The sequence below is a fragment of the Actinosynnema sp. NPDC050436 genome (assembly GCF_040655415.1).
Classification (GTDB): domain Bacteria; phylum Actinomycetota; class Actinomycetes; order Mycobacteriales; family Pseudonocardiaceae; genus Actinosynnema.
The window spans coordinates 57672-173014 of record NZ_JBFAJV010000005.1 but is presented as its reverse complement, the minus strand read 5'-3'; the positions used below and the strand labels follow the sequence as shown (position 1 = coordinate 173014).

Genomic DNA, 115343 nt, shown 5'->3' with positions numbered 1-115343 from the left:
TCCGGCGAGTCCTCCCACTCCTCCTGCCGCCCGTACGGGGTGTGGTCGAGCAGGGAGAAGTCGAGGCGCAGCCGGTCCACGCCCCGCCCGGACGTGTAGTACGTGTAGAACACCTCGTCCCCGTCACGCAGGAACACGCTCAGCCGGAACCCGCCGGACAGCCCGATCTCCTCGTAGAACGAGGGGTCGGCGGAGTACCACGGCACCGTGTAGCCGAACCGCTCGCGCACGGTGTCGATCTCCGCGCGCGAGGCCCGTGACATCAGCACCAGCCGCGTGTCGCGGTGGTTCAGGTGGGTCTGGTCGCCGATGTTGTCGGTGAACGACGTGCAGCCGCCGCACAGGTGGTCCTGACCCGGCTCCAGCATGTGGTGGTAGACGACGAGCTGGCGGTGCTCGCCGAAGACGTCCAGCAGCCCGACCGACGAGCCGTCCGGTGCGACGAACCGGTGGTCGGTCGACAACTGCACCATCGGCAGCCGGCGGCGGGTGGCGGCCAGCGCGTCCAAGGCGTGGGTCAGCTCCTTCTCCTGCACCAGCAGGTCGTCCAGAGCGGCCTGCCACTCGTCCACCGGGACCACGTTCGGGCGATTCACGTCCACGCACCTCCGCTGTGAGTTCCTTGAGGGAACCGTAGCATTGTCAGTTCCTTGAGGGAACCCAGTCGCGTAGACTCGTCCCCGTGCAACGGACGGACTTCGGCGGGATGGCGTGCTCGATCGCCCGCACCATGGACGTGATCGGCGAACCGTGGTCGCCGCTGGTCCTGCGGAACGTCTACGTGGGCATCACCCGGTTCGACCAGATCCAGCAGCAGCTCGGCATCTCCCGCAAGGTGCTGGCCGAACGCCTGCGGTGGCTGGTCGGGAACGAGGTCCTGGAACGCCGCGAGTACGCCGCCAACCGCCACGAGTACGCACTGACCGAACGCGGCCGCGAACTGGTCGACCTGCTGATGGTCATGGTCCGGTGGGGCGACAAGTGGCTGGCGGGCGACGCGGGCCCACCCGTCCTCTACCGCCACCACACCTGCGGCGGGATCACCCACGTCACCCTGACCTGCTCAGGCTGCGGCAACCCCATGAGCGGCGACGACGTGGACGTCCTCCCGGGCCCCGGCACCACCGCACCACACCCCTGACAGCCGGACCCCCACCGGGGTCAGTTGACGAGGATGCCCAACTCCTCGCACTCCTCCGCCACGTCACCCGCGCACAGGTCGGCCGACTTCACCACGCCCTGCGCGACCAGCCCGCGCACCTTGTCCCGGGTGATCACGTCCGCCCCGAGCAGCACCGACTTCACGTCCCGCCGCGACACCAGGTCCCGCGTGTTGTTCGTGGCCAGGTCGTCCGCGCCGCTGATGTCGCCCCGCGCCACCGCGATCGCCAACCGCGCCGCCGCGTCCGCCTCGTCCCGGATCGGCTTGTAGACGGTCATGCACTGCTCGCCGCGCAACACCGCGCGCAGGCCCTCCACCGTGGCGTCCTGCCCGGTCACCGGCACCCGCCCGGCCAGGCCCCGCTCCCGGAGCACCTCGATCACCGCGCCGGCCAGGGCGTCGTTGGCGGCGACCACGCCGTCCACCCGACCGCCGTTGCCGTTGAGGATCTGCTCGAACGCGCCCTTGCCGGCCACCGGGTCCCACTTGTCGATGGGCTGGCTCTTCACCAGCTTCAACGCGCCGGTGTCGTACTTGGGCCCGAGCTTGCGGCGCTGGCCGTCCGCGAACAGGGTCGCGTTGTTGTCCGTCGGCGAGCCCTGGATCTCGATGATCTGCGCGCCCGGCTTGGTGCCCAGGCACCGGAGCAGGCCGTCCGCCTGGAGCTCGCCGACGTTGAGGTTGTCGAAGGACACGTAGTAGTCGGCCGTGCCGCCCAGGCTGATCCGGTCGTAGTTGATCACCGGGATGCCCGCCTGCTTGGCCTTGCGCTCGACGGTCGCGCCGCCCTCGGTGCTCAGCGGCGTGGTCATCAGCACCTTCACCCCGCGCTGGATCATCGCGTCGGCGATGCTGGCGAACTTCGCCTCGTCGCCGTCGGCGTTCTCGATCACGGGTTCGATGCCCGCGAAGTTGAGCGAGGCCGCCAGCAGCGGCCGGTCCTGCTCCTCCCAGCGCGTGGACGACTCGCGGTCCGGCAGGATCACGCCCACGACGGGGCGGGCGCCGGACGACGACGGTGGCGGTGCGAGCGAGTCGGCGTCGCTCCCGCACGAAGCCACGAACATGACGAGCACGGCGCAGCACGCCGCTCCGCGTAGTCTTCGCATTCGCCAACCCCTAGCACGGGCCGCCCGCCCGCTGACCGCCGAAATTCGGATTGTGCGGATTTCATCCCCCGGCACGGGGCTTCGTCAAGACGTAGCAACGCCGGAGCGCCGAATGGACCGCACCGAAGGGCTTGTTGACCTTTAGAGGACATCGAACCTGCTGGCAGCCCCGTTACCGAAGGCCGCAGAAGTCACGCTCCGCGCTCATTCGGCTACGTTCCCGACTGGCTACGAAAGGCGTCTAACAACGTGCGGTTTTCTGTGCCAGGGTGTCGCCCGACCCAACCCCTGATCGGGTGTGAGGAGACAGCGTGAGAACACGCAGAATCGTTCCGTCGGCGCTGGTGGTGGCAACCACCGCGGCTCTCCTGGCGAGCGGCACCCAGCCCGCCGCCGGGCAAGGGGAGACCGCCGACTTCACCGTCGTGGTAGAGGAAGGCGCCAACGCCGGCGCGGCGCGGGCCGCCGTCACGGCCGCCGGTGGTCAGGTCACCGGCGAGAACACCGCTGTGGGAACCCTCACGGTGAAGGCCCCGGCCACCGGCTTCGTGCAGCGCGTCTCCGCCTCCGACGCGGTGCTCGGCGCGGCCCCGGCCAAGCCCATCGGGGAGGCGCCCAAGAGCGGCACCGGCCCCGGCAACCGCGAGTGGAAGCGCGTCGAGCGCGAACACCTCGGTGCCACCACACCCGACACGACCCGCAAGGCCCCCGCCGCGCCCACCGCCGGCCTGGACCCGCTCGACGGCGACCTGTGGGGCCTCAAGCTCGTCCGCTCCGACATCGCCCGCGCCCGCCAGGCCGGTGACAAGCGGGTGTACGTCGGCATCCTGGACACCGGCGTCGACGGCACCCACCCGGACATCGCGCCGAACTTCAACCGCGAGCTGTCCCGCAACTTCACCATCGACATCCCCGCCGACGAGACCGGCGCCGAGGTCGACGGCCCGTGCGAGTTCCGGGGTTGCGTTGACCCGGCCGACCACGACGACAACGGCCACGGCACGCACGTCGCCGGCACCATCGGCGCGGCGGCGAACGGCTTCGGCGTCTCCGGCGTCGCCCCGAACGTGTCGCTGGTGAACATCCGCGGCGCGCAGGACTCGGGCTTCTTCTTCCTCCAGCCGGTCCTCGACGCGATCACCTACGGCGCGGACGTCGGCCTCGACGTCATCAACATGTCGTTCTACATCGACCCGTGGTACATGAACTGCATCGACAACCCGGCCGACAGCCCGGAGGCGAAGCTGGAGCAGCGCGCCACCATCACCGCCGTCCAACGGGCCCTGAACTACGCCCACCGCAAGGGCGTCACGCTCATCGCGGCCGGCGGCAACAACCACGAGGACCTGGGCAACCCGCGCAACGACGCCGCCAGCCCCAACTACCCGGCCGGCTCGGCGTACGACCGCAAGATCGACAACAAGACGTGCATCCACCTCCCGACCGAGGGCAACCACGTCATCTCGATCTCGGCGCTCGGCCCGTCGGGCCTGAAGGCGGACTACTCGAACTACGGCACCGAGCAGACCGACCTCTCGGCCCCCGGCGGCTACTTCCGCGACGGCTTCGGCACCCCGTGGTACCGGACCAACGAGAACCTGATCCGCTCGACCTACCCGCGCAACGTGGCCGTGGTCGAGGGCAACGTCGACGAGGCGGGCAACGTCACGCCGAAGGGCGAGGCGGCCGGCGTGACGAAGTACTGCCAGGGCACCACGTGCGGCTACTACCAGTACCTCCAGGGAACGTCGATGGCGTCCCCGCACGCGGCGGGCGTGGCGGCGCTGGTCGTCAGCCAGTACGGCAAGAAGGACAAGGCCCACCCCGGCACCCTGACCCTGGACCCGGACAAGGTGGAGAAGGTGCTGGTCAAGACGGCCACCCAACGCGCCTGCCCGGTCCCGCGCACAGTCTCGTACGAGAACGTCGGCCGCACGGCCGAGTTCACCGCGACGTGCGCCGGCGACACGAAGTTCAACGGCTTCTACGGCCACGGAATCGTGGACGCCTACGGAGCAGTAACCCGAGGCGGCAACTTCATTTAAAGCACAAAAGCCCCGCCCACCAGGGCGGGGCTTTTTGCTGCCCGCCCGAAGAGTCGTGTCATCCTTGGCGGCTCGCCCGTCCGGCGAGGACTCTTTATGCATGTCCGTACGTCCACAAGTCGCACGGCGAGACGCTCACAACGCAGCACTGCGCCGGACCCCACAACGCGGCTGGCACCCCTGCGCGCACAGGGACCGGGACACACCAGCACAAACCCGCAGGTCAGCACCCTGAGGCCCACACGAGCAGCGCGCCGCGCCCTGCGCGGGCGCGGCCTCCGGCCCCCGACACCATTATCCCAGCACCCACCGACAATCGGTCAGCACCGCCCCGACCGCCACTGATGGACGGGGCCATGCAGCACTGGACTGGGCCATTCAGCACCGCGTACGACATAACCGAGAGGGGCGGCTTTCACCGCCCCTCCACCACGGTCAGCTCAACGCAGTACCCAAAGCTTCCCAATCCAGCACAGGCGCGGCCAGATCACGAATAGTCGCCAACAGGCCCAACCGGGCGGCCTTCACCTCAGGGTCTTCCGCCATCACCAACACGTCATCGAAGAACGTGTTGATCGCCTCGCTCAACCCCCCGACGACCGCCACGAACGCCGCCACTCCGGTGACCCCGCGTGGCACGTCGCCCAACGCCTTGTGCAGCGCCAGCTCCGCCGGCTCGACCAACGCCGACGGGTCGTACCCGGCCTCCACCGATGCCGGCACGATCCGCCGGACGCGCTGCAACGCCGCCACCAGCTCGGCGAACCCCGCCGATCCGACCAGCCCGCTCAACTCGGCCAACGCGGAGTCCGCCACCGCCGGCGCATCCGCCAGCGGCAGGACGGCCTGCACGAACCGGTGGTCGTGCCCGGCGTCCAGCAGCTGCTGCTCATACCGCCGCACCACGAACTCACGCGCAGTGTCCAGCGCACCAGCCGCGCTGCCGGCACCCGCCGCGTCCCCGGAACCAGCCGCGTTCCCCGAACCCACCGAAGCCGCAACGCCCTCACCGGCGAGCGCGAGCGCCCGCGACAGGGTGATCTGCGACAGCTCCGGGAACGCCCGCAGCACGCTCACCGCTCCCAGCGCCGCCCGCCGCAGGCCGAACGGGTCCGAGCTGCCGGTCGGGTTCGCGCCGATGCCGAACAGGCCGGCCAGCAGGTCGAAGCGGTCGGCCAGGGACAGCAGCGCGCCCGCCTTCGACGCCGGCAGGGCGTCGCCGGCCGAGCGCGGGAGTTCCATCTCGTACAACGCCTGCGCGACCTCGGGGGTCTCGCCGGCCCGTGCCGCGTACTCCCGCGCCATCACGCCGGCCAGGCTGGACAGCTCGATCACCATCTGCGAGCCGAGGTCGAACTTGGCCAGCTCGCCCGCCCGCTCCAGCGTCGGGTCGCCGCCGCCGACCTCCGCCGCCAGGCGCTGCGCCAGGGCGGAGATCCGCCGCGCGCGGTCCGCCATGGAGCCGAGCTTGTCGGCGAACGTCAGCTTCTCCAGCTCCGCCTTCATGTCCGCCGGCGGCGTCCGCAGGTCGGCCCGCCAGAAGAACGCCGCGTCCTCGTACCGGGCGCGCAGCACCGCTTCGTTGCCCGCGCGCACCACGTCGACGTCCACGTCACCGTTGGCGACCGCGACGAAGTGCGGCAGCAACGCGCCGTCCGCGTCGCGCACCGGCAGGTACCGCTGGTGCTTGCGCATCACGGTGGTGAGGATCTGCGGCGGCAGCTCCAGGTACTTGGCGTCGAACGACCCGAGGATCGGCGTGGGCCGCTCGACGAGGTTCGTCACCTCGTCCAGCACGCCGTCGAAGTCCACCACGCCAACGCCCGCGACCAGCTCTTCCGCGCCGGCGACGATGTCCTCGCGGCGGGTGTCCGCCGAGGCCACGATCCCGTGCGCGGCCAGGAACTCCGGGTAGCCGTCGGCAGTGGTCACCGGGACCTCCGGCGAGGCGGCCGTGCGGTGCACGCGCGTGGTCGTGCCGGACGCCAGCGAGGACACCACGACCGGCACCGGCACGGTCCCGAGCAGGGCGAGCAGCCACCGGATCGGCCGGGTGAACGACAGCTTCGGGTCGTTCCACCGCATGTTCTTCTCGGCCCGCAGCTCGGCGACCACGGACGCGAGCAGCGGACCGAGCACCTCGACCGCGCCGCCGCCGACCACGGTCTTCACGACGGCGACGTGCTCGACGCCGTTCTCCACGACCCGGCCCAGCTCGGCGACGTCGACGCCCTGGCCCCGGGCGAACCCGGAGGCGGCCTTGGTCGGCTCGCCGGCGGCGTCGAACGCGGCGGACAGCCGGGGCCCGCGCACGGTCTTCTCGGCGTCGGGCTCGCGCGGCGCGACGTCGGCCACCAGCACGACGATCCGCCGGGGCGTCCCGAGCACCTCGACCGCGCCGTGCTCCAGCCGGGTGGCGGCCAGCTTCTCGGTCACCGCGCCGCGCACCGCCGCGACGGTCCGGGTGACCTCGGCCGGCGGCAGCTCCTCCGTACCGATCTCGAACAGCAGCGTCCCCGCCCCGGTCACCTCACCGGCCGGACCGCCCCCCGGACCGCCCCCCGGAGCACCGACCGGACCGGCGACGGCCGGCGCAGGCGGCGGGACGGTGCCCAGCGGGTGCCCCAGCTCCTCGCGGCGCGCGGCCCACAGGGTGGCGACCTCGCGCGCCAGCCCCCGCATCCGGGCGAACGCGCGGGCCCGCTCGGTGGTGCTGATCGCGCCTCGGGCGTCGAGCACGTTGAACGTGTGCGAGCACTTCAGGACCAGGTTATGCGCGGGCACGGGCAGGCGCTGGTCGAGCATCCGCCGGGCTTCGCCCGCGTACTCCTCGAACAGCCGCTTGTTGGCCTCGACGTCGGCGTCGTCCAGGTAGTAGCGGGACATCTCGTACTCGGCCTGGCCGAACGCCTCGCCGTAGGAGATGCCCGGCGCGTAGGCGATGTCCTTGAAGTGGTCCACGCCCTGCAGCGCCATCATGATGCGCTCGATGCCGTAGGTGATCTCGACCGACACGGGGTCCAGCGACATGCCGCCGGCCTGCTGGAAGTAGGTGAACTGGGTGATCTCCAGCCCGTCCAGCCACACCTCCCAGCCCAGGCCCCACGCGCCCAGCGCCGGCGAGGCCCAGTTGTCCTCGACGAACCGCACGTCGTGCGCGCGCACGTCGATGCCGAGCGCTTCGAGGCTGCCCAGGTAGAGCTCCTGAGGGTCGCCCGGGTCGGGCTTGAGGATCACCTGGAACTGCGTGTGCGTCTGCAACCGGTTGGGGTTCTCGCCGTACCGGGCGTCGTCGGGGCGCACGCTCGGCTCGACGTAGGCGACCCGCCACGGCTCGGGGCCGAGCACGCGCAGCACGGTGGCCGGGTTCAGCGTGCCGGCACCGACCTCGGTGTTGTACGGCTGCACGACGATGCAGCCCCGTTCGGTCCAGTACCTGGTCAGCGCGAGCAGCGCGTCCTGCATCGTGAGCACGGGAGGAGAGTCTACGAACGGGGCGCTACCGGGTTCACCATCGGGCTACTTCGCTGGTCACCCCTCGTCAAGACCCGGTATCAGCACGCCACGAACGGTAGCTGTGTCACGCTTTGGGCAACCCCAGAGCCAGCCGGGACGTCCACAAGGGCAGACCCGGGACACAGGGAGGAGCGCGAGTGGACCACCGGCCGCCGAGGCCCGGCGAACCCGACGGGTTCCGCAGGCGTCCAGTTCCCCCTCGTCGTGACGGTGGGCAGGCCCCCCGTCGGCCGGACGAGCCCCGTGGCCGCGCCCTGCCGCCCCGCCCCCGCCCGGACTCCCCGCGCCCGGTCCCGCCGCACGCGGACGGGTCGCGCTCCGACGTGCCCCGCTCGACCACGCCCCGCTCGGACGGCTCCCGGTCGGACGGCTCCCGGGGAGGCGGACCCCGGGACGTGCCCCGCCGCAGTGCGCAGGAGCCGCGCCGCGACCCGCAGGACGGCCGGCGCACCCCTCCCGCCACCCGACGCGCCCCGCAGGACCCCCCGCGCCGCTCCCCGCAGGAGCCGCGCCGCGAAACGCAGGCCGCGCGGCAGGACTCGCCGGGCTCGCGACGCGAGTCGCCGGGCTCGCAGCGCGACCCGCAGGACGCGCGGCGCACCCCTCCCCCGGGCCGGCGCGCTGGGCAGGAAGCTCCCGCGCGCCGCGCCGCGCAGAGCGCCCAGAGCAGCCCGGGTCGGCGCGCGCCGGAAGGCGCTCGGGGGCCCGGCGGTCCGGGCGGTCCGCCCCGACGCCCGGTGGCCGGTCGGACCGGGCCGGCGCGCGGACGCCCGCCGAAGTCCGGGTCGCTGGTCGGCCGGACGGTGGCTGCGTTCTGCTCGGCGGTGGTGCTGCTCGGCACCGGGTACGCCTGGTCGAACTTCCAGTCGCTGACCGAGAACCTGGCCACCACGGACGTGATCGGCGAGGATGCGGGCGAGCGCCCCGCCGACGGCTCGATCGACATCCTGATGGTCGGCATGGACAGCCGCACCGACGCCAAGGGCAACCCGCTGCCGCAGCACGTCCTGGACGAGCTCCAGGCGGGTGACGAGTCGGCGGGCGGCCTGAACACCGACACGCTGATCCTGCTGCACATCCCGAACGACACCGGCAAGGCGGTCGCGGTCTCGTTCCCGCGCGACGCGTACGTGAAGATCGCGGGCGGCTACGGCCGGCACAAGATCAACTCGGCCTACGGCTACGCCAAGAACGACGCGCTGGAGGACCTCCGGAAGAAGGGCGTCACCGACCCCGCGCAGGTCGAGCAGGAGTCGAAGAAGGCCGGTGCCAAGAACCTCATCGACACGATCGAGGGCCTGACCGGCGTCAAGATCGACCACTACGCGGAGATCAACCTCGTCGGCTTCTACGACATCACCAAGGCCGTGGGCGGCGTGGACGTCTGCCTGAACGAGGCCACCCAGGACGACTTCTCCGGCGCCGACTTCGCGGCCGGCCCGCAGACCATCGAGGGCCGCGCGGCGCTCGCGTTCGTCCGCCAGCGGCACGGGCTGCTGCGCGGCGACCTGGACCGGATCGTGCGGCAGCAGGTGTTCATGGCGGGCCTGGCGAAGAAGATGCTGTCCGCCGGCACGCTGTCCGACCCGGGCAAGCTGCGCGCCCTGATCGACGCGCTGACCAAGTCGATCGTGCTGGACAAGAACTGGGACGTGTTCCAGTTCGCCAACCAGATGAAGAACCTGTCCGGCGGCAACATCGCGTTCGAGACCATCCCGACCGGCAACCCCGAGCTGGACACGCCCGAGGACGGCCAGGCCATCGAGATCATCGAGTCCGACGTCAAGAAGTTCTTCAAGCAGCTCAACGGCACGGCGGACGCGACCACGCCCACCACGGCGGCGGTGGACCCGGCGACGGTGACCGTCGAGGTGCGCAACGCCTCGGGCACGCCCGGCCTCGCGGGTCGCGTGCTGGAGTCGCTGGTGGCGAAGAAGTACCTGGACGGCGGCGCGGCCAACGCCGACCCGGCCTCGACGTCGGTGGTGCGGTTCGGCAGCGGCGGCGAGGCCGGCGCGGACGCGGTGGCCGAGGTGCTGGGCGGGCTGAAGACGCAGGAGGACGGCACCATCCCGGCGGGCCGGGTGCGGGTGATCGTGGGCAGCGACTACTCCGGTCCCGGGGCGCAGAACCTCCGGGGCACGCCGCTGGTGAACCTCGACGGCGCGCGGCGGCAGCCGGCGACCACCACCGAGGCCCCGATCACGGCGGACGGGGTGCGCTGCATCAACTGATCTCACGGCTGCGACCCGGCCCCGGCATTCGGGGGCGTCGAGTCGCCGGACCGCCGTGCTGGTGGTGGAGGGGGAAACGTGGGGTTCGCGGAGCGGGTGCGCCGCATCCGGTGGCGGCGGGTGGTGCTGGTGGCGGTGCTGCTGGCGGCGGTCGGGTCGACGCCGTGGGTGTGGGTGGTGACGTCCAGCGCGCCGTACCGGTACGCGGCGGCGGACGTGCCCGAGGCACCGGTGGCGCTGGTGCTGGGCGCGGGGCTGAAGAACGGGCGGCCGACGCCGTTCCTGGCCGGCCGGCTGGACGTGGCGGCCGACCTGTACCGGCGGGGCAAGGTGAAGGTGCTGCTGGTCAGCGGGGACAACAGCCGCAAGGAGTACGACGAGCCGAGCGCGATGCGCGCGTACCTGGTCGAGCACGGCGTGCCCGACCGGGTCGTCGTGGCCGACTACGCGGGCCTGGACACCTGGGACTCGTGCTCGCGGGCGCGGCGGATCTTCGGCGTGGAGAAGGCGACCGTGGTGACGCAGGAGTTCCACCTGCCGCGCGCGGTCGCGCTGTGCCGGCAGGCCGGGCTGGAGGCGTTCGGCGTGGGCCACGACACGTGGGGCGGTCACGCGAGCACGACCGCCTACGGCTACTTCCGCGAGGTGTTCGCCGGGTACAAGGCGATGTGGGACGGCTTGGTCGTGCGGAGGGACCCGACCTTCCTGGGCCCCCTGGAAAGCGGCGTGACCAGGGCACTTCAACCCTGAACAACTACTGTGAGTACTTCTCTATTAGCCCGATCGGGTTATATGTGGGTCGACTCGCGTAAGCGGACCGCCGGTCGCGCTTTCCATCTCCGTGGGGTCTGTCGGGCCCCCGCGGACATGGAGGATCGACGGTGCAGATCGACACAGCGGCGTACCAACGCGTGCTCGGTGATGAGCTCCGTAGCCTTCGCAAGCAGCGTGGATGGACCCGCAAGGAGCTCAACCGCCGACTGCAGAGCGAAATCTCGCTACAGACGCTGGCCACCTACGAACTGGGCACCCGGCAGTGCTCCGTGGTCAGACTCGTGGAGATCTGCGTCGCACTCGGCGTGCCCGCGCACCACGTGCTGGCCCGGGTGCACGACCGCGTGTTCGGCGAAGCCCCCGCCGGGCACCTGTCGGTGGACCTGGCCTCGGTCGTGGCCGACACCCGACCGGAACTGCTCCCCCTGCGCCGCTGGGCGCAGGGCAGGCTGAACCAGATCGCGCCGGGCCGACCCGCCGAGGTGCACCTCGACCTGCCGGCCCTGGAGTACATGGCGCAGCTCTGCCGGCTCAGCACCGTGGACCTGATCCGCACCTTGCGCGACCTCGACCGCAACCGGTCCTGACCGGACGCGGCACCGGTTCTCGTCGTGGGCCGGTTCGTGGGGTGGGGCGGTTCGTGCGGTGGGGCGGTTCGTGCGGTCGGGCGGTTCGTGGGCTTGGTCGGTTCGTGAGGGACGGTTGGTGGTGGGGCGGGGCGGGGGGAGAGAGACGGTGGGTGGGGTGGGTGGGGTGGGCGAGGTGGGCGGTGAGCACCGGTAGAGTCGGCGGCATCCCTTCTACCGACGCGGGAAGTCGCTTGCCGAACACTCCTGGTGCAGACCCTGCCCGTTTGCCGCTGCGCACCGCGGCGGCCGTGCGGCTGGGCAACATGAGCTCGAAGCTGTCGCAGAAGATGGGCCTGGGCGCGGGCGGCATGATCGGTGGCCGCGTGGCGCTCAAGCTCGACCCGCAGGCGCTGGCGCACCTGACGTCCGGCCGGTCGGTCGCCCTGGTCACGGGCACCAACGGCAAGACGACGAGCACGATGATGCTCAGCCGCGCCGTGTCCTACCTCGGGCCCATCGCCACCAACCACGGTGGCGCGAACATGCCGGACGGGCACGTGACGGCGCTGTCCAAGCAGCCGGACGCCCCGTACGCGGTGCTGGAGGTGGACGAGGGGTACTTCCCCGAGGTCTGCCGGGCGTCCGCGCCGGCCGTTGCCGTGCTGCTGAACCTGTCGCGCGACCAGCTCGACCGGGTCGGCGAGGTGCGAACCATCGAGAAGTCGCTGCGCACGGCGCTGACCGGCGTCCCGGGCGTGGTCGTGGCGAACTGCGACGACATCATGGTCACCTCCGCCGCGCGCGACGCGGGCCGGGTGGTGTGGGTGGCGACCGGCACCGGGTGGCACAACGACGCGGCGTCCTGCCCGCGCTGCGGCGACCCGATCCGCTGGCAGGGCGAGCACTGGCACTGCACCGGCTGCGACCTGGCCCGGCCCCGGCCGGACTGGGTGACCGGCGACGGTTTCCTGGTGACGCCCGAGGGTGCGAAGGTGCCGCTGGCGCTGCGCCTGCCGGGCAAGTTCAACCAAGCCAACGCGGTCATGGCCGTCGCAGCGGCGTTCGCGCTCGGCGTGCCCGTGGCGGAGGCGGTGGAGCGGCTGCGCAGCGTGTCGAACGTGGCCGGGCGGTACCGGACGATCCAGCGCAGCGGGCACCGCGCGCGGCTGCTGCTGTCGAAGAACCCGGCCGGGTGGAGCGAGACGCTCACCGTGGTGCGCGAGGCGGACCACCCCGCCGTGCTGGTGATCAACGCCCAGGAGGCCGACGGGCGCGACCTGTCGTGGCTGTGGGACGTGCCGTTCGAGCGGTTGCGCGGACGCCGGGTGATCGCGTCCGGCGAACGGGCGACGGACCTGGCCGTGCGCCTCACCTACGCCGAGGTCGAGCACACCATCGTGCCGGACCCGTTGCAGGCCATCGACACCATGCCCGCCGGCGCGGTGGAGGTCATCGCCAACTACACCGCTTTCCGGGACCTGAACGCGAGGGCTGCCCAGTGACCGTCTCGATCGCGTTGGTGCTGCCCGACCTGCTGGGCACGTACGGCGACTTCGGCAACGCGGTGGTGCTGGAGAAGCGGATGACCTGGCGCGGCATCCCCGCCGAGATCGTCACGGTCCGGTTCGGCGAGTCGGTGCCGTCGTCGTGCGACATCTACGTGGTGGGCGGCGGCGAGGACACGGCCCAGACGCTGGCCGTGCGACACCTGCGCGAGCACCCCGGGATGCAGCGGGCCGCCGAACGCGGAGCCGTGGTGCTCGGGGTGTGCGCGGGCATCCAGATCTTCGGCGAGTCGTTCACGCGCGCCGACCAGGTCACCCACCCCGGCCTGGGCCTGATCGACTCCACCTCGCACGCGGGCGGCACCCGCGCCATCGGCGAGGTGGTGGCGACACCGGCAGACGGGCTGTTCGAGGGGATGCTGACCGGCTTCGAGAACCACCAGGGGCGGACGGTGCTCGGCCCCTCGGCCCGACCGCTCGCCCACGTGAAGGTGGGGACCGGGAACGACGGCTCGGTGGAGGGGGCGGTGCAGGGGCGCATCCTGTGCACGTACCTGCACGGACCCGTGCTGCCGCGCAACCCGCAGTTGGCGGACCTGCTGATCAAGTGGGCCACGGGGGATGAACTGGCCCCGTTGGACCTGCCTGCGGTGGACCGGCTCCGGGGGGAGCGGGCGAGGGCTGCGGGAGTTTCTGCCTGACGCTGGTCCCGGCCGGGCTTGGCTTGAGCTGGCCAAGCGGGGTTCGAGTTGGCTCGGGTTCGCTCGACTCGGCTCGGTTCTGCTTGGTTCTGCTTGGCGCGGTTCTGCTGGGCGCGGTTCTGCTTGGCAGCTTGATTGTCGGTGGGGCGTGCGATGATCGAGACGGGGGCCGGAGGCCAGGGCCGTGCGGCTGGAGGCCGGGTGAAGGCCCGGGAGAGCGAAAGAGTCCTCGCCGGACGGGCGAGCCGCCAAGGATGACGGAAGTGCGGGTCGTCGTGTCATCCCCGCATGGCCCGGTCGGAGACAACCACCCTTTGTCGGGGAGTGCAAGCGAAAAGCGTGCTTGCACTCCCCGACAAAGCGCGGTTCGCTGCGCGCGGGCCATACGGGGATGACACGACTGCGGAGCGCCTTCTGTTTGTTCTCTAGGCGTCCACCCGTGCTTTTCTGGCTCGGGTCAGGGTGAAGTCTTCTGCTTTAACGTTCTTCGTGCGCATCCAGTAGCGCCAGGTGGCTCCCGGCCAGACCGAGCGGTTGATCCCTTGTGCGTCCAGGTACCAGCTCGTGCAGCCGCCCTGGGTCCAGACGCCCTTCGTCAGCTTCTTGTGCAGTTGCCTGTTGAACCTCGCCTGCACGTCCGGGCGGACGTCGAGTTCGTCTGCCCGGTGGCGGTCCAGGAGGTTCAGGCATTGGCGGACGTAGCGGATTTGTGATTCGATCATGAAGATGACCGAGTTGTGACCCAGGCCGGTGTTCGGGCCGAGCAGGAAGAACAGGTTCGGGAAGCCCGAGACGGTGATCCCGTAGTAGGTCTCGATGCCCTTCTGCTTCCAGGACTTGGCCAGGTCCTTGCCGCCCTTGCCCTGGATGTCCAGGTAGTCGAAGCTGTCCACGACGTGGAAGCCGGTGCCGTAGATGATGGCGTCGACCTCGTGCTCCACACCGGCCTTGTCGACGATGCTGTGCGCCTTCACCTCGGCGATGCCGTCGGTGTTGAGGGTGACCGCGCGCTTCTGCAGGGCCGGGTAGTAGTCGTTCGAGATGAGCACGCGCTTGCAGCCCATCGTGTAGTCGGGCGTGAGCTTGGCGCGCAACCTCGGGTCCCGGACCTGGGAGTGCATGTGGCGCTTGGCGATCTTCTGCGCGAATTCCATGATCTTCGGGTTCACCGCGAAGCCGAGGACGTTGGATTCCCTCATCCAGTACACGAAGTTGCGGTACAGGCGCTGGGTGGCGGGGACGGCCCGGAAGAGCTTCTGCTCCCACGTGTTGATCGAACGGTCCGTTTTGGGCAGGATCCACGGCGGCGTGCGCTGGAACAGCGTCAGCTTCTCCACGTCGTCGGCGATCTGCGGGACGAACTGGATGGCTGACGCCCCGGTGCCGACGACGGCGACCTTCTTGCCCTTCAGGTCGTAGTCGTGGTCCCACTGCGCCGAGTGGAACGCCTTGCCCTCGAACTCGTCGATTCCGGGCAGGTTCGGGATGTTCGGGATGTGCAGGGCACCGACGCCGGCCACCACGGCCTTCGCGGTGTACGTGTCGCCGCCCTCCGTCTTCACGTGCCAGACCTTGGCGCCCTCGTCCCACTTCGCACCGGAGACCTTGGTGTTGAAGCGGATGTGGTCGCGCAGGCGGTACTTGTCGGCGATCCTCTTGAGGTAGTCCCAGATCTCCGGCTGCTTGGCGAACATCCTCGACCACTTCGGGTTGAGTTCGAACGAGTACGAGTACATGTGCGACGGCACGTCGCAGGCGCAGCCGGGGTACGAGTTGTCGCGCCAGGTGCCGCCCAGGTCGCCCGCCTTCTCCAGCACGACGAAGTCGCGCTCCCCCGTGCGCTTCAACTCGATCGCCATGCCCAGGCCGGCGAAACCCGTGCCGACGACCAGGACCTTGACCTCTCGGTGCATCCCGTCCTCCATGTCCGGCTGCATACTGTCCAGTAGGTTACTCGAAGTAAGTTACTTGCGGTAGTCTTCTCCCGTGACCACCACGGAGCCGCGTCGCAAGCGGATGCCCAAGGCGCAGCGCAAGGCTCAGATGCTCGACGTCGCCGAGCGGGTCTTCGCCGAGCGCGGCTACCTCGCGGCATCGATGGACGAGATCGCCGAGCGCGTGGGGGTCTCCAAGCCCATGCTGTACGAGTACTACGGGTCGAAGGAAGGTCTGCTCATCGGGTGCATCCACCGCGCCCGGACCGACCTGCTCGAACGCACGCAGCGGGCGATCGCGGGGGCGACAGGTGCGGAGGACGTCCTGCGCCTGGGGTTGCTGGCGTTCTTCCGGTTCATCGCCGAGCACAACCAGTCGTGGTCGCTGCTGCGCCAGGAGGCGGCCGTGACGGTCCCGTCGGCGGTCGAGGAGATCGAGGGCATCCGGCGGCAGCAGACGGACCTGATCGCGGCCGTCATCACGGGGTTCGACCGGGACGTGGACGCGATCGAGGCCGAGGCGTTCGCGGAGATCGTGGTCGGGTCCACGGAGCGGTTGGCGCTGTGGTGCGAGCGGCGTCCCGAGGTGGGGCCCGAGCTGGCCACCGACTACGTCATGGAGGTCGTGTGGCGGGGGGTGGCGGGGCGGCTCGGCGGTTGATGGACTGTTGGTTGGCGGCTGGTGGGGATTGGGTCGACGGCCGAGAGGGCTGATCACGGGGTTACCGTGAGGTCATGACGTTGGGGGTTCGTCGGGCCGGGGACGTGGAGCGGCTGCCGGCGGTGGGGGGCTGGTACGAGATCCGGCTTGCCGGGACCGACACGGGCGGGCGGCTGGCCGTGGTGGAGTTGACGTTGGAAGCGGGCGCCCTGGGTGCGGCGCCGCACGTCCACCACGGGCACGAAGAGGATTTCGTGGTGCTGGACGGGGAGATCACGTTCGACACCACCGGGGACGACGTGGTGGTGGGCGCGGGCGGGTCGTTGGCGGTTCCGCGTGGGACGCCGCACGGGTTCCGCAACGACACGGGTTCGGTCGCGCGGTGCCTGATGGTGTTCACGCCTGCGGGGTATGAGGATTACTTCCGCGAGGTGTCGCGCATGGTGGCGGCGGGGCACGAGCCGACGGCTGCGGAGTTGGACGAGTTGCGGGCCGGGTTCCGGACCAGTAGGTGGGAGTAGCCGGGTCGGGTGCGGAGGCCGGCGGCCGGCGGGAGGTTCGGGGACCCGATGGCGGCAGGGGGATGATCCGGGTGGGGGCTTCACCTCTTCGAGCTACTGGCGGGGCGGGTCCCGCTTGTTGCGGGTCGGATGGGTGGAGAACGGAGGTCTCCTCGTGACCGCGCACCGCACACCGCACGTTTGCGCACCACCGACGCGAGCACCCCTCATGACCAGGTAATCGAGCCCCTGAGACCGGGCGTTGCGCGCCTAGGATGTCCGGCCAAAGGCGAACGGGAGCGCAGACATGGCCACACCGGTGTACAGCGGGGCGGCACGGACCCCGCAGCGGGGCAGACCCAGGGACGCCAGCCGCGACGACGCGCTGCGCCAGGCCGCGTTGGAGGTGATGGCGGAGGTCGGTTATCGCGCGTTGACCATGGACGCCGTCGCCGCCCGCGCGCGGGCGGGCAAGGCGACCATCTACCGACGGTGGGAGTCCAAGCTCGACTTGGTCATCGACACCTGCACGCACCTCGCGGCGGAGAACCTCGCCGAGCCGGACACCGGGTCGCTCGCGGGCGACCTGAGGGAGTTCCTGGCCTCGTTCGCGGCGTTCCTGTCGGGACCGATCGGCAAGGCGGCCCAGGCGCTGGTGGGCGAGCTGCCGCACGAGCCGGAACTCGCCTCGGCGTTCCGCGAGTCGTTCCTGATCGCGCAGCGCGACGTGCTGCGGCGCATCCTGGAGCGCGCCGACGACCGGGGCGAGCTGCGCGAGGACGCCTCGCGCGGCATGGCCGTGGAGCTGGCCGGCGCGGCCCTGATCTACCGGCTGATGCTCACCGGCGACCCGCTGGACCTCGCGTTCGTCGACCGGGTGGTCGAGCAGGTGCTACTACCCCTCGTCGCCAAGGGGCAGTAGCCGCCGGTCAGCGGAACAGCTTGCGCAGCAAGGCGAACCCGATGAGAACGGCCGCCGCGATCAGCGAGTACCGGATCTTGGGTTCGTCGAGCTTCGCGCGCACGCTGTCCTTGCCCGCCTCGACGAAGCGCGTGGGGTTGGCCCTCGTGCCGAGCTCGTCCAAGGTCGCGGCCAGCGCGTCACGAGCCTGCTCGATCTCGCGCTGGATGGTGTCGGGGTCGCGGGCCACAGTTCCTCCTAGCAGCGGTCTGCCGGTAACCGTAGTTGAGGCGGCGGGCGGTCGTTGACCGGAGTCGCCGGGAACGTTTCCGAAACGACGTTACGCGCTGCTGGTGGCACCGTGGCCGCGACCCCGACCGGGCGTGGCGTCCCTGGTTCCGACCCGGCCGGGCCTGCCGATAGGCTTGCCGGCGCGGGGTCGTAGCCCAATTGGCAGAGGCACACGGTTTAGGTCCGTGCCAGTGAGAGTTCGAGTCTCTCCGGCCCCACTGGAGATGAGCGGGGACTGGGGTGTCTGCGGCGTCGCCGAGTGGTGATCAGCCGTTCGCCGGTAGGAGTACGGCGGGTGGTGAGGCGTCTGCTGGTGGGGGTAAGGCGTCGCTGGGTCGTGGTGAGGCGTCGTTGGGGGTGTTCACCTGGTGGGTGGGCCGGTCCTGGGCGGCCAGGGCGGCGGCTCGGTGAGGGGTGCGGTAGCGGCACATCAGGGGGTGGCCGCCACTTCGGCGGTCTCCCAGGCGAAGCCGTCCGGGTCGGTGAACGGCCGGGTGGCGCCGCTGACGGCGATGCGGTGCGAACCGGTGCCCTCGGGCGGGACCCCGGCGTCCTTGGCGAGGGCGCGGCGGCGGTAGAGGGCCAGCTTGACCGGGCTCGCACCGTTGGCGAACTCGACGTACGAGCGGGCGAAGCTCTTGGCCACGGTGAAGCCCCGGTCCACGTAGAACCGCTTGCTGGCCACCACGTCGGAGACGCCGAGCAGGAGCACGATGGCGTTGATCTCCCGGGTCGCGGGGCCGGTGTCCTTCTTCGCGGACGTGGCGATCTTCCAGATGGTGCCGTCCGGGGCCTGCACGACGCCGCCGTAGCCCCACATCGACTTCGTCACGGGCTTGATCGCCGTCGCCCCGGCCGCGAGCGCCGAGTCGACCAGGGCACGCACGTCGGCGGGCTGGGGGACGGTGAGCGAGAGGGTGAACCCCCGGAAGCCGGTGGAGGGTTCCGCCGAGGTCCGGAAGGTGAGCTGCTCGTCGAGCCCGAAGGCGGTGGCGTAGAAGTCGCGGGCGGCCTCGGGGTTGGCCACTTCGAGGGTCACGGTGTCGATGGAGGTCATGCCGGCAACGCTAGGCGCGGCCCGGTGACCTGCGCTTCTCGATTCCTGACCGGTGCCGGCGGCTCACCGGAGGTAGCGCAGGACCTCCAGCACGGACTGCGGGTCGACCGACGACGGGTCGGGCTCGACGCAGTCCTGCACCGCCTTGAGCACCGCGTCGGTGTCGAGGCCCGAGCCGATGAGGACCAGTTCGGTCCGGCGCGGGCGGTCGCCCCACGACGAGCGCTCGAACCGGAGGAACGCTCCGACGGTGTGCAGCGAGAACCGCTGGCGGTGGCCGGGGACGTCGAACAGGACGAACCCCTTGATCCGGTACAGCCCGGCCGGCCTGCTGTCGAGGAACGCCATCAGCCGCACCGGGTTCAGCGCGCCGCCGGTGAACTCCACCGAGTCGTGGTGGACGTGCGCGTGCTCCTCGTCGAGCAGGTCCTCGAACGAGAGCTGGCCGTGAGCAGGGCGTTCCCGGGGGTCGAACAGCAGGGCGGGGTCGATCCGCCCGTGGTCGGTCGCCACCACCGGCACGCCGGGCCTGAGGTGGTCGACCACCGCCAGCACCAGCTCCGGGTCGTCCACCCGGTCGATCTTGTTGAGCACCACCAGGTCCGCGACGCGCAGGTGCCTGTCCAGGTCGTGCGGGAACTCGGCGGCGTCGACCAGCAGGACGAGCCCGCCGTAGGCGACGCCCGGGTGCTCGCTGCCCAGCACGAGCCGGACCATGGCCTGCGGTTCGGCCAGGCCGCTGGCCTCGACCACGATCACGTCGACCTGCTCCACGAGCTTGCCCAGCAGCTCGTCCAGGCCGCTGACGTCGATGGCGCAGCACAGGCAGCCGTTGCTCAGCGACACGGCGGAGCCGACCTGGCCGGCGACGGTCATCGCGTCGATGCCGATCGCGCCGAAGTCGTTGACCACCACGCCGATGCGGGTGCCGCGCGCGGTGGCGAGCAGGTGGTTGAGCAGCGTCGTCTTGCCGGAGCCGAGGAAACCGGCCACGACGATCACCGGGGTTCGCGGCACCCGGCCGATCCTAGTCGGCGACCAGGTCCAGGAAGACCTCCATGGCGGCGGTGACGCCCTCCTCGTCGTCGGTGGCGACGAGGTCGAGCAGCAGCCCCCGGGCGACGGCGAGGCCCAGCCGGGCGCGGGCGCGGGCCCGTTCGGGGGTGTGGCCCCGGACGCGTTCGAGCGCGGCGACCGGTTCGACCCACGACTCCACGATGCCGTCCAGCAGGGCGGTGGTGCCGGGGCGGCCCTGCACGGCCTGGCCGTAGAGCTCGAAGAACAGCCGCTCGTGGGCGCGCAGCGCCGGGTCGGTGAGGGCGGCCCAGAACGCGCGGCCCAGCTCGGCGGGGTCGTCGGCCGGGAGGTCGGCGAGCAGGGCGCGCTGGGTGGCCTCGACGGTCCGCACGACCTCGACCAGCAGACCTTCCTTGGACCCGAAGTGGTGAATCAGCATCCGGTGGCTGGTGCCGACCGCCGCAGCCAGCTGCCGCAGGCTCAGCTCGCCGACGCCGTGCCGCGCGAGGTGCTCGACGACGCGTTCGAGCAGGCGGGCCCGTGCCCCTTGTCCGACCATGTACCAGATGGTACATGTACCACATGGTACAGAAGGTGGACGTCACCGTGCTCAGCACGGCCGACCCGGCGCGGGTCTACCGGCTCGCCTCGGACAGCTCGACCTGGCCGGACTGGTCGCCGGTGCTGCGCTACGAGCGGGAGCGGGCGGGCGACGCGCGCGGCGTCGGCGAGGTGCGGGTGTTTCACAACCGCGCCAGGAGGAACCCCACCCGGGAGGAGGTGGTGGAGCTCACGCCCAACCGCAGGGTGGGTTACGTGCTGTTGTCGGGCCTCGCCATCCGGGGGTACCGGGCGTCCATCGACCTCGCGCCGGACGGCGGTGGCACGCGCATCCGCTGGCACTCCACGTTCGAACCGTCGGTGCCCGGCACCGGCTGGTTCTACCGACTGGTGCTCCGGCAGGTGATCACGCAGTACGCCAAGGGGTTGGCCGCGCACGCCGCGCACTGAGGTTTTCCACACCCCGGTTGTACGGCCCGCATCATGGTCCGACACCCCTGTGCGTTCGTAGCGTGGTGATCATGGATGTCGACTGGGTCGTGGATCTGATGGAGTCGTTCGGCGCACCGGGCGCCGGGTTGGCCATCGCGCTGGAGAACCTGTTCCCGCCGCTGCCGAGCGAGGTGTTCCTGCCGCTGGCGGGTTTCACCGCGAGCCGGGGCGGGATGAGCCTGGTCGCCGCGATCGCGTGGACGACTGCGGGCTCCGTGGCGGGAGCGCTGCTGCTGTACTGGGTGGGCGCGCTGCTCGGCCGGGACCGGGTGCGCGCGATCGCCGCGAAGATGCCGCTGGTCAAGGTGTCCGACGTGGACAAGACAGAGGCGTGGTTCGAGAAGCACGGCCGGACGACGGTGTTCTTCGGGCGGATGGTCCCGATCTTCCGCAGCCTGATCTCCATCCCGGCGGGCGTGCAGCGGATGCCGCTGCCGGGGTTCGTCGCGCTCACCGCCGCCGGCTCCGCCATCTGGAACACCGCGCTGATCCTGGCGGGCTACTACCTCGGCGAGAGCTGGCACGTGGTGGAGCAGTACCTCGGCCTCGCCTCGAAGGCCGTGCTGGGCGCGGTCGTGCTGGCGGTGGTGTGGTTCGTCGTCTCCCGGCTGGCCAAGCGCAAGGATCACGCGCGCAGGTAGCGCAGGATGGCGAGCACCCGCCGGCTGTAGCCGTCCACGTCGGACAGCCGCAGCTTGTCGAAGATCGAGTTCACGTGCTTCTCCACGGCGCTGCGCGAGACGTGCAGCTTCGCCGCGATCGCGTTGTTCGTGTGCCCCTCGGCCATGTGCGCCAACACCTCGCGCTCGCGCGGGGTCAGGGCGTCGAGCGGGTGGGCGGACCGGGCCAGCAGCCGGCGCACCACCTCGGGGTCGAACGCCGCACCGCCCGCGCCCACCCGGCGCAGCGCGTCGAGAAACTCCTCCACCTGCACCACGCGGTCCTTGAGCAGGTAGCCGACGCCCTCGGCGTGCCCGGTCAGCAGGTCGACCGCGTAGCGCTGCTCGACGTACTGGGACAGCACGAGCACCCCCACCCCCGGATGCCTCCGGCGGATCTCCAACGCGGCCTTCAGGCCCTCGTCGGTGTTCGTCGGGGGCATCCGCACGTCGGTCACCACGACGTCCGGCACGTGGGCGGCCACCGCGACGAGCAGCGCCTGCGCGTCGCCCACGGACGCCACCACGTCGTGCCCCTCCTCGGCCAGCAGCCGCGCCAGGCCCTCGCGCAGCAGCGTCGAGTCCTCGGCCAGGATCACCCGCACGGGAACTCCGCGCTGACCACCGTCGGGCCGCCCGCCGGGCTGCGCACCGCGAACCGCCCGTCCAGCGCGGCGACCCGCCTGGCCAGGCCCGCCAGGCCGCCGCCGGCCGGGTCCGCGCCCCCCGCGCCGTCGTCCTCGACCCGCACCCGCACCTCGGCGCCGTCTCCCCGGATGTCCACGACGACCATCGTCGCACCCGAGTGCTTGACGGCGTTCGTCACCGCCTCGGAGACCACGAAGTAGACCGCCGTGCGCACGTTCGCGGAGAAGTCGTCCTGTCCACAGTGGACCTCCACGGGGATGGGCGACCGGTCCGCCACGGCTTCCAGCGCGTCGGCCAGGCCGAGGGAGTCCAGCGCCGCCGGGTACACCCGCCAGGCCACGTCCCGCAGGTCCTCCAGCACGTGCCGGGACTCCTCGTGGGCCTGCCGGAGCAGCTCGTCGGCGTGCTCGGGGTGGCGTCGCGCCCGGCCCAGCAGCATCCCCAGGGCCACCAGGCGCTGCTGCACGCCGTCGTGCAGGTCGCGCTCGATGCGGCGGCGCTCCGCGTCCACGGCGTCCACGATCCCGGCGCGGCTCTCGGCCAGCTCGTCGATCCGCAGGCGCAGCAACTCCGCTTCGCTCGGGCCCAGGCAGCGGCGGGCCACCCGCGCCTCCAGCGCCACCACGCCCCGGATGCCCTGGATCTCCACGTACAGCAGGACACCGCCGATCAGGGCCGTCCACAGGGCTGCGGCGACGTCGTCGTAGAGGTCGATGCCGTCCAGACCGTTGACGACGAGCCGCTGCACCGCGATCGCGCCCAGCACCAGGCCGTAGAACAGCCACGCCAGCACGAAGCCGCCCAACAGGCCCACGGGGGCGCGCACGAGGACGTAGCGGACCGCTCGCGCGCGCGTCGGATCGGCCGTCTCGACGCCCAGGAACCGGTGGACGCGGCGGCGCTCCAGCTCGGCGAACCACGGCCCGGCGGAGCGGAAGACCGGCACCACCAGCAGGGCCGCGAGCCCCGTGCCCAGGCCCAGCAGCAGGCCGACCACCACGCGCACTCCCCCGGCCACGACGTCGAGGCTAATCGACCCGAACGCCGGATTGGCACCGAAGTGCCCACGGCAGAAGGATCAGGTGGGTGCGTTCGGTCGCGGTGGTGGGTGCGGGGCAGGCGGGGATCGTGCTGTCCGCCGCGCTGCTGCGCGCCGGGTGGCGGGTCACGCTGTGCTCGGACCTCACCGCCGAGCAGTACCTGGAGTCCGGCGAGCGACCCACGGCGTGCCTGTTCGGCGACCAGGTCGAGTACGAGGCGGCGTTGGGGCTGGACGACTTCCCCGACGCGCCGCGCGCCGACCGGATCCGCCTCGACCTCTACACCGACGACCGGCTGGTGGCGTTGAGCGTCGACGCGCCGCTGCGCAAGCCCGCGCTCGCGGTGGACCAGCGGCTCAAGTTCGCCCGGGGGCTGCGGGAACTGGCCGCGCGGGGTGCGACCGTGGTCACCGGGTCGGTGACGGAAGGCGACCTGGACTCGTTGGCGGCGACGCACGAACTCGTCGTGGTCACCGTCGGGCGCAAGACTTTCGGCAGCCTGTTCGCGCGCGACCCGGCGCGTTCGGTGCACACGTCCGCGCAGCGCACCCTGTTCACGGTGAACGTGCGCGGCTACGACCTCGACGCGCACCCCCGGCACCGGGACATCGTGTTCACGTTCGTGCCCGGGGTGGTCGAGGTGTTCTGGGTCCCGTTCTGGGACAAGGACGCCGGCGCGTCGCGCAGCATCGCCGTGGAGGCGGTGCCGGGCGGTCCGGCGGACCGGTTCGGCGCGGTCACCACCGCGTCCGAGGGGCTGGCGGTGCTGCGCGGCCTGGTGGACGAGATGCTGCCGGGCCAGGCGTCGTTCCTGGCGCCGGTGCGGCCGACCCGGGAGACCACGTGGCTCAAGGGGGCGGTGGTGCCGGCGGTGCGCGAGCCGGTGGCCGTGCTGCCGTCCGGGCGGCACGTGCTCGGGCTCGGCGACGCCGTGGTGCTCAACGACCCGATCGCCGCTCAGGGGGCCAACAACGCGACCCGGATGGCGCGGTTCTTCGCGTCCCGGCTGGGCGACTACGACGGCACGGCGGCGTGGCTGCGCGCGCGGTTCGAGGAGTTCTGGGAGGTCGGCCGGCACGCCAACGACTTCTCCGAGGGGATGCTGGTCCCGATGGCCCGCCACCAGCGGGACGTGCTGGTCGCGGCGTCCCGGCACCCCGAGGTCGGCGAGCGGCTGTGGGAGGGGTTCAACGACCCGTCGACGCTGGTCCCGTGGTTCTTCGACGCCGCCGCCGCGCGGGAGTTCCTGGCGCGGCGGGGCGTCGGGCGGTGGGACGTGCTGCGCTACCGGCTCGGGGTGGCCGGCACGGTGCTGGGGCGGCGGGTGTTCAGGCGGCCGGCACCCGCGTGAGCAGGTCCCGGACCTCCCGGGCGGCGGCCCGGCCCGCGCGCGTCGCGCCGACCGTGCTGGCGGACGGGCCGTAGCCGACGAGGTGGACCCTCGGGTCGGCGACGACCCGCGTGCCGTCGAGCCGGATGCCGCCGCCGGGGCCGCGCAGGCCCAGCGGGGCCAGGTGGTCGACGGCGGGGCGGAAGCCGGTGGCCCACAGGATCGCGTCGGCCCGCCGGGTGCGGCCGTCCGGCCAGACCACGCCGTCCGCGGTGATCCGCTCGAACGCCGGCTCGCGGTGCAGCGTGCCGTCCGCGAGCGCCGCCCGGACCGCCGGGGTGAGGCTCAGGCCGGTCACGCTCACGACGCTGTGCGGCGACAGGCCCGCCCGGACCCGGTCCTCGACCAGCTTGACGGCCGCGCGGCCCACCTCGGGAGTGAACGGCTCGTCGCGGAACTCGGGCTCCCGGCGGGTGACCCAGGTCGTGGTGCCGAAGCGGGCGATCTCCAGGAGCTGCTGGACGGCGGACGTCCCGCCGCCGACGACGACCACGTGCCGGCCCGCGAACTCCTCCGGGCCCCGGTACTGCGAGGAGTGCAGTTGGCGGCCCCGGAACAGCTCCTGGCCGGGGTAGTGGGGCCAGAACGGGCGGGTCCACGTGCCGGTGGCGTTGATCAGCGCCCTGGTGCGCCAGGTCCCGTGGCCGGTCTGCACCTCCAGCGCGCCGTCGTCGTCGCGGACGGCGTGGACGCGCACCGGGCGGCGGACGTGGATGCCGTTGCGGCGCTCGAAATCGGCGAAGTAGGCGGGCAGCACCTCGTTCGCGGGCGCGTCCGGGTCGGGCGGGTCGAACGGCATCCCGGGCAGGTCGTGGATGCCGTGCACGGTCGCCATCCGCAGGCTCGGCCAGCGGTGCCGCCACGCCCCGCCGGGTCCGTCGTCGGCGTCCAGGACCACGTGCTCCAGGTTCACCCGATCGAGGAAATAGGCGGCCGAAAGCCCAGCTTGACCTGCACCGATGACCACCACGTCCATGTCCGGGACAACGCCCGCCGGCGTCTGCGCCTTCCCGGTGTGACCGAAGTGTCAGACCCCCTCGCTACCGTCGACGGCATGATCAAAACGCGCATCCTGCCGCTGGTGGTGGCCGCCCTCCTGGCCGCCACCGCGATCCCCGCGTCGGCCTCGCCCGAGGTGCCGTCGCCGCAGTCGGCCGTGCCCTCGGACGTGACGGTGGCCTTCGCCGTCCACGACCGCGCGCTGGGCCGCACGACGCTGTCGCACAACTCGCACCAGCGGATCAGATCCGCGTCGGTGGTGAAGCTGCTGATAGCCCTGGACTACCTGGAGACCCGGGGGCCGGACTTCGCCATCCCTCCCGAAGACCTGAACCGGCTGGTGCCGATGCTGCGCTCCAGCGACGACTACGCGGCCAGCGAGCTGTGGGTGCTCAACGGCTGGGAGAAGATCGTCGAGCGGATGGCGGCCAAGCTCGGCCTGACCGACACGCTGCCGCCGGTCGACGTCGGCTTCTGGGGCTACACGGCGGTGAGCGCGGCCGACGTGGTGAAGGTGTACCGGTACGTGCTGGAGGAGGCGCACCCGAAGTACCGGGCGTTCATCATGGACAACCTGCACCGGGCGACGACGTGCGCGACGGACGGCTTCGACCAGTCGTTCGGCGTCCCGGCGGCGGTCCCCGGTGACGTGGCCTACAAGCAGGGCTGGTCCCGGTTCGGCGACACCCCGCCCCGCCCGTGCGTCGAGCCGCCGGCGCACCGCGCGCCGCTGCCGGCGGCCAAGGACGGCCCGCCCACCCGAACACCCCCGGCCGAGGTGGACCTGGTCCGCCCGGCCATGCACACCACCGGCACCTACGGCCCGGCCGACCGCAAGATCGTGGTCGTGCTGACCCTGGAGCCGGTGGGCACGGACTGGGACACCTCGGCTGCCCGCCTCACCGCCGTGACGAAGGCGGTGTACCTGGCGGACCGCATCCTGACCGGCTGACCACGGCTGAGCCCGGCCGGGTCCGGTTGGCCGCCGGAGGCGACGGCGCAGACGGTGCGGCGCGGGCGGGGGGTGCGGGCGGCGGTGCGGGCGAGCGGCGGTGCGGGCGGGCGGCGCGGGCGGCGCGGGCGGGCAGGCGGGCGGTATCGGTGCGGGCGTGCGGCGCGGGTGGTGTCGTGCGGTGCGGTGTGGGTCACAGGTGGAAGGCATCCGCGCGGGTGGGCGTTGAAAGGAGGTATGAGCCGACTTCGTGACATCCCGCTGTCCGTCCTAGACCTGGCACCGGTGACGACGGCGACGGATGCGCGGACCGCCCTGGCGGACACCCGGGAGTTGGCGCAGCACGTGGAACGCCTCGGCTACCGCCGCTTCTGGCTGGCCGAGCACCACAACATGCCCGGGATCGCCAGCTCGTCCCCGGCGATCCTGATCGGGCACGTCGCCGCCGCCACGACGACGCTCCGGGTCGGCTCGGGCGGCGTGATGCTGCCCAACCACCCGCCGCTGGTGGTCGCGGAGCAGTTCGGCACGCTCACCGCGCTGCACCCCGACCGCATCGACCTCGGCATCGGCCGCGCGCCGGGCACCGACCAGCGAACCGCGCGCGCCCTGCGCCGGACCGAGGGCCCGCTGTCCGTGGACGACTTCCCGCAGCAGCTCTCCGAGCTGATGGGCTACTTCGACGGCACCGAGCCCCTCGCCGCCGTGCCCGCGCAGGGCAACAAGCCGCCGGTCTGGCTGCTCGGGTCCAGCGGGTACAGCGCGCAGGTCGCCGGGCTGCTCGGCCTGCCCTTCGCGTTCGCCCACCACTTCAGCGCGGAGAACACCATCCCGGCGCTGCGGCTGTACCGCGAGCGCTTCCAACCGTCGGCCGTCCTCACCGAGCCGTACGCGATGGTGTGCGCGTCGGCGATCGTCGCCGACACCGACGAGCACGCCCGGTGGATCGCCGCGCCGCAGGCGCTCGCCTTCCTCAAGCTCCGGCAGAACCGGCCGGGGCCGTTGGCCACGCCGCAGGAGGCCGACGAGTACCCGTACACCGAGTTCGACCGGCTGATCATCCGGGAACGGCTGGCCTCGCAGGTCGTCGGCAGCCCGGACACCGCCCGCGACCAGCTCGAACAGCTCCTCGCCGACACCCTGGCCGACGAGCTGATGGTCACCACGATGGTCGCCGACCAGGCGGACCGGTTGCACTCCTACGCACTGCTCGCTCAGCTCGCCGACCTCTCCCACTCATCCGAACGAGTGAAGACTGAAGTCGAGGTGTAGCAACCGGGCCCCGGAGCGCGATGATCCTATCGAGCGCGCAGGCCCCCCGACGCGCTCCCTAACTTCCGGGCGGCGGGTTCCGCGCCCGAGCGGACGCCGCCGCGGTCCGCGTGGGCAGCGCCACCGAAAGTGTGGCGCCGCCCACGTGGGCGGCCCCCGGGCATCACGGCTTGGCCACAGGCCGGCACCAGGTGCGAATCAAGCCCCCTCATCCGCCCCCGGGCACACCTCTGCGCCGTCATGGTGGTGGGAGTCGCCGCTAGCCCACCGCCGGGGCGGGAAGGGGAGTTCGTGAAGTTCGCCAGACTGGCCGTCGGCCTGTGCCTGGCGGGGGCAGTGGCAGGGTGCGCGGACCACTCCGGGCTGTCCGACACCTCCGTCCCCGAGACGACCTCCAGCACCCGCGCCAACCTGAACAACGCGCCACCGGCGTCGGAGTTCGCCGCGTTCGGCTCGCGCCGGGTGTGGCCCGACGGGCTGTCCATCTCGGTCTCGCCCGCCAAGTCGATCGAACCCAGCGACACGTCGTTCCCGAAGTCGCCGCGCACCACGGTGTTCGTGCTGACGCTGGTCAACGGGACCGGCACCACCTACCGCACGAGCGAGCTGACGGTCCGCGCCCTGGTCGGCGGCGAACCGGTCGCCGAGGTGCTCGACTCCGTGCAGGGCCTCAACGGCCGCAGCGCAGCGGTGACCGAGGTCGCGCCCGGTGCCGACACCAAGCTGACCTTGGCCTTCGCCGTGCCGGAGAACCAGGTCCGGATGCAGCTGGTGGTCGAGCCGAACGGTGCCGGCCAGGACCCCAGCGCCACGTTCGAGGGCCTCGCCTGACGCACGGCGGCAGTCGCCGCCGGTCCGGGACCGTCGGGAGCGGGCTGTAGCGTTTGCGCCATGACCGAGCAGAAGCGCCTGTCCCCCGGCGACCAGGCCCCGGCGTTCACGCTGCCCGACAGCGACGGCAAGCCCGTCTCGCTCTCCGACTACCTGGGCCGTTCGGTGGTCGTCTACTTCTACCCGGCCGCCGGGACGCCGGGCTGCACCAAGCAGGCGTGCGACTTCCGCGACAACACCGGCGACCTGGCGGCGTCCGGCTACGACGTGGTCGGCATCTCGCCGGACAAGCCGGAGAAGCTGGCGAAGTTCGTCGAGGCGGAGGGCCTGACCTTCCCGCTGCTGTCCGACGTGGACCGCGAGGTGCTGACCGAGTGGGGCGCGTACGGCGAGAAGCAGAACTACGGCCGCACGGTGATGGGCGTGATCCGCTCGACGTTCCTGGTCGACCCGCAGGGCCTCGTCGTCAAGGCGATGTACAACGTGCGCGCGACCGGCCACGTGGCCAAGCTGCTGCGCGAACTCCCCGCCTGACCGCGCCCACCGCCAGGCCCGGCACCGGGTCCGTGATCGCCCGCCGCCGGGCCCGAGAACCTCGGGCCCGGCCTGGCGTGGCCGGCCCGGCGTGGTCCGGCCCGGCGGGCGTCCAGGACCCGTCCGGGGTTACCGCTGCGCCAGCTCCACCAGGTGGGGCAGCAGCAGCCGCAGCGCGCGTCCGCGGTGGGACAGCTCGTCCTTGTCCTCGGGGGACAGTTCGGCCGACGTCACGTCCCGGCCCTCGGGCTGGAAGATCGGGTCGTAGCCGAAACCGTTGGCACCGGCCGGTTCCCGGCGGATCGTGCCGCGCCACTCGCCGCGCACCACGACCTCCACGCCGCCGGCCGCCACCAGGGCCGCCGCGCACACGAACGCGCCGCCGCGCCGCTCGTCCGGGACGTCCCGGAGCTGGCCCAGCACGAGCTGGAGGTTCGCCGCGTCGTTGCCGTGCGCGCCGGACCAGCGGGCCGACAGCACGCCCGGCATCCCGTTGAGCGCGTCGACCTCGATGCCCGAGTCGTCCGCCACGGCGGGCAGGCCGGTGGCGGCGAAGGCGTCCCGGGCCTTGGCCAGGGCGTTGCCCTCGAAGGTCGGGTCGGTCTCGGGGGCCTCCGGGAACTCCGGCACGTCCGCCAGGCCGACCACCTCGACGCCGGGCAGCCCCTCGGCGACCAGGATGCGGCGCAGCTCGCCGAGCTTCTTGGCGTTGCGGGAGGCGAGCAGGACCTTCACTTCTTGCGGCCCTTCGGTTCGGGGAGCACGCCGGGGTAGGGCTGGGCCAGCGCCTCGGACTGGACGCGGTTGAGCTCCGCGCAGCCCTGGAGCGCCAGGTCGAGCATCTTGTCCAGGGTGGACCGGGCGAACGTCGCGCCCTCGCCGGTGCCCTGGACCTCGATCAGGGTGCCCGCGTCGGTGGCGACCACGTTCATGTCGACCTCGGCGCGCGAGTCCTCCTCGTACGGGAGGTCCAGGCGCACCCGGCCGTCCACGACGCCCACGGACACCGCCGACACCGCGCACGACAGCGGCTGGGGGTCGGCCAGCCGGCCGGCCGCGCCGAGCCAGGTGACGGCGTCGGCCAGCGCCACGTACGCGCCGGTGATCGCGGCGGTGCGGGTGCCGCCGTCGGCCTGGATCACGTCGCAGTCGATCACGATCGTGTTCTCGCCCAGCGCGGCCAGGTCGATGCACGTGCGCAGCGACCGGCCGATCAGCCGGGAGATCTCGTGAGTGCGACCGCCGATCCGGCCCTTCACGGACTCGCGGTCGCTGCGGCTGTGGGTGGCGCTCGGCAGCATCGCGTACTCGGCGGTCACCCATCCGAGACCCGAGCCCGACCTCCACCGGGGGACGCCTTCGGTCACGCTGGCTGCGCAGAGCACGCGCGTGTTGCCGAACTCGATCAGCACCGAGCCCGCCGGCCACTGCTGGTAGCCACGGGTGATCCGGATGTCGCGCAGTACGTCGTCGTTCCTGCCATCGGTTCTCAGCACGGCACTACCCTAAGGCGCTGAACCGGGGGACGTTCCACTGGCGTAGGGAGAGGCATGGCACTCGCAGACGGCCTTCCGACGGTCTTCGGACTTCCCGCGCACCCGCTGCTGGTGCACGCGGTCGTGGTGCTCCTCCCCCTGTCCGCGCTGGCCGCCGCCGCGCTCGCGATCGTGCCCCGGTGGCGGCAGCGCCACGCGTGGCCGCTGCTCGGCGTCACGCTGCTGGCCGTCGGCTCGGTGCTGCCCGCGCAGAAGGCGGGCGAGCAGCTCCACGAGCGCTTGGCGGCGCTGGGCAACCCGCTGATCGAGAGGCACGCGGAGCTGGGCAACGACCTGCTGCCGTTCGCTCTGGGCTTCGGCGTGCTCGTGGTGGCGCTGCTGGTCGCGGGCCGGCTCGCGGACCGGGAGCGGACCGCCGCGGCCGACGACGCCGACGTGCCCAGGACGTGGCGGCGGATCTCGATCGTGGTGGCGGTGCTGGTGATCGCGGCCGGCGCGGCGGTGACCGTGCAGACGGTGCGCATCGGGCACAGCGGCTCCACGGCCGTCTGGGACGGCGTCGGCCAGAACTGACCGGGCACCGGACTGGACCGGGCACCGGACCGACCGGGCACCGGACCGACCGGGCACCGAACCGACCGGGCACCGGCCGCCGCACGTGCCGTCCGGGCGCTACGGCAGGTGCAGCGGCGTCGGCGGCGACTCGTGCAGGGTGCGGGAGACGGTGCAGAGCTGGTCGACGGCCCGGCGCACGGTCACGTCGAGGGCTTCGCGCTGCTCGTCGGTCAGCGCGGACACGTCGTACTCCAGGGTCACCGGGACCTCGTGCAGCTCGTGCGCGCCCGCCGGCCGCACGTCGGCCGCCCGCGCCGACAGGACGGGACCGACCCTCCGCTCGATCAAGGTCTCGGCGGTCACCGCCGCGCAGCCCGCCATCGCGGCCAGCAGCAGTTCCACCGGGCTGAACGAGCCCTCCGCGCCCGCGCGGCCGATCGGCACCGAGGCACCCCGGCCGTTCGTGGCCACGAACTCGTGCTGACCGACCTTGCGCACCTCGACGTCCGACACCCGTCCGACGCTAGTCGATCCGGTCGGCGGTGGCCTTGGCGATCCGGCGCACGTACTCCAGGTCGCCGCAGTCCTCGTCCAGCGCCGCCTGCCGGGCTTCCAGGAACGCCCGGCCCAGCTCGGCGCGGCGGTCGTCGGCGACCTGCTCGCGGGCGTCGTTGAGGATCGTCCGCTCCTCCTCGTCCACGTGGTGGTTGAGGTTCTCGACGAGCTCCTCCAGCTTCGACTCCCACTCCTCGGTCTCGGGGTCCTTGACCTCCATCAGCGCCAGCAGCGCCTGGTGCCCCTCGGCGTGCTCCTCGGCCCCGTGGTCGACCTCGTCGTCGTCGACCTTGCGGTAGCGCTTGAGCGCCGGGTACACCTCCGCCTCCTCCGCCTCGGCGTGCGCGACCAGCAGCGCGGCCAGCTCGCCGAGGCGGGCGGCGCGGTCGGTGGAGCGGTCGCGCAGCTCGCGGAACAGCTCCTCGAACTTGCGGTGGTCGGCCAGGATCAGCTCGACGACATCAGTTGCCATGCCCGCCGATTACCCGGACCGCCGGCGCGTCAACCGCGCACTTGTGGCCCTGACGTGCGAGTTCGACCGGACCGTCGAACCGGGTGCGCGCCTCGGCGAGCACCTCCTCCGGGTCGGTCCACGGCGCGACGTGGGTCAGCAGCAGCCGGCCGGCGCCCGCCTCGGCGGCCAGCTCGCCCGCCTGCACGCCGGACAGGTGGGTGCCCGGCGGGCGGTCGTCGGCGTGCGTCCAGGTCGCCTCGGCCAGCAGCACGTCCGCGCCGCGCGCCAGGTCGACCAGCGCGCCGCACGGGCCGCTGTCGCCGGTGAACGCGAGGACCGCGCGCTCCGTGGCGATCCGGAACCCGTACGCCTCGCCGGGGTGGTCGACGCGGGCGGCGGTGATCTCGAACGGGCCCACCCGGAATGGCGCGGCGGTCAGGGCGTGGAAGTCGAACACGTCCGACAGGTCGGCGGTGCGCAACTCCTCGGCGCTCTCGGCGTAGGCGCGGGCGAAGCGCCGGGGCGCCTCGACCGGTGCGTGCACGGGCAGCTTGTGCCGGGTCGTGTCGTGCGGGGGGTGGGTGTGGTAGCGCCGCATCACCGCGAGCGTGGTGAAGTCCGCGCAGTGGTCGGGGTGCAGGTGCGAGAACAGCAGCGCGTCCAGCGAGAACGGGTCGCAGTGGGCTTGCAGCGAGGCCAGCACACCGTTGCCGAGCTCCAGCCCGAGGCGGTAGCCGTCCGCCTCGACGAGGTAGCCGGATGCGGGGCCGTCCGGCCCCGGCAGGCTGCCCGAGCAGCCGAGGATGGTCAACAGCACTGTTGGAGGGTGCCAAATCATTCGTGGGGGTGGAAAGACGCGTTTTCCAGCCGGGGCAGAAACCTGCGCGCCAGCCGGGCGAACAGGTCGGCCGGGCCGGTGCTGGAGAACCGCAGGTCCGGGTCGCCGGAGCGGAACCGGTCGAGGTCGGTCAGCACCCGGACGACGTCCTTCACGGTCTCCTCCGCGCTGGAGACCAACGTCACCCCGTCGCCCATGGCCAGTTGGATCACCCCGGTCAGCAGCGGGTAGTGGGTGCAGCCCAGCACGACCGTGTCGACCTCGGCGCGCTGCAACGGCTCCAGGTACGCCTGGGCGAGGCCGAGCACCTGGCGGCCGGTGGTGGTGCCGCGCTCCACGAAGTCGACGAACCTCGGGCAGGCGACCGCCGTGACCTCGATGGCGGGCGCGGCGGCGAACGAGTCCTGGTACGCGCCGGACGCGATGGTGCCGACCGTGCCGATCACGCCGACCCGGCCGGTGCGGGTGGTCGCCACGGCCCGGCGGACGGCGGGCAGCACGACCTCCACCACCGGCACGTCGTAGCGCTCGCGGGCGTCGCGCAGGCAGGCCGAGGACGCCGTGTTGCAGGCGATCACCAGCAGCTTCGCGCCGTCCTCGACCAGCCGGTCGAGGTGGCCCAGGGCCAGTTCGCGCACCTCGGCGATGGGGCGCGGGCCGTACGGGGCGTTGGCCGTGTCGCCGAGGTAGCGGATGCTCTCCTCGGGCAGCTGGTCCATGATCGCGCGGGCGACGGTGAGCCCGCCGACCCCGGAGTCGAAGACGCCGATCGGCGCGTCGGCGGCCGTCACGCGGCGGCAGCCCGGTCGAGGTGCCGGTGGTTGTCCCGCGCGACGCCCCAGGCCGCGAGCACGCCGCCCAGCGCGCCGAACAGGTGGCTCTCCCAGGAGATGCCGGACTGGCCGGGCAGCACGCCCCACAGCATCGCGCCGTAGACCGCGAACACCGCCACCGCCACCACGACCTGCGCCGTGGCCCGCGCGAAGACGCCCCGCACGAGCAGGAACACCAGGTAGCCGAAGACCAGGCCGGACGCGCCGATGTGGCTGCCGGGCGAGCCGATCAGCCACACGCCGAGGCCGTCGGTCAGCCAGATGACGGCGGTGACCTGGAGGAACTGCGCGATGCCGCCGGAGGTGGCGAGGAAGCCGAGGATCAGCAGCGGCACCGCGTTGCCGGTCAGGTGCTCCCAGCCGCCGTGCAGGACCGGGGCCCAGATGAGGTTGTCCCACTCGGTGAAGTCGCGCGGGATCACGCCCTCGCCGTCGAGGCTGCCGCCCAGCGCCGTGTCGACGCCCTCCACCACGAACATCAGCGCCACGAACCCGGCCACGACCACCGCCGACAGCAGCGGCCGGGGCGGGATGACGCGCTTGGCCGGCGACCGGGTGGGCGGGGCCGGTGACACAACCGTCGGGTCCACACCTCCAGGTTACGGGTGAACGGGCCGGCGCAGGAGCCCGGTTCGCGCGGCGGGACGGCGGTCTGCGAGACCGCGGTGTTCCGAGGTCAGGGGGCACGCGCGTGCCGCTTCCGGGTGATCGACGCCTACGCTGGGCCCGTGTCGATCGAAGTGGCCGTGCGCACCGGGGCCGAACTGGGCGGAGCACCCACCTGGGACCACGGCAGTGGGACCCTCGTCTGGGTGGACGTCCTCGGCAGCCGGGTGCACCGGTACTCGCCGCACCGGGACGAGGACGCGGTGCTCGACGTGCCGCAGCACGTCGGCGCGGCGAAGCCCCGCACCCGGGGCGGGCTCGTGCTCAACCTGCGGGACGGGGTCGCGCTGGTCGACCGGGACGGCGCGAAGACGTGGCTGGTCTACTGGGCGCGCGACGGCGTGCGCGGCAACGGCGCGGCGGTCGACCCGGCGGGCCGGCTGTGGGCCGGGACCACGCGCTACGACGAGGACCCGGGCGGCTGGCTGGCCCGCGTCGACCCGACCGGCGACGCGAAGGTGGTGCTGGGCGACGTCACGGGCGGCAACGGCGTCGACTGGAGCCCCGACGGCACGCTGATGTACTACGCCGACTCGGCGACCCGCCGGATCGACGTGCTCGACTACGACCGCGACACCGGCGAGGCCACCAACCGCCGCACGGTGGCCGAGGTGGACCGGGGCCTGCCGGACGGGCTGTGCGTGGACGCGTCGGGCGCGGTCTGGGTGGCGCTGTGGGGTGGCGCGGCGGTGCGGCGGTACGCGCCGGACGGCCGGGTCGACACCGAGGTCGAACTCCCGGTGGGTCAGCCGAGCGCGTGCGCGTTCGGCGGCCAGGACTTCACCGACCTGTACGTGACGACCGCGCGGGTCGGCCTGTCCGGCGACGCGCTGAGCGAGCTGGCCGGGTCGGTGCTGGTCCTGCCGGGCGTGGGCGAGGGCCGCCCGTCCACCGCCTTCGCCGGGTAGCCGGGAGCGGACCGCCGGCAGCGGCCGGCCGCGCGGGTCAGGCCGTGTCGGCCTGGGTGGTGGCGTGGATCTCGTACACGTCACCCGGTTCGGCCAGGGTGACCGGGCCGTCGAACGCCTCGGTCGCGTCCGCCAGCACGCCGGCGCGGTCCGACCACGGCAGGACGTGCGTGAGCACGAGCCTGCCCACACCCGCCTCCGTCGCCACGACGCTGGTCTCCCGGCCGCTCATGTGCAGGTAGTTGGCCCGCCCGGCCTGCTCCCGCCACGCCGCGTCGGCCAGCAGCAGGTCCGCGCCCCGGGCCAGCTCCACCAGGTCCGGGCACGGGACGGTGTCGCCGGTGAACACCAGGGACGTGTCGCCGTGCGAGATCCGGAACGCGTACGCCTCGCAGATGTGCCGCATGGCCGCGACCTCGACCGTCACCGGCCCCACCTGGAAGCGGCCCGCGGCCAGCGGCACGAAGTCGAAGGTGTCCTCCAGGCGCAGGGTGGCCAACTCCTCCTCCGACGCGGCGTGCGCGGCGGCGAGCCGGGTCGGGGCGTGCGCCGGGGCGTGGACCGGGAGCCTGCCCCGCGACGGGGGCGGGGACGGGTGGGCGCGCAGGTAGGTGGTGAGCGCGCTGAAGTCCGCGCAGTGGTCGAGGTGCAGGTGCGACAGGAGCACGGCGTCGAGCGCGAACGGGTCGCACCGCCGCTGGAGCGCGCCGAACACGCCGCCGCCGAGTTCGACCGCGATCCGGACCCCGGCCACTTCGACGAGGTACCCCGAAGTGGGCAGGTCAGGACCGGGTGCGCTTCCCGAGCACCCGAGCACCGTCAATTGCATGGCGGCACGATAGCAGCCGCCAATGTGCAGTATTGCGGAAAACGCCACGGGCCGCCTGGCAATATCATTGGGCCAGGTTCACTCGAATGCATCAACGGGCCGGTGCCGAACGCGAGCACTCCCCGGATGCGCCCCCTGATCGGCCGCATTGACCGGTGACCGGATCGAGTTCGGGACAGCTCCGACTGCGGGTCACCGAAGGCAGGCGGTGGGGCATCCCGAACGGCCTGACCAGCCACGAATCCCCCGATCCGGCGGCCCGCGCGCGACGGCCGGGCGGATTGTGAGAGGTGGGCCACATTCATCATCCGGCCGGCGATCTGCGGGAAGTCCAGGTGAGCGCGAAGGCGACGCCGTGGTTCTGCCGGAATTACTGCCGGTGCCGCGCGCGGTGACCGGCGAACCGTTGTTCCACCGGCCCGTGCACGCTCCCCTGTCTGCGGTCGCGGTATTCCGCAGGACCCGTCCAGGGTGTTCTGCATTCCCGCGCCGGGGACGGGTCAGCGGCGGCGGCGCTCCAACGACGACAGGTGTTCCGACCAGCGGTAGGGGCTCGGCAGCAGCGCGCCGAGCGGGACCTCCTCGGTCTCCGAGACCAGCACGCGCACCCCCGGCACCAGGTCGGAGAGCACCTGGCGGCAGCGCCCGCACGGCACGACCACGCCGGACGCGTCGGCGGCCACCACGGTCTCCAGGTCGTAGGCGCCCTCGGCGGCTGCCGCGCCGATCACCACCAGCTCCGCGCACGGCCCGCCGGCGAAGTGGAAGACGTTCAGCCCGGTGAACGTGCGCCCGTCCACCGACCGGGCGGCGGCGGCCACCGTGTGGTGCCGCCACCGGCTGTGCGCGCGGGCCACGCCCACCGCGCGGTCGAGCAGTTCGCGGTCCGCTGCGGACAGGCTCACTCGGCACCACCGGCTAGACGGACCGGGACGCCCGAATAGTAGGAACAGCGCCGGCGGCCGGGTAGCGCCGAACGGGCGACCGGGCCGTGAACCGGCACCGGGGACGGGAACGGCCTGCCGACGCGCCCGCGAGTGGCGTCGGCAGGCCGGGTCCGCACGGCCGGGTGCTCAGGCCCAGAGGTGCCCGTCCAGGCGTTCCGCCGCCTCGTCCAGGGTCCCCGAGTACGCGCCGGTCGACAGGTACTTCCAGCCCGCGTCCGCCACCACGAACGCCACGTCCGCCGACTCGCCCCGGCTCGCGGCCTTCTCGGCCGCCCCCAGCGCGGCGTGCAGGATCGCGCCCGTCGAGATGCCCGCGAAGATGCCCTCGACCTCCAGCAGCTGGCGGGTGCGGCGCAGCGCGTCGTACGAGCCGACCGAGTACCGGCCCGTGAGGACCTCCGCGTCGTACAGCTCGGGCACGAAGCCCTCGTCCAGGTTGCGCAGGCCGTAGACCAGCTCGCCGTACCGGGGTTCGGCGGCGATGACCTGCACGTCGGGCTTCTGCTCGCGCAGGTAGCGGCCGACGCCGACGAGCGTGCCGGTGGTGCCCAGGCCCGCCACGAAGTGCGTGATGGTCGGCAGGTCCTTGAGGATCTCCGGACCCGTGCCGTGGTAGTGCGCGCCCGCGTTCGCGGGGTTGCCGTACTGGTAGAGCATCACCCAGTCGGGGTTCTGCGCGGCCAGCTCCTTGGCCCGCGCCACCGCCTGGTTGGACCCGCCGGCGGCGGGCGAGAACACGATCCGCGCGCCGTACGCCTGCAGGAGCTGCTTGCGCTCGGTGGAGGTGTTCTCCGGCATCACGCACACCAGGCCGTAGCCCTTGAGCTTGGCCGCCATCGCCAGCGCGATGCCGGTGTTGCCCGAGGTCGGCTCCAGGATCGTGCAGCCGGGGGTCAGCCGCCCGGACCGCTCGGCCTCCTCGATCATCATCAGGACCGGGCGGTCCTTGATCGAGCCGGTCGGGTTGCGGTCCTCCAGCTTGGCCCACAGCCGGACGTCCTTCGAGGGCGACAGCCGGGGCAGCCCCACCAGGGGCGTGCCGCCGACCGCGTCCAGCAGCGACTCGTACCGAGCCATCGCTCAGCCGCCCGCGACGGCCGGGAGGATCGTGACCGTGTCGCCGTCCTTGACCGCCGCTTCGAGGCCGCCCGCGAAGCGGACGTCCTCGTCGTTGACGTAGACGTTGACGAACCGGTGCAGCGCGCCCTCCTTCACCAGGCGGTCCTTCAGGCCGCCGTGGTTGGCCTCCAGGTCGTCGATGACCTGGGCGAGCGTGGAGCCCGCGGCCTCCACGGACTTCTGCCCGGCGGTGTGGGTGCGCAGGATCGTGGGGATCGAGACGGTGACGGACATGCTGGGACCTCCGAGAAGAGCCGGATATCGGGAGATGTGTCGGACGACGGAGCTTCAGCGGCAGTCGGGCGCGTCGTCCGCGCCGTTGTGCGCGAACATGTACGACTCGACCACCTCGACCGGTTCTTCGGTCACGACGCCGTCCACGATCCGGTAGGAGCGCAGCTCGTGCTCCTCCGGGTCCCTGGTGGAGACCAGGACGTAGTGGGCGTCGGGCTCGCTGGCGTAGGAGATGTCCGTGCGCGAGGGGTAGGCCTCGGTCGCGGTGTGCGAGTGGTAGACGACCACCGGCACCTCGTCGGCCCGGTCCATCTCGCGCCACACCCGCAGCTGCTCGGCCGAGTCGAACCGGTAGAACGTCGGCGAGCGCTCGGCGTTGTCCATGGGGACGAACCGCTCGGGGCGGTCGGAGCCCTCGGGGCCCGCGATGATCCCGCACGCCTCGTCGGGGTGGTCACGACGGGCGTGCGCCACCATGGCGTCGACGAGGTCACGGCGAATCACCAGCACGACCCCATCCTACGTGGTGGCGGAAGTTGTCCCGGTGTGTGAGAACCCGCACCAGCGGGCCTTGTCGGCGGGTCGGCGGCCGGTCCGTGAGCGGTCGGCGACCTCGCGCCACCTCGGACGGCGCACGTTCCACCGGGATGCCGGAGGTCCGCCGGCCGGCCCGGGGCCGGCCGGCGGTCGCGTGCTCAGTCCAGGACCGCTTCGACCAGGGTCTCCTGCACCCACGTCAGCCAGTGGTAGACGCCCAGGTGCGGCGAGCGCGGGTCGTCGGCCGGCAGCTCGTCGGGCATGTCGTCCTGCACGTCCAGCGCCGTGCCCAGGGCCAGCCGCACGTCGTTGAGCGCCGACAGCCACGCCTCGGCGTCCTCCAGGCGCAGCCGCACGTCGCCGCCGTCCGGCGGGCAGGTCTGGAGCACCACGGCGGCGACACCGCTCTTGAGGTCCAGCAGCTCGGGCTCGTGCAGCGAGCGCAGGGCGTTGGCCGAGTCGACCTCGGCCGGGTCCGGCGCGTCCGGGTCCAACCGGTGGAAGTCGGGCAGCAGCCGGCCCAGGATCGGGTCGTCCGGCGGCGTCGAGGGGCCCGTCCTGATCCCGGTCAGCTCGGCCAGCTCGTCCTGCGGGGCCTCCTCGGCGCGGGCCAGCAGCATGTCCTGGACCTGGCTCACCAGGCCGCGCACGACCGCCGCCTCCTGCCGGTCGAACCGGCCCAGCACGGTGTCGCCGGAGCGGGTCCACTTCTTCACGACGACCGCTGCATGGTCGCCCACAGCCCGGCCGCGTGCAGTCTGGCCACGTCGGCCTCCACCTTGTCCTTCGATCCCGACGACACGATCGCCCGGCCTTTGTGGTGCACGTCCAGCATCAGCTTCGTCGCGTGGTCGCGGCTGTAGCCGAACAGCTTCTGGAACACGTACGTCACGTAGGACATCAGGTTCACCGGGTCGTTCCAGACCAGCGTCTGCCAAGGGCGGTCCTCGGTGCGGACCTCCTCGGGCGCCGGGTCAACCTGCGTCCGCTCATGCTCGACGGGCGTGGTCATACCGCCAATGGTGTCATGTTCCGCTCCGTGGCGGAGGCCATAGGTCCACCTCCTGCGACAACGCCCCGGTCGAGCCTAGGCTCTTGCCCCATGTCGACGTCGCTGTTCACGGACCACTACGAGTTGACGATGCTGGCCGCGGCATTGCGCGACGGCACCGCCGACCGTCCGTGCGTGTTCGAGGTGTTCGCCCGCAGGCTGCCCGAGGGCAGGCGCTACGGCGTGGTCGCGGGGACCGGCCGGCTGCTGGACGCGATCGAGGCGTTCCGGTTCGGCGGGCCGGAGCTGGAGCTGCTGGAGCGCACGGGCGTGGTGGACGACGCCACCCTGTCGTGGCTCGCGGACTACCGGTTCACCGGCGACGTCGACGGGTACCCGGAGGGCGAGCTGTACTTCCCGGGTTCGCCGGTCCTGTCCGTGCGCGCCTCCTTCGGCGTGGGCGTGGTGCTGGAGACGCTGGCCCTGTCGATCCTCAACCACGACAGCGCGATCGCGTCCGCAGCCGCCCGCATGGTCGGCGCGGCCAACGGCCGGCGGATGATCGAGATGGGGTCGCGCCGGACGCACGAGGACGCCGCCGTCGCATCGGCGCGCGCCGCGTACCTGGCGGGCTTCACCGCGACGTCGAACCTGGAGGCCGCCCGGCGGCACGGCATCCCGACCGCCGGCACGTGCGCGCACGCTTTCACGCTGCTGCACGACAGCGAGGAGGAGGCGTTCCGGGCCCAGGTGGACGCGCTGGGCGCGGGCACCACGCTGCTGGTGGACACCTACGACATCACGGCGGGCATCAAGACCGCCGTCGAGGTGGCCGGCCCGGAGCTGGGCGCGGTGCGGATCGACTCCGGCGACCTGGGCGTGCTGGCGCGGCAGGCGCGTGACCAGCTCGACTCGCTGGGTGCCAAGAACACCCGGATCGTCGTGTCCGGCGACCTGGACGAGTACTCGATCGCCGCGCTGCGCGCCGAACCCGTGGACGCGTACGGCGTGGGCACGTCGCTGGTGACCGGGTCCGGTGCGCCGACCGCCGGCATGGTCTACAAGCTGGTCGAGGTCGACGGGCGGCCGGTGGCGAAGCGCAGCTCCCACAAGGAGTCCCGTGGCGGGCGCAAGAACGCGCTGCGCCGCCACAAGGACACCGGGACGGCGTTGGAGGAGGTCGTCTTCCCGCACGCGCAGACGCCGGAAACGGGTGCCGACGACCGGCTGCTCCAGGTGCCGCTGGTGCGCGGCGGGCAGCGCGCCGAGGGGCTCGACTCCCTGGCGGAGAGCCGGGAACGGCTGCGCGCCGCCCTGGTCAGCGTGCCGTGGGAGGGCTTGAAGCTCTCCCGTGGCGAGCCCGCGATCCCGACGACGTTCCTCTAGGTTGCAGGAGGTGTGCGCATGACCAGGGCGCTGATCGTGGTGGACGTCCAGAACGACTTCTGCGAGGGCGGTTCGCTCGCGGTGGCCGGCGGCGCGGCGGTGGCGGCGGCGATCTCGTCGCACGTGGCGTCGAGCGGCTACGACCACGTGGTGGCCACCCGGGACTACCACGTGGACCCGGGCGACCACTTCAGCGCGACGCCGGACTACGTGGACTCGTGGCCGGTGCACTGCGTGGCCGGCACCGCCGGGGCTTCGTTCCACCCGGAGCTGGACGTGACGGCGGTGGAGGCGGTGTTCTCCAAGGGCGCCTACGCGGCGGCGTACTCGGGGTTCGAGGGCGCGTCGGGCGGCGGCGAGTCGCTGGTGGACTGGTTGCGCGGGCGCGGGGTGGACCGGGTGGACGTGGTGGGGATCGCCACCGACCACTGCGTCCGGGCGACCGCGCTCGACGCCGCGTCGGCCGGGTTCGCCACCACCGTGCTGCTGGGGCTCACGGCGGGGGTCGCACGGGCCACCGTGGACACCGCGCTGGACCGGATGCGGGCGGCGGGCGTCGCGCTGGACGGCTCGCCGCACGTGGGCTGAGCGCGGCGCCCGGCCCCGCCCGGTGCGGCGGGGCCGGGTGCGCGTCACGGGGTCGGCGAGCAGGACGCGGAGCCGACGACGACGTCGCCGCTGATGCCGGACGCCTCGGTGAAGCGGAGGTGCATGAGGTTCATGGCCAGGCTGCCGTCGTTCGGGTCGGGCAGCAGGACCTCGCTGAAGACGACCTCCGCCAGCACCGCGCCGGCCGTGCTCTTCACCTGGTGGCGGTGGTTCGTCGGGATCTCCCGGGGCAGCCCCGGGAACCCGCTGAGCGCTTCCAGCTCCCAGCCGGCCGACGTGCCGCTCTCCCGGCCGGTGCAGGCGACCTTCCACCGGCCGACCTTGAGCCGGGGACCGCCCGAGGCGGTCAGCGCCGACAGCTCGAACTCGGTGCCCTGCGCGGAGGACCTGGTCTCGGTCAGGTTGTGCTGCGCGTCGACCACGGTGGTCTCGCAGGTCGAGGTGCCGGCGCCGAACCGGATGCCCGCCTCCGCGACGGGGGCGGAGGACGCGGTGGTGGGTCCGCCGACCGAGCACGGCGCGAGCGCGGGCACGACGACGTGCTGCCCCGCCCGGGTGAAGTCCGCCGACCCGGCGGACGCGACGCCCGGCGGGGTGGCCGCGCGGGCGGGTGCGCCCGCCAGGCACAGCGCCAGCGCCGTGGCCACCGCCCCGGCCCGGCGCGCGAGGATGTGGTTCATTCCGATGCCCTTCTCGAAGTGCTCTGCCCCCGGCCCATGATCGATCGGCACGGGTCGCGCGCCGACCCGCGCTGCGACTTGTCACCCTCAAGGGGAATGTGAGTACCTGATCGAGTGGTCGGTGACCGAGTGCGGTCAACTGGGGATGCGCACCGGCAGCGCCGAGCCGAACAGCGCGGGCAGCCCGACGAGCCGTTCCAGCGCGCCGCGCACCCGGGTCGCGGCCCGGCCGTCGCCGTGCGGGTTGCGCCCCGGCGGCAGCCGCAGCCGCGACCCGAGCACCCAGCCCGCCTCGGCCAGGATGCGGGTGGTCTCGGTGCCGACCAGCCACGCGCACCCGGCGTCCACGGCGGACATCCGCTCCGTGGCGCGGCGCAGCACCAGCACCGGCACGCCGAACGTCGGCGCCTCCTCCTGCAGGCCGCCGGAGTCGGTGAGCACCAGCGCGGCCCGCCGCAGCGCCCGCACCAGGTCTGGGTAGCCGAGCGGCTCGCCCACCACGATCCGGGGGTGCCCGCTCAGCACCGCCCGGACCGCCCCGCGCACCTCCGGGTGGGCGGGCAGCAGCACCCGGACGTCGGGGTGGCGGTCGACCAGCGCCCGCACGGCGTGCAGCACCCGTTCCAGCGGTGCGCCCCGGGACTCCCGGCGGTGCGCGGTCACCAGCACCAGCCGGTCGCCGGTCGCGTCGAGGTCGGCCTCCAGCGCGGCCAGCGCGGGGTCGCGCACCGGGTGGTCGGCGGCGGCCACCCGCTGCACCGCGTCGACCACCGTGTTGCCGGTGACCACGATGTCGGCGGTCGGCAGCGCCTCCCCCACCAGCGCCGTCGCCGCGTCGTCGGTGGGCGCGAGGTGCAGCGCGGCGATCCGGGCGATCATCTGCCGGGTGCCCTCCTCGGGGAAGGGCCCGGCCAGGTCGCCGGTGCGCAGCCCGGCTTCCAGGTGCGCCACCGGGGTGCCGCGCCAGAACGCCGCGAGCGCGCCGGCCAGCGCGGTGGTGGTGTCGCCCTGCACCAGCACGACGGCCGGGTCGCGCACCCGCAGCACCCGGTCGAGCGCGGGCACCAGCGCGGCGAGCAGGCCGGCGTGGCCGTCGACGCCCGCCGGGGTCTGCAACACGACGTCGGGTTCGAGGTCGAACGCACCCAGCACCTCTTCGACCTCGCCGTCGCGCTGTCCGCTGTGGACGATCACGGGGCGCAGCACCGGGTGGTCGGCCAGCGCCAGCGCCACCGGCGCGATCTTCACCGCTTCGGCACGGGTGCCGGCGAGCAGCAGTACTTCCTTCACATCGCTCCTTCGTCGCAGGGGGCCGCGGGCAGCGCCGCAGGGGAAGCCGCCGTGCGGGCGCGCGGCTGTCGAGGGGCCGGGTCGGGTCCCGGCCCCCGGATCAGGAGGCCGGGACCTCGCGCCGCCGGCGCAGGCCGACCACGACGACGGGCACGGCGAACAGCGCGATCATGGCGATCCCCAGCCACAGGCCCGCCCCGGACGCCGTGGGCAGCGGGGGGCCGGCCGGTCCGCACGTCGCCGAGGCAAGCACCACGTCACCGGTGCCGATCGAGCCGAGCACGCCGCCGAGCAGCACCAGGTGCACGGCGTTGACGGTCAGGCCGCCGTCCGGGCCGGCCACCTGCTCGTTGAGCACGACGCGGGCGATGGCCGCGCCCGGCGGCCCGACGTCCACCACGGTGTTGGGCGCGGGTCTCGCGGTCGGGCCGCCGAGCCGGCCGAGGTCGAGCCCGACCAGCTCCGCCGCGCCGCCGACGCCCTCCCGGCCGGCCGAGCAGGTCGCCTCGGCGGTCGTGGCGGAGATCCCGCCGGTCACCGACGACAGCAGGTCCAGCCGCACGTCGGCGACGACCGCCCGGGACCGGGTGCCGGCGTCGTCGTCCCGGGCGGCCGAGGTGGTGATCACGCCGGTCGCCACCAGGTCCGGCACCGCGATCCCGGCGACCGTGCTGTCCGTAAGGCCGCCCGCGTCGACGGCGGCGACCGCGCTGCTCGTGCCACCCACTGCAGGGATGTCGGCCGGTCCGCTCACGTCGGCGGCGAACGGGCCGGCCAGCGCCGCGACACCGTCCAGCAGCGACAGGGCCACCCGCGCGCCGTGGGCGGAGGCGTCGCCGGGTGCCGCTGCGGAGACGGGGCCCGCACCGGCCAGGAGGGCCGCAGTGGCGGCCAGCCCGGCTAAGCCCGTCATTCGCACACGCATGAAACTCCTTCCGCACAGGTCTGAACGTTCTGATCGAGCAATTGCCCCTATCGGCGTTCCACCCGTCGTATTAAGGGTTGCTGCCCGTAAAGGAGGACGACGTCCACTCGAACCGCCCAACTGCGTCCACTGTCAGTGGACCCCTACCGCGAACGAGCCTCACGTTGTCACCCGTTCCGGCAGTGCGGATCACCGATTCCCCGGCCGATGACCTCCAGACAGCCCCGAACGGGCGGCCCACGGTCGTATGAAAGGAACCGTTCAAGTGGGTGTGCGGCCCGCCGGCCCGAACGGGTCAGCCGCCCACGGGAGCGACCGCCCCACCCGCGCGGGGTCCACGGTGCGGGAAGACGGCGTGACGTCCGCGACTTTGTAGACCTGCGACAAAGACCGGACCAGTGATCGTTGGTTAACCTCGGGGCCGACTCGATCCCTGGAGGTCCCTGTGTCCGTCATCGCCGTCCACGGCCGTCGCGTGCTGGCCGACCTGGTCCCCGGCGCGCTGGCCCGTGACATCGCGCTGGTCGTCGCGGGCGCCGGCTTCACCGGCCTGGCCGCCCAGGTCGCGCTGCCCCTGCCGGGCAGCCCGGTGCCGATCACCGGCCAGACCTTCGCCGCCCTGCTGGTCGGCGCGGCCCTCGGCTGGCGGCGCGGCGGTGCCGCCATGGTGCTGTACCTGGTCGCGGGCGTGGCCGGGGTGCCGTGGTTCCAGGGCGCGTCGTCCGGGATGCCCGCGTCGCTGGGCTACGTGGTGGGCTTCGTCTTCGCCGGTGTCCTGGTGGGCCACCTGGCCGGGCGCGGCGGCGACCGCACCCCGCTGCGCACGGTCGGCACGATGGCCCTCGGCAACCTGGTGATCTACGCCTTCGGCGTGCCCTACCTGATGGCAGCGGCCAACGTGGGCTTCGCCAAGGCGCTGTCGCTGGGCGTCACCCCGTTCCTGCTCGGCGACGCGCTGAAGATCGCGCTCGCGGCGGGCCTGCTGCCGGCCGCGTGGGCGCTGGTCAAGCGTCGGTGACCCCCTACTTACCGCAGGTCGACCGGTCGGCGCCCGGCCTGGTCGTCGCGGCGCACGTGGTGGGCTCCACCACGCTCGACGACCGCGCGCCGGGCTCCGACCTGGACCTGGTGGTGGAACTGGCCCGCACCCCCACCCGGCCGACCTGGCGGCGCTCGCCGCCGCGCTGACACCGGACCTCGACGTGGTGTACCTGGTCGACGGCGCACCCGGCCCGTGGGCGCGCGACGGCGAACTGCACACCGACCGGCCGGCCGAGCTGACGCCCGTGCTGCGCGACCAGCTCACCAGGTACTCCCGGACGTTGCGCGGCCCGCGCCCGCACTTCCCGGTCACCGCCGGGGAAGTCGCCGACCACTGCCGCGCCAACCTGCGCGCGTACTGGGCACCGCTGGTCGAGCACGCGGCGGCGGCGACCGGCCCGGTGCACCGGGAAGGCGTGCTGTGGCTGGGACTGGGCCCGGCACGGCTGTGGCACACGATCCGCACCGGCGAGATCGTGGGCAAGACCCGGGCCGGTGAGCTGGCCGCCGCGCACTGGCCCGACCTGGCCGGGCCCGTGCGGGAGATCGTGGCGGCGCGGCACGACCCGGACCTGCCGCTCGACGAGGTCCACCGCCGCGCGGCGGTCGACCTCGGACGGCGGGTGCTGTCCGAGGGCTGAGGCCGCCGGCGGGTACCGTCTCCGGCGTGCCGTCCACCACCGCCATCCCCGACACCAGGACCCTGCTCGCCGTGGCCGTGGAGGCGGTGGGCGGAGCCGAGCGCGTGGGCCAGGTGGACATGGCCGAGGCCGTCGAGCGGGCCATCCGGACCGGGGAGCACCTGGCCGTCCAGGCCGGCACCGGCACCGGCAAGTCGTTGGCCTACCTGGTGCCCGCGATCCGGCACGCGGTGGCCGCCGAGTCCACCGTGGTCATCTCCACGGCCACCATCGCGCTGCAACGCCAGTTGGTGGACCGCGACCTGCCCCGCCTGGCCAAGGCGTTGCGCCGGGAGCTGGGGCGCGAGCCGCGCTTCGCCATCCTGAAGGGCCGCCGCAACTACCTCTGCATGCACCGCGTGCACACCGGGGCGCCGGACGAGCCGGAGGAAGCCGGGCTGTTCGACCCGTTCACGGTGTCCCGGCTGGGCCGCGAGGTGAAGCGGCTGCACGAGTGGTCCTCCGACACCGAGACCGGCGACCGCGACGAGCTGGTCCCCGGCGTGAGCGAGCAGTCCTGGCGGCAGGTCTCGGTGACCGCCCGCGAGTGCCTGGGCGTGGCCAAGTGCCCGATCGGCACCGACTGCTTCGCCGAGCGGGCCCGCGCCGAGGCGGGGCGCGCGGACGTCGTGGTGACCAACCACGCGATGCTGGCCGTCGACGCCCTGGAGGGCTACCAGGTGCTGCCCGACCACGACGTGGTGGTGATCGACGAGGCGCACGACCTGGTCGACCGCATCACGTCCGTGGCGACCGAGGAGCTGAGCGCGTCGCTGGTGGCCACCGCCGCCCGCCGCTGCGGCCGGCTCATCGACCAGGGCGTGGCCGACCGGATGGCCGAGGCGAGCGACGGCCTGGCGATGATCCTGGAGGACGCCCCGGCCGGCCGGCTGGACGCGCTGCCGCCCGCGCTGGCGGGTGCGCTGCGGGCCACCAAGGACGCCGCGCACGCCTGCATCACCTCGCTCGGGCCGGAGCGCAAGGAGGACGTCGACGGCGCGACGTCCCGCAAGCTGGCGCGGTCGCTGCTGGACGACGTGCACGACTGCGCCGCCCGCATCCTGACCGCGTTCGACGACGACCACGACGTGGTGTGGGTGTCCGGCGACTTCGCCGACCGCACCAAGCCCGCGTCGCTGCGGGTGGCGCCGCTGGGCGTCGGCGGGCTGCTGCGCGAGCGCCTGTTCGGCAAGCGCACCACCATCCTCACGTCCGCGACGCTGACCCTCGGCGGCACGTTCGACACCCTGGCCCGCCAGTGGGGCCTGCCGGCCGCGTCGAGCGGGAAGAAGGCCGAGGGGACCGCGAGCGACAAGGAGGCGCCGTCCGACCTCACCGGCCCGCGCTGGTCTGGCCTCGACGTCGGCTCGCCGTTCGAGCACGGCAGCAGCGGCATCCTCTACGTGGCCCGCCACCTGCCCCCGCCGGGCCGCGACGGCCTGCCGCCGTCCTACGTGGACGAGCTGGAGGGCCTGGTGAACGCGGCGGGCGGCCGGACCCTGGGCCTGTTCTCGTCGATGCGGGCGGCCAAAGCGGCGGCCGAGGCGCTGCGCGGCAAGCTCGACCACCCGGTGCTGTGCCAGGGCGACGACGCCACCGGCCAGCTGGTGAAGCGCTTCGCCGAGGACCCGAGGACGTGCCTGTTCGGCACGCTCTCGCTGTGGCAGGGCGTGGACGTGCCGGGCCCGGCGCTGCAACTGGTGGTGATGGACCGCATCCCGTTCCCGCGCCCGGACGACCCGTTGGCGTCGGCGCGGCAGAAGGCGGTGGAGTCGCGCGGCGGCAACGGGTTCCTGACCGTGGCGGCGACCCACGCGGCGCTGCTGCTGGCGCAGGGCGCGGGCCGGCTGCTGCGCTCGATGAGCGACAAGGGCGTGGTCGCCATCCTGGACCCGCGCCTGGCGACGGCCCGCTACGGCGGCTTCCTGCGCGCGTCCCTGCCCCCGTTCTGGACGACCTACGACCCGGAGGTCGTCCGCGCCGCCCTCAAACGCCTGGACGCCGCGAACTAGCGCGTCGGCCGCCGCCGGGCTGCGGAAGGGCCTGCACGGCACGGCACCGGCAGGAGACGAGCGGACCGGGAGCACGCCCCCTCGTCGCCTGCCGGGGTGTCAGCGGAAGTCGGCCACGTGGTCGCGCGCCCACCGGGCGTAGGACCGCGCGGGGCGGCCGAGCGCCTGCTCCACGTCCGGCCAGGGCGTGAGCAGCGCCGAGTAGTCGTCGTCGGGCACGTCCCCGCCCGACGACTCGCCGCCGTCGTAGTTCACGAACCCCAGCAGCAGGTCGGCGTGCTCGGCCGCGAAACCGCCCAGCGCCCGCATCTCCTCGCGCGCGGTCTCCCGCGACACCACCTCGAAGCGGACCTCCTCGCCCAGCGCGGCGGAGATCGCGGCCACCTGCTGCCGGTTGGTGATCAGCTCCGGGCCGGTCAGCGTGTACGCCCGGCCGGCGTGCCCGTCCTCCAGCAGCGCCGCCACGGCGACCGCCGCGATGTCGTCCTCGTGCACCGGCACGGACGCCTCGTCCGGGAACGGGTGGCGCACCACCCGGGCCGCCCGGATCGCCGGCGCCCACACCGGCAGCACGTTCGCCATGAACCCGGCCGGCCGGACGTGCGTCCACTCCGCACCGGACGCCTCGACCGCCGCCTCCACCGGGTTGACGTGCAGCCCGACCGTCACCGCCGCCGCCGACAGGTCCACGACGCGCCGGACGCCGCAGCGCGCCGCACGGGCCGCGACCGCGCCGTCGCCGGCCGGGAAGAGGTACAGCCGGTCGACGCCGGCGAACCACTCGTCGCGGGGGTCCAGCAGGTCGCCCGCCACCACCTCGACCGACGGCGGCAGCCCGGTCGCGGGCCGCCGGGACAGCGCCCGCACCTCCTCGCCGGCCGCCACCAGCCGCTCGACCACCCGCCGCCCCACCACACCGGTCGCCCCGGTCACCAAGATCGCCATGACCGGGACGCTACGGGCAATTCAGGTCAGGTCACGTCCTGAATGCCGCCACGGTCGCCGTGCCCGGGTCGACCTCCGTGTAACCGGCGTCGCGCACCACCACGGCGTCCGGGCGGGCCAGCAGGGCGTCCCACTCGGCCGGTGACGGGGTGCGCACCGCGCACCGGTAGTCCACGGACGCCCACTCCTTCAGCTCCTCCTCGGACAGCGCGGGGGCCAGCAGCATCGACGCGTGCCCCACCTGCGCCGCCGCCTTGCCCGCCGTCATCGCCACCCCCGGGTTCAGCCACAGCAGGCGCGCGCCGGCGGGCACCGGGCCCGGCTCGTCCACCGGCAGCTCGCTGCCCGAGATCTGCAACCGGGACAGCTCCTTGGGCAGGTCCGCCACCTTCGCCGGCACGAACGCCCGCACCTCGGCCCGGCCCACGGCCAGCGTCACGCCGGGCAGCGCCTGGACCGCCTCCCAGTGCGCGCCGCGCGCCCGCCGCGACACCTTGCGGATGCGCCCGCGCACCCACGCCACCACGTCGTCGTGCCACTCGCCGCCGGGCTCGGCCCTCGGGTCCAGGCACACCGCGACGGCCGCCGCCGCAGCCGCCTCCAGCACGTCGGTGCGGCGCGGCGGGTCGGTCCGCTCGATCCGCAGGACCACGGGCATCGCCCGCACCGCCGCCGGGTCCTCCTCGTCGGTCGCGTAGTGCCGGTCGACCAGCATCCGCAGCACGTCGTTCACGGCCGCACCAGCTCCAGCCCGTCCGCCGCGTCCGCCGCCTCCACCTCGGCCCGGGTCACGCCCAGCACGAACAGCACGGCGTCCAGGAACGGGTGCGACAGCGCGGTGTCCGCGACCTCGCGCAGCGCGGGCTTGGCGTTGAACGCGATGCCCAGCCCGGCCGCGCCCAGCATGTCGATGTCGTTGGCCCCGTCGCCGACGGCGACCGTCTGCCCCAGCGGCACGCCCTCCTGCTCGGCGAACCGGCGCAGCGCCACCGCCTTGCCCGGCCGGTCCACGATGTCGCCGACCACCCGGCCGGTGAGCGCGCCGTCCACGACCTCCAGCTCGTTGGCCGCGCAGAAGTCCAGCCCCAGGTCGTCCACGAGGGACCGGATCACCCGGGTGAACCCGCCGGACACCACGCCGCAGCGGAACCCGAGCCGCTTGAGCGTCCGCACGGTGGTCCGCGCGCCCGCCGTCAGCTCCAGCGAGCCCGCCACCTCGTCCAGCACCGACTCGTCCAGCCCGGCCAGCAGCGCCACCCGGCGGCGCAGCGACTCGGCGAAGTCCAGCTCCCCGCGCATCGCCGCCTCGGTGATCTCGCGCACCTGCGGCTCGACGCCCACGTGCGCGGCCAGCATCTCGATCACCTCGCCCTGGATCAGGGTCGAGTCGACGTCGAACACCACCAGCCGCTTCGCCCGCCGGGTCAGGCCGGCCCGCTCGACCGCGACGTCCAGGTCGACCCGCACGGACACCTCGGCCAACGCCTCGCGCAGCGCCGCGTCGGCCTCCGCCGTGTCCGCCGCGACCGAGACCCGCAGCTCCAGGCCGGTGACCGGGTAGTCCGCGACGCCCCGGATGGCGTCGATGTTCACGCCCAGCGACGCCAGCTTGCGCGCCACCTCGGTGAACCCGCGCGCGGTGACCGGCCGGCCCAGCAGGATCACCACGTGGCTGGACTCCAGCCGCGCGGTGCGCTTGCCGTCCGCGCCGATCTCCACCTCGACCTGCATGGACACCGTGGCCATGGCCTGCTCCACGGACTCCTGGAGCCCCTCCGGGTCGTGGCCGGCGGCGACCAGCACCCCGAGCACCAGGCGGCCCCGGATCACCACCTGCTCCACGTCCAGGACGTCCACCCCGTGCCGGGTCAGGACCGCGAACAACACGGAGGACACCCCCGGTTTGTCCGGGCCGGTGACGGTGATCAGGACGGGTGTCGCGCTCGGCTTGCTCACTGGTGGCTCCTCTGCCAGACAGCAACGAGCCCCGGCGACCAGGCGGTCGTCGGGGCTCGTCGTTGAACCTGCGCCCAGGTTACTTGTGGTCGTGCTCGGTGCCCTCGGACGCCGTGCCCGACTGCACGGCCTTGCCGGCCGCCTCGAACACCGTGGGCTTGGCCTTGTCGTGCGGGATGGCCTTGCCGGTGAACGTGACGTGCGCTTCCTCGTGCAGCCGCTCGATCATGTGCGGGTAGTGCAGCTCGAACGCCGGGCGCGCGGACCGGATGCGCGGCAGCTCGGTGAAGTTGTGCCGGGGCGGCGGGCAGGAGGTCGCCCACTCCAGCGAGTTGCCGAAGCCCCACGGGTCGTCCACGTGCACGGTCTCGCCGTAGCGGTAGGACTTGAACACGTTCCAGATGAACGGCAGCGTGGACGCGCCGAGGATGTACGCGCCGATGGTGGAGATCGTGTTCAGCGTGGTGAAGCCGTCGGAGGGCAGGTAGTCCGCGTACCGGCGCGGCATCCCCTCGTTGCCCAGCCAGTGCTGCACCAGGAACGTCGCGTGGAAGCCCAGGAACGTGGTCCAGAAGTGCAGCTTGCCCAGCGGCTCGTCCAGCATCCGCCCGGTGATCTTCGGGAACCAGAAGTAGATGCCGGCGAAGGTGGCGAACACGATCGTGCCGTAGAGCACGTAGTGGAAGTGCGCGACCACGAAGTAGGTGTCCGACACGTGGAAGTCGATGGCCGGGGCGGCGAGCAGCACGCCGGACAGGCCGCCGAAGAGGAAGGTGACGATGAAGCCGATGCTGAACAGCATCGGTGTCTCGAACGTCAACTGCCCCTTCCACATCGTGCCGATCCAGTTGAAGAACTTGATGCCGGTCGGCACGGCGATCAGGAAGGTCATGAACGCGAAGAACGGCAGCAGCACCGCGCCCGTGGCGTACATGTGGTGCGCCCACACGGCCACCGACAGCGCCGCGATGCCCAGCGTCGCGTAGACCAGGCCGTTGTAGCCGAAGATCGGCTTGCGGCTGAACACCGGGAAGATCTCGCTCACGATGCCGAAGAACGGCAACGCGACGATGTAGACCTCGGGGTGCCCGAAGAACCAGAAGAGGTGCTGCCACAGGATCACGCCGCCGTTGGCGGGGTCGAACACGTGGGCACCGAGGTGCCGGTCCGCGAGCAGGCCGAGCAGCGCGGCGGTCAGGATCGGGAACGCCAGCAGCACCAGCACCGACGTGACCAGGATGTTCCAGGTGAAGATCGGCATCCGGAACATGGTCATGCCGGGCGCGCGCAGGCAGACCACGGTGGTGATCATGTTGACCGCGCCGAGGATCGTGCCCAGACCACCGACGACCAGGCCGGAGATCCACAGGTCGGCACCCGCGCCGGGCGAGTGGATGGCGTTGGACAGCGGCGTGTAGGCGAACCAGCCGAAGTCGGCCGCGCCGCCGGGCGTGATGAAGCCCGCCATGACGATCAGGCCGCCGAACAGGTACAGCCAGTAGGAGAACGCGTTCAGGCGCGGGAACGCCACGTCCGGCGAGCCGATCTGGAGCGGCAGCACGAAGTTGGCGAAGCCGAACACGATCGGGGTCGCGTAGAGCAGCAGCATCACCGTGCCGTGCATGGTGAACAGCTGGTTGAACTGCTCCTGGCTGAGGAACTGCATTCCCGGACGGGCCAGCTCGGTCCTCATCAGCATGGCCATCGCGCCGCCCACCATGAAGAAGGCGAACGAGGTGACCAGGTACATGATCCCGATCTGCTTGTGGTCCGTGGTGCGGAACATCCGCAGCAGGAACGAACCCTTGACCGCCTCGCGAGTCCCGAAGGGCCGCGTAGCGATCGGCTGCGGGGCTACGGCCGTCACGGTGCCTCCTGCACTGTCCTGGTTCTGGCGTGGCCGGATGGCTGGCCACCCGGCTCCCCGGATCGTAGACGGCACTGTCGCGGGCGGCGCGTCTGGGCCTTGGCCGACCAGGGCGGGGTTGCGCAGCTCACAGTGCCCGACCGCGCCGCCCCCGGCCGGCCGGGCGGGCGGAAATTCGCTGGGCAGGGCCGTCCTGCGCGGTGAACATGCTGGTCATGGGTACGGCGTTGGAAGCGGTGCGCGTGGTGGGTGGGCGGTCGGGGCTGCCCACGGACGACTTGGCGGTGCTCAAGGAGGGCAGCAACCTGCTGGTCCACCTGCGGCCGGCGCCGGTGGTGGCCCGGGTGGGCGCGGTGACGGCGTCGGTGCGCGGTGACGTGTCCGGGCACTTCGCGCGGGCGGACGCGGTGAGCCGGTTCCTGGCCGGGCGCGGGGTGCCGGTGGTGGAGCCGGTGGCCGCGCCGGTCCGCGAGGACGGCTGGGTGGTGGCGCTGGCCGCGCACGTCCCGCACTCGCCCGACTGGACGCCCGACAGCGCGTCGTTCGCCACCATGCTGCGCGAGTTGCACCAGGAACTGGCGCACTTCACCGGCGACCTGCCGGCGCGCGGGCCGCTGGACGACGTCGACGCCGTGCTGGAGCTGCTCGGCCGGCCCGCCGGCCTGGTGGCGGCCCGCGACGCGGTGGTGGCCGGGTGGCCGGACCTGCCGGTGCAGGCGCTGCACGGCGACGCCCACCCGCACAACGTGCTGTTCACCCGGGCCGGGCCGGTGTGGAACGACTTCGAGGACACCTGGCGCGGGCCGGTCGGCTGGGACGTGGCGTGCGCGGCCACCAGCCGGCTGCTCGACCGGGCGGCCGTGGAGCGCGCCTACCCGGTGCCGGTGCTCGACCACTGGTCGGACGCGCGCCGCCTGCTGGTCCGGTGCTGGCGCGCGGCGACGGACCTCCACCGGGCCTCGACGCCGTAGGGTCGGCCCGTGCTCGAGGAGCTGTGGGACGAGGCGGTGCGGGTGCTGGGCGGTCGGCCGGGCACGGCGGGCGACCTGGCCGCGCGGTACGCCGACGCCCGTCGCGGCTACCACGGCACCGACCACGTGCTGGCCGTCGTGCGGGACGTCGGGCTGCTGGCCGGCCACCGCTCCCCGGCCGACCGGGCGACGCTGGTCCTGGCCGCGCTGGCGCACGACGTGGTCTACGACGGCAGGCCCGGTGACGACGAGCGGGCCAGCGCGGCGTGGGCGGTCGAGCGGCTCACCGCCGCCGGGGTGGACCCCGGGGCCGTGGCCGACCTGGTGCTGGCCACGGCCGACCACACCGCCGGCGACGAGCTGACGGCGTTGCTGGTGGACGCCGACCTGGCGATCCTGGGCGCGGACGCCGAGGTGTACGAGCGCTACCGGGCCGCCGTGCGGCGGGAGTACGCGCACGTGCCCGACGAGGACTGGCGGCGGGGCCGTGCACGGGTGCTGCGGGACCTGGCCGGCCGCGACCCGCTCTACGCGACGCCGCAGGCGCGCGCCCGCTGGGAGGCGCGCGCCAAGGCCAACCTCGCGGCCGAGCTGGCGTCGCTCGACGGCAGCCCCTGACCGGGTCCGCCCGCCGACCGCACCCGACGACCGCACCCGACGGCGGTCGGCGGTCGGGTCAGCGGCCGGCGGTGATGGCGTCGAAGGTCGGGAACGACTCGGCGATCCGGCTGCCGGTGAAGTTGCCGACCCAACCGTCGTCGTCGTGGAAGAACCGGATCGACACGTAGTCCGGGCGGGTGCCCATGTCGAACCAGTGCGCGGTGTTCTCCGGCACGCTCAGCAGGTCGCCCGCCTCGCACAGCACGGCGTGCACCTTCCCGCCCACGTGCAGGTAGAACACGCCCGACCCGCGCGCGAAGAACCGGTCCTCGTCGTCGTCGTGGGTGTGCTCGGCGAGGAACCTCGACCGGGCCTCGCCCGCCGCCGCGAGCCACCCCGGGTCGTCGGACGGCGTCATCTCCATGGCGTCGACCAGGACGTACCCCTCGGTCTCGGTCACCCGCCGGACCTGGTCGGCGTACGCCTCCAGGGCGTTGTCCCGGGTCACGCCGGGCAGCACGGGCCACTGCTCGTACCGCACGCCCAGCGCCTTCAGCTCGGCGGCGATCTCGACCGGGTCCTCCGTCCGCACCAGCACGGTGCCGGGCCCGGTGTCCGGCCACACGGTCAGCAGCGTCATCGCGGGTCCCTCCTCGTCTCGACCTCGAAGCGCAGCAGCCACTCCAGGCACTCCAGCCGGTGGCGTGCCTGGTGCAGGTCGTCACCCCACACGTACACCCCGTGCCGGGCCACGATCAAGGCCGGCACGTCCGCGCGGTAGCCGGCCTCGAACGCGTCCCCGAGCACGTCCATGTCCTGGTCGTTCGGCACCACCGGCACCACCACGACGTCGTCGTGCGCGCGCCGCCCGAAGCCCTTGAGCATCTCCAGGTCGCGCAGCTCGACCCCGCCGGGCCAGTGCTCGGCGGCCACCACGGGCGCGAGCGCGTGCACGTGGACCACCGCGCCGGCCCCGGAGACCGCCGCGATCCGGCCGTGCAGCCCGGCCTCGGCGGAGGGCGCCTTGACCGGGTCGTCGGTGCGGCCCCGCGCGTCGACCAGCACCACGTCGTCGGCGGTCAGCTCGCCCTTGTCCCGCCCGCTGACGGTGACCGCGAGCCGCAGCGGGTCGCGGTCGACCACCACGGACAGGTTGCCGGAGGTGCCGCGCATCCAGCCCATCGCGGCGTACCGCGCGCACTCGGCGGCGAGCGCCGCACCGGGTGTCACAGCGCGCTCACCGTCCGGTGCGGGCCGAAGTCCGCGTCCCCGTACGGCTCGCCGGGGCGGGCCACGCCCACGGTCCGCCAGCCGGCCTCGGCGGCGGCGTGCAGCTCGGCTGGGACGTCGGAGTAGAAGGTGATGTCGTCCGAGCCGAGGACGGCGGCGATCGCCCGGTAGGACGCGGCCTCGCGCTTGGGTCCCGCGTTCACCGTGTCGAAGTGGTGCTCGAACAGGCCGCGCAGGTCGCCGTCGGTGGTGTGGCCGAAGAAGGCCACCTGCCCGGCGACCGAGCCGGAGGAGAACACGGCCAGCCGCACGCCGTCCCCGTGCCACTTGCGCAGCGCGGGCACGACGTCGGGGAAGAACTCGGCGACCAGGTCGCCGTCGGCGTACCCCTGCTGCCAGATCAGGCCCTGCAACGTCTTGAGCGGCGTGACCTTCCGGTCGGCGTCCATCCAGCCGTGCAGCACGCGCACCAGCTCGTCCGTGCCGCCGTCCACACCGGACAGCTCCCGGACCTGGCGGACCGCCTCCGCGACGGCGGGGTCGTCGCCGTGCCCGTCGATCCACGGCCCGAGCCGGGGCCGGGCGTAGTCGTAGAGCACGACCAGCACCTGGTCGGTCGCGGACAGCGTGCCCTCGATGTCGAGCACGACCCAGTCAGTCATGTACTTCCTCGCCGTCGTAGTACTCGTGCAGGCGGTCGGGAGCGTACGCGCCGCGATCGGTGACCACGGAGGTCACGAACGCCGGCGGTGTCACGTCGAAGGCCGGGTACCAGCCCCGCACCCGGTCGCTGGCGGTGCGCCGGCCCAGCGTGCGCAGCACCTCGGAGCCGGGCCGGAACTCGATCGGCACGTCGGCCTCGGTCGGCGCGAGCCGGTCCGGCGCCTGCACCATGGCCAGGAACGGCACGTCGAACGCGGACGCCGCGACGGCCAGGCCCAGCGTGCCGACCTTGTTCACCACGTGCCCGTCCATGGTGACCCGGTCGGCGGCGGTCAGCAGCACGTCGACCTCGCCCGCCCGGAACGCCGCCGCGCCCGTGCCGTCGGTGATCAGCGTGGTGTCCGCGCCCATCTCGGCGAGGGTCTCGGCGGTCAGCCGCGCGCCTTGGAGATAGGGCCGGGTCTCGGTGCAGAAGTAGCGCAGCCGCTTGCCGAGCGCGGTCGCGGCCCGGACCGCCTCGATGAGGTACAGGTCGGCCCAGCAGTGCGTGAGCACCGCGCCGTCGTCGGGCAGCAGCCGCGCGGTGTGCTCCCCCAGCGCCCGGCTGCGGCTGCGGTACCGCTCGTCACCCGCCACCGCGCCGGCCAGCGCGCCCGCTTCGAGGTCGTCGGACGCGTCCACGCCCGCCAGCACCGAGGCGACCGCCTTGCGCAGGGCGTTGTTGGTGCGCCGGGTCGCCACGAGGAGCCGCCCGACGTGCTCCAGGTGGGCGCGCGCCTCGGCGCGGGGCAGGCCCCGGGCCTCCCGGGCGGCCAGCACCATGCCCCACAGCGCCGCGAAGTACGGGCCGGACGACTGGGTGACCATGTCCTCGATGGCGCGGGCCACCTCGGCGCTGGTCGCGCAGCGCACCCAGGTCCGCTCGAAGGGGAACACGCGGCGGTCCAGGACGTGCACGCCGTCGTCGGCGAGCCGGACGCTGTGCGCGAGGACCGGATCCATCAGCTGTACCCGGTGAACGGCGCCCGCTCGCCGGTCAGGAAGTACGCCCCGACCTCGCGCGCCTTGTACGCCACCGGGTCGTGCAGGGTGAGCGTGCGGGCGTTGCGCCAGAACCGGTCGAAGCCGTAGCCGGCGGCGGTCGCGCGGGCGCCGCACAGCTCGAACACCTTGGCGGTGGTGTGGTTGGCGACCCTGGTCGACACGACCTTCGCCGACGAGATCAGCGCGGCCACCGAGGCCCGCTGCTCGACGGTCAGGTCCGCGCCCCGGTCGCTCGCGTCGCCCAGCGCGGTCGCGGCGTGGTCGGCCAGCAGCCCGGCGGCCTCCACGTCGGAGACCAGCTCGCCGTAGGTGGCCAGGACGTACGGGTCGGCGGTCGCGCTGTCGACGCCGGACAGGAACCACGGCCGGGTGGTGCCCCGGGTGTACCGGGCGGCCTCCGCGAGCGCGCCCTCGGCCAGCGCCACGTACACCCGGGCGAGCACGGCCTGGAAGCCGAGTGCGGCCAGCGACTGGCGCGGGCTGGTCTCGTCGTGCTCGCCCAGCACGCGGTCGGCGGGCACGCGCACGGCGTCGAACGCCACGCCGCCGCTGGCGGTCAGGCGCTGGCCGATGTTGTCCCAGTCCCCGGCGTAGCGGATGCCCGGGGACCGGGCGTCCAGGGTGAAGGTGAGCTTGCGGCCGGTGTCGGCGCGAGTCGCGCTGACCACCAGCCGGTCGGCGACGGACGCGCCGGTGGCGAAGGTCTTGCGCCCGCTGACGGTGAACCCGTCGCCGGCCGGCGTGAGCTCCAGGGCGGCGTCGAGCGGGTTGCTCACGCCGGCCCAGAACAGGTCGGCGTCCTCCTCGACCACGGGCCCGTCGAACAGCCCGCGCCGCCAGACCTGGAGGTAGTGGTACCCGAGCAGGTGCCCGACGTTGGCGTCCGCCGCCGCGACCACCCGGGTCACCGCCTGCTGGGTGCCCCAGTCGCGGACCGACAGCAGGCCGGACCGCCGCAGCGCCTCGACCTCGGCCACCGGTTCGGCCCCGGCCCGGTCCCGCTCGGCGGCGTCGACCCGCAGGGCCCCGGCCACCTCGTCGGCGACGGTCAGCCACTTCTGCCGACCATCGGTGCTCGTCATCCCACAGCCTCCACGCTCGCCCACCACCGGTCCGACGAGCCTAATCGCCCGCCGGACGGGATCACTGAGCGTTCCGCCACATGGGAGGCGCCTGCCCGGTCGGCCCGCCACCCGGCGGCCGGGCCGGCAGGTGCCGGGCGAGGTCCACCAGGCCCAGTTCGACCAGCGCCTTCTCCAGGCCGAGCCCGGCCGGCCGGTAGTGGCGCCCGCCGGGAAGCAGCCGCGCGTGCAGGTCCGCCAGGTGGGTCCGCCACACCCGGCGGTCGCGCCGCCAGGCCGCCAGGTAGTCCACGTAGAGCTGCGGGGTGATCCGCAGGCACCGGCCCCGGGCCGCCTTGAGCGCCACCAGCACCCGGTCCCGCTCCTCTGAGGGCGGCCGGGCCGCGACCCGGTCCACGATGTCGCTGATCATGGCCCGCCGGTCGGCGATGAACCGCGCGAAGAAGCCCGCGTCCGCGTGCTCCAGCGAGCCGCCGTCGTCCAGCAGCGCGAACAGGCCCTCGGCCAGGCAGTCGCCGAACTCCTCGGACCGCGCCCGCTGGTCGTTGGCGAACGGGTCGTACGGCTTCTGCACCGCCCGGCCCACCACCGCCGACGACCCGATGCCCCGGTCGTCGAGCAGGAAGAACCAGTCCTCGTTGTAGACGTTCGGGAAGAACGACCGCAGCAGCGACCGCCCGACCACCAGCGCGCCACCGCCGGTGAAGGTGTCCTGCGCGCCGCCGACCTCGCGGTAGGCGTGGCACACCACCGAGTTGTCCGGGAACCCCTCCACGGCCAGGGCTGCCGCGTCACAGGTGTCCAGCAGGCCCGCCGCGCGGGTGAGGGCCTGCGGGTCGGGCACCGCGATGTCGTCGTCCAGGAACGCGATCCGCTCCCAGCCGACCACGCCCGCGAGCAGCAGCCCGAGGTTGCGCTTGAGGCTGGTGTCCACCCGCCGCTCGAAGATCGTGCCGGCCGGCCGGGTGGTGGTCTCGAACTCGGGCAGCAGCCCGGCGGGCAGCCGGTCGGTGTCCACGGCGACCAGCTCGACGTCGGGCCGGGCGCGCGCGGCGACCTGGTCGGCCGACGAGTAGCGGCTGCACAGCGCGACCACGACGCAGCCCAGTTCGGCGCCCACGTCGAGGGCGGTCCGGAGGGCGGCGGGGTGCCGCGCGGTGGGCACGACGACGGCGTCGACCGCCGACGTCGGCGCGGCCCCTCCCGCCGCCGCCCGCAGCAGGTCGCGGTGCGATCCGTGGTGCCGGACCGCGCGCGGTTCGGCGGTGCTGGTCAAGCCCGGCCTTCCGGCCGCTCGTAGAGCCGCGACTCGGGCAGGTTCCAGTCCGGGGTGACCACCCGCCCGTTCACCACCGACACCCGGGTCAGCACGCTGTAGGCGGCCAGGCCGGCGAAGGTCTTGCGCAGGTACTCCGCGTTGCGGTCGCGGAACCGCTCGTCGGTGAGGGCGCGCACCGCGCCGAGGGTCCCCCGGCCGTAGATGCCGTTGCAGATCGTGACCGTCCGCTTGTGGTTGAACGGGTTCGGCCCCCGGTAGAAGTGGGCGACGTCCTCGTGCAGGACCTAGCGGCACGCCGGCCGCCTTCTCGGTGCTGAACGCCGCCGCCAAGTCGCCCTGGGTGATCACCGGGTCCGCCGAACCCACCTCCTCGACGCTGGTCGTCGTCGTCCTGCTGGGCGCGTTGACCCTGGTCCTGGGCCTGGTCCGGCTGCTGCGCCGGGTGCTCGGGCTGCTCACCCGCGTCCTGCTCTCGGCCGGTGCCGCCCTGATGGGCCTGGCCTCGGTGCTCGCCGGCTGCACCGTCCTGACCACGCTGGTCCTGGTCTACATCCGCTGACCGGACGCCCCCGTCGTCTACCGTGTGCGGGCCCGCACACCGATGGGGGGAGTCGCCCGATGGACGTGTCCCGCAGATCGCGCCGAGGGGGAACCGCGTTCGCGCCCCCGAGGCCGACCGCGCCCGACGACGCCCGCGCGCCGGGTCCACACCGGACGTCCACACCGCACCTGCTGGAAGCCGAACAGCTCGTCGGCTACCTGTCGCTGCCCACGTGCCCGCTGGCCAACAACACCTACAAGGACCCCGACCAGCCCAACGTCGTGCGGTGGGGGTCGCCCGGCGACGCGTCGACCTGGCGCAACCACAGCCAGTGCGCGTCGTTCCAGACCGCCGTGCTCCGGCGCACCTACCGCTGGGCCACCGCGAAGTTCCTGCGCACCCACTTCGGGTCGGCCAGCCCGTTCGCCCGGGACTACCGGGAGGTCTTCGCGCGCGGCGGCGTGCCGCACTTCCAGGCCGTGCGCCGGGTGGCCGACCTGCGCCCCGGCGACCTCGTCGCCATCGACTACCGCAACGACCAGGACACCAACACCGGGCACATCGTGCTGGTGCGGTCCGTGCGCGGCACCTACACCGCGCCCGTGGCGAGCCTGAACTTCCCGGGCGAGACCCAGTACGCGGTGGAGGTCGTGGACTGCACGGCCGAGCCGCACGGCCTGCACGGCGTGGGCGGCTACCCCGCGTACCCGGACAGCCGGATCTTCCACGCCGGCGCGGCGACCACCGGCGCGGGCTTCGGGCACATGATGTTCTACGCCTGCGACGAGACCGGCGGGTTCACCCGCTACCGGTGGAGCGTCAACACGTCGTCCTCGGGCACCTACCCGGTGGCCCGGCGGCCGGTGGCGGCGGCCCGGATCACCTGACCGGGAGGCGTGCCGGGCACGCCTCCCGGTCAGGTGCGTCACATGCGCTGCCAGAGCGCCGGCGCGCTGGTCGGCTCCCACCCCGGCTGCGAGGTGTGCGGTTGGCGGCACCGGTACGTGCCGCCGCTGTAGGTGACCTCGTTGCCCGTCGAGTAGCTGGTCCACGGTGCCCACGACCCCGACGGGACGCCGGTCGTCGTGGTGGTGGTCGTGGTGGTCGTGCCGCCGTTGTCCCACGGCACCTGGGTCGACCGGTAGAAGCCGATGCCCAGCGCGGTCCAGCGCGGCGCCTGCGCGCCCAGCCGCACCTTGAACGCGTCCCAGTTGTGCGTCGACCACGGCGACCAGCCCAGCTCGGCGATCGCGGCGAGCCTCGGGAACGCCATGAAGTCGACGTGCGCCGGGGTCACGATCGTCTCCGTCCACAGTGGGGCCTCGACGCCCCGGACCGCCGACTCGGGCACGCCGCTCAGGTGCGTGCCGGGGTTCCAGTTGTAGGCGTCCTGCACCTCGATCATCCCGGCCCAGCTCAGGCCGAGCGGCGTGCTGGGGTTGTACTTCATGTCGAGGTACGCCTTGTTGGCCGGGGACATGAGCACCTTCGCGCCGCGTGCGGCGGCGGCCTGCACCACGGCGTTGGACGTGGTGGTGCCCCAGTACTGCGGCACGGCGGTGGTGTCGGTGGTGGTCTTGATGAACTCGTGCCAGCCCATGGCCTTCTTGCCGTACTTGGCGACCAGGGGCAGGACCTTGTTCATGAAGGTCCGGTAGTCCTGGTCGGTGGTGGCGCTGGCCTCGTCGCCGCCGATGTGGAAGTACGGCCCGGGGGTCAGCTCGGCGATCTCCCGGATGACGTCCTCGACGAACTTGTAGGTGATGTCCTTGCCGACGCACAGGGAGCTGTAGCCGACCGCGATGTCGGTGCGCAGGCCGGGCGCGACGCCGTTGCAGTTCAGCTCGGCGTAGGAGGCCAGCGCCGCGTTGGTGTGGCCGGGCAGGTCGACCTCGGGGATCACGGTGATGTGCCGCGCGGCGGCGTAGGCGACGATCTCCTGGTACTGCGCCTTGGTGTAGTACCCGCCTGGGCCGCCGCCGACCTGCGTGCTGCCGCCGTGGGTGGCCAGCTTCGGCCAGCTGTCCACGACGATCCGCCAGCCCTGGTCGTCGGTGAGGTGCAGGTGGAAGTAGTTGATCTTGTACAGCGCGAGCTGGTCGAGGTAGCGCTTGACCGTGCCGACGGGGTGGAAGTGCCGGGCGACGTCGAGCATCGCGCCCCGGTGGGTGAACCGGGGGTGGTCGGTGACGGTCGCGCCCGGCACGGTCCACGGCCCGGCCTGCGGCGTGCTGCTCTCCACCTTGCCGGGCAGCAGTTGGCGCAGGGTCTGCACGCCGGCGAACAGGCCGGCGGCGGTGTTGGCGCGGATCGTGATCGCGGCGGTGGCGACGGTGAGCTGGTAGCCCTGGTCGCCGACGGCCGGCGGGGCCCCGCCGAGGAGCAGCGCGATGCCGTCGGCGGGGGTGCCCGTGGTGTCCTCGACCGGGAAGGGGTACCCGGTGGACGGGCGCAGCACCCCGGCCAGGTGGTCGCCGACGCCGCGCGCCGACGCGGTGGTGTAGATCTTGCTGGTGGCGCTGAACGTGTGCGCCGCGCCGGGCACCGCCTGCACGGACACCGGCACCGGCACGACGCTCTGGAGGGGCTCGGCCGCGACGGCGGGCGCGGGTGCCGAGCTGACGTTCCACGCGACGGTTGCGCCGACCAGCGACAGGACGGCGAGCGCGCGCGCCGCCCTTGCTCGGGGTTTCACCGTGGGACCTCCTCGGGGAGCAGGCGGCGGCCACCGGGTGTCCAGCGTGAACACGCCGGCGAGATCAAGTCAATGGGTCTAGACCACTCGGCGCTCCGGCGACCGCGCGTCGCCCGGCGACGGGCCACCCCAGGGGTCAGGCGGGCAGGTCGAGGCGGCCCAGTTCGACGCGGGAGGCGACGCCCAGCTTCGGGTACGCCTTGTAGAGGTGGTAGCCGACCGTGCGCGGGCTGAGGAACAGCTGCGCGCCGATGTCCCGGTTGCTCAGTCCCTGCGCGGCCAGCCGCACCACTTGGAGTTCCTGCGGCGTCAGGGCGCTCAACGGGTCCGGTCCCGGCTGGGCGTGGCTCTCGCCGGTCGCCCGCAGCTCGGTGCGGGCGCGGGTCGCCCACGGCGCGGCCCCGAGCCGGTCGAAGGCGTCCAGCGCCGAGCGCAGGTGCCTGCGGGCCTCGCCCCGGCGGCGGTGCCGGCGCAGCCACTCGCCGTAGAGCAGTTCGGTCCGCGCCCGCTCGAACGGCCGGCCGGGTGCCCGGTGCAGGTCGACCGCCTCGGTGAACCAGCGCTCCTCGTCGGTCAGCAACGCCCGGCAGCGCGCCGCGACCGCGCGGGCCCACGGCCGGCCGGTGGTCCGCGCCCACTCGGCGTACCAGGCCGCGCCGTCCGCCGCGAACTCCGGCCGCCCCGCCCGCACGGCCGCCTCCACCAGGTCCGGCAGGCTGCCGATCGCGTACAGCCGGTGCGCGCCGCCGGCGACGTCCGCGAGCCGGTCCAGCACCGCCTCGTACCGGCCCAGCCCGAGGTCCAGCAGCGCCAGCGCGCACCGCGCCAGGACGGCGGCCGGCGGCCCGCCGAGCGCGGTCGCGGCCAGCTCCCGGCACCGCTCCCCGGCGCCCTCGATCGCGGCCAGCTCGGTCAGCACGCTGTGCAGGTAGCCGACGCTGAACACCTGGCCGATGTCGTCGGCGAGCCGCAGCCCCTCCTCGGCGGTGGCGCACGCGTCGTGGAACCGGCCCTGGTGCAGTTGCACCCGGGCCAGGTAGGCCAGCGCCCGGGGCAGCACGCCCAGCGCGCCCGCCGCGCGGCACTCCCGCTCCAGCGCCACCGCCCGCTCGTGCGCGCCCTCGTCGTCCCCGACGACCAGGTGCCACCAGGCCACCGCCGGGTTGCCCTGCCAACAGGCGTGCTCGGTGGACAGCAGCTCCTGCACCGCGCCGACCCCGCCCGCGACGTCCGCGCCCTCCAGGCCCAGCGCGGCCCGGGCCACGGCCCGCACCGCCCGTTCGACGGGCAGCCCGGCGGACTGCTCCGCGATCGCCCGCACGGCGTCGAAGTCCCGGGCCGTCCAGGCGTTCTGCACGGCGCCGAACAGCAGCTCCCCCGCCAGGTCGGGGTCGTCGGGCACGGCGCACCGCGCGGCCCGCGCGAGCGTGGCCGCCGCCTCGTCGGGCCGGCCCCGCTCGCCCGCCAGCGAGGCCCGGATGCGGAACAGGCGCACGTGCTCCAGCCGGTCGCCCACCAGCTCGGCCGCCTGGTCGACGAGCCCGGCGGCCCGCTCGAACTGCCCCGCCTCGGCGGCGGCGGCCGAGGCGGCGGTCAACCTCCGCCCGCGCCGGGCCGCGTCGGGGGTCAGCTCCGCCGCCCGCTGGTAGGCCGCCGCCACGGCCGCGAACCCGCCGCGCCCGCGCGCGTCCTCGGCCGACCGCGCCAGCGCCGCCGCGACCTCCTCGTCCGGCGCGGTGGTCGCGGCGGCCAGGTGCCACGCCCGCCGGTGGTCGTCGGCGAGCACGCCCGCCAGCGCCCGGTGCACCGCGAGCCGGCGCACCAGCGGCGCACCCCGGTAGGCCGCCGCGCGGATCAGCGGGTGCCGGAAGGTCAGCCGCCCGTCGTCCGAGCGCAGCAGGTGGCGCTGCTCGGCCGGCTCCAGGTCGGCCACGCCCGCGCCGAGCGCCCCGGCCGCCTCGAACACCACGCCCGGGTCGCCGGTGTCGTCGGCCGCCGCGACCAGCAGCAGGTCCCGCGTCGCCTCGGGCAGCGCGCCGATCCGGTCGGCGAAGGTCTGCTGGATGCGGCTGTGGGTGGGCAGCGCGCCCACCCGGTGGGCGTGCGCGGCGGGCAGGTGGCCCTCGCGCTGCGCGGCCGGCAGCTCCAGCAGCGCCAGCGGGTTCCCGCCCGCCTCGGCCGCGATCCGGTCCCGCACGTACCGGGGCAGGTCGGCGGCGTGCTCGGCGAGCAGGGCCGAGGACTCCTCCCCGGACAGCGCGCCCAGCCGCAGCTCCGGCAGCCCGTGCGCGGGGAACGGCGGCGCGTGCAGGTCCCGCGCGGTGAAGACGATGACCACGCCCTCGGCGCCCAGCCGGCGCGCGGCGAACACCAGCGCGTCCGACGACCCGGCGTCCAGCCAGTGCGCGTCGTCCACCAGGCACAGCACCGGTCCCTGCTCCGCCAGGTCGGCGAGCAGGGTGAGCACCGCGAGGCCGACCAGGTAGTGCTCGCCGCCGTCGGCGGGGGCCAGGCCGAGCGCGGCCCGCAGCGCCGACGCCTGGGTGGGCGGCAGCCGGTCCACGTGGTCCACCACCCGCCCCAGCAGCAGGTTCAGCCCGGCGAAGGGCAGCCCGGACTCGGACTCGACGGCGACGCCGCGCAGCACCCGGAACCCGTCCGCCGCGATGTGGTCGAGCAGCGCCGACTTGCCGATGCCCGCCTCGCCGCGCACGACCAGCGCGCCGCTGCGGCCCGCGCGGGCGTCGGCCAGCAGCCCGTCGACCCGCGCGAGTGCGGAAGAACGCCCGTGCAGCACGTCCCGCACCCTAGCCGGCCGGAACCAGGACGACCTTGCCGGCGGTGCGCCGGCCCTCCAGGTCCTCGTGCGCCCGCGCCGCCCCGGACAGCGGGTAGCACCGCACCACGGGGGCGACCCGGCCGCACGCCGCGCCCGCCAGCGCCCGCGCCTCCAGCGCGCGCAGCCCGCCCGCGCGCCGGGCCACGTGCGGCCCGACCGCGACCGTCGCGCTCAGCGCCCGCTCGAACAGGTCCGCCGTGGTCACCTCGGTCGGCTCACCCGACGAGAACCCGAACATCACCACCCGCCCGCCGGGCCCGAGCAGGTCCAGCGCGCCGCGCCCGAGCGCGCCGCCCACGCCGTCCAGCACCGCCGTCACCTCGCGCCCGGCCAGCTCCGCCCGCACCCGGTCCGCCCACCCGTCCTGCCGGTGGTCCACGGCGACCGCCGCGCCCGACCGCAGCACCACCGGCCGCTTGGCGGCGCACCCGGCCAGCCCGACCACGTGCGCGCCGGCCCGGGACGCGCCCTGCACCAGCAGGTGCCCGACCGCGCCGGCGGCGGCGGTCACCACCACGACGTCGTCCGGTCCCGGCGCTGCCGCCGCCAACACCCCCAGCGCCGTCCCGCCGGTGCAGATCATCGCCACCGCCTCGGCGAACCCGAGCCCGTCCGGGACGGCGTGCAGCGCCCCGACCTCGCGCACGGCCAGCTCGGCGTACCCCCCGTGGGCGAGGCCGAGCTGGGTCACCACGCGCCGACCGAGCCACGAGCCCGGCACGCCGGGGCCGACCGCGTCGACCACGCCCGCCACCTCGCTGCCCGGCACGGCCGGCAGCTCCGGCCGGGGCAGCCACCCGGCGCACCCGCGCCGGACCACCGCGTCCACCAGGTGCACGCCGGCGGCCCGCACCGCGATCCGCGCCTGGCCGGGGCCGGGCTCCGGGTCCGCGACCTCTTCGTAGCGCAGCCCGGTCGGCGGCCCGAACCGGTGCAGCAGGACGGCGCGCACGTCAGGACCCGTACGGCCGCGCGGCGCGGGCCTCGCGCAGCGCCGACCCCCACCAGACGAGCTGGTCGAGCATGGTCTTCGCGGCCCCGTTCACGCCCTCCGGGTCCACCGGCCCGCCGTCGTCGTCGAACCGCGACCACGCGCCGTGGAAGCTGACGGTGTCCCGCACGGTCACCGCGTGCAGCTCGGCGAAGACCTGCCGGAGCTGCTCGACCGCCCGCAGCCCGCCGCCGACCCCGCCGTAGGACACGAACCCGACCGGCTTGGCCTGCCACTCGGTGTAGTGCCAGTCGATCGCGCTCTTGAGCGGCGCGGGGAAGCTGTGGTTGTACTCGGGCGTGACGACGACGAACGCGTCCGCCTCGGCCAGCCGGGGCGAGACGAGCTTCACCTCGTCGGCGGGCTCCTCGCCGAACCCGTGCAGCACGTCGGGCAGCCCCACGTCCGCCAGGTCGAGCACGTCGACCTCGACGTCCCCGCGCTGCCGCGCCTGCCCCGCGAACCAGTTCGAGACGACCGGTGCGAAGCGGCCCTTGCGGGTGCTGCCGACGATCACGGCCAGTTTGATCACGTTGTCTCCCATGGCCGCAACGCTAGGGACGGGCGCGGCGGCCGGGCATCTGTCGGATGACTGGTCGGTCGACGGATTCGACCGGCGCACACCTGCACCTAACTTCAGGTCATGACACAGGAAGCGCAGGTGGGAACGCGGTGGGCACCGGTCGTGGCACTCGCGGTGGCGATGCTGGCGGTCACCTCGGAGATGACCGTCGCGGCCGTGGCGCTGCCCGGCACGGGGGCGGAGCTGGACGTCGGGCCGTCCGCCACGGCGTGGGTGCTGCTGGCCTACACGCTGCCGATGGCGGCCGTCGCCATCCCGGCCGGGCGGTGGGTGGACCGCACCGACGTGCGCCGCGCGTTCCTGCTCGCCACGACCGGGGTCGGCCTGGCGAGCGCCCTGACGGCGCTCGCGCCCGCGTTCTGGGTGCTGCTGCTCGGTCGGGTGCTGCAAGGGCTGGCGGCGTCGCTGGTGGTGGCGGGCTACCTGCCGGTGGTGGTGGCGGCGGTCGCGCCGCACCGGCGCGGGCGGGCCGTCGGGTACGTGATGACGATCATGACCGTCGGCGGGATGGCCGGTGCGCCGCTGGGCGGCCTGGTGGCGGGTGCGTTCGGCTGGCGCGCGGTGTTCCTGCTCAAGGTGCCGCTGCTGGTCGTGGTGGTGGTGCTGGTGCTGCGGTCGGTGCGCGGCGACGGGCGCGGGCTGCCGTTCCCGGATCGCGGCCTGTGGCTGGAGGCGGTGTTGCTGGGCGGCGCGGTCACGGCGGTGCTGCTGGCGTTCGAGGACCGGCCGTGGGTGGCGCTCGTGGCGGTGGCGCTCGCCGTGCTGTGGGCCCGGCTGCCCGGGTCGCGGCCGGTGCTGGAGATGGTCCGCCACGGCCGGTTCGCCCGGCCGCTGGTCGCGCTGCTGGTGTTCGCGGCATTGGGCGGGCTGATGTTCTTCCTGGTGCCGTACTACGTGACGGACGTGCTCGGCGGAGGCCCCGAGGACGTCGGCGTGGCGCTGCTGGTGTTCGTGGGCGGGGTGGGCGCGCTGTCGGCGGTGGCCGGCACCCTGGCAGACCGCTACGGCCCGGGGCTGCTCGCGCTGGTCGGCGCGGCGGTGACGGTGGTCGGGATGCTGGTGCTGCTGCTGCCGGTGGACGACATGGGGGGCCTGTGCTGGCGGCTGGCGGTGCTGGGAGTGGGGCAGGGCCTGTTCAACGCGGCGATCAACACGCTGCTGATGTCCGTGGCCCCGGCGGGCGCGGAGGGCGCGGTGGGCGGGCTCAGCTCCACGGCGCGGATGCTCGGTGCGACGGTCGGCCCGGCGGTCGCGGCCCTGGCGGCGGACCTGGCGGGCAACGGCGTGACCGGCTTCCGGGTCGGCGTCGCCGTGCTGACCGCGCTGGCCGCCTCGGGCACCGCCGCCCTGGCCACCGGCCGCCGCGACACCGGGCGGTGAACGGCCGGCGTTCGGCGTCCCGGTGGGCTTGCGCGTCGGCCGCTGCGAGACCGGGCCGTGAGCGACCCGGTGAGCGGCGGAGGGCTTGCGGCGGCCCGAAATTCCGTGGCCCCGACAGGCCGGGGCCGGCAGGGTGGCGCGGTGCGCTTCCTGTTCACCTGCGTCGGTGGCCCCGGCCACCTGAACCCGGTGCTGCCGATCTCCCGGGCGATCGCCGAAGCCGGCCACACCGTCCTGTGGGCGGCGTCCGACCCGGTGCGCGGCCTGGTCGAGCGGGCCGGGTTCCCGTTCCACCGACTGGGCCCGGCGTCCGACCCGGCGCCGCGCGAGCGCGGACCGCTGACACCGCCGGACCCCGAGGTGTGCGACTGGGAGGTGCGCGAGCTGTTCGCCCGCCGGGGCGCCCGCGCGCGGCTCCCGCTGGTCCAGCCGCTGGTGGAGCACTGGCGGCCGGACGTCGTGGTCTGCGACGAGTTCGACTTCTCCGCCGCGCTCGCCGCCGAGCTGCGGGGCGTCCCGCACGCGGTCGTCCGGGTGACGGCGGCCGGCGCGCTGATCCGGCCGGACGTCGTGGCCGAGCCGCTGGACGAGGTGCGGCGGGAGTGCGGCCTGCCGGCGGACCCCGACCTGACCGCACCGGGCCGGTACCTGGTGCTGTCGCCGTTCCCGCCGTCCCTGCGCGCGCCGGGCGCGTGGCGGCACGCCACCGAGCACGCCGTCCGGCTGGTCCCGACCGCCGCCTCCCGCTCCGCCCGGCCGTCCGTCTACTTCACGCTGGGCACCGAGTTCGGCCTGGAGTCCGGGGACCTGTTCGAGCGGGTGATCGCCGGCCTGCGCGAGCTGCCGGCCGACGTGCTGGTCACCGTCGGCAGGCACGTCGACCCGGCCGGGTTCGGACCGCAGCCCGCGCACGTCCGGATCGAGCGGTACGTGGCGCAGGAGGAGGTGCTGCCGCGCACCGACGTGGTCGTGTCGCACGGCGGGTCGGGCACCGTGATGGGCGCGGTGGCGCACGGCCTGCCGCACCTCGTCCTCCCGCTCGGCGCGGACCAGCCGGCCAACGCCGAGCGCTGCGCGGCCCTCGGCGCGGGCCTGGCCCTCGACGCGGTCACCGCGACCCCCGAGGACGTCCGCGCGGCGGTGTCGCGCCTGCTCGCGGAGCCGGAGCACCGCCGGGCCGCCGAACGTCTGCGGGCCGAGCTGGCCGCGCTGCCCGGCCCGGAGCACGCCGCAGACCTGCTCGTCCGGCTGGGCCGGACCCGGCAGCCGGTCGGCGAACCGGTGGCACGCTGACCACCGGACGGCCCCGGACCCGGCAGCCGGTGGCACGCTGACCACCGGACCGCCCCGGCCCGGGAGCGCCGGTCAGCCGTGGGCCGCCACGATCCGGGTGGACGCCGTGCCGAGCCCGGTCGGGCCCCGGAACACTTGGGGCGCAACGGTCCCCCGGTCGCCGAAGTGCCGCTTGAGGCTGTCCTCGTCGTAGCGCCGGACCTCCCGGTGCCAGTGCAGCACCCCGGCCATCCAGTCCTGCAACTCGGTGACGTAGGCCCGGATCGCCGCCTTCCCGGCGGCGTCCAGCCCGAACTCCTCGAACAGCGCGGGCAGCTCGAACTCGACCGAGTGCCGGAACTGCCGCAGCCGCTGGTTCGCCAGGTCCGTCACGACCGCGTACGCCCGGTGCACGTCGACGTCCAGGAACGTCTGCGTCACCAGCACGAGGTTGTGCAGCTCGCCCTCGTACTGGACCTCCTTGCGGTAGGAGTACAGGTCGTTGGTCAGCGCCCCGTAGTCGCTGGCGGAGTTCTCGATGTTGCGCATCGCCCGCGTGCGGTAGACCTCCTCGGGCACCAGCGCGCCGTGGCCGAGCCGGCTCATGCTCATGGTCAGCTCGGAGCCGAACGTCCGCCGGCGCATCTCCAGGTAGTCCACCGGGTCGGGCACGCGGTGCGCGTGCTGGTTGGCCAGCTCCCACAGCCAGGCGTCCAGCATCGCGTCCAGCGAGTGCCGCAGCTGCTGCCGGTTCGCCGGAGCCTTCGACGCGACCGTCGTCGTCCAGAGGTCGGACAACGCGCGCTCCATCGCGTTGACCGGCGCGATCTCCGCCGAGCCCGCCAACGGCGCGAGCTGCTTGAGCCGGGCGGTGGCGACCTTCGCGGCGGGCAGGTCGCCGGGCCGGCCGAACACCAGCGGGTAGTAGTCGTCGGCGTAGGTGCCCCACAGCAGCCACTTCGCCGACGCCGCCAGCTCGTCGGCCGTGGCGTCCGGGTCGATGCCCGCCGAGCAGAGCGAGACGTCGTAGTCCCGCGCGCGCTCCTCGGTCCACACGCCGGTGCCGTCCGCGAAGATGCCCATCTCCGCCGCCCACCGGACGCTGCGCTCCAGGGCGTCCGGCCAGTGCGGGCTGACCGCCACCGGGAACGGCATCTCCAGCGCGGGTTCCGGCAGCGGCGGCACCTCGCCGAACGGCACGTGGCCGTGGGCGCGCAACCGCTGCGGCGCGGTGTCGAGCAGCGAGCGCAGCGCCCGCGTGCCCAGCCCGGTCGGGCCGCCGGGCACCGGGTCGGCGCCCACCGCGCCGTCGTTCATGTAGCGGCTGGACCGCAGGTGCCACTCGTGGCCGCCGGACTGCCAGTCCTGGAGCCCCTTGACGTAGGCGGCGACGGCGAGCCGGCCCAGCGGGTCGACCGCGTGCTCGTCGAGCAGCGGCGGCACCTCGGTGGCGGCGGTGTGCTCGAACTGGTGCAGGCGCGAGGTGAGCAGGTCGTTGACCGCCTCGGCGGCCTCCTGGGTCGGGATGTCGAGGAACTTCTCCAGCACCAGGACGCCGTTGCTCAGCTCGCCCTCGTCCAGCACCTCCCGCTCGTAGGAGAACAGGTCGTTGCGCAGGTGCACGGCGTCGGAGAAGGTGTCCCGCAGCACGCCCAGCGGGCGCGACAGCGCGATCCGCGCGGGCACCTCCAGACCGGTGACGTGCTCGACCAGGTTCGCGCTCCACGGCGCCCCGCCGACCTTGCGGCGCATCTCGACGTACTCGATCGGGTTGGCCAGCCGGCCCTCGCTGATGTTGTGCAGCTCCCACATGGACTCGTCGAGCAGGTGCTTGGTGTTGTCGGCGAAGCGCCGGCGCCAGTCCACCGAGTGCGCCGGGACGGTCCGCTCCCAGAGGTCCTTGAGGCCCTTCTCGACCGGGTTGGTCGGCTCGGCGCCGATCACGCCGTCGACCGGCATGAACAGCGGCAGCCGGTCGAGGTACGCCTTCGCGCCCGCGATGTCGCCGGGGTTGCGCTTGTACAGCTCCACGAAGTGGTCGTCGAAGTAGAAGACCCACACGTACCAGTCGGTGACCAGGTCGAGGTCGTCGGCGGACGCGTCCGGGTGGGTGTAGGCGCACAGGAGGGCGTAGTCGTGCGAGTCGAGGTCGTGGTCGGTCCAGATGACCGTGCCGTGCTGGGGGACGTCGATGAAGTCCATGCCGTGCGCCCACGCCTTGCTGTGCGCCCGCGCGCGCTCCAGGTTCGGGTTCAGCCGCGCCGGGTAGGGCATGTAGAACTCCGGCAACTGGAACGGCTGCATCGGCTCGTGCCCTCCTCTGGGTGACCCGGCGGTCCGGACCACGCGGATACCGGGAGCACGCAACCAGTCGCGGGGCGCGTGGGCCAAGCCCTCCAGCGGTGGTTCCACACGTTCGGGCAGCGGTGTCCCTCCCTTGGCGCAACCCCGACGTGCCGAGGGTGTCCGCACTTCGCGGGGCGCCCGGCGGCCGGTGCGGGGGTCGCGGTCGCACGCGAGGCCGTGACCTGCGGGTTCCGGGGAGCGCGGCGGGCCGGGCTGCGGTGGCCCGAAGCCGATCGGCGCGGGGGCGCGCCTCGACCGTTGTGGTGGTGCCGGTCGCGGTCCGTGGTGAGTACACGTCAGGTGGACAACCTGGGTCGGACGCAACTCCGGAGAGTGATCAACTCTGCCATTGAGTGCAGTAGATCACGCCCGTATGGGTTAACCGCCGGCTTAGGTTAGGCTCCCCTACATGTCCAAGGGCGATGGCGCGCTGCTGGCCGGTGACGGCCTGGTGCTCGCGCACCACGACCGCACCGTCGTCCACGGCGTCTCGCTCGAACTGCACCGGGGCACGATCACCGCGCTGGTCGGGCCCAACGGGTCCGGCAAGTCCACGGTGCTGCGGTCGCTGGCGCGGCTGCACCGGCCCCGCGGCGGGGACGTGCGGCTCGGCGAGCGCCGGGTGTGGCACGGCTCCGCGCTGTCGGGCAAGGAGTTCGCCCGCGAGGTCACCCTGCTCACCCAGCACCGGCCCACCCCGTCCGGGGTGTCCGTGCGCGACGTCGTCGGCTACGGGCGCCACCCGTACCGCACCGGCTGGCGCGGCGTCGACACCGGAGGGGCCGCCGCCGTCGAGCGGGCCATGGCGCTGACCGGCGTCACGGGCATGGCCGACCGGGGCGTGGACGAGCTGTCCGGCGGCGAGCTCCAGCGCGTCTGGCTCGCGTCCTGCCTCGCGCAGGAGACCTCCGTGCTGCTGCTGGACGAACCCACGAACCACCTCGACCTGCGCTACCAGGTCGAGGTCCTCGACGTCGTCCGCGACCTCGCGGACGACCACGGCGTGGCGGTGGGCGTGGTGCTGCACGACCTCGACCACGCGGCGACCGTCGCCGACCGGGTGGTGCTGCTCACCGAGGGCCGGGTGGTCGCCGCCGGCGACGTCCGGGACGTCCTCACCTCCGCGCACCTCACCGAGGCGTACGGCATCGCGGTCCACGTCGCCGACGACCCGGTGACCGGGGCCGTCCACTGCCGCCCGCTGGGCCGGCGCGCGCCCCGCCCCGCCTGACCGAAGCACAACGGAGAAGAGCACCATGCGCATCCCCGCCCTGATCGCGGCTGCCGCGATCCTGCTGACCGCCTGCGGCACGACCGAGAGCGCGCCGCCCACCGGGGAGACCGGCTCGGCCGGCGGCCCGGTCACGGTGACCGACTCGCGGGGCAAGGCCGTGGAGCTGAAGGCACCGGCCAAGAAGGTCGTCGCCCTGGAGTGGGCCGAGACCGAGATCCTCGCCTCGCTCGGCGTCGCGCCGGTCGGCGTGGCCGACCTGGCGGGCCTCAAGACGTGGAACTCCGAGGTGAGCCTCGACGCCTCGGTCAAGGACGTCGGCAAGCGCAACGAGCCCAGCGTCGACGCGATCGTCGCGCTCGCCCCCGACGTGGTGGTGATGGCCGAGGAGCGCGAGTCCACCCTCGTGCCGCAACTGGAGAAGTACGTCCCGGTCGTGGTCACCAAGACCAGCGACGCGACCCGCAACATCGACCGGCTGCGCGACGACGTGAAGCTGATCGCCAAGACCGTCGGCAAGTCCGCCGAGGGCGACGAGCTGCTGTCCGACATGGACGCCAAGCTCGCCGAGGGCCGCAAGGCCGTCGAGGCCAAGGGCGCGACCGGCACGCCGTTCTTCATGACCGACGGCTGGATGGAGGGCAGCACGGTCAGCATCCGCCCGTTCGGCAAGGGGTCGCTGGTCTCCGACATCGCCGAGCAGGTCGGCCTGAAGAACGCTTGGACCGGCAAGGTCGACGAGCAGTGGGGGCTGGGCCAGACCGACGTCGAGGGCCTGTCCGCGCTCACCGACCCCAAGACCATCATGATCTACAGCGCGTCCGAGGAGGACGTGTTCAGCACCGGCCTGGAGCAGAACCCGGTGTGGCAGCGGCTGCCGTTCGTGACCTCCAAGAAGATCACCAAGCTCGCACCCGGCACCTGGACCTTCGGCGGGCCGGCGTCCGTCGGCCACATCGCCGACCAGGTGGTCCGGGCCGCCACGTCCTGACGTGCTCCGCACCGCCGCCGTGACGGCGGGGATCACGGCGCTCATCGTCGTGCTCTCCGCCGTCCACCTCACCCAGGGCACCTCCGACACCGGTGTCCTCGACGTCCTCGAAGCCTTCGTCGGCCAGGGCGACGAGGCGACCCGCGCGGTGCTCGCCGGGTCCCGCCTGCCTCGCCTGCTCACCGCCCTGCTGCTCGGCGTCGCCCTCGGCGTGGCCGGCGCGGGGATGCAGTCCGTGGCGCGCAACCCGCTGGCGTCGCCGGACACGCTCGCGGTCAACGCGGGCGCGCACCTGGCCGTCGTCGCCATCGCCGCGTTCGGGCTGAGCCTGCCCGCGCTGCCCTCCGGCGCCGCCGCGTTCGTCGGCGGGCTCGGCGCGGCGGCGGTCGTGCTCGGGCTGTCCGGCGGCGGGTCGACCAGCCCCCGGCTGGTGCTGGTGGGGTCGGCGGTGGCGCTGGCGCTGCAATCGCTGACCATCCTCCTGCTGCTGATGTACGAGCAGGAGACGACCGGGCTGTTCGCCTGGGGCAGCGGCTCGCTCACCGTCGCCGACCTGGACACCACCGCCCGGATGGCGCCCGTGGTGGCGCTCGCGGTGGCGGCGCTGGTCGCCATGGGCCGGTCGCTGGACCTGCTCGCGCTGGGCGACGACAACGCCACCGTGCTCGGGCTGAAGGTGCGGCGCACCCGGATCGGCGCGGTGCTGCTGACCGTGGCGCTGACCGCCGCGTCGGTGACCGTCGCCGGGCCGGTCGGCTTCGTCGGCCTGTGCGCGCCGGTGATCGTGAAGCTGCTCGTGCCGTTCGCGCCCGGGTTGGGCCGGCACCGGGTGCTGCTGCCGGTCTCCGGGCTCGTCGGCATTCTGGTCGTGGTGGGCGCGGACGTGCTGCTGCGCGCGGCGCTGGGGTCGGCCGGTGCGCTGGCCGTGCCGACCGGCGTCGCCACCACGCTGCTCGGCGCGGTGGTGCTGGTGTGGCTGGCGCGGCGCGGGCGCTCGTCGTCCGGCCGGACGGGGCGCGCGGCACCCGCCGGGCGGGTCGGCGTGGCCGGGTCGCGCGGACGCCTGCGGGCGGTCGGCGGGGTGCTCGCGGTGCTGGTCGTCGCCGCCCCGCTGGGCGGCATGATGCTCGGCGACCGCGTGGTGCTGCTGGGCGACCTGGTCAACTGGGCCACCGGGCGGACCGGGACCGCGCTGACCTTCGTGCTGGACCAGCGGCTCCCCCGCGTGCTGGCCGCGCTGACCGCCGGCGCGGCGCTGGCCGTGTCCGGGTGCGGCATCCAGTCGGTGAGCCGGAACCCGCTGGCCGAACCCGGGCTGCTGGGCATCACCGGCGGCGCGGGCGTCGGCGCGATCACGCTGATCACCGTCGTGCCGCTGGCCGGCGCGTGGCAGATCGCCGGTGCCGCCGGGCTGGGCGCGGCGGTGGCGTTCGGGCTGGTCTACGGGCTGGCGTGGCGGTCCGGCGTCGACCCCGACCGGCTGGTGGTCATCGGCATCGCCACCTGGTCCGGCGGGTTGGCGCTGATCACCCTGCTGATCGCCACCTCGGACCCGTACAACTCGGCCAAGGCGCTGACCTGGATGTCCGGGTCGACCTACGGCCGCACCCCGGAGCAGGTGCTGCCGGTGGCGGTCGCGCTGGTCGCGCTGACCCCGCTGCTGTGGACCCGGCAGCGCGAGCTGGACCTGCACGTCCTGGACGAGGACACGCCGCGCGTGCTGGGCGTGCGGGTGGAGCGCTCGCGGCTGCTCGTGCTGGTGGCGGCCGGGGTGCTGGCCGCCTCGGCGGTGTCGGCGATCGGCGTGGTGGCGTTCGTCGGGCTGGTCGCGCCGCACCTGGCGCGGTCGCTGGTCGGCGGCCGGCACGCGCGGGTCCTGCCGGTCGCGGCGGCCGTCGGCGCGGTGCTGGTGAGCCTCGCGGACACGCTGGGGCGCACCGTGATCGCGCCCGCGCAGGTGCCGGCCGGGCTGGTCATCGCCCTGGTCGGCACGCCCTACTTCGTGCTGCTGCTGTGGCGCACCCGGGAAGCGCGCTGAGCCGTCAGAGCAGGTCGGCCACCGGGCAGGCGAGCACCGGGTAGGACGGCAGCGGCCGGAAACCCAGCCCCGGTGGGCGGCGAGCACCGCCGTGTCGCCCTGGACCGCCTCGTGCGGGTCGTGCGGCAGGATGACCACCTCGCTCGGGCCGACCACCTCGTCACCGCGCAGGGCGGCGACCACGCGGTGGTCGGTGCCCTGCGCGCGGGTCTCCTCCTCGGACTCGCGCACCTGCCGGGCGGTCCACTGCGGGGGCCGGAACTCCGTCGCGCCGGCCGGCGCGTCGTGGATCGCGCCGCGCGCCACCGCGTAGGACTCCAGGTACTCGTCGGGCACCCGGCAGGGCCGCCGGACCAGGCGGTACCCGGCGGGCGGCGGCACGTACCACAGCGAGCGGTCGGCCGTGGTCAGGTCCAGCACCAGGCGGGCGACCGCCCGGACCGGGCGGAAGCCCGGCGACCGGGCCCACCGGTCACCCGGGCCGCCCTCCGGCACCAGCCACCCCTCGACCACGCGGCGGTCCCGCGCGGCGAACTCCACCGCCAGGTGCCGCAGCACCCGCGTGGCCACGCCGCGCCGGCGGTGCTCCGGGAGCACGACCACGTCGGCCACGACCAGGTGCGCGTTCTCGTCCTCGGGGAACCGCACGTACGCGACGGCCACGGCCGTGCCGGCGTCCCGGACCACGCGGAACGCCGCTTCGCCGAGCCCGGGGAACGGGTTGCGCATCCGCTCGACCGCCGCGTCGAAGTCCGGCTGGTCGTCGTGGTCCGGGTCGCGCCCCTCTGCCGGATCCGGTGGTACTCGGCCAACTCGGCGATCCCCGCCCGGTGCGGGTCCGACTCCACGACGTCCACCGCGCTCCCCCCGTGCTCCACCACCGCGACCGGGTCATCGTGGCGGAGCCCGGGTGCGCGGGGTTCGCAACCGGCCCGACGCGCGGGCCGCCGGTCGGCCCGCGCACCGGCCGCACGTCCCGGCGCACGGCGGATTTCCGCCGCCGAACGTGTGTTCTGCCCGCCCGGATACCCGCCGGGTGTTTCCCCGGCGGGCTCCGAGGGGTATGCAGGAAGCAGCGCCGGCCGCGATATCACCCGGTCCCGGGTGGCGCTGCCGCGAATCCCGTCGGCCGGCGCGACCCGCCGATCCGGCAAACAGCACGGGCACCGGCTCCCGGACGGAGCACCGGGGCCGGCGACCGGCACTGCGCGAGTCCGGGCCGGACGAGCCGGGCCGATCCAGCACGAACCCCACTCCCAAGCCCCTGACCTGCGGCGCAGCCGTCCGAACCGACGTCGGAAATCGGACAGCATCCGAAAGCGGACAGCGCCTGCACGGACCGCCGAGCGCATTCGACAATTCGGATGCCGACCGTTCGGGGGCATATCGGAAGGCCATAGATCCGACAGTATGACCAGCCTCCTCACTGGTCCTGGACAATTGGCCCGAAGGGCTCAATATCGGGTAGGCCGAGGCTACTGGCAACGGTTAATCCTCGAAGGGCTACCCCGTGCGCGTTACACAGGGACTTGCTTTTATCGAGGTCGCCGCTCGTGACTGGGACATTCGTCGTCCGAGTCCTCGGTATTCCCTGCGTGCCTGAGGAGCTGGCATGAAACGCAGTATCGGCGTGTACCTGGCCGCGTGCCTGGTAGCACTGTCGGTCCAGGCCGCGTCGAGCGCCGCACAAGCGGCGCCGACGGCACCGGCCACCCCTACCGCCCTGGCCACGACAGCGGCCGACCGGGCCGCCGCGTCCGGTTTGGACGCCCTGGCCAAGGGCCCTGACGAGCAGTTCCAACGCCGCGCCGTGCACAAGGGCGGCGTCCCCGGCAAGAAGGACCTGTACTACGTGTCCTACGACCGGACCTACAAGGGTCTGCCGGTCATCGGTGGCGACGCGGTCGTCGCCACCGACGCGGACGGGAAGGTCCTGGACACGGTCGCCGCGAACGAGGGCGCCCTCGCGGTCGACACCCGGGCCAAGATCAGCGTGGCACGGGCGAAGGGCATCGCCCGCGCCCAGCTGTCCACCGTGGACAAGGTCGAGGGCGGCACCCTGTCCGTCCTGGCCGGCGAGAAGGACAAGCTGGTCTACGAGGTGCTGGTGACCGGCACCCGGGCCGGTGCGCCGAGCCGCCTGCACGTCTACGTCAACGCCCAGACCGGCGTGGTCGAGGACCAGGTGGACGACGTCCACGCGGGCACCGGGCAGAGCGAGTGGAACGGCCCGAACCCGCTGAACATCGACACCAGCAACAACAGCACCGTGGACGACACCCGGCCCGGCCTGCGCTGCGTGGACTACGCCACCAACCAGCCGTTCACCAAGTCGTCCAACTCGTTCGGCACCGGCCGGGCGACCAGCAAGGAAACCGGCTGCGCCGACGTGCTCTGGTCCACCCAGAAGCAGTGGGACATGCTGAAGAACTGGCTGGGCCGCAACGGCATCGACGGCAACGGCCGGGGTGTCACGGTCAAGGTCGGCCTGGACAAGGTCAACGCCTACTGGACCGGCCAGCACATCGAGATCGGCCGGAACAACGCGAACCAGTGGATCGCGTCGATGGACGTCGTGGGCCACGAGCACGGCCACGCGCTCGACCAGTACACCCCCGGTGGCGCGGGCCGCGAGGCCGGCCTCGGCGAGGCGACCGGTGACATCTTCGGCGCGCTGACCGAGGCGTACGCCAACGAGCCGTCCCCGTACGACACCCCGGACTACCTCGTCGGCGAGTCGGTCAACCTGGTCGGCCAGGGCCCGATCCGCAACATGTACAACCCGCAGGCCGTCGGCGGCCACCCGAACTGCTGGTCCAGCTCCATCCCCGGCACCGAGGTGCACGCCGCGGCCGGTCCGCTGAACCACTGGTTCTACCTGCTCGCCGAGGGCTCGAACCCCGGCGGCGGCAAGCCGAGCAGCCCGACCTGCGACGGCTCCACCGTCAAGGGCATCGGCATCCAGGCGGCGGGCCGGGTGTTCTACAACGCGATGCTGCTGAAGACGTCGACCCAGACGCACTTCAAGTACCGCGTCGGCACCCTGACGGCGGCCAAGACGCTCGACCCGACCTGCGCGCAGTACAACGCGGTGAAGGCGGCGTGGCAGGCGATCAGCGTCCCGGCCCAGTCCGGCGAGCCGACCTGCACCCCGCAGCAGCAGAACGACTTCAGCCTGGAGCTGAGCTCGTCCTCCGGCACGGTGGCCCCCGGCGGCACCGCGTCCTCGACCGTCCGCACCACGACGGTGACCGGCCAGCCGCACTCGGTCGCGCTGACCGTGACCGGCCAGCCGAACGGCGTGACCGCGACCCTCACCCCGGCGTCGGTGACCTCGGGCGGTTCGTCCACGCTGAACATCTCGGTGGCGGCGGGCACGGCGGCGGGCACCTACCCGCTGACCGTGCGCGGCCAGGGCGCCACCACGCACACCGTGACCTACAACCTCACGGTGGGCACCGCCCCGGCGGAGGACGACTTCGCCATCGCGCTCACCCCGGCGAGCGGTGAGACCAACGCGGGCGGCACCGTCACCACGACGGTCGGCACCACGGTGACCTCCGGCGAGTCGCAGAAGGTGGCGCTGAGCGCCTCCGGCCTGCCGGCCGGCGCCACGGCGACGTTCACCCCGACCACGCTGGCGGCCGGCGAGTCGTCGAAGCTGGCCATCACCACCACCTCGGCCACGCCCGCCGGCACCTACCCGGTGACCGTCACGGGTACCGGCTCGCAGGCCACGCACTCGGCGACCTACCAGCTGCGGATCGGGGGCGAGCCGCCGGCGAACGACTTCTCGGTGGTCCTCGACCCGAGCAGCGGCAGCGTCCAGGCGGGTGCCTCGGCCACGTCGACCGTGCGCACGACCACCACGGCCGGCTCGGCGCACAAGGTGTGGTTCTCGGCGACGGGTCTGCCGACGGGTGCCACGGCGACGTTCAACCCGCTGTCCGTCGAGTCCGGTGAGACGTCGACCCTGACGATCGCCACGACCTCGGCGACGCCGGAGGGCCAGTACACCATCACGGTGACGGCCACCGGCACGGACAGCACGCACACCGCCACCTACACCCTGACGGTGACCGGCGGCGGCGGTCCGGGCGGCTGCGACGGCGTCCCGGCGTGGAGCGCGTCGACGGCGTACGTGCCGAACGACGAGGTCTCGCACAACTCGCACAAGTGGAAGTCCACCTGGTACTCCACCGGCGCGGAGCCCGGTCACCCGAACTCCTGGGCCGTGTGGCAGGACCTGGGCGCCTGCTGACCTGATCAGCACAGCCCGGATCGGATGACCCGGATCGGATGACACAGGGCGGCTGCCGACTCGAACGAGTCGGCAGCCGCCCTGCTCCGTCGGCCCCGGGTCCACCGCCGGGAGCGGCACCTCAGCGCTTGCGGAACGACTTCAGGTTGACCACGCCGAACCAGCGCCGCCACCACGGCAGGCCACGGCCCATCGAGCGCCGCGCCCCGTCCACGCGCTGCCAGTACTCCGCCACCACGCCCTCGCCCGGCTCCCCCGGCCCGAACACCGTGGCGTCCGCCGCCCGTGCCAGGTCCCGGAGCTGGAGCGGGCTGTACGCGGTCGGCTCGACGAACGCGGGCACCTGCTCCGCACCCGCGCGCACCGGCCAGGTGTACGCGGGCGGCACCACCGTCCCGGGCGTCCAGGCGTGCGCCAGGTGCTCCGCCTCCTCCAGCCGGGTCGTCCCGACCGGCACCTTCGCGCCCAGGTCGCGCGCGTGGTCCACGAGGTCGCGCCACGCCCGTGCGACGCGCAGCGCCATCGGCCCGGTGGAGCGCCGCCGCGCCCGCCGGCGGGTCTTGAGCAGGACGATCGTCCCCACCACCGTGACCACCAGCAGCACCGGCGGCCCGGCCCAGGTGAGGACGCCGAGCAGCCACGACGGCACCTGCCAGGCGTCCCCGACCATGCCGCGCCGCCCGGAGTTGGCGTCCACCCGGCCGGCGTCGGTCAGCGAGTCGGGCAGCCGCATCGCGTTGGGCGGCGGCACGATCGACGCGTCGGTGTTGTCGACCTGCTGGGGCGGCTTGCGGTCCGGGCGCTTGGAGCGGTCGGGCACGAAGTCCGACACGGCCAGCCAGCGGCCGTCCGCCACGTGGAGCTCCACCCAGGCGTGCACGTGCTCGCCGCGCACCACGCCGTCCGCGCCGGGTGTCGCGCCGAGCACGACCCGGGCGGGCATCCCGAGGTGGTTGGCGACCAGCGCGTAGGCCGCCGCGTACTGCTCGTCGTTGCCGACCGGCTTGGCGGCGTTGAAGAACGCCGCCATCCGGCTTAGGCCGTGGCCGGGCAGGTACTCGGCCTCGCCCGGCCCGCCGTCGGTGTACGCACCGTTCTCCCGCAGGTAGGTCGCCACCGCGCGGAGCTTCTCGCCCAGGTTCGGCGAGCCGCCCGCCCACTGCTGGGCCTTGCCGCGCACGAACGCCAGGTCGCCGACGGCCGGCCGGCCCGCCGGCTGGAGGTCTGCGGGCAGGTCGCCGGGCGGCAGCACGGCCGTGACGGTGTACCTGTCGCCCGCGCGCAGGCGGTCGGCGACGATCGCGGAGGCGGTGGCCAGGTTGTAGCGAAGCTGCTCGGTGTGCGACGCGGCCCGCTCGCCCTCGAAGGAGATCCGGGTGGCCCTGCCCGCGCCGGGCAGCCACGCGTTGACCTCCTCGGCGGACTCGAACGCGGCCTCCACGGTCACCTCCAGCTCGACCTCGCGGCCGGCGCCGGTCGCCGGGATGCGCGCGCCGACGCGCTGGAACCCGTTGCGCTCGCCGACCTCCCGGGGCGGCCCGTTGGTGGCCGCCCACACCGAGCCGTCGTAGTCGTCCAGCGCGGCGATCCGGACGCGCTCGCCCTCGGGCAGCCCCTTGACGGTGAACAGCGTCTGGTCCCAGAGCTGGTCGGCGTCCTTGGTGTACTTGCGGAACCCGACCAGCGGGCTCGCGTAGACGCCGATCTCGAACGGCGGCTCGACGTGGTCGCGCAGCACCACCCGGTGCCCCGCGCCGGGCAGCAGCGCGCCGATCCCACCGACCAGGCCGCCGCCGACGCCGAGCAGCACCAGCGCGGTGGCCGCCCGGCGCAGCCCGCCCGACGACCGGCGCGACCGCCGGGACCGGACACCGGCCCAGGCCAGCGCGACCAGCGCGAAGGCCACGCCGAGCACGACCACCGGCTCCTCGCCGGTGCCCAGCAGGACCACCGAGGCCAGCACCAGCAGCGGCGCGACGACCGGCGCGGCGCTCGCCCGGACCCGGCGGGCCAGCGTGAACCCGCCGGCACCGCACAGCAGGCCCAGGATGTAGGGGATCACCAGCAGCGGCCCGGTGCCGTCGACCGGCGGCAGCGTGGTGAGCAGCTGCTTCCACGCGTTGACCGACAGGTCGGCGAGCCCGGTCACGCTCTCCGGCGTCGGCAGCACGCCGCCGACCACCCGTTCACGGGTCGCCACCGCGCCGCCCAGCAGGAAGAACACCGCCAGGGTCATGAACGCCACGGCGATCATCGGCTGGCGCAGCCGGGCGGCCAGGAAGCCGACCAGCACGCCCAGCGCCAGCCCGGCCAGGCCCGCGCCGAAGAACGCCCACCCGGTGTAGGTGGTGTGGAAGCCCACCAGCGCCAGCGCGAACAGCGCGCCGAGGAAGCCGGCGTCGGCGAGGTCCGCCCGCCCCGGCCTCACCCGAGACCACCCCCGGCCAGCAGCACCGGCAGGTCGTTCAGCTCGCGCAGGGACAGCACGTCACCGGTCAGCGCGGTGCGGTTGTCGTGGTCGACCCGGACCACCACCGTGCGCACCTCGGTGGCGAACGCCGAGAGCACCGACTGCAACTCGGCGAACGTCGGCACCGGGCCGGTCACCACGACCGCCGTGGTCACGTCGGGCATGATCCGCACGGTCCGGGACACCAGCTCGACCAGCGGCTCCGTCCCGGTGTCGCAGCGGGTCAGCGCGTCCAGCGCGGCCCGCACGCCGGCCCGGTGCGCGACCTGGCCCGCCGCGAGCACGGTCGTCTCCACCTCGTCGCCGATGGCCCGCGCGGCGATCGACGCGCCCGCCGACACGGCCGTCTCGAAGTGCTCGGCGTCGGGGTAGGCCCCGGCGAACCCGTCCACCACGACGGCCAGGTGCGCGCGCCGGGTGTCCTGGTACTGGCGCACCAGGAACCGGCCGGGCGCGGCGAGCTTCGCCGACGAGCGCCAGTGGATGTGCCGGTGGTCGTCGCCCGGCGCGTACTCGCGCAGCGCGTGGAACGCCAGGTCGCTCATCGACAGGTCGGTGGTGGCCCGCCCCTCCAGGTCGCGCAGCAGCCCGGCGGCCAGCGGCTCCAGCGGCACGGTCACCGGGTGCGCGAACAGCTCGACCGGGTCGGTCCAGGTCACCGTGCGGCGCAGCAGCCCCAGCGGGTCGCCGCGCACGGTGGTCGCCGGGCCGACCGCGATCACGCCGCGCCTGCGGGTGGGGATCGGGAAGGCCCGCCGCCCGCCGCCGAGCACGTCGAACACCTCGACCTGGTCGCCCACCGGCAGCTCCAGGGTCAGCGGCAGCAGCCGGCCGGCGGTGGTCTGCGCGATGTCGACCGCGCAGTTCGCCTGCCGGCCCACCACGACCCGCTGCCGGTCCAGCTCGACCCGGACGCGCAGGGCCGCGCGCCCCAGGGTGAGCAGGCAGGCCAGGCCGAACACGACCAGCCCGGTCGCGCCCGCGAGCACCAGCTCGGTCCAGCCGAGCTGCGCGCCGGCCCACCACAGCACCACCGACGCGAGCGCGACCACCCGACCCAGCGGCGTGACCACGCCGAGCAGTTCGGCGACCCGGTTCACGCGACCCGCTCGACCGGCGGCACGACGTCGGCGAGGAGCTGCGCCACGACCTGGTCGACGGTCACGCCGTCGAACTGGGCCTCGGTCTTGAGCAGCACGCGGTGCCCCAGCACGGGCAGCGCCAGCGCCTTCACGTCGTCCGGGCCGACGAAGTTGCGGCCCTGCGCGATGGCCCACGTCTTGGCGCACCGCACGTAGGCCAGGCACCCGCGCACGGACACGCCCAGCCGCACGTGCGGGTGGGTCCGGGAGCCCTCGGCGAGCCGGCTGACGTACCCGAGCACGGCCGGGTCGACGTGCACCTGGTCGGCCACCGCCGCCATCTGCGCGACGGCCTGCCCGGAGATCACCGGCCGCAGCGCCCGGGTGCGGTCGCGGGTGGCGGCGTCGGCGAGCAGCGCGACGGTGGCGTTGTGGTCCGGGTAGCCGACGCTGGTCTTCATCAGGAAGCGGTCGAGCTGCGCCTCGGGCAGCCGGTAGGTGCCGGCCTGCTCGATGGGGTTCTGGGTGGCGATGACCATGAACGGGCTGCCGACCGGCCGGGTGGTGCCGTCCACCGTGACCCGGCCCTCCTCCATGACCTCCAGCAGCGCCGACTGGGTCTTGGGCGAGGCCCGGTTGATCTCGTCGGCCAGCACGATGGAGTGGAAGATCGGGCCGGGCCGGAACTCGAACTGCTGGGTGCGCTGGTCGTAGACCTGCACGCCGGTCACGTCCGAGGGCAGCAGGTCGGGCGTGAACTGGATGCGCGCGTTGGAGCTCTGCACGGTGCCGGCGAGCGCCTTGGCCAGCGAGGTCTTGCCGGTGCCGGGGTAGTCCTCCAGCAGCAGGTGCCCCTCGGACAGCAGGCAGGTCAGCGCCAGCCGCACCACGTCGTCCTTGCCGACGATCGCCCGCGAGATGTTGAGGACCATCTGGTCGAAGGTCTGCGCGAACATGCGCGCCTGCTCCGGTGAGGCCGCCATGGGTGTTCCTTTTCTCGTTTCGTGTGCCACTACCAGACCGTCTTGCCTTCGACGCCGCCGCAGTTGACGTAGACGGTTTCGCCCGAATAGCCGTAGTAGTTGCGGGTCTGCCTGGTCTCGTTCGGCGCGAACGTCTCGTTGACGAAGCCGCCGTTGCCGTGGTCGCTGTTGAAGGTGCAAGTCACCGAGGTGGTGAAGTCCTTGGTCTGCACGGTGATGTAGGCGCACGCGCTGGTCGTGCAGACACCGGTCCCGTTGCAGCCGCCCGATCCGCACGCCGCGCCCTTGGTCACGATCACCGACGCCGGCGGCGGGCCGGTGTTCTGCTTCTTGGTGGCGCTGACCGGGGCGCGGACGCCGTCGTCCACGGTGACCCGGATGGTGTCCGAGCCGTTGTAGCCGACGAAGTCCTTGTCGCTCCACGAGAACGCGGACGTGCCGGTGGTGAGGGTCTGGGTCTGCTTGTCGGTCTGGACGTGCACCGTGGCCGGCTTGCCGTTCGGGTTGACCGTGATGGTGAACTCGACGTGCTCGCCGCAGTCGCAGGTCTGGATCGCCAGGTCCTTGATCGGGCCGTACGCGGTGACCTCGGCGGTGGCCGGGGTGTTGCACGGGTTTCCGGCGTGCGCGCCGCCGCCGCTGCCGTTGCACGACTGGAGGGTGATCGGCACGGCCTCGCCGTTGGGCAGGCCGTTGACCGTGTACTTGACGTTGTCCCGGCCGTCCGGGTCGTAGTTCCAGGTGCCGCAGGAACCGCCGCTCCACGAGCAGGTCACGGTGTTGGTGCGGCCGTGCGACGGCGGCGCGTCGAAGGTGATCTCGGCCTGGCCGTCCTTGCCGGTCGGCTCGGCGGTGAAGTTCCGGATCGGGTCCGGCGTCGAGGTGGCCTCCAGCTCGGCGGCGGGCCCCGGCCCGGACGACTGGCCGGTGCTGTTGCGCGCGGTCACCGTGTAGCTGTAGACCGTGCCGTCGTTGGCCAGGCCGTCGTCGGCGCAGCTCGTGGCCTGGACGTTCGAGCACACCGTCTTGTCGCCCCGGCCGCTGCGCTGGACGGTGTAGGTGGTGGGGCCGGGGCCGTTCGGGCTCACCGCGCCCCACGACACCGTCACCGCCTTGCTGCCGCCGCCGGTCGAGTCCGCCGCGCTGAACGCGGGCGGGCCGGGCCGGGCGGGTGCGCCGGAGGACTGGCCCTCGACGGTCGCCGCCGGGCCGGGACCCTGCGAGTTGACCGCGATGACCGTGAACGCGTACTTGGTCTCGTTGTCCAGGCCGGTCACCGTCGTGCCCGTGCCGGTGGCGGTCGCCCGGCCGCCGCCGGCCCACGAGATCTCGTGCCGCAGCACCGGGGACCCGTCGTTCTGCGCGGCCGTCCAGCTCAGCCGCAGCGACCCGTCCTGCGGGTCGGACGCGGACAGGCCGGTGACCGCGCCGGGCACGGTGTTGGGCTGGGCAGGCTCGGACCGGCCGCTCGGCTTGCTCCAGCCGACCAGGTTATGCGCGCGGACGGTGAACGAGTACGCGGTGCCGTTGCCCAGGTTCGTGATCGAGCACGGCGACGCGGCGCACGTCTGCTTGCCGCCGCCGTAGTCGACCTCGTAGGAGTCGATCGGCGTGCCGTTGCTCGCCGGGGCCGACCAGGACAGCTCGACCACCTTGCTCTGCACCGCCCGGCCGGGCACGGGCGTGCCGGGGGCGTCGGGCACGCCGAGCACGTTGAGCGTGATCCGGCCGGTGACCTTGCGGTCGTCGCGGCCGGCGTCGGGCACGTCGGTGACCACGACGTTGAACACCAGCGTGCCGTTGGTGTCCCCGCCCGGCACGATCCGCACCGACGAGCCCTCGGGGCTCGCCGACGCCGCGCCGCCGGACACCTGGTGCACCGCCACCACGGAGACCCGCTGGTCCCGCAGCTGGGAGCGCACGTACGGCAGCAGGTTGACCGTCGTCGGGTCGCCGGCCTTCACGCCGTCCACGGTGACCGGGGAGACCGACGGCGGCGGCGCGGCGGCGACCCGGACCGCGAGCAGCGCCCTGGCCGCGCCGAAGCCGTCGACCGAGACCTCCAGCACGCCCGACGAGCCGGGGGTCGCGCCGGCGGCGGCCGTGATGGCCAGCACCCGGCTGCCCGAGCCGTCCACCGAGACGCCGTCCGGCCGGTCCTTCCACGACGCCGAGTAGCGCAGGTCCCCGACCTTGCCCCGGTCGGCGACCCAGACGTGGCAGACGGTCGTGACGTCGACCTTCACCGGCAGGCCGCCCTCGATCAGGGTCAGCGCGCCGTCCGGGCAGCGCAGCATCGGCGTGTCCGGGCCGACCTGCACCGGGATGGTGACCACGGCGGTCAGCCCGTCGGTGAGCGTCTCGCCGTCGGTGACCTGGAAGGTGACCGACGCCGGGCCGGTGTAGCCGTTCTTCGCGGTGAGCACCAGCTCCCGGTCGCCCTGCGGCACGGCGGTCAGGCCCGCCGGGGCGGCCCACACCTTGTCGGTCAGGGTCAGCCGGGGCGTGCGGCCCGAGGGCACCACCAGGTGGTCGGCGATGGCGACGGTGACCGTGCCGTCCACCGGGACGTCGATCACCTGGTCCGGCTTGACGTACGGGCCGCCGGAGCCGGGCGCGGGCACGTGGATGAAGCCCACGGCGGTCGCGCCGCCGTCGTCGGCCACCTCGTAGGCAACGGTGCGGGGGTGCTCGCCGACCGGCACGGTGACCTTGTCGCCGGACACCTTCGCGTCGTCGGCGAACACGCGGGTGACCTTCAGCTCCGCGCTGTCCTGGTCGCCGGCCTCCTTGAGCGGTTCCACCTCGGCGGTCCGCGCGTCGGACGAGGGCCGGGGGAACAGGTCGCCGGCCGTCGGCGGGGCGTTGTAGTCCTCCTGGCCGCGCACGGTCAGCGTGGCCACCGACATCCGGCCGATGCCGTTGCCGATGCCGTAGGCGACGACGGTGGGCTTGCCGTCCGCCTTCGGCGCGGTCAGCTTGACCAGGCCGTCCTCGCCCGTGACCTGGACGCCGGGGTTGCGCGCGGCGAGCGGTTCGAGTTCGGCGGTGTCGTCGCGGAAGTCGTTGGCCAGCACGTCGACCACGAGTTCGGTGCCCGGCGCGGCGGTCACCACGTCGTCCACCGCGACCGGCGGCTGCGGGTCGCCCGGCGGCACCACGGCCACCCGGACGGTGGCCTCGCCGCGCTTGCCGAACGGGTCGGTCACCACGTAGGTGAACTGGTCGGTGCCCGACGCGGTCGGGAACGCCTGGTAGGTCAGCGAGGTCGCGCCCAGACCGAGCACCCGGCCCAGGGTCGCGGCGGAGCCGATGCCGGTCACCGCGACCGAGTCGCCGTCCGGGTCGACGCCGCTGGTCGCCACCGGGACGACGACCGTGTCACCGGCGACCGCGCGCACCTCGACCGGGCGCGGCGCGGGCGGCTGGTTCGGCGTGCCGGGCGTCGGCGCGGGGTTCACCGTCACGTGCGCGCGGCCCACGGCCTGGTCGCCGGACGCGTTCTGCGCCACGTACTCCACCGTCACCGTGGTCGGCGCGTCCACCGCGGGCGGCGCGACGAAGCGGACCAGCCGGCCCGACACGTACGCCGTGCCCACGTCCGTGCGGCCGTCGCGGGTCGCGGTGTTCAGCCGGCCGCGCTCGGGCGCGTCGCGCACGTTCGCCTGGAGCGTGAGCGTGCCGCCGTCGGGCGCGGTGTCGTTGTCCAGCACCGGGATCGCGATGGCGTCGCCCGCCCGGACGGTGGCCCGGTCGTCCTTGGGCACCGGGGTGTCGTCGGCGGGCGGCGCGAGCTGGGTGACCGTGACCTCGCCGCTGACCGCGCCGGTCACGCCGTCGGTGACGGAGTAGCGGATGAGCTGCGGGTTGGGCTCCAGCACCGGGTCCAGCGCGTTGACCCGCAGCCAGCGGCCCTTCACCACGGCCACTTCGAGCTGGTCGCCCACGGCGGTGGCCTGCTGCACCGCGAGCAGCGATCCGGACGGGCTGAAGTCGTTGGCCAGCACGTCCACCAGCACCGGCTGCTGGCCGCGCAGCACGGCGGTGTCCGGCATCGCCACCGGCGGGACCGGCGAGTCCGGCGCGGCCGACAAGTCCACCCGGATGCCCGCCTTGGCGAACGGCGCGTTGCCGAACGCGGCGGTGTACTCCAGCACGACCGTGCCGGGCTTGGTGCCGGTCACCACGACCGTGCCGGCCTTGAGGTCGGTGACGACGGTGACGCCCTCCGGCGTCGCCACCTCGGCCGCCAGCCGCAGCGCGGCGGTCGGGTCGGTCGGGTCCGAGCCCGGCAGGTCGTTGTCCAGCGGCTGCACCTCGACCGGCCGCCCCACCTGGCCGCGCGCCACGTCCGGCTGCGCGGTCGGCGCGACCGTGGTGGCGTCCGACGCGGCCTGCACGGTAACCCGCTCGGAGCCCTGCGCCGGCTCGCCCACCCCGTCGGTGACCCGGTAGTCGACCGGCTGCGACCCGCCCGCCACCGGCGCGGCGAACTCCACGAACCCGGCGGGCGTGGTGGTGGCGACACCCGCCGCCGAACTCGCCTCCACCAGCACGATCGGGTCGCCGTCGTCGTCGCGCCAGTCGGCCAGCACGGGCAGCGTCAACCGGCCGCCGGAGGCGACCGTCCAGTCCTTGGGCTGCGCGCCCTTGCGCGGCGCGGGTACCGCGTTCTGCGCGGGCGTGCGGGCCTGCACGGTCACGGCGGCGGTCGCGTTGAGGCCGCGCCCGTCGTCCACGGTGTAGCGGAAGTGCACGTCGCCGGCGTCCTCGGGCAGCGTCACCTCGACGGTCTGGCCGTCCGGGGCGATGGCGAGCGTCGCAGCCGCGTTGTCCGGCGCGGTGACGTCGGAGACGGCCAGGATGTCACCGGCCGGGTCGGAGTCGTTGTCCAGCACGTGCAGCACGGTGGTCCGGCCGGGACGCGCGCCCAGCACGTCGTCCACGGCTTTCGGCGGCTTGTCGCGCGCCGAGTCGGAGGTGTTGTCGTTGCGCTCCTTGTCGCTCTGCCGCTGCTCCGGCGGCGGCTTGACCGACGACCAGTCGTCCACCTTCTGCTGGGAGGTCAGGTCCCACACCGCGCCGGTGTCCGCGTCGTTGAGCACCACCGCGCCCCGGTTGACCCGGAACACCGGCCGCACCAACGCCTTCTCGTCCTTGAGGTTGCCCGGCGCGACCGGCGCGCCGCCGCAGGAGCGCGCGTAGCCGCCGGTCGCACCGGCCCACGCGGCGTGCACGCAGCCGTTGAGCCGGACCGGCGCGGCCGGGGCGCCGTCCGAGGAGTACAGCTCGGTGGTGCCGCCCCCGCCGAGCTTCACGGACTTCAGCGCGGTCTTCGTCGCCACCACGACCACGTCGGCCTGCGGGCCGGGCTGCTGCGGGACCGCGTCCCGGCCCACCGAGGCCGTGCCGCCGTCGGGCAGCAGCAGCGTGCCGGACCCGGCGTCCAGGACGACGAGCTGGTCGCCGACCGCCGTCGCCCTCGGGTCGTCCACGGACCGGCCGAGGTCGCCGTGCTCGACGGCGGCGAACCCCGCGCCGTCCTGGCGGACCGTGGCGGTCCTGCCGGACTCGGCCACGACGTGCAGCGCGCCGTCGACCCCGACCGCCATCGCCGCCCTGCCGTCCAGGTCGGCGATCGGCGCACTGGTGGAGTCCACTTCGGCCAGTGCGGACACGCCCGCCTTCGGGTCGACCCGGACGGCCCACGCGCGCCCCTCGGCGGGGTCGAGCACGGCCAGCGTCCCGCCCGCCACCCCGACCTGCGCGGTCCCGGGCACGGTCACGCCCTGCTCGCCCAGGGTGACGGCGCGCGCGGTGTCGACCGGGTAGAGCCTGCCGCCCGCCCGGTCCCACGCCACGACGGCGGAGGAGTCCTGCGCGATGTCCAACTGGTAGGACTGCTGTGCTCCGCCCGGCGGGTAGAAAGCCGCGTCCAAAGAGCCGACCGGTTTGTTCAACCGGCCGAACAGCCCGTCCCGGTCGCTGGTCACCCAGATCCCGCCGTCGTTGAGCTCCACCTGGCGCACCGGGTGGCCCTGCGACGAGAAGGCGTAGGCGACCAGCAGCGCGGCGGCGACGCTGAGCACCGCACCCGATGCGATGGCGGTGCGGTGGCGGCGCAGGAAAGACAAGGGTTCCCCCAGTGCGCAAGCGGTTCAGGCTGCCAATCCGGCGTATCGAAACCCCACGGGATTTCGTTGCACCCCTTGGATAACTATTTGGAACGGTGTTTCACCCGCCGCAACCCTCAGGCGACCATTCGGCGGTGGCGTGCTTTCCATCCGCACGCACGACCTTCACCTGCAAGCACAACGGGCCTGCGGACGGCACGTCCACGACGGGGTCCTCCGCGGTGCCGGTGAGCGCACCGTCCGGCGTGCGCCAGGCGTAGGTGTCGCTGTCCTGGGTGGCGGAGTACTCCCAGGAGAACCGCACCGTCGCCGGGTCCGCGCGCACGGCGCTGACGGTCGGCTTGCCCGGCGGGGTGTTGTCGCCGCCGGCGTCGACGTCCAGGCCGGTGGTCAACGGTGGAGTGGTCGTTGCGGTGTCACCGTTCCCGCCGCCGAGCAGGACGCCGAGCGTTACCGCGACGACCACCAGCCCGCCGATGGCGGCGAGCACCGGCCACGCCGGGCGTCGAGGCGGCTCGGGCACCGCCACCTCGGGAGCCCGGGAGCGCGGCGGCACCACCGGGTCCGGCCGGTGCGGCGCACCCCCGGCGCGCGGTCCACTGTGGACGACCGGGCGGTAGGGCACGACCTCGAAGATCGGCACCGGTCCGCGCACCCGCGTGGCGGTCAGGTCGGACGGCTCCGTGGGCGGTGCCTCGCGCAGCAGCACCGGTCCGGACTCCAGCGCGAGTTCGGTGACCGGGAAGCCCAGCTCCCGCTGCACGGCCTGCAACCCGTGCGCGAACTCGACGGCGTTGCGGGGCCGGACCGGGGGGTCGGCCGCCATCGCCCGCGCCAGCAGGGCTTCCAGCGACCGGGGCGCCTTCCCGGTGGGCGGCGGACCTCCGCGCAGGATGCGGACCTCCTGCGCCTCCCGGGAGTTGTCGCCGCCCGGCACGGCGAACGGCGCGCGGCCGGTCAGCAGGTGCCACAGGGTCGCGCCCAGCGAGTACACCTCGGCGGCCACGCCCGGTTCGACACCGTTCGGCCGCACCACCTCCGGCGCGGACCACGGCACGGACAGCACCACGTCCCGGTCGGCGGTCGGCGCGGCCTGCTTCTCGGCGATGCCGAAGTCGGTCAGCGCCGGTTTGTTGTAGGAGTTGACCAGGATGTTGGCGGGCTTGATGTCCCGGTGCAGGATGCCCGCGCGGTGCGCGGTCTCCACGGCGCTGGAGATCTTCACCCCGACGTCCAGGACCCGCTGCACGGACAGGGGCTGGTGGTCGGCGACCCGCTTGAGGTCGTGGCCGGAGTAGTACTCCATCACCAGGAACAGCCGGCCGTCGGCGGACTGGTCGGCCGAGTAGACGGTCACGATGTTGTCGTGGCTGCCCACCTTCGCCATCGCCTTGGCCTCGGCCAGGAACATGTCCCGCACCCGCTGCGGCAGACCGGCCTCGTCGAGCACCTTCACCGCGACCTCGCGGTCGGTGCTGTGCTGGTAGTACACGTGCACGGTGGCGAACCCGCCGCGCCCGATCTCCCGCCGGTAGGTGAAACCGGGGATGTCCGGCGGCGTCACCCGGTCACCTCGTAGGTGAAGAACGCGCCCTCGCCGAGCATCACCCGCGAACCGGGCGTGAGGATGGCCGGGATGAGCCCGGCGAGCTCCTGGGGCGACCAGCCGGGTGCGATCACCGTGGTGCCGTTCTTCGAGCCGAGGTCGACGACCAGGACGTCCCAGCCGTCGAGGCGCACCTCGACGTGGTTGCGGGAGATGTCGTTGCCCTGGTTGGCCAGCCGGATGGCGTGCGGCGCGGTCGGGCTGCGGCCGGTGACCTGCGGGTCGCGGCCGAGGATCACGTTGCGGTCCAGGCTGATCAGCTCGCCCGTGGACAGGCGGAGCACGCCCAGCGGCGGGCGCGGCACGACGAACGCGTCCTGCGGCGGGAACCCCTGCCCGCACACCCGGCAGGCGATGGCGTGCTCGGGGTTGAGGTGCCGCGCGGGGCACGCGACGGCGCGGACCTTCGGTGCGCCGGCGGTGAAGACGTGCCGGGTGTCGTCCGGGGAGTTGCCCCGGCGCAGCATGGTCTCGTCCACGCGCGGCGGCGGCCCGGCCCAGCCGAGCGCCTGGATCACGCCGTCCGCGTCCCGCTGCACGGCCTGCGGCACCCGCTTCTCCGCGATCGGCGGCCCGTCCACGGCCTGCGGCACCGGCACCGCACCGGCCGGCGGGACGTCGGGCTGCGGCACGACCACGGTCCGCGCGCCGCCCACCGCCCCGTCGTGCGCCGGGGCGACGGGCGGCGCGGTGGTCGGTGGCACGGCGACCGGCGGAGTGGTCGGCGGGGACGCGCTCACGGGTGCGGCGGGCGGCAGCGGCGTGATGAGCTGGGGGACGTCCGGCGGCAGGGCGTTGTCGACAACCCGCACCTCGGCCTCGACGGGTGCGGCGGCCTCAGCCGGCACCGGGGTGAGTTCGGGTACCGGGGTGAGTTCGGGTACCGAGGGCGTGAACCCCTGCGGCAGCGCGGGCGCGACCGGCGAAGGCGGGCTCGGCATCGGCAGCACCTCGGTCACCGAGACCCGGTCCGGCGCGGGCACCACCTCCGTCACCCGGCCCACCTCCGGCGCCGCCACCAGCCGGGCCACCAGCCTCGACGCGAGCACCACCCCGCGCTCCAGCGGCAGCTCCGCGCTGCCGCCGCTCCCCGACGTCAGCCGCAGCTCCACGGCCGACTCCGGCAGCCCGGTGTCCACCCAGGTCGCCACCCCGTCGGCGCGCAGTTCGAGCAGCACCCCGTCCAGCCCGACCAGGCCGACCACCGCGTCACCGCGCAGCACGACCCGGCGTTCGCCCTCGGTGTAGCGGATCAGCGCGAAGCTGCCCACCGCGCGGAACCCCTCGTGCACGATCACGCTGAGCACGTCGTCCAGCCCGGCCCCGCCGCGCACCAGCTCCCAGCACCGCCGCACCACGTCGGACCCCGGCGCGGCGCCCATGATCAGCCAGGTGCCCTCGGCCACGACGGCGACGGACGCGCCCGGCGTGTAGACGGTCACGACGCGGTCCGGGGCACCGTGTCGTCGGGTTCGGCGTCGCCCAGCCCGTAGTCCACGACCACCACCGTGACGTTGTCCCGCCCGCCGGCGTCGACGGCCCGACGCACCAGCTCCCGGGCCGCGTGCTCCGGGTCGGCCACGTCCCGCAGCACGGCGGCGACCTCGTCGTCCGCCAGCTCGCCGGTCAGCCCGTCCGAGCACAGCAGGAACCGCTCGCCCGCGACCGGCGGGAACACCCACTGGTCGGGCCGGGTCGTCGCGTGCACCCCCAGCGCCCTGGTGATCACGTTGCGGAAGCGGGAGTACCGGGCCTCCTCCTCGGTCAGCGCGCCGGCGGCCACCATCTCGGCGGCCTCGGAGTGGTCGGCGGTGAGCTGGGTCAGCACGCCGCCGGCGTACCGGTAGACCCGCGAGTCGCCGATGTTGAACACCACCCAGTGCGGCGACCCGGCGAACCGCACCAGCGCCAGCCCGGTGGCCGTGGCACCCATCCCGGCCTGCTCGGGGTGCGCCAGCCCGGCGGCGCGGATGGCCCGGTTCGCCTCGGCCAGCGCTTCGAGGACGTCGTCCGGCCGCAGGTCCGGGCGACCGTCCAGCGCCCGCAGGTGCTCGACGGCCAATGCGCTGGCGACCTCGCCCGCCGCGTGCCCGCCCATCCCGTCCGCGACCGCGAACACCGAGGACCCGACCAGCGCGGCGTCCTCGTTGGACGACCGGACCCGGCCCACGTCCGAAGCCGCCCCGGCCCGCACGCCGTCCGCCCGCGCCATCAACGCCTCCCCGCCGGGCGGCCCTCCGGGACGACCACCACTCGCGTCTCACATCGCCAACCCGCCCCAGAACGTTGCACCCACCCCCGGGAGCAACACGCACCCACCCTTCCGGCCGCCGCGCGACGACCACGCGGCGCAACCCGCCACCCCGAGACCGCACATCCGCGCCCCACAGCTCCCCGGCGTCCACACCCGACGAACGTCGGGTGCCCCGGCTCCGCACCCCTGACGAAGGTCGGGGGTCGGGCCTGTCCTTCGCGCCCTGTCCCGCCCCGCCGCGCTCCCTAGCGTCGTCCACGACACCGAGGGACGACAGGGAGCACCACCTGATGAAGACCAGGACCACGGCGCTGGCAGCGGTTGTCCTGCTGGCCACGGCCCCGCTCGCGGCGAGCGCCGGCACGGCCACGGCAGGCACGACTGCGGCAGGCCCGATTGCGGCAGGCCCGATTGCGGCAGGCACGGCCACGGCCACCGTCGACCCGGCCGCGCTGGACCGGTACGTCGCCGACTACGCCGACGCCGCCGCCTACCCCGGCGTCGCCGTCGCGGTCACCAAGGACGACCGCGTGGTGCACGTCTCCGGGCACGGCCGGACGTCCGCCGGGGCCGACGTGACCGCGAAGACCCGGCTGCCGGCCGCGTCGGTGAGCAAGGCGTTCACCTCGCTCGCCGCCGTCCAGCTCGCCGAGCGCGGCCGGCTCGACCTCGACGCCCCGGTGACCCGGTACGTGCCCGAGTTCCGGCTCGCCGACGACCGCGCCGGCGCGATCACCACCCGCCACCTGCTGGAGCAGACCTCCGGGATCACCGACCGGACGCTGCCGGAGAAGAGCCTGCCGCAGCCGGGCTCGTTCGCCGAGGCGCTGACCCGGGCCGCGCCGACCTCCTTGGCCACCGACCCCGGCGCGCAGTACCGCTACTCGAACACGAACTACCACCTGGCCGCGCTGGTGGTCGAGCGCGCGGGCGGCGAGCCGTTCGCCGAGTACCTGCGCCGCAACGTGTTCGAGCCCGCCGGGATGCGCGACACGACGTCGGTCACGACCACCCCCGACGACCTGCCCGACGACGTGGCGAAGGGTTACGTGCACGTCTACGGCGCAGCGATCCCGGCCCCGGAGCCCACCCGGTTCGTCGCGGGCTCGGACGGCGTCCTGACCACCGCCGAGGACCTGGCGAAGTGGCTGGTGGTGCAGACGACCGGACGTGCCACGACCGGCGCGCGCCTGGTGTCCGACGCCGGCCTGAGGAGGATGCACACACCGTCCACACCGGACCGCACCTACGCCCTGGGCTGGGAGACCGCGAACGGCCGGGTCCGCCACAGCGGCATCTGGTTCACGCACTGCGCGGGCCAGCTCCTGCTGCCGAGCGGCTACGGGATCGCCGTGCTGGCGAACACGGGCGTGGCGCTGGGCAACGAGGGCACGTCGCGGCTGGAGGACGGCCTGGCGGCGTTCCTCGACGGCACGACCCCGGCGGAGCCGTCCACCGCCCGCGTGCCGATCGAGCTGGTCCTCGCCGCGCTGACCCTGCTCAGCCTGGCGCTGGGCGTCCGGGCGCTGCGCCGCCCGTGGCGACGCCGTTCCACCGCGCAGTCCGTGCTGCGCCTGATGCCGCGCCTGGGCCCGGTGACGGTCCTGCTGCTCCTGCCGACCGTGCTGGGCGTGCTCGTCGGCGGCGGACGGGACCTGAGCGCGGTCCAGCTCGCCTACTACAGCCCGGCGCTGGTGATCTGGCTCGCGGTGTCGAGCGCGCTGAACCTGGCCGTCCTGGCGACCCGCGCCACCCGGCTCCTGCGCGACCGCCCGGTCCCGGTGGCGGGGTAGCGTCGGTGACCGTGACGGATTCCGGGACGGGCGTGCCGCTCGCGGCCCTGGCGCTGTGCGCCGCGTCCGCCCAGGCGACCGCCCTGGCGATGGGCGACAGCGTGCCGCCGTGGACGGTGGTGGTGGTCGGGGCGGCGGCGGTGGCCGCCTTCCTGGTCGGCCGCCGCACCCGGCGGGCCGGGCCGGCCCTGGCCGTGCTGGGCGTGGCGGCCCTGCCGGTGGGCCTGGTGGCCCCGGAGGTGTGGGCGACCGCGCTGGTGCTGCTGGTCGTCGCGGTCGCGCTGCCGTGGCTGGTCGGCTACAGCGCCCGGCAGCAGGCGGACCTCGCCGCCGCCGCCACCGACCGCGTCCACCTGCGCGAGCGGACCCTCATCGCGCACGACATGCACGACACCCTCGGCCACGAGCTGAGCCTGCTCGCACTGCGCGCCGGGGCCCTGGAGCTGGCCCGCGACCTGCCCGAGCACCACCGGGCCGCCGCCGCCGAGCTGCGCGCCGCCGCCGGCCGGGCGACCGAGAACCTGGCCGGGATCGTCACCGTGCTGCGCGCCGACGACCCGCCGCCGCTGCACCCGGCGACCGCCGACGTGGAGGACCTGGTGACCCGGGCCGCCGAGGCGGGCCTGCCGGTGACCCTGGACTGGACCGGCCCGCGCCCGCTGCCCGCCACCACCGCGCACACCGCGCACCGGGTGGTCCGGGAGGCCCTGACCAACGCCGCCAAGCACGCCCCGGGAGCACCCGTGCGCATCACCGTGACGACCGGGGCCGACGGCACGGTCGTGACCGTCGCCAACCCGGTCGCGCCCACCACCCGGCGGGCACCCGGTGCCGGCTCCGGCCTGACCGCGCTGCGCGAACGGGTCCGCCTGGCCGGCGGCACGATCCGGTTCGACCGGACCGGCGGGACGTTCGAGCTGGTCGCCGCACTGCCCACCGGGGGCCCGCGGTGATCCGGGTGCTGCTGGCCGACGACGAGGCGATGATCCGCGCGGGCGTGAAGGCGATCCTCGCCACCGACCCGGACGTCGTCGTCGTGGCCGAGGCGGGCAACGGCCGCGACGCCGTGGAGCTGGCCCTCGCGCACCGCCCCGACGTGGCGCTGCTCGACATCCGGATGCCGGTCCTGGACGGCCTCGCCGCCGCCGCCGAGATCGCCCGCGTGGCGCCGGGCGTGGCGGTCGCGGTCCTGACCACGTTCGGCGACGACGCCTATGTCGCCCGCGCGCTCGACGGCGGCGCGCGGGGCTTCCTGCTCAAGTCCGGCGACCCGAGGGAGCTGCTGGCGGGCGTGCACGCGGTGGCGGACGGCGGGGCCTACTTGGCACCCAAAGTGGCCGCGCGGGTACTGGCCGCGATGGACACCCGCGCCATCACCCGTTCCGCCGACGCACGCGCGCGGACCGCCGTGCTGACCCCGCGCGAGCGCGACGTCCTGGCCCTGCTGGGGGCGGGGCTGAGCAACGCCCGGATCGCCGCGCGCCTCGACCTGGTGGAGGGCACGGTCAAGGGCCACGTGAGCACCATCCTGACCCGCCTGGACCTGGCGAACCGCGTGCAGGCGGCCGTCCTCGCGCACGACGCGGGCCTCACCCCACCACCGGACTGACCCGCTCCCCCGGCTCCCGCCGGGGCCTCACGCGTCCGGTCGGGGCGGCCCCGACCGGTGGGACGACTCAGGGCTTGCGGCCGAAGCGGAGCTTCCACGGCATCCGCGCCGACTCCAACTGCACCCCGAAGCTCATCTTCGACGTGCCCTCGGCGCGTTCCTCGAACCGGATCGGCACCTCCCGGATGCGCATCCCGCGCTGGGTCACCCGGTAGTTCATCTCGACCTGGAACGCGTACCCGTTGCTCTGGATCGACCCGATGTCGATCTTGCGGAGAGTGGCGGCGTGCCACGCCTTGAACCCGGCAGTGGCATCTTTGACACCCAACCGGAGGATCGTGTTGACGTAGACGTTCGCCCACGCCGACAACGCCTTGCGGTGCCACTCCCACTCGCCCGCCACCGAACCGCCCTCGACGTAGCGGGAGCCGATCACGACCGCCGCGTCGGTGTCCGCCAGCGTGCGCACCATGGTCGGGATGACGCTGGTCGGGTGCGAGAGGTCGGCGTCCATCTGCACGACGACGTCCGCGCCCTCGTCCAGCGCCTTCAGCATCCCCGCGACATAAGCGCGCCCGAGCCCGTCCTTCTCGGTGCGGTGCAGCACGGTCAGCGGCACCGGGCCGTCGGCGGCGAGCCGGTCGGCGACCTCGCCCGTCCCGTCCGGCGAGTTGTCGTCCACCACGAGGACGTGCAGGTCCGGGACGTCCACACCGGCCAGGAGGTCGACCAGGACCGGCAGGTTGTCCCGTTCGTCGTAGGTCGGGACGACCACCGTCACCTTGGGCGAACTCGATTCCATGCAGTACCCCTGAGAGTTTTCGCTGAGCGTCGAACACCGGTCCGGCCGGACGGGTCCACTGTAGGCAACACCCGCCGGACGACCACTCGACCCGGCGGACGGGTCGCCGAATCCACACATCGGAGTACCCGGGACGGGTCGCGGCCAACCGCTCTCTACCATTCCCGGGGTGACCGCCTACGACGACGTGTTCGACGACCTGGACGCTTCCGCCCTGCCGGTGCGCCGGCAGCAGATCCTGGCGGCGATCCGGGACTGGGTGGTCCGGCACGGGTACTCGCCGAGCACCCGGCAGATCGGCGAGGCGGTCGGGCTGCGCTCCACGTCGGCGGTGTCCCGGCACCTGGCCGCGTTGGAGGACCTGGGTTTCCTGCGGCGCGGTGACGCGGTGTCGCGCCCGATCGACGTCCGCGCGTTCCTGCGCGACCCCGCCGCCGGCCGGCCGTCCCGCGACTCGGTGACCGTCCCGGTGGTGGGCCACATCGCCGCCGGCACCCCGATCACCGCCGAGGAGCACGTGGACGAGGCCATCACCGTGTCCCGCGACCTGACCGGGCGCGGCACCGTGTTCGGCCTGCGGGTGCGCGGCGACTCGATGGTCGACGCCGCGATCTGCGACGGCGACATCGTCGTGGTCCGCCGGCAGCACGAGGCCCACTCGGGCCAGATCGTGGCCGCGATGATCGACGAGGAGGCGACGGTGAAGGTCTACCAGCGCCGCAACGGTCACGTCACACTCGAACCCCGCAACGACGCCTACGCCCCCATCCCGGGCGACAACGCCGTCATCCTCGGGGTCGTCGTCTCGGTCCTGCGCAGCGTCTGACCAACTGCCCCACCACCGGCCGTCCCCAGCGCCGGCGCACCCTTGCGACCCCACCGCCGACGTGGCTGAACGTCCCCGACGTGGTGTGCAAGGCTGTGCGCACTTTTTCGGAGCCGGGGTCCCGGCGTGGTCGTTCGGAGTGGGTGCTCGTGGTCGAGATCGTGCCCGGTGTGTCGCGGACGTTCAACGAGTTCTTGTTGCTGCCCAACAGGACGACAGCGGAGTGCACGCCCGCGCACGTCGACCTCGGCACGTCCCTGGTCCGGCACGCGGTCGGCGAGGCGTCACCCCTCCGCCTGTCGGTGCCGTTCACCTCGGCGATCATGCAGGCGGTCGGCTCGCCCGACCTGGCCGTCGCGCTCGCCCGCTCCGGCGGGCTGAGCTTCCTGCACCACAACCAGTCCGTCGAGGACCAGGCCGACGCGGTGCGGTTCGTGAAGAACTTCAAGGCCGGGTTCGTGGTCAGCGACACCACGGTCCGCCCGACCGACACGCTGCGCCACCTCGTCGGCCTGATGAGGACCACCGGCCACAACACGGCGGCGGTGACCGAGGACGGCACGCCCGGCGGCCGGTTCGCCGGCCTGATCACCGACCGCGACTTCCACCCCCACCGGCACGACCTGGACCTGGCCGTCCGCGACCGGATGCGGCCGGCGGACACCCTGACGTGCGGCAAGGAGGGCATCACGCTGTCCGAGGCCAACACGGCGCTGTGGGAGGGCCGCCTCGACTGCCTGCCGGTCGTGGACGGCGGAGGGAACCTGCAGCACCTGGTGTTCCGGTCGGACTACGCCGCGCACAAGCAGTTCCCCGGTGCCGTGGTGGACGCGGCCAAGCGGTTCCGGGTGGGCGGGGGCGTGAACACCCACGACTACCGCGACCGGGTGCCCGCGCTGGTCGCGGCCGGGGTCGACGTGCTGTGCCTGGACTCGTCCGACGGCTACAGCGACTGGCAGGCCGACGCGCTGCGCTGGGTCAAGCGGGAGTTCCCGGAGGTGCCGATCGGCGGCGGCAACGTCGTGGACGGCGGGGCGTTCGAGTTCCTGGCCGACGCGGGCGCGGACTTCGTGAAGGTCGGCATCGGCGGCGGCTCGATCTGCATCACCCGCGACCAGAAGGGCATCGGCCGGGGCCAGGCGAGCGCCGTCCTGGACGTGGCCGGGGCTCGCGACGCCTACGCGCGGCGGACCGGCCAGTACGTGCCGATCTGCTCGGACGGCGGCCTGCTGCACGACTACCACATGGCGCTGGCCCTGGCGATGGGCGCGGACTTCGTGATGATGGGCCGCTACTTCGCGCGGTTCGACCAGTCACCCGGCAAGAAGGTCCGCATCGGCGGCTCGGTGTTCAAGGAGTACTGGGGCGAGGGCTCCAGCCGCGCCCGCAACTGGCAGCGCTACGACCAGGGCGAGGACGAGCTGCACTTCGAGGAGGGCGTCGACGGCTACGTGCCCTACGTCGGCGACCTGGCCGACGCGCTGGCCCTGACCGTGGCGAAGATCAAGGCGACCATGGCCTCCTGCGGGGCGGCCACCATCCCGACCTTCCAGTCCACCGCCCGGGTGACCGCGGTGTCCGAGCAGAGCTACCGCGAGAACGCCGCCGCCGTGGCCATCCGCGAGACCGCCGACACCACCCTGGACTGACCGGGCGACGCCCTGACACCTCGCGGGACCCGGGTCCCGCGAGGTGTCAGGGTCGTGACTGCCCCGTGTCAGGGCGGTCGGCGAACGTACTCCCCAGCGAACGGCTCGGCACCACGGTCGAGCCCTTACCGAGGGGAGACCGGTCATGCCGACCTTCACCACGCCGAGCCCCATCACCGCCACCCTGACCACCGCCGGCGCGCGGGTCCGGGTCACCGCCGGTGAGCGGTCCGACACGGTGGTGCGCGTCGAGCCGGTCGACGGCGCGAGCAGGACCGACGTGAAGGTGGCCGAGGGCACCAGGGTCGACTTCGCCGACGGCGTCCTGTCGATCAGGACGACCAAGTCCGGCGGCAAGAACGGTTCGGTCGCCATCGCGATCGACCTGCCCGCCGGGTCGGACCTGGTGCTGGACACCGCGTGGACCGACGTCCACGCCAGCGGCCCGCTCGGCGCGTGCGACGTCAACACCGCCTCGGGTCACGTCCGGCTCGACCGGATCACCGCCCTGCGCGGCAACCTCGCCGGCGGCGGGGTCGAGGTGACCCACGTCGCCGGCGCCGTCGAGGTCGACGGCGGCACCGCCGGGCTGCGCCTGCACGAGGTCGACGGCACCGTCCGCTACCAGGGCACGACGGGCGCGGTGTGGATCGGCCACGCCCGGTCGGACGTCGACCTCGGCGGCTCCAACGGCACCTTCACCGTCGACCGCGCCGACGGCGACGTCACCGCCCAGGCCGCCAACTGCCCCATCCGCGTCGGCCGCACCACGCGCGGCAACGTCGCGCTCACCAACGCCTCCGGCGGCATCGAGATCGGCGTCAGCGAGAACACCGCCGCCGCCGTGGACGCCAAGAGCACCAAGGGAACCGTGCACAACACCCTGCCGGCGCAGGAGAACCGCGCCGACACCCTGAAGGTCTACGCCCGCGCGCGCCTCGACGACATCGTCATCCGCCCTGCGGCTGCCTGAACCCCTTCCCACAGCTACGAGAGGACCACATCGATGAACATCGCCTCCGACCAAGTCGAGCAGGGCTGGGGCCGGGTCGCCGACGTCTTCCGCGCGAACTTCGAGGCCGACGGCGAAGTCGGTGCCGCGTGCAGCGTCTACGTGGGCGGCCGTCCCGTGGTGAACCTGTGGGGCGGCCTGGCCGACCGCGAGACGGCCCGGCCGTGGCGGGAGGACACCGTCGTCCAGGTCGCGTCCACGACGAAGGGCGCCGCCGCGATCTGCGCGCACCTGCTGGTCCGACGCGGCGAACTGGACCTGGACGCCCCGGTGACCCGGTACTGGCCGGAGTTCGGCGCGTCGGGCAAGGAGGACGTCCCGGTGCGCTGGCTGCTGTCGCACCAGGTCGGCCTGCCGATCGTGGACGGCCCGCTCACGTTCGAGCAGGCGTGCGAGTGGGACCCGGTCATCCGCGCGCTGGAAGCGCAGAAGCCGTTGTGGACGCCGGGAACCGAGCACGTCTACCACAGCGTCACGTTCGGTTTCCTGGTCGGCGAACTCGTCCGCCGGATCACCGGCAAGTCGCTCGGCCGGTTCTTCGCCGACGAGGTCGCCGCCCCACTCGGCCTCAGCGCGTGGATCGGACTGCCCGAGGAGCAGGAGGACCGCGTGTCCCCACTGCACTTCGCCGCGCCGTTCAGCCTGGAGGAGCTGCTGGCCGGGATGATCGCGTCCACGGGCCTGGACGCCGACACCGTGACCGCGTGGGTGACCGCCGTGTGGGGCGCGGACTCGGTCCAGGCCCGAGCCGGCGAACTGGGCGGGGCCTTGGACAACTCGACGCCGTACTTCCTCACGCGTGCCTGGCGAGCAGCGGAGTTCCCGGCCGCGAACATGATCGCCGACGCACACTCCATCGCCCGCATGTACGCGGCGACCGTGAGCGACGTGGACGGCGTGCGCCTGCTCGACCCGCCGACGGTAGAACGGATGACGGAGATCCAGACCGACAAAACTCCGATGCACGGCCTACCCCCGGGCTTGACCATCCCCGCCGACCGCTCGTTCAACATGTCCCTGGGCTTCTGGCGCTCCTGCGAACCGATGCCGATGCTCGGCCCGGCCTCCTTCGGCCACCCCGGCTCAGGCGGCTCCATCGGCTTCGCCGACCCCGAAGCCACCGTGGGCTTCGCCTACACCACCAACCTCTGGAACTTCCGCCCCGACGACCCCCGAGCAGCCAACCTGGCCAAAGCCGTCAGGAACTGCCTGGGCTGAACCACCACGAAGCGACGGCCTCCGCACCCCGCGCAGGCCGTCGCTTCCGTGCGCACTCGCCGCCCACGGTCACGTCAAGCTCCGCGCTCGTGCACGGCGTCCACCGCCGAAGCCCGCGCCCTCACCAGTACCTCCTCCTCCGCCAGTGCCGTGGGCGGGTGGTGGCTCAGGCACATCGGCACGCGGACCTTCGACAGGCCGGTGCCCTCGGTGGCGCCGTAGAACTGGCCGGCGGGCAGGCGGGACACGTCGTCGACACGGCCGCCCTTGGCGCGTGCCAGGTCGCTTGCCGCCTGGATCTGGACCGGCGCGTTGAGCAGGCCGAAGAACTGGGTCGCGGCGTTGCCCGACACCACGTTGTGCAACGCCTTCGGCGCCTGCGTCGCGTAGACCATGCCCAGCCCGTACTTGCGCGCCTGCGACGCCAGGGTCAGCGTGCTCTGGGTGGACGCGGTCGTGGTGCGCGAGGACACGAAGGTCTGGGCCTCGTCCAGCACGAAGAGCCCGCCGAGGGGCCGGTCCCTGGCCGGGTTGCGCTTGATCCACGAGAACAGGGCGAGCTGGAGCTGGTTGACGAACGTCTGGCGCTGGTCGTCGTTGGGCAGGCCGATGCAGCTGATCACCGACACCCTGGCCCGCTTGCCGGGCGGCGGGGTGAGCAGCACGCCGGGGTCGAGCCGCTCCCCCGCCCCGCCGAACACCGGGTCGTTGATCATCTCGGCGTTGAGCCCGTCGGCCATGTCGGAGGCGAGGCGCGGTGCGTCCCGCACGGTGCTGGCACCGGGCGGCAGGTCGGCCAGGTACGCGAGGAAGTCCCGCAGCTCACCGCCGCCGCCACGGACGAAGTGCGTCAGGGCCTGGGTGAGGACGGCCTTGCCGGTGATGGCCCTGCGGCCGGCGACGTTGATGCGCGGGACCAGCCCGGCCACGGCCGCGTCGATCGCGGTGCGGAACTCATCGGGGTCGTCGGGGTCGCGGTCGAAGCCCGGCAACGGGTCGAGGGTGAGCGGGCGGCCCGCCTCGCGCCGGGGCGTCCAGACCACCACGTCCGTGTCGCGCAGGTAGCGGTGGGCGCGCTCCGCGTCGCCGGGTTCCCAGAGCGCGGGCGGGGACGGCCAGGCGTCTCCCAGGCGGGCGAGGTCGTTGTTGGTGTCGATGAGGATCGAGGAGACCCCTTGCAGGGCGACTTCCTCGACCAGGCGGCGCAGCAGCACGGTCTTGCCCGAGCCGCTGCCGGCGAAGACGACGGTGTGCTTGCGCAGCAGGGCGAGCGGGACGGTGAACGGCGTGCCGGTCATGATGGCGGTGCCCAGGCGCACGCTCGGCTCGTCGGCTGCCGGTTCCGGTGCAGCGCCTTGTCCCGGTGTCCCGGAGTCCTCGTCCACCACAGCGGCGGTGACGTCGAGCAGCGTGCCGCTGACCCCCGGCCACTCCGGCAGCGGGTCGGGGTCGTCGCGTCGGACCTGCGGCACGGGCGTGGCCGCGAAGTGGTCGAGGTCGGCCAGCGCACTCGCCAACAACCGCGAGGACGTCGCCGGACGGCGGGCCAGCAGCCACGGCAGGAACCCCGGCGGTGACTGGTCGCGCATCTTCTCCAAGGCGGTGAACAGCCGAAGGTCGCCCTCGTCGAGCGGCAGGACCAGTCCCCCGTCGGCGCGGAACGCCTCCAGCGCCGCCGTGGTGGCGGGTCCGCCGGAGAAGGCCGTGTTGCGCAGCACGACCAGGTGGCGCTTGTCGTCGCCTCGGCGGAGGTCCGCTTCCAGCTGGGCCGACTTGAGCCGCGCCAGCACCGCACGGGGGTGGGTGTGGGCGATGGCGCGGAAGCTCCAGTGGACCTCGCCCTCGCCGGCCTCGTCGACGGTGAGGCGCAGCCGGGCGTGCAACGGCGGGTTCCCGCCACGTGACGCGTCGACGGTCAGCGCCGGCCCGTCGGCACCCCGTTCGAGCACGAAGCAGTGCAGCGCGGCACCGAGCAGGGCCTGCATCCGCTCGTCCTCCCGCTGGGGGTCCAGGGGAGCACCGACGTCGGCGGCATCGCGCAGGCGGTCGAACAGGGCGTCGAGCCGGTCGGCTTCCTGCGGCACCACGGCCGGTCGGCCCGCGGGCTCGACCTCGGTGGCGAAGTCGCGCAGTTCCTCGACGGTGTCGTGGGCGAGGCATCGGCGGATGTGCTCGTCCACGCGCTGCAGGAGCCGCCGGGGCGTCCAGTGGGCCACGTCCGGGCCGGCGAACGCCGAGGGGTGCACGGGCCACGTGGCGTGCGGCGGGGTGAACCCGATCTCGCCGTACAGGCCGGCCAGGTGCCGCTCCACGAGTGCGGTGGCCACGGCCGCGCTGGGCATGGCGGTGCGCAGGTCCAGCACGCGGAACCGGTCGGCTGCCGAGTTGACGGCGTGGTGCTCGACGAGCTCCCACGAGCGCGGCAGGCACGCCACCACGACGATGGTGCGCCTGGTCTCCTCGCGCACCCGCATGAGCCCGTCGGCCAGGCGGTCGACCAGGGTGGGCTGCCCCGGCCCGTCGGCGGCCTGGGTGATCACGCTGTCGACCTGGTCGACGGCCATGACGACCGGACCGACCAGCGCGAAGATCCTGGACAGGTCGCCGAGCAGGAGCTGCGGCGGCCGGGACGCGACGCGGAAGCCCCACTCCGCGCGGTCGGCGGCCTCGACGCCCTCGGGCAGCACGAGGTAGGCGTTGCCCGCTTCCCACGCCTTGCCCTTCGCCCGGTACAGGACCAGCGCCCGCAGGGTGTCCTGGCACTCCACGGCGACTTGGGCGTCGACGGAGCGAAGCCCGTCGAGCAGCGCCTCGACGTCCTGCCCGCGCACCGGCAGGGTGCCGGTCAGGCGCAGGGTCGTCTCCCGGTCCTGGCCGGTGAGGCGGCCCAGCTCGCCGAGCAGGCGACCCAACTGCCCGCCCTGGCGGTCGAGCAGGCCACCGACCACGCCGTGCACCGCGCCCGCCCAGAACGAGTGGCCGTCGAGCAGCTTGAGCAGGAAGAACGCCCCGCCCCGCTCCTGCACGTGCTGCCGGAGCCAGCCGAGCATGTGCGTCTTGCCCACGCCCCGTTCGCCCCGCAGCACGATGCCCATGGGGCTGACCCGGGGCCGTCGTCCGGCGGAGGCGACGGCCTGGGTGATGCCGTCGACGGCGCGCGGGTGCAAGCCGTCGACGTGGTGGTGCATGGGACTCCAGATGTCGTCCGGCGTCACCGCCCAGCCGAACTGCACCGACGACAGCGCGTGGCGCTGCTCCTCGTTCACCCGACCGCCTCGATCACCAAGGTGTGGCGGGGGCTGCCGCCGAGCACCACCGCAGCCGACCGGTCCTGCTCGGTGAGCGACTTCTGGTCGGCTTCAGCCCGCAGGTGGACGTCGGGCCGGTCCGCCAGGGTCGTCAACGCCCGGTCGAGCCGGTCGGCAGGCACGTCGTCGAGGTGTTCGCGCAGCGCGCGCAGGGGCACCGAATCGCCGGCACGACGAGCCAGCACGCGGTAGGCGGTCTCCACCCGGTGTCCCAGATCCGGGGTGAAGAGCCCTCCGAGGGTACCTCCGGTGGCTTCCAGGTGACGTCGCAAGCCGGCCAGCAGCACATAGAGGGCGCCGCCGGCATAACCGGCCCGGGCAGGCCGTGAGGCGGACAGCTCGGCCTGGCACCGCACCGCGCCTTCGTCGGTGAGGTCGTGCACATAAGCGCGCCCGAGCTTGGTGCTGTCCACCAGCCCGAGGTCGTTGAGCCGGCGACGATGAGCGCCGTCGAGGGTGAAACCGGCCAGTTCCCGCAGTTCGGCATTGGTCAACTCGCGGGCCTCCGCCATCAGCACGAGCAGCGCGGCCCGCTCCCGCAGGGTAAGCCGTTCCTCGGGCATCCCGTTCCCGTTCCCGCGGTCACCCGCGTCCTAGATCGACACGACGAAGCCGCCCGCGTGCGCCCCGACGGCAAGGAGGCGGGCGTCCCGGCCAACACCCCACACGAGTCCCGGCCGCCCAGTCACCCCGTCCAGCACAGGAGCACCCCGGATCGTAACCACAACGGCCCACCCCGCTCGTGCCCCGCCGTCACGGGTCGCCTCGCCTGGAACCCGGAACCCATCGGGTCGCAAGCGGTCCGGCGATGGATCACGAACGGTCCCGCAAGCCGACCGCGCACCCGTGAAACCCTTCGAGGCCATCCTGCGATACGCCGTTGGCAGAGACCTCGCACTTCCCAAGGAAGGTAACCAGATGCAGGACCCGTCGGACCCGATCGGGGATCCGGAGCCTGAGGAGAACGACCGGAGCGATACCAGCGGCATACCCGTCGTGGACGATCCGACGCCCGACTCGGACAGCGACTCCACGTCGACCGTCCTGGTGGAGGTGCTCCCAGGGGTGGCGATCGTCTCCGGTGAGGTCCCTCCGGAGCTGAAGCCGGACCTGATCGACTTCGGGATCGTGCCGACTGCCGACCGCAAGCAGATCTCAGCGATCCTCGCCTCGTTCGGGAACGCGGCGACCGTGGTCGGCAATCTCGGGAACGCGTTCACCGGCGCGCAGGGGCTATACAAGATCGGCAACACGGCACAGGCCCTGCTGAACAACGGCGCGACGCTCGCCGTCAAGGACGGTGGGCACCTCGGAGCGGTCATGGTCAACGGCCGCGTCGTGCATCAGGCCCGCTTCTACGCCGTGAACGCGGTGAGCAAGGCGCGGATCGCAGCGTCGATCGGTCCGGCACTGGCCATGATCGGCCTCCAGATGATGCTGAGCGAACTCTCGGGCCTGGTGAAGACCAACCTGGCGGTGACCAACCAGGTCCTCACCACCATCCGCAAGGACCAGTGGGCCGAACTGACAGGGCTCGTCACCGCCATCGACCGCGCGGTCGACCAGGCGCGAGAGATCGAGTCGGTCCCGACATCCCTGTGGGAGGACGTCGCGGGCAGCGGAGCCCTGCTGCAGAAGCAACTGGAGTTCTACCGGGCCAACGTCCACGACCACGTCAGACAGGTCGACCGGGCCGACGCACGCAGCCTCCGCGAGTACCTGCAGGTGAACGCCGAGGCGGTCGCCTTCGACGTCTACGCACTCCTGTCCTCCCTCAAGGCGTGGACCGGCTACCACGCGCTCCGCGCCGCACGGGCGAGAGCCGCCGGACGCGAAGACGCCGCCGAGGCGCACTACGCCGAAGTCATCGCACGCGACACCCGCGCGGAGTTCGACTCCGCCCTCGCCGAGACGACGAGCCTCGTCGACGCGCTGACGCGGGAACTGCGGATCACCGCCGAACTGCGAGAACCCGACACCTGGCCGCTGCCGTGGAAGCGAAAGGACGTGAAAGCAGCCCGCGAAGCCTCCGCCCGGCTCCTGGAAGCGGTCCAGCTCCTCGCCGACACCCTCCACCCACCGGCCCCTCCGCTCGCGGCTCCGGACGTCGTCTGCGCACCCGGATCGCTGGATCCGGAGCCGTACCTCCGCATCCTGCGTTGGCTCTTCGAGGACGGTGAAGCCCTGCGCGTCCTCGGCTTCCCCGACCAGTCCGCGACCCTGGTCGCCATCACGGACCGCCGCATCATCACGGCCATGACGAACGAATTCCTCGAACAAGCCGAGATCCGTCAAGCCATCCCCCTCGACCAGGTGCGATACGTCCGGGCAAAACCCGCGCAAGGCGGAGGCTCACGCTCGGCGATCGACCTCATCACGCGCGACGAGAACATCCAGTGGCTCTTCCCCACCGATATCGACAAATCTCACGTCGACGCACTCGCCGCCGTGCTCGCCGAATCGATGACGATCCCCGAAGCCGAGCGCGACGAGCTTCAACAACGACGCCACCTGTCCAGCGGGGCAAGCGAGCAGAGCGAGCACGACAGCAGTCCTACCGCCGAACTCAAGGGGTGAGACTGCGCTCAGCCGTCCTCCGCGACCTCGTCGTCGACCACTTCGGCGCCGTTCCACACGAACCGGGCGGTGGTGACGGCGTCGTCGTCGCCACCGCTGATCAACTGGTGGATCGCGATGCCGTCCAACTCGCGGTAGGTGCACCACTCGTGATCGGAGGTGAGGACCAGGTCGAGGTCCAGCGCCGACAGCAGTGCGAACACCTGGCCGCGGTTGACGCTGTCGACACCGACGAAGACCTCGTCCAGCAGGATGACCCGCGGCGCTCCGGCAACGGCCTGGTAGTGGGCGGCCACGGCGGCGAACAGCGGCAGGTGCAACGCGATCGCCTTCTCACCACCCGACAGCGCACCGTGGAGCTTCTTGGTCAGGGGCTGCCAGCCCGTCCCGTTCATGCGGTCGACCTTCACCACGAACCGGTGCCAGGCCGTGTAGTCGAACACCTGCCCCAGCTGCTGCTCCCAGTTGGTTGCCGTCTCGTCGCCCTTGGCCTGTTCGACCCGGTCCCGGAAGAACCGGTGCAGCGACTCGCGGTCCTCCTCGGTCAACCGCACCGGGTCCTTGAGCAGGAGGTCGCGCGCCGCTTTCGTGCCCGGTGGCAGCTCGGGCGAGACCTCCCACACCAACCGCACCGCGACCTTGGAAGCGGTGCGCACGCGCTCCAAACGGGCGTTCATGCCGTCGACCAGGTCGTGCGCCTGCCGGATCCGGGCGGCGAGGTGGCGGCGCGTGTCCCCCGTGAGGGTCCGGTCGAACAGCTCGCGCTCCTGCGCGGTGATGTCCTCCCTGCTGCGTTCCGCATCGGACCGCAGCAGGTCGAACAGGGCCGAAGCGCCGATCCTCACCCCGTCCACCATCGCGGAGAAGACCTGGACGTCCTCGTCGGAGTCGAGTTCGAGGTCGGCCCGACCGCCCAGCACCTCGCGGGAGGCGTGCACCTCCTCCGCCAGCCGGTGTGCGGCGTCGCCCAGGTTCTTCGGCGAGTGGGGCAGCGACGGCCACGTGGCCGCGACCGACCGCGCCGCGTCCAGCGCTGCCCGGACACCGCTCGACGCCGTCAGCACCTGCCGGAACGCGGGCAGGTCGTCCAGGCCGCTGTCGGCGGGCAGACTGCCGGCTGCCAGGTGCCGGAACCGCACTGCGGCCTGGTCGCGCACCTCGGTGGCGCGGTCGCGGTCACGCGCGTCGGTGGCCCGCTGGGCGGTGAGTTCTCCCAGGCGCACGGCCAGGGTGCCGAGCTCGTTCTGGTTGGCGCGCGTCTCCCGCCTGAGCAAGCCGAGCTGCTCGCGCAGGGCGGCGAGTTCGTCCAGCACCTGCCGGTAGCCGACGCCGATGGTGCCCTCGACGGCATCCAGCTCGCTGTCGAGCCCACGGGCCACGGCTTCGGCGTCGTCCGCCTCGTCCTCGCGCTGTTCGGCGGCGAGCCGGGACCGCTGGGCCTGCTCAGCGGTTCGGTCCGCTTCGCGACGTGCCGTGAGCAAGGCGGCGTGCTCGTCGATCCAGGCGTCCGACGCGGTCCGGAAAGCGTCCATGGCAGCCGCGACGGTGGTGAGCGCGTTCCGCTCGGTCGGCAGGCCGTGCCCGGCTGCCGTCGCGGTCAGTGCCCGGAGGGCGTGGTCCACGCGCTGCTCGCTCTTCGCCAGGCCGGTCAGCGACCGCCGGACCACGCCGTCGGCGCTGGAGACCGCTGAATCCGCGCGAGTCAACGCCTCCAACGCCGCGTTGGCCCCGGTGTGGTCGGGTCGATCGCGCCGGTCGGCCTCGACATCGGACCTGCGTGCGGCCAGCGACAGCAGGGCTGCGGTGTGCGTCTCGATCAGCTCTTCCGACGCGGCGATCCGCTCACGCAGTTCGGTCAAGCGGCGCTGCCGTGCCCGTTGCCTGGCGAGCGCGCCGATGTACGAGACCTCGTCCTTGCGCCAAGTGCCGCGCAGGTTGCCCGTGCGCCAACCACCGTCGGCTCCGATGGCGACCGGGTGCGCATCGGCCGGCCCCTCGCCGTAGGCCACGCCACCGAGCAGGCGGGCGACGACGTCGGCGGCCACCGGCGCGTCGACCTCGGGTACGAGGACGTCGGCGAGCGAGCGCCCCGGCGCCGGCGGCACGGCACCGGGCACGGCGAACGTGTCGTGCCCGGTGACCGCGCCGTCGTGGCCGACCCAGGCGTCCAGGAGCCCGGACGCCTGGAGCGCGGCCTCCACCGACGCGCGGACGTCGTCGGGCACGGCGTCGGCGAAGCGGACCAGGCGCCACAGCGGCGCCCCGGTCATGGTTCCCCGGTCTGCGGTGCGTGTGCACGGTGGCTGGGGAGGCAGGTCCTCTTCGGTCAGCAGCCGCCGGACTTCGTCGCGCAGGGCATCCCGGTCGCGCCCGGTGTTCTCCAGCGCTGTCCCGACCAGCGCTTCTTCCCTGGTGATGGCACCCAGAACGCGGCTCGCGGCGGAATCGACCTCGGTCAGCACGGCGGTCTCCGACGCCGCGCGGTCCGCCAGTGCCTCGGCGTCGGCGAAGGTCAACTCACGACAACCAGCCACCCAGGCCAGGATGGCGGCACGGAGTTCCGCGAGCGCGGCCTCGCGCCGGTCGGCGAGGTCGGCTCGCCGTTCGGCGGCCTCCGACAGGGCGTCCCGTGCCTCGTCGACCACCTGTTCGGCGTCCCGCCTGCTGTTGACCGCGACCTCGTGCTCGTTGAGCGCGGCGCGCACGGCCTCGACCTGCTCGGCACGTGCCTGGACCGCAGCGCGCAGCAGGGCCCTGGACCGCGAGGGGTCGGCGAGGACGCGGACGATCTCGGCGTGCACCGAGGCGAGACCGACACGGGCGGCGGCGGTCGAGGCACCGTCGGCCAGTGCTCCCGCGCTTGCGGCACGTGCCTCCGCCCGCCGGGCGGCGGTGCCCGCCGCTTCCGCGTCGGTCCGGGCGATCTCGCGGTGGCGGACCGCGTCGGCACGCCTCTTCCCGGCAGTCGCACGAGCCTCGCGCACGCGGGTCCGCAGCCGGTCGAGCTGTTCGCCCTTCCGATATGCCTCGCTGCCGGTCAGGCCCTGAATGCGCCCTTCCGCCTCGACGACGCGCTGCTCCAACACCTCGCCGCGTTCTTCGGCCTCTTGTTTGTGCCGAGCGGCGCGGCGGTGCTCGTCCTCCGAGGCTTTCGCGGCGTCCGCGAGGTTGCCCAGTTCCGTGGTGGCGGAGATCAGCTTCGCCGCGGCGGCGCGCAGCACGCGCTGCGCGTACGAGCGTTGCCTGGTTTTCAGCTGTTGCGCGGCCTGCACCTCCGCGTCCAAGCGTTTGAGCTGTTCACGTTGCCGGTCCAGGCGCTCGAAGCCCTCCGCGAGGTCGCTGATCTCCGCCTCGCCCAGCGGCGGCAGCGCTTTGGACAGCAACGTGGACAGCAGCCCGGGGTCGAGCCGTTGCGACAGCTTCGGTGTGCGGAGCTGGAGCAAGGCCGTGATGAGCGCGTCGTAGCGCTGCTCGCTCAAGCCGGGGAACAGGGTCGAGCGCACGGCTGCCCGGTAGTCCGCCGCGTTCGCGTGCAGCGCGCCCTGGTTGCCGAGCGCGGCTTCCAGGGCCTTGGTGGTGAGGGGCGCGCTGGTCGGATCGGTGAGGGTGAGGCCACCCGGCACACCGATGCGCTGCCCGGTGGTGAAGTAGTCGGGGTGCACGGCGGTGGTGTGCTTGGTCGCGGCCAGCCGTGCACCACAGGAGAACCACCTGCCCGGGGAGCCGTCCGCGCCGGGGAAGCGGAACTCCAGCCACACGTACCCGACCCTCGTGGTGCCGGTCGAGCCCTCTCCCATCAGGTTCCAGTGCATGGTGCGCTCGGACGTGCCGAACGTGGAGAGCCGGTTGGCACGCAGGTTGGCGTCGAACAGGAACGGAAGGAGCAGTTCCAGCGCCTTCGACTTGCCGGTGCCGTTGGGGCCGCGCAGCAACAATCGTCCCTTGTGAAACCTGAAGACCTCGTCGTAGTAGCGCCACACGTTCAGGATCCCGGCGCGTTCGGGCACCCACCTGACCATCGTCTCCAGCGGGTCGCCGCTCTCCGCGCGTGGCAGCTCGGTCACCGTCATGACTCGTCCTCGCCGTCGTCGGCACTCGTTCGGGTCACCGCGTAGCGGGCGGCGGCGGGCCGGGCGCGCACGACACCGCTGTCGAGCCGGACGAGACCGAACGCCCTGAGCACGTCCAGCGCGTCGGCGACCAGCCGTGCGGACCCGTCCTCGCCGCGATAGCCCTTGGCCCACTTGGGGAAGCGGCCGAGCAGCCCGTCGGCCTC

General features: G+C 73.5%; 99 protein-coding genes, 1 tRNA gene and 1 pseudogene (2 of these 101 cut by a window edge). 44 read left to right on the top strand and 57 right to left on the bottom strand.

Translation table 11 applies throughout. The features are described 5' to 3' along the window. On the bottom strand, positions 1 to 596 hold the 5' portion of the coding sequence (locus AB0I60_RS15635; protein WP_360730080.1) for a DUF899 family protein. Its footprint begins 61 nt before the window's first position; 596 of the gene's 657 nt are visible here — the first part of the coding sequence; the start codon lies at positions 594 to 596; the stop codon falls past the left edge of the window. An 86-nt stretch (positions 597 to 682) separates the two neighbouring features. On the opposite strand from AB0I60_RS15635, the gene AB0I60_RS15630 reads away from it, so the two are divergent. Then, positions 683 to 1141, top strand: coding sequence for a helix-turn-helix domain-containing protein (locus AB0I60_RS15630; protein WP_360730077.1), 459 nt, complete (start codon positions 683 to 685; stop codon positions 1139 to 1141). Between the two features lie 20 nt (positions 1142 to 1161). On the opposite strand, the gene AB0I60_RS15625 is transcribed toward AB0I60_RS15630, so the two are convergent. Beyond that, positions 1162 to 2271, bottom strand: coding sequence for a substrate-binding domain-containing protein (locus tag AB0I60_RS15625; RefSeq protein WP_360730074.1), 1110 nt, complete (start codon positions 2269 to 2271; stop codon positions 1162 to 1164). 311 nt (positions 2272 to 2582) lie between these two features. On the opposite strand from AB0I60_RS15625, the gene AB0I60_RS15620 reads away from it, so the two are divergent. Then, the gene (locus AB0I60_RS15620; protein ID WP_360730071.1) at positions 2583 to 4316 is read left to right on the top strand and encodes a S8 family serine peptidase; all 1734 of its coding nucleotides are present in this window, start codon (positions 2583 to 2585) and stop codon (positions 4314 to 4316) included. A 435-nt stretch (positions 4317 to 4751) separates the two neighbouring features. On the opposite strand, the gene AB0I60_RS15615 is transcribed toward AB0I60_RS15620, so the two are convergent. Then, positions 4752 to 7781, bottom strand: coding sequence for a glycine--tRNA ligase (locus tag AB0I60_RS15615; protein ID WP_360730639.1), 3030 nt, complete (start codon positions 7779 to 7781; stop codon positions 4752 to 4754). 788 nt (positions 7782 to 8569) lie between these two features. Between AB0I60_RS15615 and AB0I60_RS15610 the strand changes: the two genes are divergently transcribed. From AB0I60_RS15610 to AB0I60_RS15590, 5 genes are all read left to right on the top strand, one after another. Continuing rightward, positions 8570 to 10066 carry an LCP family protein gene (locus tag AB0I60_RS15610; RefSeq protein ID WP_360730068.1) on the top strand — a complete coding sequence of 499 codons (1497 nt, stop codon included), beginning with the start codon at positions 8570 to 8572 and terminating at the stop codon, positions 10064 to 10066. 78 nt (positions 10067 to 10144) lie between these two features. Continuing rightward, on the top strand, positions 10145 to 10816 hold the full coding sequence (locus tag AB0I60_RS15605; protein ID WP_360730066.1) for an ElyC/SanA/YdcF family protein: 672 nt from the start codon (positions 10145 to 10147) through the stop codon (positions 10814 to 10816). A gap of 131 nt (positions 10817 to 10947) precedes the next feature. Next, positions 10948 to 11427 (top strand): helix-turn-helix transcriptional regulator, encoded by a 480-nt coding sequence (locus AB0I60_RS15600; RefSeq protein WP_360730063.1) that lies wholly within the window; start codon positions 10948 to 10950, stop codon positions 11425 to 11427. A 266-nt stretch (positions 11428 to 11693) separates the two neighbouring features. Continuing rightward, positions 11694 to 12911, top strand: a complete 1218-nt coding sequence (locus tag AB0I60_RS15595) for a MurT ligase domain-containing protein (RefSeq protein ID WP_360730060.1) — start codon at positions 11694 to 11696, stop codon at positions 12909 to 12911. Continuing rightward, positions 12908 to 13615, top strand: a complete 708-nt coding sequence (locus tag AB0I60_RS15590; protein ID WP_360730057.1) for a glutamine amidotransferase — start codon at positions 12908 to 12910, stop codon at positions 13613 to 13615. Before AB0I60_RS15595 ends, AB0I60_RS15590 begins: the two co-directional genes overlap by 4 nt. A gap of 425 nt (positions 13616 to 14040) precedes the next feature. Here the strand turns inward: AB0I60_RS15590 and AB0I60_RS15585 are convergent, their stop codons facing one another. Continuing rightward, entirely contained in the window at positions 14041 to 15528 is a 1488-nt protein-coding gene (locus AB0I60_RS15585; RefSeq protein ID WP_360730054.1) for an NAD(P)/FAD-dependent oxidoreductase, read from the bottom strand. Between the two features lie 103 nt (positions 15529 to 15631). Here AB0I60_RS15585 and AB0I60_RS15580 point away from each other — a divergent pair, with 103 nt between their 5' ends. The 3 genes from AB0I60_RS15580 (at position 15632) to AB0I60_RS15570 (ending at position 17632) form a co-directional block, all read left to right on the top strand. Continuing rightward, the gene (locus AB0I60_RS15580) at positions 15632 to 16210 is read left to right on the top strand and encodes a TetR/AcrR family transcriptional regulator (RefSeq protein ID WP_360730637.1); all 579 of its coding nucleotides are present in this window, start codon (positions 15632 to 15634) and stop codon (positions 16208 to 16210) included. Between the two features lie 74 nt (positions 16211 to 16284). Next, positions 16285 to 16731, top strand: coding sequence for a cupin domain-containing protein (locus tag AB0I60_RS15575; protein WP_360730052.1), 447 nt, complete (start codon positions 16285 to 16287; stop codon positions 16729 to 16731). A 286-nt stretch (positions 16732 to 17017) separates the two neighbouring features. Continuing rightward, entirely contained in the window at positions 17018 to 17632 is a 615-nt protein-coding gene (locus AB0I60_RS15570) for a TetR/AcrR family transcriptional regulator (RefSeq protein WP_360730049.1), read from the top strand. A gap of 7 nt (positions 17633 to 17639) precedes the next feature. Here the strand turns inward: AB0I60_RS15570 and AB0I60_RS15565 are convergent, their stop codons facing one another. Continuing rightward, positions 17640 to 17861 carry a DUF3618 domain-containing protein gene (locus AB0I60_RS15565; protein ID WP_360730046.1) on the bottom strand — a complete coding sequence of 74 codons (222 nt, stop codon included), beginning with the start codon at positions 17859 to 17861 and terminating at the stop codon, positions 17640 to 17642. A gap of 185 nt (positions 17862 to 18046) precedes the next feature. Here AB0I60_RS15565 and AB0I60_RS15560 point away from each other — a divergent pair. Then, positions 18047 to 18120 (top strand) — tRNA-Leu (locus AB0I60_RS15560). A 212-nt stretch (positions 18121 to 18332) separates the two neighbouring features. Here AB0I60_RS15560 and AB0I60_RS15555 read toward each other — a convergent pair. The 3 genes from AB0I60_RS15555 to AB0I60_RS15545 all read right to left on the bottom strand — a co-directional run bounded on the left by AB0I60_RS15555 (position 18333) and on the right by AB0I60_RS15545 (position 20535). Further along, the gene (locus AB0I60_RS15555) at positions 18333 to 18959 is read right to left on the bottom strand and encodes a glyoxalase (protein ID WP_360730044.1); all 627 of its coding nucleotides are present in this window, start codon (positions 18957 to 18959) and stop codon (positions 18333 to 18335) included. A gap of 63 nt (positions 18960 to 19022) precedes the next feature. Beyond that, positions 19023 to 19976 (bottom strand): GTP-binding protein, encoded by a 954-nt coding sequence (locus AB0I60_RS15550; RefSeq protein WP_360730042.1) that lies wholly within the window; start codon positions 19974 to 19976, stop codon positions 19023 to 19025. Positions 19977 to 19986: 10 nt separating this feature from the next. After that, positions 19987 to 20535 (bottom strand): TetR/AcrR family transcriptional regulator, encoded by a 549-nt coding sequence (locus AB0I60_RS15545; RefSeq protein ID WP_360730039.1) that lies wholly within the window; start codon positions 20533 to 20535, stop codon positions 19987 to 19989. 14 nt (positions 20536 to 20549) lie between these two features. On the opposite strand from AB0I60_RS15545, the gene AB0I60_RS15540 reads away from it, so the two are divergent. Together AB0I60_RS15540 and AB0I60_RS15535 are read left to right on the top strand one after the other, a co-directional pair. After that, positions 20550 to 20987, top strand: coding sequence for an SRPBCC family protein (locus AB0I60_RS15540; protein WP_360730036.1), 438 nt, complete (start codon positions 20550 to 20552; stop codon positions 20985 to 20987). A 71-nt stretch (positions 20988 to 21058) separates the two neighbouring features. After that, positions 21059 to 21670 carry a DedA family protein gene (locus tag AB0I60_RS15535; RefSeq protein WP_360730034.1) on the top strand — a complete coding sequence of 204 codons (612 nt, stop codon included), beginning with the start codon at positions 21059 to 21061 and terminating at the stop codon, positions 21668 to 21670. Here AB0I60_RS15535 and AB0I60_RS15530 read toward each other — a convergent pair. Continuing rightward, on the bottom strand, positions 21655 to 22293 hold the full coding sequence (locus tag AB0I60_RS15530) for a response regulator transcription factor (protein ID WP_360730031.1): 639 nt from the start codon (positions 22291 to 22293) through the stop codon (positions 21655 to 21657). The genes AB0I60_RS15535 and AB0I60_RS15530 overlap by 16 nt on opposite strands. Beyond that, positions 22284 to 23354 carry a histidine kinase gene (locus AB0I60_RS15525; protein ID WP_360730029.1) on the bottom strand — a complete coding sequence of 357 codons (1071 nt, stop codon included), beginning with the start codon at positions 23352 to 23354 and terminating at the stop codon, positions 22284 to 22286. The genes AB0I60_RS15530 and AB0I60_RS15525 overlap by 10 nt, the downstream gene beginning before the upstream one ends. A 68-nt stretch (positions 23355 to 23422) precedes the next feature. On the opposite strand from AB0I60_RS15525, the gene AB0I60_RS15520 reads away from it, so the two are divergent. Next, positions 23423 to 24727, top strand: a complete 1305-nt coding sequence (locus AB0I60_RS15520; RefSeq protein WP_360730026.1) for a styrene monooxygenase/indole monooxygenase family protein — start codon at positions 23423 to 23425, stop codon at positions 24725 to 24727. Here AB0I60_RS15520 and AB0I60_RS15515 read toward each other — a convergent pair. Further along, the gene (locus AB0I60_RS15515; protein ID WP_360730022.1) at positions 24705 to 25742 is read right to left on the bottom strand and encodes an NAD(P)-binding domain-containing protein; all 1038 of its coding nucleotides are present in this window, start codon (positions 25740 to 25742) and stop codon (positions 24705 to 24707) included. The two genes, AB0I60_RS15520 and AB0I60_RS15515, sit on opposite strands and share 23 nt — an antisense overlap. 78 nt (positions 25743 to 25820) lie before the next feature. On the opposite strand from AB0I60_RS15515, the gene AB0I60_RS15510 reads away from it, so the two are divergent. The 4 genes from AB0I60_RS15510 (at position 25821) to bcp (ending at position 29354) form a co-directional block, all read left to right on the top strand. After that, positions 25821 to 26717, top strand: a complete 897-nt coding sequence (locus AB0I60_RS15510; protein WP_360730020.1) for a hypothetical protein — start codon at positions 25821 to 25823, stop codon at positions 26715 to 26717. Between the two features lie 237 nt (positions 26718 to 26954). Continuing rightward, positions 26955 to 27989 (top strand): LLM class flavin-dependent oxidoreductase, encoded by a 1035-nt coding sequence (locus AB0I60_RS15505; RefSeq protein ID WP_360730017.1) that lies wholly within the window; start codon positions 26955 to 26957, stop codon positions 27987 to 27989. A gap of 291 nt (positions 27990 to 28280) precedes the next feature. Continuing rightward, complete coding sequence (locus AB0I60_RS15500) at positions 28281 to 28820, top strand: hypothetical protein (RefSeq protein WP_360730015.1); 540 nt, start codon at positions 28281 to 28283, stop codon at positions 28818 to 28820. Positions 28821 to 28880: 60 nt separating this feature from the next. Then, complete coding sequence (gene bcp, locus AB0I60_RS15495) at positions 28881 to 29354, top strand: thioredoxin-dependent thiol peroxidase (protein ID WP_360730011.1); 474 nt, start codon at positions 28881 to 28883, stop codon at positions 29352 to 29354. 129 nt (positions 29355 to 29483) lie between these two features. Here bcp and rdgB read toward each other — a convergent pair whose 3' ends face one another. Both rdgB and rph read right to left on the bottom strand, forming a co-directional pair. Next, the gene (gene rdgB, locus AB0I60_RS15490; protein WP_360730008.1) at positions 29484 to 30089 is read right to left on the bottom strand and encodes an RdgB/HAM1 family non-canonical purine NTP pyrophosphatase; all 606 of its coding nucleotides are present in this window, start codon (positions 30087 to 30089) and stop codon (positions 29484 to 29486) included. Next, a complete protein-coding gene (gene rph / locus AB0I60_RS15485; RefSeq protein ID WP_360730005.1) occupies positions 30086 to 30850 on the bottom strand; it encodes a ribonuclease PH in 765 nt (254 codons plus the stop codon). Before rph ends, rdgB begins: the two co-directional genes overlap by 4 nt. A gap of 54 nt (positions 30851 to 30904) precedes the next feature. On the opposite strand from rph, the gene AB0I60_RS15480 reads away from it, so the two are divergent. Next, on the top strand, positions 30905 to 31423 hold the full coding sequence (locus AB0I60_RS15480; protein WP_360730002.1) for a DUF2231 domain-containing protein: 519 nt from the start codon (positions 30905 to 30907) through the stop codon (positions 31421 to 31423). 99 nt (positions 31424 to 31522) lie between these two features. On the opposite strand, the gene AB0I60_RS15475 is transcribed toward AB0I60_RS15480, so the two are convergent. The 5 genes from AB0I60_RS15475 to AB0I60_RS15455 are packed head-to-tail and all read right to left on the bottom strand — an operon-like array spanning position 31523 to position 34675. After that, positions 31523 to 31918, bottom strand: a complete 396-nt coding sequence (locus tag AB0I60_RS15475) for an OsmC family protein (RefSeq protein ID WP_360729999.1) — start codon at positions 31916 to 31918, stop codon at positions 31523 to 31525. Between the two features lie 10 nt (positions 31919 to 31928). Continuing rightward, on the bottom strand, positions 31929 to 32432 hold the full coding sequence (locus AB0I60_RS15470; protein WP_360729996.1) for a hemerythrin domain-containing protein: 504 nt from the start codon (positions 32430 to 32432) through the stop codon (positions 31929 to 31931). After that, on the bottom strand, positions 32422 to 33231 hold the full coding sequence (locus tag AB0I60_RS15465; RefSeq protein WP_360729994.1) for an MBL fold metallo-hydrolase: 810 nt from the start codon (positions 33229 to 33231) through the stop codon (positions 32422 to 32424). The genes AB0I60_RS15470 and AB0I60_RS15465 overlap by 11 nt, the downstream gene beginning before the upstream one ends. Before the next feature lie 17 nt (positions 33232 to 33248). Then, positions 33249 to 34043, bottom strand: a complete 795-nt coding sequence (gene murI, locus AB0I60_RS15460) for a glutamate racemase (protein ID WP_360729991.1) — start codon at positions 34041 to 34043, stop codon at positions 33249 to 33251. After that, positions 34040 to 34675 carry a rhomboid family intramembrane serine protease gene (locus AB0I60_RS15455; RefSeq protein WP_360729989.1) on the bottom strand — a complete coding sequence of 212 codons (636 nt, stop codon included), beginning with the start codon at positions 34673 to 34675 and terminating at the stop codon, positions 34040 to 34042. The genes murI and AB0I60_RS15455 overlap by 4 nt, the downstream gene beginning before the upstream one ends. A gap of 138 nt (positions 34676 to 34813) precedes the next feature. Between AB0I60_RS15455 and AB0I60_RS15450 the strand changes: the two genes are divergently transcribed. Beyond that, positions 34814 to 35659, top strand: coding sequence for an SMP-30/gluconolactonase/LRE family protein (locus AB0I60_RS15450; protein WP_360729986.1), 846 nt, complete (start codon positions 34814 to 34816; stop codon positions 35657 to 35659). A gap of 37 nt (positions 35660 to 35696) precedes the next feature. Here AB0I60_RS15450 and AB0I60_RS15445 read toward each other — a convergent pair whose 3' ends face one another. The 7 genes from AB0I60_RS15445 to clpS all read right to left on the bottom strand — a co-directional run bounded on the left by AB0I60_RS15445 (position 35697) and on the right by clpS (position 40337). Beyond that, positions 35697 to 36488, bottom strand: a complete 792-nt coding sequence (locus AB0I60_RS15445) for an MBL fold metallo-hydrolase (protein ID WP_360729983.1) — start codon at positions 36486 to 36488, stop codon at positions 35697 to 35699. 500 nt (positions 36489 to 36988) lie between these two features. Next, on the bottom strand, positions 36989 to 37393 hold the full coding sequence (locus AB0I60_RS15440; RefSeq protein WP_360729980.1) for a cytidine deaminase: 405 nt from the start codon (positions 37391 to 37393) through the stop codon (positions 36989 to 36991). A 168-nt stretch (positions 37394 to 37561) separates the two neighbouring features. After that, a complete protein-coding gene (locus AB0I60_RS15435) occupies positions 37562 to 38512 on the bottom strand; it encodes a cysteine synthase (RefSeq protein ID WP_360729978.1) in 951 nt (316 codons plus the stop codon). Between the two features lie 3 nt (positions 38513 to 38515). Next, on the bottom strand, positions 38516 to 38788 hold the full coding sequence (locus AB0I60_RS15430) for a MoaD/ThiS family protein (protein ID WP_360729975.1): 273 nt from the start codon (positions 38786 to 38788) through the stop codon (positions 38516 to 38518). A 54-nt stretch (positions 38789 to 38842) separates the two neighbouring features. Continuing rightward, positions 38843 to 39298, bottom strand: a complete 456-nt coding sequence (locus AB0I60_RS15425; RefSeq protein WP_360729973.1) for a M67 family metallopeptidase — start codon at positions 39296 to 39298, stop codon at positions 38843 to 38845. A gap of 185 nt (positions 39299 to 39483) precedes the next feature. Beyond that, the gene (locus AB0I60_RS15420) at positions 39484 to 40041 is read right to left on the bottom strand and encodes a DUF2017 domain-containing protein (protein WP_360729970.1); all 558 of its coding nucleotides are present in this window, start codon (positions 40039 to 40041) and stop codon (positions 39484 to 39486) included. After that, positions 40038 to 40337 carry an ATP-dependent Clp protease adapter ClpS gene (gene clpS / locus AB0I60_RS15415; protein ID WP_360729967.1) on the bottom strand — a complete coding sequence of 100 codons (300 nt, stop codon included), beginning with the start codon at positions 40335 to 40337 and terminating at the stop codon, positions 40038 to 40040. Before clpS ends, AB0I60_RS15420 begins: the two co-directional genes overlap by 4 nt. 90 nt (positions 40338 to 40427) lie before the next feature. Between clpS and AB0I60_RS15410 the strand changes: the two genes are divergently transcribed. Together AB0I60_RS15410 and AB0I60_RS15405 are read left to right on the top strand one after the other, a co-directional pair. Further along, complete coding sequence (locus tag AB0I60_RS15410; protein ID WP_360729964.1) at positions 40428 to 41702, top strand: nicotinate phosphoribosyltransferase; 1275 nt, start codon at positions 40428 to 40430, stop codon at positions 41700 to 41702. 18 nt (positions 41703 to 41720) lie between these two features. Further along, positions 41721 to 42290 carry an isochorismatase family protein gene (locus AB0I60_RS15405; protein WP_360729961.1) on the top strand — a complete coding sequence of 190 codons (570 nt, stop codon included), beginning with the start codon at positions 41721 to 41723 and terminating at the stop codon, positions 42288 to 42290. 44 nt (positions 42291 to 42334) lie between these two features. On the opposite strand, the gene AB0I60_RS15400 is transcribed toward AB0I60_RS15405, so the two are convergent. From AB0I60_RS15400 to AB0I60_RS15390, 3 genes are all read right to left on the bottom strand, one after another. Continuing rightward, positions 42335 to 42991, bottom strand: a complete 657-nt coding sequence (locus AB0I60_RS15400) for a hypothetical protein (RefSeq protein WP_360729959.1) — start codon at positions 42989 to 42991, stop codon at positions 42335 to 42337. A 135-nt stretch (positions 42992 to 43126) separates the two neighbouring features. Continuing rightward, the gene (gene wecB, locus AB0I60_RS15395) at positions 43127 to 44281 is read right to left on the bottom strand and encodes a UDP-N-acetylglucosamine 2-epimerase (non-hydrolyzing) (RefSeq protein ID WP_360729956.1); all 1155 of its coding nucleotides are present in this window, start codon (positions 44279 to 44281) and stop codon (positions 43127 to 43129) included. A gap of 100 nt (positions 44282 to 44381) precedes the next feature. Next, positions 44382 to 45194, bottom strand: a complete 813-nt coding sequence (locus AB0I60_RS15390; protein WP_360729954.1) for a hypothetical protein — start codon at positions 45192 to 45194, stop codon at positions 44382 to 44384. Positions 45195 to 45651: 457 nt separating this feature from the next. Here AB0I60_RS15390 and AB0I60_RS15385 point away from each other — a divergent pair, with 457 nt between their 5' ends. From AB0I60_RS15385 to AB0I60_RS15370, 4 genes are all read left to right on the top strand, one after another. Continuing rightward, positions 45652 to 46224 (top strand): biotin transporter BioY, encoded by a 573-nt coding sequence (locus tag AB0I60_RS15385; protein ID WP_360729951.1) that lies wholly within the window; start codon positions 45652 to 45654, stop codon positions 46222 to 46224. Next, entirely contained in the window at positions 46221 to 46394 is a 174-nt protein-coding gene (locus tag AB0I60_RS15380; RefSeq protein WP_360729948.1) for a nucleotidyltransferase domain-containing protein, read from the top strand. The genes AB0I60_RS15385 and AB0I60_RS15380 overlap by 4 nt, the downstream gene beginning before the upstream one ends. A gap of 14 nt (positions 46395 to 46408) precedes the next feature. Beyond that, the gene (locus tag AB0I60_RS15375; RefSeq protein ID WP_360729946.1) at positions 46409 to 46888 is read left to right on the top strand and encodes a hypothetical protein; all 480 of its coding nucleotides are present in this window, start codon (positions 46409 to 46411) and stop codon (positions 46886 to 46888) included. Between the two features lie 119 nt (positions 46889 to 47007). Next, a complete protein-coding gene (locus AB0I60_RS15370) occupies positions 47008 to 48939 on the top strand; it encodes an ATP-dependent DNA helicase (RefSeq protein ID WP_360730634.1) in 1932 nt (643 codons plus the stop codon). Positions 48940 to 49038: 99 nt separating this feature from the next. Here AB0I60_RS15370 and AB0I60_RS15365 read toward each other — a convergent pair whose 3' ends face one another. The 4 genes from AB0I60_RS15365 to ctaD form a co-directional block, all read right to left on the bottom strand. Beyond that, positions 49039 to 49884, bottom strand: coding sequence for an NAD(P)H-binding protein (locus AB0I60_RS15365; protein WP_360729944.1), 846 nt, complete (start codon positions 49882 to 49884; stop codon positions 49039 to 49041). 31 nt (positions 49885 to 49915) lie between these two features. Further along, complete coding sequence (locus tag AB0I60_RS15360; RefSeq protein WP_360730632.1) at positions 49916 to 50599, bottom strand: peptidyl-tRNA hydrolase; 684 nt, start codon at positions 50597 to 50599, stop codon at positions 49916 to 49918. Positions 50600 to 50613: 14 nt separating this feature from the next. Further along, the gene (gene serB / locus AB0I60_RS15355; protein WP_360729942.1) at positions 50614 to 51840 is read right to left on the bottom strand and encodes a phosphoserine phosphatase SerB; all 1227 of its coding nucleotides are present in this window, start codon (positions 51838 to 51840) and stop codon (positions 50614 to 50616) included. Positions 51841 to 51919: 79 nt separating this feature from the next. Then, on the bottom strand, positions 51920 to 53707 hold the full coding sequence (gene ctaD, locus AB0I60_RS15350; protein ID WP_360729940.1) for a cytochrome c oxidase subunit I: 1788 nt from the start codon (positions 53705 to 53707) through the stop codon (positions 51920 to 51922). A gap of 215 nt (positions 53708 to 53922) precedes the next feature. On the opposite strand from ctaD, the gene AB0I60_RS15345 reads away from it, so the two are divergent. Both AB0I60_RS15345 and AB0I60_RS15340 read left to right on the top strand, forming a co-directional pair. After that, the gene (locus tag AB0I60_RS15345; RefSeq protein ID WP_360729937.1) at positions 53923 to 54678 is read left to right on the top strand and encodes a phosphotransferase; all 756 of its coding nucleotides are present in this window, start codon (positions 53923 to 53925) and stop codon (positions 54676 to 54678) included. A 9-nt stretch (positions 54679 to 54687) separates the two neighbouring features. Beyond that, positions 54688 to 55296, top strand: a complete 609-nt coding sequence (locus AB0I60_RS15340; RefSeq protein ID WP_360729935.1) for an HD domain-containing protein — start codon at positions 54688 to 54690, stop codon at positions 55294 to 55296. Positions 55297 to 55354: 58 nt separating this feature from the next. On the opposite strand, the gene AB0I60_RS15335 is transcribed toward AB0I60_RS15340, so the two are convergent. The 7 genes from AB0I60_RS15335 to AB0I60_RS15305 all read right to left on the bottom strand — a co-directional run bounded on the left by AB0I60_RS15335 (position 55355) and on the right by AB0I60_RS15305 (position 60752). Further along, complete coding sequence (locus AB0I60_RS15335; protein WP_360729933.1) at positions 55355 to 55918, bottom strand: cupin; 564 nt, start codon at positions 55916 to 55918, stop codon at positions 55355 to 55357. Beyond that, the gene (gene mtnB, locus AB0I60_RS15330; protein WP_360729930.1) at positions 55915 to 56508 is read right to left on the bottom strand and encodes a methylthioribulose 1-phosphate dehydratase; all 594 of its coding nucleotides are present in this window, start codon (positions 56506 to 56508) and stop codon (positions 55915 to 55917) included. The genes AB0I60_RS15335 and mtnB overlap by 4 nt, the downstream gene beginning before the upstream one ends. Continuing rightward, positions 56505 to 57170 carry an acireductone synthase gene (mtnC, locus tag AB0I60_RS15325; RefSeq protein WP_360729927.1) on the bottom strand — a complete coding sequence of 222 codons (666 nt, stop codon included), beginning with the start codon at positions 57168 to 57170 and terminating at the stop codon, positions 56505 to 56507. Before mtnC ends, mtnB begins: the two co-directional genes overlap by 4 nt. Further along, positions 57163 to 58173 carry a methylthioribose-1-phosphate isomerase gene (locus AB0I60_RS15320; protein WP_360729924.1) on the bottom strand — a complete coding sequence of 337 codons (1011 nt, stop codon included), beginning with the start codon at positions 58171 to 58173 and terminating at the stop codon, positions 57163 to 57165. The genes mtnC and AB0I60_RS15320 overlap by 8 nt, the downstream gene beginning before the upstream one ends. Then, positions 58173 to 59297 carry an acyl-CoA dehydrogenase family protein gene (locus AB0I60_RS15315; protein WP_360729921.1) on the bottom strand — a complete coding sequence of 375 codons (1125 nt, stop codon included), beginning with the start codon at positions 59295 to 59297 and terminating at the stop codon, positions 58173 to 58175. The genes AB0I60_RS15320 and AB0I60_RS15315 overlap by 1 nt, the downstream gene beginning before the upstream one ends. Before the next feature lie 61 nt (positions 59298 to 59358). After that, positions 59359 to 60573, bottom strand: a complete 1215-nt coding sequence (locus AB0I60_RS15310) for a hypothetical protein (RefSeq protein ID WP_360729919.1) — start codon at positions 60571 to 60573, stop codon at positions 59359 to 59361. After that, entirely contained in the window at positions 60570 to 60752 is a 183-nt protein-coding gene (locus AB0I60_RS15305) for a hypothetical protein (protein WP_360729917.1), read from the bottom strand. The genes AB0I60_RS15310 and AB0I60_RS15305 overlap by 4 nt, the downstream gene beginning before the upstream one ends. A gap of 134 nt (positions 60753 to 60886) precedes the next feature. Here AB0I60_RS15305 and AB0I60_RS15300 point away from each other — a divergent pair, with 134 nt between their 5' ends. Further along, on the top strand, positions 60887 to 61135 hold the full coding sequence (locus AB0I60_RS15300; protein WP_360729914.1) for an SPW repeat protein: 249 nt from the start codon (positions 60887 to 60889) through the stop codon (positions 61133 to 61135). A 59-nt stretch (positions 61136 to 61194) separates the two neighbouring features. Further along, on the top strand, positions 61195 to 62004 hold the full coding sequence (locus tag AB0I60_RS15295) for a hypothetical protein (protein WP_360729912.1): 810 nt from the start codon (positions 61195 to 61197) through the stop codon (positions 62002 to 62004). Positions 62005 to 62042: 38 nt separating this feature from the next. On the opposite strand, the gene AB0I60_RS15290 is transcribed toward AB0I60_RS15295, so the two are convergent. The 4 genes from AB0I60_RS15290 to AB0I60_RS15275 all read right to left on the bottom strand — a co-directional run bounded on the left by AB0I60_RS15290 (position 62043) and on the right by AB0I60_RS15275 (position 68186). Further along, on the bottom strand, positions 62043 to 63812 hold the full coding sequence (locus AB0I60_RS15290) for a family 20 glycosylhydrolase (RefSeq protein ID WP_360729909.1): 1770 nt from the start codon (positions 63810 to 63812) through the stop codon (positions 62043 to 62045). Between the two features lie 136 nt (positions 63813 to 63948). Next, positions 63949 to 66609 (bottom strand): AAA family ATPase, encoded by a 2661-nt coding sequence (locus AB0I60_RS15285; protein ID WP_360729907.1) that lies wholly within the window; start codon positions 66607 to 66609, stop codon positions 63949 to 63951. Positions 66610 to 66619: 10 nt separating this feature from the next. Beyond that, a complete protein-coding gene (locus AB0I60_RS15280) occupies positions 66620 to 67603 on the bottom strand; it encodes a zinc-binding dehydrogenase (protein ID WP_360729905.1) in 984 nt (327 codons plus the stop codon). Position 67604: 1 nt separating this feature from the next. Then, positions 67605 to 68186 carry an NAD(P)H-dependent oxidoreductase gene (locus tag AB0I60_RS15275; RefSeq protein WP_360729903.1) on the bottom strand — a complete coding sequence of 194 codons (582 nt, stop codon included), beginning with the start codon at positions 68184 to 68186 and terminating at the stop codon, positions 67605 to 67607. 99 nt (positions 68187 to 68285) lie between these two features. Between AB0I60_RS15275 and AB0I60_RS15270 the strand changes: the two genes are divergently transcribed. Next, entirely contained in the window at positions 68286 to 69605 is a 1320-nt protein-coding gene (locus tag AB0I60_RS15270) for an MFS transporter (RefSeq protein ID WP_360729901.1), read from the top strand. 141 nt (positions 69606 to 69746) lie between these two features. Further along, positions 69747 to 70898, top strand: coding sequence for a glycosyltransferase (locus AB0I60_RS15265; protein ID WP_360729899.1), 1152 nt, complete (start codon positions 69747 to 69749; stop codon positions 70896 to 70898). A gap of 72 nt (positions 70899 to 70970) precedes the next feature. Here AB0I60_RS15265 and AB0I60_RS15260 read toward each other — a convergent pair whose 3' ends face one another. Further along, positions 70971 to 73181 carry a germacradienol/geosmin synthase gene (locus AB0I60_RS15260; RefSeq protein WP_360729896.1) on the bottom strand — a complete coding sequence of 737 codons (2211 nt, stop codon included), beginning with the start codon at positions 73179 to 73181 and terminating at the stop codon, positions 70971 to 70973. A 451-nt stretch (positions 73182 to 73632) separates the two neighbouring features. Here AB0I60_RS15260 and AB0I60_RS15255 point away from each other — a divergent pair, with 451 nt between their 5' ends. The 3 genes from AB0I60_RS15255 to AB0I60_RS15245 are packed head-to-tail and all read left to right on the top strand — an operon-like array spanning position 73633 to position 77483. Then, entirely contained in the window at positions 73633 to 74454 is an 822-nt protein-coding gene (locus tag AB0I60_RS15255) for an ABC transporter ATP-binding protein (RefSeq protein ID WP_360729893.1), read from the top strand. Positions 74455 to 74479: 25 nt separating this feature from the next. Then, complete coding sequence (locus AB0I60_RS15250) at positions 74480 to 75445, top strand: iron-siderophore ABC transporter substrate-binding protein (protein ID WP_360729891.1); 966 nt, start codon at positions 74480 to 74482, stop codon at positions 75443 to 75445. Between the two features lies 1 nt (position 75446). After that, entirely contained in the window at positions 75447 to 77483 is a 2037-nt protein-coding gene (locus AB0I60_RS15245) for an iron ABC transporter permease (RefSeq protein ID WP_360729888.1), read from the top strand. A gap of 534 nt (positions 77484 to 78017) precedes the next feature. Here AB0I60_RS15245 and AB0I60_RS15240 read toward each other — a convergent pair. After that, positions 78018 to 78212: pseudogene (locus AB0I60_RS15240) on the bottom strand (GNAT family N-acetyltransferase); the annotation flags it as partial. A gap of 883 nt (positions 78213 to 79095) precedes the next feature. On the opposite strand from AB0I60_RS15240, the gene AB0I60_RS15235 reads away from it, so the two are divergent. Further along, on the top strand, positions 79096 to 81744 hold the full coding sequence (locus AB0I60_RS15235; RefSeq protein ID WP_360729886.1) for a M4 family metallopeptidase: 2649 nt from the start codon (positions 79096 to 79098) through the stop codon (positions 81742 to 81744). Positions 81745 to 81865: 121 nt separating this feature from the next. Here the strand turns inward: AB0I60_RS15235 and AB0I60_RS15230 are convergent, their stop codons facing one another. The 7 genes from AB0I60_RS15230 to AB0I60_RS15200 form a co-directional block, all read right to left on the bottom strand. Continuing rightward, positions 81866 to 84172, bottom strand: a complete 2307-nt coding sequence (locus AB0I60_RS15230) for a transglutaminaseTgpA domain-containing protein (RefSeq protein ID WP_360729881.1) — start codon at positions 84170 to 84172, stop codon at positions 81866 to 81868. Further along, positions 84169 to 85314, bottom strand: a complete 1146-nt coding sequence (locus tag AB0I60_RS15225) for a DUF58 domain-containing protein (protein WP_360729879.1) — start codon at positions 85312 to 85314, stop codon at positions 84169 to 84171. Before AB0I60_RS15225 ends, AB0I60_RS15230 begins: the two co-directional genes overlap by 4 nt. Further along, on the bottom strand, positions 85311 to 86279 hold the full coding sequence (locus tag AB0I60_RS15220; RefSeq protein ID WP_360729876.1) for a MoxR family ATPase: 969 nt from the start codon (positions 86277 to 86279) through the stop codon (positions 85311 to 85313). The genes AB0I60_RS15225 and AB0I60_RS15220 overlap by 4 nt, the downstream gene beginning before the upstream one ends. Before the next feature lie 29 nt (positions 86280 to 86308). Continuing rightward, complete coding sequence (locus AB0I60_RS15215; RefSeq protein ID WP_360729873.1) at positions 86309 to 92413, bottom strand: Ig-like domain-containing protein; 6105 nt, start codon at positions 92411 to 92413, stop codon at positions 86309 to 86311. Between the two features lie 100 nt (positions 92414 to 92513). Next, positions 92514 to 93977, bottom strand: a complete 1464-nt coding sequence (locus AB0I60_RS15210; RefSeq protein WP_360729872.1) for a serine/threonine-protein kinase — start codon at positions 93975 to 93977, stop codon at positions 92514 to 92516. Then, on the bottom strand, positions 93974 to 95461 hold the full coding sequence (locus tag AB0I60_RS15205; RefSeq protein ID WP_360729869.1) for an FHA domain-containing protein: 1488 nt from the start codon (positions 95459 to 95461) through the stop codon (positions 93974 to 93976). Before AB0I60_RS15205 ends, AB0I60_RS15210 begins: the two co-directional genes overlap by 4 nt. After that, positions 95458 to 96231, bottom strand: coding sequence for a protein phosphatase 2C domain-containing protein (locus AB0I60_RS15200; protein WP_360729867.1), 774 nt, complete (start codon positions 96229 to 96231; stop codon positions 95458 to 95460). Before AB0I60_RS15200 ends, AB0I60_RS15205 begins: the two co-directional genes overlap by 4 nt. A 332-nt stretch (positions 96232 to 96563) precedes the next feature. Here AB0I60_RS15200 and AB0I60_RS15195 point away from each other — a divergent pair, with 332 nt between their 5' ends. Genes AB0I60_RS15195 through AB0I60_RS15185 form a run of 3 tightly spaced genes read left to right on the top strand, consistent with a single transcriptional unit; the run spans position 96564 to position 99675 of the window. Then, positions 96564 to 98066, top strand: a complete 1503-nt coding sequence (locus tag AB0I60_RS15195; RefSeq protein ID WP_360729864.1) for a serine hydrolase domain-containing protein — start codon at positions 96564 to 96566, stop codon at positions 98064 to 98066. A gap of 11 nt (positions 98067 to 98077) precedes the next feature. Then, a complete protein-coding gene (locus tag AB0I60_RS15190) occupies positions 98078 to 99019 on the top strand; it encodes a histidine kinase (RefSeq protein ID WP_360729861.1) in 942 nt (313 codons plus the stop codon). Beyond that, a complete protein-coding gene (locus AB0I60_RS15185; protein ID WP_360729859.1) occupies positions 99016 to 99675 on the top strand; it encodes a response regulator transcription factor in 660 nt (219 codons plus the stop codon). Before AB0I60_RS15190 ends, AB0I60_RS15185 begins: the two co-directional genes overlap by 4 nt. Before the next feature lie 67 nt (positions 99676 to 99742). Here the strand turns inward: AB0I60_RS15185 and AB0I60_RS15180 are convergent, their stop codons facing one another. Beyond that, the gene (locus AB0I60_RS15180) at positions 99743 to 100477 is read right to left on the bottom strand and encodes a polyprenol monophosphomannose synthase (protein ID WP_360729856.1); all 735 of its coding nucleotides are present in this window, start codon (positions 100475 to 100477) and stop codon (positions 99743 to 99745) included. A 169-nt stretch (positions 100478 to 100646) separates the two neighbouring features. Here AB0I60_RS15180 and lexA point away from each other — a divergent pair, with 169 nt between their 5' ends. The 4 genes from lexA (at position 100647) to AB0I60_RS15160 (ending at position 105182) form a co-directional block, all read left to right on the top strand. Next, entirely contained in the window at positions 100647 to 101303 is a 657-nt protein-coding gene (gene lexA / locus AB0I60_RS15175; protein ID WP_360729854.1) for a transcriptional repressor LexA, read from the top strand. A 149-nt stretch (positions 101304 to 101452) separates the two neighbouring features. Next, a complete protein-coding gene (locus tag AB0I60_RS15170) occupies positions 101453 to 102952 on the top strand; it encodes an IMP dehydrogenase (protein WP_360729851.1) in 1500 nt (499 codons plus the stop codon). Between the two features lie 145 nt (positions 102953 to 103097). Then, positions 103098 to 103925, top strand: coding sequence for a DUF4097 family beta strand repeat-containing protein (locus AB0I60_RS15165; protein WP_360729848.1), 828 nt, complete (start codon positions 103098 to 103100; stop codon positions 103923 to 103925). Between the two features lie 33 nt (positions 103926 to 103958). Further along, positions 103959 to 105182 (top strand): serine hydrolase domain-containing protein, encoded by a 1224-nt coding sequence (locus AB0I60_RS15160; protein WP_360729846.1) that lies wholly within the window; start codon positions 103959 to 103961, stop codon positions 105180 to 105182. A 74-nt stretch (positions 105183 to 105256) separates the two neighbouring features. Here AB0I60_RS15160 and AB0I60_RS15155 read toward each other — a convergent pair whose 3' ends face one another. Beyond that, positions 105257 to 108448: a DUF87 domain-containing protein gene (locus tag AB0I60_RS15155; RefSeq protein ID WP_360729843.1), complete on the bottom strand. Its 3192-nt coding sequence runs from the start codon at positions 108446 to 108448 to the stop codon at positions 105257 to 105259. Then, the gene (locus AB0I60_RS15150; RefSeq protein WP_360729840.1) at positions 108445 to 109053 is read right to left on the bottom strand and encodes a hypothetical protein; all 609 of its coding nucleotides are present in this window, start codon (positions 109051 to 109053) and stop codon (positions 108445 to 108447) included. The genes AB0I60_RS15155 and AB0I60_RS15150 overlap by 4 nt, the downstream gene beginning before the upstream one ends. A 283-nt stretch (positions 109054 to 109336) precedes the next feature. On the opposite strand from AB0I60_RS15150, the gene AB0I60_RS15145 reads away from it, so the two are divergent. Further along, positions 109337 to 111067 (top strand): hypothetical protein, encoded by a 1731-nt coding sequence (locus AB0I60_RS15145; protein WP_360729837.1) that lies wholly within the window; start codon positions 109337 to 109339, stop codon positions 111065 to 111067. Positions 111068 to 111075: 8 nt separating this feature from the next. Here AB0I60_RS15145 and AB0I60_RS15140 read toward each other — a convergent pair whose 3' ends face one another. Both AB0I60_RS15140 and AB0I60_RS15135 read right to left on the bottom strand, forming a co-directional pair. Continuing rightward, the gene (locus tag AB0I60_RS15140; protein WP_360729834.1) at positions 111076 to 115137 is read right to left on the bottom strand and encodes a TIGR02680 family protein; all 4062 of its coding nucleotides are present in this window, start codon (positions 115135 to 115137) and stop codon (positions 111076 to 111078) included. Next, positions 115134 to 115343, bottom strand: partial view of a TIGR02678 family protein gene (locus tag AB0I60_RS15135; protein WP_360729831.1) — the end only. The gene runs 1023 nt beyond the window's last position; only the last 210 of its 1233 coding nucleotides appear in the window; its start codon lies beyond the right edge, outside the window; its stop codon occupies positions 115134 to 115136. Before AB0I60_RS15135 ends, AB0I60_RS15140 begins: the two co-directional genes overlap by 4 nt.

Bases quoted from the DNA above. Each gene is read 5' to 3' on its own strand.
- AB0I60_RS15625 (WP_360730074.1), bottom strand. From the start codon at position 2,271: ATGCGAAGACTACGCGGAGCGGCGTGCTGCGCCGTGCTCGTCATGTTC.
- AB0I60_RS15615 (WP_360730639.1), bottom strand. From the start codon at position 7,781: ATGCAGGACGCGCTGCTCGCGCTGACCAGGTACTGGACCGAACGGGGC.
- AB0I60_RS15585 (WP_360730054.1), bottom strand. From the start codon at position 15,528: ATGCACCGAGAGGTCAAGGTCCTGGTCGTCGGCACGGGTTTCGCCGGC.
- AB0I60_RS15580 (WP_360730637.1), top strand. From the start codon at position 15,632: ATGCCCAAGGCGCAGCGCAAGGCTCAGATGCTCGACGTCGCCGAGCGG.
- AB0I60_RS15575 (WP_360730052.1), top strand. From the start codon at position 16,285: ATGACGTTGGGGGTTCGTCGGGCCGGGGACGTGGAGCGGCTGCCGGCG.
- AB0I60_RS15570 (WP_360730049.1), top strand. From the start codon at position 17,018: ATGGCCACACCGGTGTACAGCGGGGCGGCACGGACCCCGCAGCGGGGC.
- AB0I60_RS15555 (WP_360730044.1), bottom strand. From the start codon at position 18,959: ATGACCTCCATCGACACCGTGACCCTCGAAGTGGCCAACCCCGAGGCC.
- AB0I60_RS15545 (WP_360730039.1), bottom strand. From the start codon at position 20,535: ATGGTCGGACAAGGGGCACGGGCCCGCCTGCTCGAACGCGTCGTCGAG.
- AB0I60_RS15540 (WP_360730036.1), top strand. From the start codon at position 20,550: ATGTACCACATGGTACAGAAGGTGGACGTCACCGTGCTCAGCACGGCC.
- AB0I60_RS15535 (WP_360730034.1), top strand. From the start codon at position 21,059: ATGGATGTCGACTGGGTCGTGGATCTGATGGAGTCGTTCGGCGCACCG.
- AB0I60_RS15515 (WP_360730022.1), bottom strand. From the start codon at position 25,742: ATGGACGTGGTGGTCATCGGTGCAGGTCAAGCTGGGCTTTCGGCCGCC.
- AB0I60_RS15510 (WP_360730020.1), top strand. From the start codon at position 25,821: ATGATCAAAACGCGCATCCTGCCGCTGGTGGTGGCCGCCCTCCTGGCC.
- AB0I60_RS15505 (WP_360730017.1), top strand. From the start codon at position 26,955: ATGAGCCGACTTCGTGACATCCCGCTGTCCGTCCTAGACCTGGCACCG.
- bcp (WP_360730011.1), top strand. From the start codon at position 28,881: ATGACCGAGCAGAAGCGCCTGTCCCCCGGCGACCAGGCCCCGGCGTTC.
- AB0I60_RS15480 (WP_360730002.1), top strand. From the start codon at position 30,905: ATGGCACTCGCAGACGGCCTTCCGACGGTCTTCGGACTTCCCGCGCAC.
- AB0I60_RS15470 (WP_360729996.1), bottom strand. From the start codon at position 32,432: ATGGCAACTGATGTCGTCGAGCTGATCCTGGCCGACCACCGCAAGTTC.
- AB0I60_RS15445 (WP_360729983.1), bottom strand. From the start codon at position 36,488: ATGCAATTGACGGTGCTCGGGTGCTCGGGAAGCGCACCCGGTCCTGAC.
- AB0I60_RS15435 (WP_360729978.1), bottom strand. From the start codon at position 38,512: ATGGCTCGGTACGAGTCGCTGCTGGACGCGGTCGGCGGCACGCCCCTG.
- AB0I60_RS15430 (WP_360729975.1), bottom strand. From the start codon at position 38,788: ATGTCCGTCACCGTCTCGATCCCCACGATCCTGCGCACCCACACCGCC.
- clpS (WP_360729967.1), bottom strand. From the start codon at position 40,337: ATGACCACGCCCGTCGAGCATGAGCGGACGCAGGTTGACCCGGCGCCC.
- AB0I60_RS15410 (WP_360729964.1), top strand. From the start codon at position 40,428: ATGTCGACGTCGCTGTTCACGGACCACTACGAGTTGACGATGCTGGCC.
- AB0I60_RS15405 (WP_360729961.1), top strand. From the start codon at position 41,721: ATGACCAGGGCGCTGATCGTGGTGGACGTCCAGAACGACTTCTGCGAG.
- AB0I60_RS15400 (WP_360729959.1), bottom strand. From the start codon at position 42,991: ATGAACCACATCCTCGCGCGCCGGGCCGGGGCGGTGGCCACGGCGCTG.
- AB0I60_RS15390 (WP_360729954.1), bottom strand. From the start codon at position 45,194: ATGACGGGCTTAGCCGGGCTGGCCGCCACTGCGGCCCTCCTGGCCGGT.
- AB0I60_RS15370 (WP_360730634.1), top strand. From the start codon at position 47,008: ATGGCCGAGGCCGTCGAGCGGGCCATCCGGACCGGGGAGCACCTGGCC.
- AB0I60_RS15365 (WP_360729944.1), bottom strand. From the start codon at position 49,884: ATGGCGATCTTGGTGACCGGGGCGACCGGTGTGGTGGGGCGGCGGGTG.
- AB0I60_RS15360 (WP_360730632.1), bottom strand. From the start codon at position 50,599: ATGCTGGTCGACCGGCACTACGCGACCGACGAGGAGGACCCGGCGGCG.
- AB0I60_RS15345 (WP_360729937.1), top strand. From the start codon at position 53,923: ATGGGTACGGCGTTGGAAGCGGTGCGCGTGGTGGGTGGGCGGTCGGGG.
- AB0I60_RS15335 (WP_360729933.1), bottom strand. From the start codon at position 55,918: ATGACGCTGCTGACCGTGTGGCCGGACACCGGGCCCGGCACCGTGCTG.
- mtnC (WP_360729927.1), bottom strand. From the start codon at position 57,170: ATGACTGACTGGGTCGTGCTCGACATCGAGGGCACGCTGTCCGCGACC.
- AB0I60_RS15320 (WP_360729924.1), bottom strand. From the start codon at position 58,173: ATGGATCCGGTCCTCGCGCACAGCGTCCGGCTCGCCGACGACGGCGTG.
- AB0I60_RS15315 (WP_360729921.1), bottom strand. From the start codon at position 59,297: ATGACGAGCACCGATGGTCGGCAGAAGTGGCTGACCGTCGCCGACGAG.
- AB0I60_RS15295 (WP_360729912.1), top strand. From the start codon at position 61,195: ATGGACGTGTCCCGCAGATCGCGCCGAGGGGGAACCGCGTTCGCGCCC.
- AB0I60_RS15275 (WP_360729903.1), bottom strand. From the start codon at position 68,186: ATGGGAGACAACGTGATCAAACTGGCCGTGATCGTCGGCAGCACCCGC.
- AB0I60_RS15270 (WP_360729901.1), top strand. From the start codon at position 68,286: ATGACACAGGAAGCGCAGGTGGGAACGCGGTGGGCACCGGTCGTGGCA.
- AB0I60_RS15260 (WP_360729896.1), bottom strand. From the start codon at position 73,181: ATGCAGCCGTTCCAGTTGCCGGAGTTCTACATGCCCTACCCGGCGCGG.
- AB0I60_RS15255 (WP_360729893.1), top strand. From the start codon at position 73,633: ATGTCCAAGGGCGATGGCGCGCTGCTGGCCGGTGACGGCCTGGTGCTC.
- AB0I60_RS15250 (WP_360729891.1), top strand. From the start codon at position 74,480: ATGCGCATCCCCGCCCTGATCGCGGCTGCCGCGATCCTGCTGACCGCC.
- AB0I60_RS15235 (WP_360729886.1), top strand. From the start codon at position 79,096: ATGAAACGCAGTATCGGCGTGTACCTGGCCGCGTGCCTGGTAGCACTG.
- AB0I60_RS15220 (WP_360729876.1), bottom strand. From the start codon at position 86,279: ATGGCGGCCTCACCGGAGCAGGCGCGCATGTTCGCGCAGACCTTCGAC.
- AB0I60_RS15200 (WP_360729867.1), bottom strand. From the start codon at position 96,231: ATGGCGCGGGCGGACGGCGTGCGGGCCGGGGCGGCTTCGGACGTGGGC.
- AB0I60_RS15195 (WP_360729864.1), top strand. From the start codon at position 96,564: ATGAAGACCAGGACCACGGCGCTGGCAGCGGTTGTCCTGCTGGCCACG.
- AB0I60_RS15180 (WP_360729856.1), bottom strand. From the start codon at position 100,477: ATGGAATCGAGTTCGCCCAAGGTGACGGTGGTCGTCCCGACCTACGAC.
- AB0I60_RS15165 (WP_360729848.1), top strand. From the start codon at position 103,098: ATGCCGACCTTCACCACGCCGAGCCCCATCACCGCCACCCTGACCACC.
- AB0I60_RS15160 (WP_360729846.1), top strand. From the start codon at position 103,959: ATGAACATCGCCTCCGACCAAGTCGAGCAGGGCTGGGGCCGGGTCGCC.
- AB0I60_RS15150 (WP_360729840.1), bottom strand. From the start codon at position 109,053: ATGCCCGAGGAACGGCTTACCCTGCGGGAGCGGGCCGCGCTGCTCGTG.
- AB0I60_RS15140 (WP_360729834.1), bottom strand. From the start codon at position 115,137: ATGACGGTGACCGAGCTGCCACGCGCGGAGAGCGGCGACCCGCTGGAG.